At 40.7% G+C, this 84,166-nt stretch carries 73 protein-coding genes, 2 tRNA genes and 3 pseudogenes (1 of these 78 running past the window's edge); 43 read left to right on the top strand and 35 right to left on the bottom strand.

Annotated features, from left to right (window positions below):
- The 4 genes from V7K42_RS20860 to V7K42_RS20875 form a co-directional block, all read left to right on the top strand.
- Positions 1-599, top strand: partial view of an AMIN domain-containing protein gene (locus V7K42_RS20860; RefSeq protein ID WP_334919257.1) — the 3' end only. It extends 1,867 nt beyond the left edge of the window; only the last 599 of its 2,466 coding nucleotides appear in the window; its start codon lies off the left edge, out of view; its stop codon occupies positions 597-599.
- Positions 600-1,346: 747 nt separating this feature from the next.
- Positions 1,347-1,631, top strand: a complete 285-nt coding sequence (locus V7K42_RS20865) for an HU family DNA-binding protein (RefSeq protein ID WP_010998076.1) — start codon at positions 1,347-1,349, stop codon at positions 1,629-1,631.
- A gap of 26 nt (positions 1,632-1,657) precedes the next feature.
- On the top strand, positions 1,658-2,695 hold the full coding sequence (gene cobD / locus V7K42_RS20870) for a threonine-phosphate decarboxylase CobD (protein WP_334919258.1): 1,038 nt from the start codon (positions 1,658-1,660) through the stop codon (positions 2,693-2,695).
- Positions 2,696-2,766: 71 nt separating this feature from the next.
- Positions 2,767-4,221: a dihydrolipoyl dehydrogenase family protein gene (locus V7K42_RS20875; RefSeq protein ID WP_334919259.1), complete on the top strand. Its 1,455-nt coding sequence runs from the start codon at positions 2,767-2,769 to the stop codon at positions 4,219-4,221.
- A 15-nt stretch (positions 4,222-4,236) separates the two neighbouring features.
- Here V7K42_RS20875 and V7K42_RS20880 read toward each other — a convergent pair whose 3' ends face one another.
- Both V7K42_RS20880 and V7K42_RS20885 read right to left on the bottom strand, forming a co-directional pair.
- The gene (locus tag V7K42_RS20880; RefSeq protein ID WP_334919260.1) at positions 4,237-4,947 is read right to left on the bottom strand and encodes a diacylglycerol/polyprenol kinase family protein; all 711 of its coding nucleotides are present in this window, start codon (positions 4,945-4,947) and stop codon (positions 4,237-4,239) included.
- A 36-nt stretch (positions 4,948-4,983) separates the two neighbouring features.
- A complete protein-coding gene (locus tag V7K42_RS20885) occupies positions 4,984-6,759 on the bottom strand; it encodes a DUF3685 domain-containing protein (protein ID WP_334919261.1) in 1,776 nt (591 codons plus the stop codon).
- Between the two features lie 146 nt (positions 6,760-6,905).
- Between V7K42_RS20885 and V7K42_RS20890 the strand changes: the two genes are divergently transcribed.
- Entirely contained in the window at positions 6,906-9,902 is a 2,997-nt protein-coding gene (locus V7K42_RS20890) for a pentapeptide repeat-containing protein (protein WP_334919262.1), read from the top strand.
- Positions 9,903-9,955: 53 nt separating this feature from the next.
- Here V7K42_RS20890 and V7K42_RS20895 read toward each other — a convergent pair whose 3' ends face one another.
- Positions 9,956-10,402 (bottom strand): Fur family transcriptional regulator, encoded by a 447-nt coding sequence (locus V7K42_RS20895; RefSeq protein ID WP_334919263.1) that lies wholly within the window; start codon positions 10,400-10,402, stop codon positions 9,956-9,958.
- A 634-nt stretch (positions 10,403-11,036) separates the two neighbouring features.
- Between V7K42_RS20895 and V7K42_RS20900 the strand changes: the two genes are divergently transcribed.
- On the top strand, positions 11,037-11,522 hold the full coding sequence (locus tag V7K42_RS20900) for a CRR6 family NdhI maturation factor (RefSeq protein ID WP_094329402.1): 486 nt from the start codon (positions 11,037-11,039) through the stop codon (positions 11,520-11,522).
- A gap of 90 nt (positions 11,523-11,612) precedes the next feature.
- Here V7K42_RS20900 and V7K42_RS20905 read toward each other — a convergent pair whose 3' ends face one another.
- Complete coding sequence (locus tag V7K42_RS20905; protein ID WP_094343682.1) at positions 11,613-12,209, bottom strand: glyoxalase-like domain protein; 597 nt, start codon at positions 12,207-12,209, stop codon at positions 11,613-11,615.
- A gap of 197 nt (positions 12,210-12,406) precedes the next feature.
- On the opposite strand from V7K42_RS20905, the gene V7K42_RS20910 reads away from it, so the two are divergent.
- Both V7K42_RS20910 and V7K42_RS20915 read left to right on the top strand, forming a co-directional pair.
- The gene (locus V7K42_RS20910) at positions 12,407-13,036 is read left to right on the top strand and encodes a sigma-70 family RNA polymerase sigma factor (RefSeq protein WP_334919264.1); all 630 of its coding nucleotides are present in this window, start codon (positions 12,407-12,409) and stop codon (positions 13,034-13,036) included.
- A gap of 98 nt (positions 13,037-13,134) precedes the next feature.
- Positions 13,135-14,208, top strand: a complete 1,074-nt coding sequence (locus tag V7K42_RS20915) for a tetratricopeptide repeat protein (protein WP_334919265.1) — start codon at positions 13,135-13,137, stop codon at positions 14,206-14,208.
- A 40-nt stretch (positions 14,209-14,248) separates the two neighbouring features.
- Here V7K42_RS20915 and V7K42_RS20920 read toward each other — a convergent pair whose 3' ends face one another.
- Positions 14,249-15,049, bottom strand: coding sequence for a hypothetical protein (locus tag V7K42_RS20920; protein ID WP_334919266.1), 801 nt, complete (start codon positions 15,047-15,049; stop codon positions 14,249-14,251).
- A 321-nt stretch (positions 15,050-15,370) separates the two neighbouring features.
- On the bottom strand, positions 15,371-16,846 hold the full coding sequence (locus V7K42_RS20925) for a sensor histidine kinase (RefSeq protein ID WP_334919267.1): 1,476 nt from the start codon (positions 16,844-16,846) through the stop codon (positions 15,371-15,373).
- A 555-nt stretch (positions 16,847-17,401) separates the two neighbouring features.
- On the opposite strand from V7K42_RS20925, the gene V7K42_RS20930 reads away from it, so the two are divergent.
- Positions 17,402-20,794 carry a hypothetical protein gene (locus V7K42_RS20930; protein WP_334919268.1) on the top strand — a complete coding sequence of 1,131 codons (3,393 nt, stop codon included), beginning with the start codon at positions 17,402-17,404 and terminating at the stop codon, positions 20,792-20,794.
- Positions 20,795-20,863: 69 nt separating this feature from the next.
- Here the strand turns inward: V7K42_RS20930 and V7K42_RS20935 are convergent, their stop codons facing one another.
- Positions 20,864-21,295 carry a hypothetical protein gene (locus V7K42_RS20935; protein ID WP_334919269.1) on the bottom strand — a complete coding sequence of 144 codons (432 nt, stop codon included), beginning with the start codon at positions 21,293-21,295 and terminating at the stop codon, positions 20,864-20,866.
- A 555-nt stretch (positions 21,296-21,850) separates the two neighbouring features.
- On the bottom strand, positions 21,851-22,258 hold the full coding sequence (locus V7K42_RS20940; RefSeq protein ID WP_334919270.1) for a hypothetical protein: 408 nt from the start codon (positions 22,256-22,258) through the stop codon (positions 21,851-21,853).
- A gap of 1,194 nt (positions 22,259-23,452) precedes the next feature.
- Here V7K42_RS20940 and ppk1 point away from each other — a divergent pair.
- The gene (gene ppk1 / locus V7K42_RS20945) at positions 23,453-25,633 is read left to right on the top strand and encodes a polyphosphate kinase 1 (RefSeq protein WP_334919271.1); all 2,181 of its coding nucleotides are present in this window, start codon (positions 23,453-23,455) and stop codon (positions 25,631-25,633) included.
- A gap of 191 nt (positions 25,634-25,824) precedes the next feature.
- A complete protein-coding gene (locus tag V7K42_RS20950) occupies positions 25,825-26,241 on the top strand; it encodes a response regulator (protein ID WP_334919272.1) in 417 nt (138 codons plus the stop codon).
- A 129-nt stretch (positions 26,242-26,370) separates the two neighbouring features.
- Here V7K42_RS20950 and V7K42_RS20955 read toward each other — a convergent pair whose 3' ends face one another.
- Positions 26,371-26,544, bottom strand: coding sequence for a hypothetical protein (locus V7K42_RS20955; protein ID WP_334919273.1), 174 nt, complete (start codon positions 26,542-26,544; stop codon positions 26,371-26,373).
- Between the two features lie 493 nt (positions 26,545-27,037).
- Here V7K42_RS20955 and V7K42_RS20960 point away from each other — a divergent pair, with 493 nt between their 5' ends.
- Positions 27,038-27,607, top strand: a complete 570-nt coding sequence (locus V7K42_RS20960; RefSeq protein WP_334919274.1) for a DUF2854 domain-containing protein — start codon at positions 27,038-27,040, stop codon at positions 27,605-27,607.
- 135 nt (positions 27,608-27,742) lie between these two features.
- Here V7K42_RS20960 and V7K42_RS20965 read toward each other — a convergent pair.
- Positions 27,743-27,815 (bottom strand) — tRNA-Arg (locus V7K42_RS20965).
- A gap of 357 nt (positions 27,816-28,172) precedes the next feature.
- Here V7K42_RS20965 and V7K42_RS20970 point away from each other — a divergent pair.
- The 3 genes from V7K42_RS20970 (at position 28,173) to V7K42_RS20980 (ending at position 30,845) form a co-directional block, all read left to right on the top strand.
- Positions 28,173-28,832: an Npun_F0813 family protein gene (locus V7K42_RS20970; protein WP_334919275.1), complete on the top strand. Its 660-nt coding sequence runs from the start codon at positions 28,173-28,175 to the stop codon at positions 28,830-28,832.
- 141 nt (positions 28,833-28,973) lie between these two features.
- A complete protein-coding gene (locus tag V7K42_RS20975; RefSeq protein WP_094343692.1) occupies positions 28,974-29,825 on the top strand; it encodes a hypothetical protein in 852 nt (283 codons plus the stop codon).
- A 21-nt stretch (positions 29,826-29,846) separates the two neighbouring features.
- Positions 29,847-30,845, top strand: coding sequence for a transposase (locus V7K42_RS20980; RefSeq protein WP_334919276.1), 999 nt, complete (start codon positions 29,847-29,849; stop codon positions 30,843-30,845).
- Positions 30,846-30,912: 67 nt separating this feature from the next.
- On the opposite strand, the gene V7K42_RS20985 is transcribed toward V7K42_RS20980, so the two are convergent.
- The gene (locus V7K42_RS20985; protein ID WP_334919277.1) at positions 30,913-31,854 is read right to left on the bottom strand and encodes an ADP-ribosylglycohydrolase family protein; all 942 of its coding nucleotides are present in this window, start codon (positions 31,852-31,854) and stop codon (positions 30,913-30,915) included.
- Between the two features lie 394 nt (positions 31,855-32,248).
- On the opposite strand from V7K42_RS20985, the gene V7K42_RS20990 reads away from it, so the two are divergent.
- The 6 genes from V7K42_RS20990 (at position 32,249) to V7K42_RS21015 (ending at position 37,708) form a co-directional block, all read left to right on the top strand.
- Positions 32,249-32,788: an outer membrane beta-barrel protein gene (locus V7K42_RS20990; RefSeq protein WP_094340078.1), complete on the top strand. Its 540-nt coding sequence runs from the start codon at positions 32,249-32,251 to the stop codon at positions 32,786-32,788.
- Positions 32,789-33,028: 240 nt separating this feature from the next.
- The gene (sir, locus tag V7K42_RS20995; RefSeq protein ID WP_334919278.1) at positions 33,029-34,945 is read left to right on the top strand and encodes a sulfite reductase, ferredoxin dependent; all 1,917 of its coding nucleotides are present in this window, start codon (positions 33,029-33,031) and stop codon (positions 34,943-34,945) included.
- Positions 34,946-35,033: 88 nt separating this feature from the next.
- Complete coding sequence (locus tag V7K42_RS21000) at positions 35,034-35,783, top strand: 16S rRNA (uracil(1498)-N(3))-methyltransferase (RefSeq protein ID WP_334919279.1); 750 nt, start codon at positions 35,034-35,036, stop codon at positions 35,781-35,783.
- Positions 35,784-35,848: 65 nt separating this feature from the next.
- Positions 35,849-36,913, top strand: coding sequence for a tetratricopeptide repeat protein (locus V7K42_RS21005; RefSeq protein ID WP_334919280.1), 1,065 nt, complete (start codon positions 35,849-35,851; stop codon positions 36,911-36,913).
- A gap of 362 nt (positions 36,914-37,275) precedes the next feature.
- The gene (locus tag V7K42_RS21010) at positions 37,276-37,497 is read left to right on the top strand and encodes a hypothetical protein (protein WP_334919281.1); all 222 of its coding nucleotides are present in this window, start codon (positions 37,276-37,278) and stop codon (positions 37,495-37,497) included.
- A gap of 10 nt (positions 37,498-37,507) precedes the next feature.
- Entirely contained in the window at positions 37,508-37,708 is a 201-nt protein-coding gene (locus V7K42_RS21015; protein ID WP_334919282.1) for an after-VIT domain-containing protein, read from the top strand.
- A gap of 34 nt (positions 37,709-37,742) precedes the next feature.
- Here V7K42_RS21015 and V7K42_RS21020 read toward each other — a convergent pair whose 3' ends face one another.
- Positions 37,743-38,267 (bottom strand): hypothetical protein, encoded by a 525-nt coding sequence (locus tag V7K42_RS21020; RefSeq protein ID WP_334919283.1) that lies wholly within the window; start codon positions 38,265-38,267, stop codon positions 37,743-37,745.
- 400 nt (positions 38,268-38,667) lie between these two features.
- On the opposite strand from V7K42_RS21020, the gene V7K42_RS21025 reads away from it, so the two are divergent.
- A complete protein-coding gene (locus V7K42_RS21025; protein ID WP_334919284.1) occupies positions 38,668-39,300 on the top strand; it encodes an esterase/lipase family protein in 633 nt (210 codons plus the stop codon).
- A 135-nt stretch (positions 39,301-39,435) separates the two neighbouring features.
- Here the strand turns inward: V7K42_RS21025 and V7K42_RS21030 are convergent, their stop codons facing one another.
- The gene (locus tag V7K42_RS21030; RefSeq protein ID WP_334919285.1) at positions 39,436-39,867 is read right to left on the bottom strand and encodes a VOC family protein; all 432 of its coding nucleotides are present in this window, start codon (positions 39,865-39,867) and stop codon (positions 39,436-39,438) included.
- Between the two features lie 585 nt (positions 39,868-40,452).
- On the opposite strand from V7K42_RS21030, the gene V7K42_RS21035 reads away from it, so the two are divergent.
- The 5 genes and pseudogenes from V7K42_RS21035 (at position 40,453) to V7K42_RS21055 (ending at position 47,445) form a co-directional block, all read left to right on the top strand.
- Positions 40,453-41,250: a TIGR00297 family protein gene (locus V7K42_RS21035; RefSeq protein ID WP_334919286.1), complete on the top strand. Its 798-nt coding sequence runs from the start codon at positions 40,453-40,455 to the stop codon at positions 41,248-41,250.
- Positions 41,251-41,558: 308 nt separating this feature from the next.
- Positions 41,559-42,341 (top strand): peptidylprolyl isomerase, encoded by a 783-nt coding sequence (locus tag V7K42_RS21040; protein WP_334919287.1) that lies wholly within the window; start codon positions 41,559-41,561, stop codon positions 42,339-42,341.
- The gene (locus V7K42_RS21045; protein ID WP_334919288.1) at positions 42,290-44,992 is read left to right on the top strand and encodes a type I secretion system permease/ATPase; all 2,703 of its coding nucleotides are present in this window, start codon (positions 42,290-42,292) and stop codon (positions 44,990-44,992) included. The genes V7K42_RS21040 and V7K42_RS21045 overlap by 52 nt, the downstream gene beginning before the upstream one ends.
- Positions 44,993-45,310: 318 nt before the next feature.
- Positions 45,311-45,487: pseudogene (locus V7K42_RS21050) on the top strand (S8 family serine peptidase); the annotation flags it as partial.
- A gap of 308 nt (positions 45,488-45,795) precedes the next feature.
- Complete coding sequence (locus V7K42_RS21055) at positions 45,796-47,445, top strand: S8 family peptidase (RefSeq protein WP_334919289.1); 1,650 nt, start codon at positions 45,796-45,798, stop codon at positions 47,443-47,445.
- Positions 47,446-47,842: 397 nt separating this feature from the next.
- On the opposite strand, the gene V7K42_RS21060 is transcribed toward V7K42_RS21055, so the two are convergent.
- Complete coding sequence (locus V7K42_RS21060; protein WP_334919290.1) at positions 47,843-48,334, bottom strand: Dps family protein; 492 nt, start codon at positions 48,332-48,334, stop codon at positions 47,843-47,845.
- A 125-nt stretch (positions 48,335-48,459) separates the two neighbouring features.
- Positions 48,460-48,723: a ParB N-terminal domain-containing protein gene (locus V7K42_RS21065; protein WP_012410090.1), complete on the bottom strand. Its 264-nt coding sequence runs from the start codon at positions 48,721-48,723 to the stop codon at positions 48,460-48,462.
- A 115-nt stretch (positions 48,724-48,838) separates the two neighbouring features.
- Between V7K42_RS21065 and V7K42_RS21070 the strand changes: the two genes are divergently transcribed.
- Positions 48,839-50,587, top strand: a complete 1,749-nt coding sequence (locus V7K42_RS21070; protein WP_442938609.1) for a SpoIID/LytB domain-containing protein — start codon at positions 48,839-48,841, stop codon at positions 50,585-50,587.
- Between the two features lie 264 nt (positions 50,588-50,851).
- Here V7K42_RS21070 and V7K42_RS21075 read toward each other — a convergent pair whose 3' ends face one another.
- Positions 50,852-51,151, bottom strand: a complete 300-nt coding sequence (locus tag V7K42_RS21075) for a ferredoxin (protein ID WP_094340098.1) — start codon at positions 51,149-51,151, stop codon at positions 50,852-50,854.
- Positions 51,152-51,626: 475 nt separating this feature from the next.
- Between V7K42_RS21075 and V7K42_RS21080 the strand changes: the two genes are divergently transcribed.
- From V7K42_RS21080 to V7K42_RS21090, 3 genes are read left to right on the top strand one after another with little or no spacing between them, the layout of a single operon-like run.
- Complete coding sequence (locus tag V7K42_RS21080; RefSeq protein WP_334919292.1) at positions 51,627-52,610, top strand: Gfo/Idh/MocA family protein; 984 nt, start codon at positions 51,627-51,629, stop codon at positions 52,608-52,610.
- 10 nt (positions 52,611-52,620) lie between these two features.
- Positions 52,621-53,397 carry a type I methionyl aminopeptidase gene (map, locus tag V7K42_RS21085; protein ID WP_334919293.1) on the top strand — a complete coding sequence of 259 codons (777 nt, stop codon included), beginning with the start codon at positions 52,621-52,623 and terminating at the stop codon, positions 53,395-53,397.
- 36 nt (positions 53,398-53,433) lie between these two features.
- A complete protein-coding gene (locus V7K42_RS21090; RefSeq protein WP_442938610.1) occupies positions 53,434-53,901 on the top strand; it encodes a Uma2 family endonuclease in 468 nt (155 codons plus the stop codon).
- A gap of 10 nt (positions 53,902-53,911) precedes the next feature.
- On the opposite strand, the gene V7K42_RS21095 is transcribed toward V7K42_RS21090, so the two are convergent.
- Positions 53,912-55,246 carry a pentapeptide repeat-containing protein gene (locus V7K42_RS21095; RefSeq protein WP_334919294.1) on the bottom strand — a complete coding sequence of 445 codons (1,335 nt, stop codon included), beginning with the start codon at positions 55,244-55,246 and terminating at the stop codon, positions 53,912-53,914.
- Between the two features lie 275 nt (positions 55,247-55,521).
- On the opposite strand from V7K42_RS21095, the gene rsmA reads away from it, so the two are divergent.
- From rsmA to V7K42_RS21120, 5 genes are all read left to right on the top strand, one after another.
- Positions 55,522-56,364 (top strand): 16S rRNA (adenine(1518)-N(6)/adenine(1519)-N(6))-dimethyltransferase RsmA, encoded by an 843-nt coding sequence (rsmA, locus tag V7K42_RS21100; RefSeq protein ID WP_334892817.1) that lies wholly within the window; start codon positions 55,522-55,524, stop codon positions 56,362-56,364.
- 52 nt (positions 56,365-56,416) lie between these two features.
- Positions 56,417-57,391: a 4-(cytidine 5'-diphospho)-2-C-methyl-D-erythritol kinase gene (ispE, locus tag V7K42_RS21105; RefSeq protein WP_334919295.1), complete on the top strand. Its 975-nt coding sequence runs from the start codon at positions 56,417-56,419 to the stop codon at positions 57,389-57,391.
- A 70-nt stretch (positions 57,392-57,461) separates the two neighbouring features.
- Positions 57,462-57,791 (top strand): DUF3082 domain-containing protein, encoded by a 330-nt coding sequence (locus tag V7K42_RS21110; RefSeq protein ID WP_334919296.1) that lies wholly within the window; start codon positions 57,462-57,464, stop codon positions 57,789-57,791.
- Positions 57,792-58,081: 290 nt separating this feature from the next.
- Positions 58,082-58,684 carry a sporulation/spore germination protein gene (locus V7K42_RS21115; RefSeq protein WP_334919297.1) on the top strand — a complete coding sequence of 201 codons (603 nt, stop codon included), beginning with the start codon at positions 58,082-58,084 and terminating at the stop codon, positions 58,682-58,684.
- A gap of 176 nt (positions 58,685-58,860) precedes the next feature.
- Positions 58,861-58,932, top strand: a tRNA-Gly gene (locus V7K42_RS21120).
- Between the two features lie 37 nt (positions 58,933-58,969).
- On the opposite strand, the gene V7K42_RS21125 is transcribed toward V7K42_RS21120, so the two are convergent.
- Complete coding sequence (locus V7K42_RS21125) at positions 58,970-59,323, bottom strand: hypothetical protein (protein ID WP_334919298.1); 354 nt, start codon at positions 59,321-59,323, stop codon at positions 58,970-58,972.
- Between the two features lie 466 nt (positions 59,324-59,789).
- Positions 59,790-59,939, bottom strand: a complete 150-nt coding sequence (locus tag V7K42_RS21130; RefSeq protein ID WP_334919299.1) for a hypothetical protein — start codon at positions 59,937-59,939, stop codon at positions 59,790-59,792.
- Here V7K42_RS21130 and V7K42_RS21135 point away from each other — a divergent pair.
- Positions 59,938-60,129 (top strand): annotated as a pseudogene (locus V7K42_RS21135) (DUF2811 domain-containing protein); the annotation flags it as partial. The gene V7K42_RS21130 and the pseudogene V7K42_RS21135 sit on opposite strands and share 2 nt — an antisense overlap.
- A gap of 757 nt (positions 60,130-60,886) precedes the next feature.
- Here V7K42_RS21135 and V7K42_RS21140 read toward each other — a convergent pair.
- Positions 60,887-61,606 (bottom strand): response regulator transcription factor, encoded by a 720-nt coding sequence (locus tag V7K42_RS21140; protein ID WP_094329363.1) that lies wholly within the window; start codon positions 61,604-61,606, stop codon positions 60,887-60,889.
- 646 nt (positions 61,607-62,252) lie between these two features.
- On the opposite strand from V7K42_RS21140, the gene V7K42_RS21145 reads away from it, so the two are divergent.
- Positions 62,253-62,879, top strand: a complete 627-nt coding sequence (locus tag V7K42_RS21145; protein ID WP_334919300.1) for a CPP1-like family protein — start codon at positions 62,253-62,255, stop codon at positions 62,877-62,879.
- A 160-nt stretch (positions 62,880-63,039) separates the two neighbouring features.
- Here V7K42_RS21145 and V7K42_RS21150 read toward each other — a convergent pair whose 3' ends face one another.
- The 12 genes and pseudogenes from V7K42_RS21150 to V7K42_RS21205 form a co-directional block, all read right to left on the bottom strand.
- On the bottom strand, positions 63,040-63,732 hold the full coding sequence (locus tag V7K42_RS21150) for an HAD family hydrolase (protein ID WP_334919301.1): 693 nt from the start codon (positions 63,730-63,732) through the stop codon (positions 63,040-63,042).
- A 119-nt stretch (positions 63,733-63,851) separates the two neighbouring features.
- Entirely contained in the window at positions 63,852-64,928 is a 1,077-nt protein-coding gene (gene hppD, locus V7K42_RS21155) for a 4-hydroxyphenylpyruvate dioxygenase (RefSeq protein WP_334919302.1), read from the bottom strand.
- Positions 64,929-65,034: 106 nt separating this feature from the next.
- Positions 65,035-65,739, bottom strand: a complete 705-nt coding sequence (locus V7K42_RS21160) for an SDR family oxidoreductase (RefSeq protein ID WP_334919303.1) — start codon at positions 65,737-65,739, stop codon at positions 65,035-65,037.
- 82 nt (positions 65,740-65,821) lie between these two features.
- Positions 65,822-67,114, bottom strand: a complete 1,293-nt coding sequence (locus V7K42_RS21165) for an IS1/IS1595 family N-terminal zinc-binding domain-containing protein (RefSeq protein WP_442938611.1) — start codon at positions 67,112-67,114, stop codon at positions 65,822-65,824.
- A gap of 117 nt (positions 67,115-67,231) precedes the next feature.
- Positions 67,232-68,011 carry a phosphate ABC transporter ATP-binding protein gene (locus V7K42_RS21170; protein WP_334919305.1) on the bottom strand — a complete coding sequence of 260 codons (780 nt, stop codon included), beginning with the start codon at positions 68,009-68,011 and terminating at the stop codon, positions 67,232-67,234.
- A 434-nt stretch (positions 68,012-68,445) separates the two neighbouring features.
- Complete coding sequence (gene pstB, locus V7K42_RS21175) at positions 68,446-69,225, bottom strand: phosphate ABC transporter ATP-binding protein PstB (protein WP_334919306.1); 780 nt, start codon at positions 69,223-69,225, stop codon at positions 68,446-68,448.
- 192 nt (positions 69,226-69,417) lie between these two features.
- Positions 69,418-70,299, bottom strand: coding sequence for a phosphate ABC transporter permease PstA (gene pstA / locus V7K42_RS21180; protein WP_334919307.1), 882 nt, complete (start codon positions 70,297-70,299; stop codon positions 69,418-69,420).
- Between the two features lie 72 nt (positions 70,300-70,371).
- The gene (gene pstC, locus V7K42_RS21185; protein WP_334919308.1) at positions 70,372-71,349 is read right to left on the bottom strand and encodes a phosphate ABC transporter permease subunit PstC; all 978 of its coding nucleotides are present in this window, start codon (positions 71,347-71,349) and stop codon (positions 70,372-70,374) included.
- 176 nt (positions 71,350-71,525) lie between these two features.
- Positions 71,526-72,569 carry a phosphate ABC transporter substrate-binding protein PstS gene (gene pstS, locus V7K42_RS21190; RefSeq protein WP_334919309.1) on the bottom strand — a complete coding sequence of 348 codons (1,044 nt, stop codon included), beginning with the start codon at positions 72,567-72,569 and terminating at the stop codon, positions 71,526-71,528.
- A gap of 202 nt (positions 72,570-72,771) precedes the next feature.
- A pseudogene (locus tag V7K42_RS21195) lies at positions 72,772-72,993 on the bottom strand (ISKra4 family transposase); the annotation flags it as partial.
- The gene (locus tag V7K42_RS21200; protein WP_334919310.1) at positions 72,992-73,294 is read right to left on the bottom strand and encodes a hypothetical protein; all 303 of its coding nucleotides are present in this window, start codon (positions 73,292-73,294) and stop codon (positions 72,992-72,994) included. The pseudogene V7K42_RS21195 and the gene V7K42_RS21200, both read right to left, overlap by 2 nt.
- Before the next feature lie 129 nt (positions 73,295-73,423).
- The gene (locus tag V7K42_RS21205) at positions 73,424-73,642 is read right to left on the bottom strand and encodes a hypothetical protein (RefSeq protein ID WP_334919311.1); all 219 of its coding nucleotides are present in this window, start codon (positions 73,640-73,642) and stop codon (positions 73,424-73,426) included.
- Between the two features lie 152 nt (positions 73,643-73,794).
- Between V7K42_RS21205 and V7K42_RS21210 the strand changes: the two genes are divergently transcribed.
- Positions 73,795-74,289 (top strand): helix-turn-helix domain-containing protein, encoded by a 495-nt coding sequence (locus V7K42_RS21210; protein ID WP_334919312.1) that lies wholly within the window; start codon positions 73,795-73,797, stop codon positions 74,287-74,289.
- A gap of 2 nt (positions 74,290-74,291) precedes the next feature.
- Entirely contained in the window at positions 74,292-74,840 is a 549-nt protein-coding gene (locus V7K42_RS21215) for an IS630 family transposase (RefSeq protein WP_442938612.1), read from the top strand.
- A gap of 341 nt (positions 74,841-75,181) precedes the next feature.
- Here the strand turns inward: V7K42_RS21215 and V7K42_RS21220 are convergent, their stop codons facing one another.
- Positions 75,182-75,970: a DUF1868 domain-containing protein gene (locus tag V7K42_RS21220; protein WP_334919314.1), complete on the bottom strand. Its 789-nt coding sequence runs from the start codon at positions 75,968-75,970 to the stop codon at positions 75,182-75,184.
- Between the two features lie 420 nt (positions 75,971-76,390).
- Between V7K42_RS21220 and holA the strand changes: the two genes are divergently transcribed.
- Positions 76,391-77,380, top strand: coding sequence for a DNA polymerase III subunit delta (holA, locus tag V7K42_RS21225; protein ID WP_334919315.1), 990 nt, complete (start codon positions 76,391-76,393; stop codon positions 77,378-77,380).
- 109 nt (positions 77,381-77,489) lie between these two features.
- Positions 77,490-77,972, top strand: a complete 483-nt coding sequence (locus V7K42_RS21230) for a DUF4168 domain-containing protein (RefSeq protein WP_334919316.1) — start codon at positions 77,490-77,492, stop codon at positions 77,970-77,972.
- A gap of 195 nt (positions 77,973-78,167) precedes the next feature.
- Here V7K42_RS21230 and V7K42_RS21235 read toward each other — a convergent pair whose 3' ends face one another.
- Both V7K42_RS21235 and V7K42_RS21240 read right to left on the bottom strand, forming a co-directional pair.
- On the bottom strand, positions 78,168-78,800 hold the full coding sequence (locus tag V7K42_RS21235; RefSeq protein ID WP_334919317.1) for a helix-turn-helix transcriptional regulator: 633 nt from the start codon (positions 78,798-78,800) through the stop codon (positions 78,168-78,170).
- A gap of 537 nt (positions 78,801-79,337) precedes the next feature.
- Positions 79,338-83,702 (bottom strand): PAS domain S-box protein, encoded by a 4,365-nt coding sequence (locus V7K42_RS21240; protein ID WP_334919318.1) that lies wholly within the window; start codon positions 83,700-83,702, stop codon positions 79,338-79,340.
- 178 nt (positions 83,703-83,880) lie between these two features.
- Between V7K42_RS21240 and V7K42_RS21245 the strand changes: the two genes are divergently transcribed.
- Positions 83,881-84,039, top strand: coding sequence for a hypothetical protein (locus V7K42_RS21245; protein ID WP_334919319.1), 159 nt, complete (start codon positions 83,881-83,883; stop codon positions 84,037-84,039).
- The last annotated feature ends 127 nt before the right edge of the window (positions 84,040-84,166 follow it).

The raw sequence follows: 84,166 nt of genomic DNA on the forward strand, positions 1-84,166 counted from the left end.
TGACAAATGGCAATGCCAAAATTTTGACTGACCCAACCTTGATTGTACAAGAAGGTCAGCAGGCTCTTGTAAATCTGACTCAGGAAGTAGTGGGAAACATAACGCTCCAAACAACAGATACTTCTGGTGGTTCTAGGACAGAAAGAACAATTGAGAAACAAAAAGTTGGTTTAACATTAAATGTGAAAATTGACCGGATTGACGATAATGGTTTCGTTTCTCTATCGGTTGCTCCTACTGTCAGCGCTCCTACAGCCTCACAAGATACAGGAAATGGACAAATTATCTTAGTGTCTGAACGTTCCCTGACTTCTGGCTTAATTCGCTTACGAGATGGTCAGACGCTCATTCTCTCAGGGATTATCCAAGACCAAGATAGGACAAGTATCTCCAAGATTCCTATTTTGGGCGATCTTCCACTGATTGGTGCGCTGTTTAGAAAGACAAATAGATCCAATCAGCGCAATGAGGTGGTTGTATTGCTCACGCCTCAAATTATGGATGATTCTGAAAACTCCTCCTACGGCTACAACTACAATCCCAGCCCAGAAGTGCGCCAAATTCTTGAGCGGCGGGGGTTGAAGGTTCCTGGTAGATAAGATAAAGATGATGAGCAGGTGAGTCACCTTTGGCTCAAATTCTTACACCTCTTCCTGCTTTGAACTAAAGTTTAAGTATGTCCCTCTCCAAGTCGGAGAGGGATAATTTTGCGTAGTAAAACCTCTTAGAGTACTTTTAATTGGGCTAATTAGACAGACATTATATTAAGGCGTTGAATTCAGATTAAACAGAAGAAACAATAATTTTAAATTCCTTAGGTAACTTGTGGCAACGTCACAAATCGTAATCTCAGACAAATTCTTACGCCTACATTTTTGGATGCTTTAGAATCCCTGCGATTGGGTAAAGCGATTGTAGAAATTAGCCCAAATATTTATTACCTTGCCTCAGACACGTCTGATATGGCTAATCTAGTATTCATAATTATATATATCTCTCTTGCCTCTACCTTCTCCCCTGTTATCCTCGCAATGCCTCCGGTGGGCTGCCCCTACGTAGTTTTTAATAGGTATTTTTTCCTACCCTAGAGGTGGTTTTTAGTGAAACAACTACCCTAAAATGACAAAAAATCCTGAAATCTATATAAATTAATGGTTTCATCTATCCACATCAGGCTACAACACCTTAGAATGATTCATTGAAAAGTCGAGCCGATGGGATGTACAGCCGTTTTGAGTAAAAATACTCCCAAAGGATGATTTTTTATTCCCGCGAACCAAGATTTCAGTACAGATGTACCAGGTTACATCTGTACTGAATCTCAAGTAAACCTTCAGGAGTTTGATATGAACAAAGGTGAATTAGTTGATGCCGTAGCTGAAAAAGCTAGTGTTACCAAAAAACAAGCGGATGCAGTCTTAACTGCCGCTTTGGAAACGATTATTGAAGCGGTTTCCTCTGGTGATAAGGTAACGTTGGTAGGATTTGGCTCATTTGAATCACGGGAACGTAAAGCCCGTGAAGGCCGCAACCCGAAAACAAATGAAAAGATGGAAATTCCTGCGACGAGGGTTCCTGCCTTCTCGGCAGGAAAACTGTTTAGAGAAAAGGTAGCACCCCCAAAAGCATAGGTTCTGTCTTCGGGAACCCTTTTTTAATGCGGCAACCTGCACACGGGGGAAATTTAGCCTGGGCAGCAGCACTGGCTGGCTGTCCCCCTGATGCTATTCTGGATTTTTCTGCTAGCATCAGCCCGTTGGGGCCTCCAAACAGCGCGATCGCTGCTATAGTGTCCCAACTTGGTAATCTTAAGCACTATCCAGATCCAAACTATAGTGAACTGAGACTAGCTCTCAGTCACTTCCATCAACTACCTACTGAGTGGATTCTGCCGGGTAACGGCTCCGCAGAATTACTTACTTTAGTTGGTAGAGAATTAGCTCAATTAGCCGCGACAATTTTAATCACTCCAGCCTTTGGCGACTATTACCGAACCTTGGCAGCGTATAACGCTAAAGTACTGGAGTGTCCTTTGTCATTGGTGATTAGTGATTGGTCATCGACAAAGGACAAAGGGTTATTGTTGAATAATCCGCACAACCCAACGGGAAAGATATTTTCACGGGACTCTATTTTGCCCTACCTGGAGCAATTTGCTTTAGTTGTGGTGGATGAAGCATTTATGGATTTTGTACCGCCTAATCAGGAACAAAGCCTGATTCCAGTGGTGCAGGAATATACAAATTTAGTAATATTGCGATCGCTAACCAAATTTTACAGTCTCCCAGGACTGCGATTAGGATATGCGATCGCACACCCCGACTGCCTAGCTAAATGGCAGCTATGGCGTGACCCCTGGCCCGTCAACACCCTAGCGGCGGCGGCGGCAATTGCGGCACTCCAAGATACGGAGTTTCAGCAGCAAACCTGGGCGTGGCTACCACCTGCACGAAACCAACTCTTTCAAGGTTTGGCTGAAATACCAGGATTTCAACCCCAGGTAAGTGCTGCTAACTTTTTACTGGTTGAGTCTCAACAGTCTACTTCGCATTTACAGCAACAATTACTCAAGCATCACCAGATTTTAATCCGTGATTGCCTTAGCTTTAAAGAACTAGGCGATCGTTTTTTCCGGGTTGCTGTACGTGAAGAGTCCGATAACCAACGCTTACTAACAGCGCTGAGTGGGGAATAAGGAGTGAGGAGTAGGGGAGATGAGGTAACTTTCATTCTCCATTCTCCGCCATGACAAATGACAATTGAGAAATGACAATTGACTATGATGTTGTAATTATTGGTGGCAGTCTTGCTGGATACTACGCTGCCCTTGCTGCCACCCAACTACGTGCTACAGTTGCCTTGGTGGAGCCTAAAGTAGACTACGGGTTTACTCATCACCATGCTCTTACCGAAATCGGGAAACTGGCACAGAAGTTGAATGATGCCGCTAGTTTTGGTATTCATGCCACACATACTGATATTTCAGAAGAATGCCACATATTTATGGCATGGCAAGAAGCGATGCTATATGCTCAATGCGTCACCTCAAATCTCAAAGAACAGCATTCTCCCGCCATATTAGCCGCGCAGGGAGTTGATATTATTGTTGGTAGCGGTCAATTTCAATCTTCACCCCAACTTGCTTTTACCGTTAATAATCGCCAACTACGCGCCCGTACTTATTTGCTAGCTAGTGGTTCGCGTCCAGAAATTCCAGAGATTGAAGGATTGCAAACTACTGGCTATCTAACCCTTTCTAATATTTGGCAATCCCTAAAGGAAGCGACACTACCCAAAAATTGGGTCATTATCGGCGGGATTTCCCAAAGCATTGAAATCGCTCAAACTTTAGCGCGATTTGGTTGTTGTGTGACACTGGTGGTCAAGTATCCATATCTTCTACCCAATATCGACCCTGAAATAGCCATATTGCTTCAGGCGCAGTTGGAAGTCGAAGGTGTGCGCGTCCTCACCGATAAAACAGTGACTCAGGTGAAGCTGATTGAGAATAAAAAATGGATTCAAGCAGGAGACAAAGCCATTGAAACTGATGAAATTTTAGTGGCGACTGGACAACAGCCGAATATTGAATCCCTAAATTTGGCAACAGTAGGCGTGAAATGGCATCGGCGGAGTTTAGTAGTGAATGATAAACTACAAACTACTAACGACCGCATTTACGCCTGTGGTGATGTAATTGGTGGTTACGACTGTGCCAATATCGCTAATTATGAAGCAAAAATTGCCCTGAACAATGCACTCTTTTTCCCCAGGTTACGAGTAAATTATGGCTCCATTCCTTGGGCAGTGTTTTCTGTGCCGATGGTGGCGCAAGTGGGTTTGACAGAGGCACAAGCAAAACGCCTATTTAGTCGAGATGAAGTTTTAGTTTTACGTCAATATTTTAAAACAGTGGCAGCAGCCCAACTTCAGGACGAAACCACTGGTATATGTAAATTAATTGTGCTACGTAACGGTGAAATTTTGGGAGCTTCGATATTGAACGCAGAAGCTGGAGAATTGATTAATTTGATTGCCTTAGCAATGTCCCAAAAAATTAAAGTCAAAGATTTGGCAAATCTATCTCCTGTCTATCCCAGTTTTTCAGAAATTCTGGAACAAGCTGCAAGAGAGTGGAGTAAGCAAAAGTTAAATGGCAATATTGCATTGCAAGAATTTTTAGAAGGCTTCTTCCATTTCCGCCGCAATTGGAATTTGTGAGGGGAGAGTTAAGAGTTAAAATCCTTGCATGACAATCCAAACTACACCCGCAGCGACTAGAGGCACGCTGAGGTTATCTGTGCCGTGGGGTGAGACTGCCTCTGCTAGAGTGGCGAAAGTCGCAGTAATTACCGTAGTTAACAAAACCCATCCCAAACTAAAAGTTTTTGCTAAGGGACTCAACGACGAACCAGGTAGTAGCAACAGCACTAAGAAAATCGTCACTGAACTTGCTACAAACATTGCTACCGAACCTTCCCAGGAACGCACAGAATTTCCCACTTGGTATTTATGCTGTCCGAACCGTCTACCGATTAATGCTGCCAATGCATCACCCCAGGTCATTGCCATTATCCCAGCTACAGCGATTGGGGCACTATCTAATGGCCCGTCTGGTCGCCATAGTAGCCCGAAAAGTAGTGTCACTGAGATAGCAAAATAAACTGTACCGGGTGAGCTTTCCTCAGTATCCATTGCGCCGATAATTCGGTAGCGGTAGAACAGGTAGTTAAGTCCGATAAAGGTCGCAAAGGGTATAATTCCGATTTCCCAGTGGTGAAACAGCAGCAGGACACCGAAAACCCACATCCCTGCACCAATATGAATCGCCTTACGGGTCAAATCCGGCTTTACGTCAAACAGCCTACGCAGTCCCTCACCAATCACAAGCAGACTAGTTGCGTAAATATAAGAAATTGCTAGCCCGATAAAATCATTGTTTGTCATTGGTTAATTATCAATAGTAGTTATTCCCTTGCTTATTCACTTAGTGCGATCGCTATTTCGTCTTAGGTTCTTTTCTAGTAACGAAACGCTACCAATACCTTGAAGGATACCACGACCGATTAAACCTAAACCACGACCGATTATTTGGGTGAGGATAAAGACTATACCGCTACCTAAAAAAGATAATAGTGATTTTAAGCGTGGTGCGATCGCATCACTAAATTCTAGAAGCAATGTCACTACCAAAGGAATATTAGAAAGTTTTCCTAATTCCTGATTTCGAGGAGCATAAACTGAAGTACTGGCAATGCCACGAGGCGCAATGACAAATAGTTCATAGCGACTTTCAAAAACTGCTTTTGGTTCGTTTATATAATTGCTCAATCGATATTTCCATGATAAATTGTTTCGGAACCGTTCAATTTCTCTTGTAGAAATTAATTGCTGACTATAAAAATTTTGTTTAATCTCTTCTACATCTGCTAAATAATTTAGTAGTGGTTGAACTACTCCATTAGCTACCTGAATTAATAAGTTTTCTAAAATCATTAATGTTTGGGATTTTGCTTCAGCACTCACTACTGGATAGAAGGTATTATCAATGTTTAATTCCGTTTGAAATAGTAGATAAGAATATAACTCGCAAAATAGCGGAATTTTATTAAGAATATCTCTTTGCACAATTTCTGCATTTTGGAGTAATAAATTAACAATTTCTATATTGTTATTTCCTAATTTTATCCGAGAAAACTTCCCAAAAAAATCTGTAATCGCGGCTTGCCATAAATTACCTATTAAGGTGCTTTTTACCTCATTTAATTGATTTAACTGGATTTGAGATGCACGCAATTCATCCAACTGCTCAGTCAATTTTTGCAGAATAAGATAAAGCAATTCTCGTTTTTTATCTTCACGGAAGATGTCAATTTCTAAAGGGACATCTGTGACATTTCTTAAAGAAAATTGAAGTTTAGTAACACAAGATGTAAACAAGGCAGATTGTAGTGTTCCTGGACTAAGTAAAGGTGAAACAGTTTGCCTTTGCTCAATGGCACTACTCAATAAAGGTGTGAGTGGCGGCTCATCAGCAACCGCAATATGTTTCTCTTGCCTTTCTTGGGATGAAACTAACAACCGATTTAACAACCAACGAGCCGCTAGGAGTTCTCGCCTCCGTCCAGCTAGAATTGCTCTATCTAGTACTGGTAATCCAGGAACTTGTAATTGTGCCGTGACTGCGGCTAGAGTAGCCTCAATGTAAGTAATTCCTGACAAACGTAAATTATTTCGCAGTCTAGAAAAAGGTAGTAGTGGGTAGGGAGAGACGCGATTAATCGCGTCTGTACTAGGGAGTGAGGAGTTAGGAGTTACGTTCGCTTCTGTGTCCCGAAACCAATAGTCACCACCATCTGCAACTTCTTGCATAGCGGCTACTAACTCAGGAAGTGGTGTACCTTTGGCGCAGTAGCCATTTACACCAATAGATTTGGCAGCTAATAGCAGTCCTTGTTCTTGTACAGAACTTAGGAGCAAAATTGGCAGGTTGGGATATAAGGCTTTGAGTTGCCGACAGAATTGTAAACCTAGCTGCTGGCTGGTGGTGGAGCGACCATTACCGAATTCTAAAACCAGCAAATTTACTTGTTTAGGGTCTTCTTGGGCAATTTCTGCTAAAATCTGCAAGGCAGTGGTGTCAGTTTCTACTACTCCTGTTACTTCCAGGTTAGGAATTGCTTCCAGAGCTACCCGTAATCCCAGACGAAAAATCGGGTCTTGGTCGAATAACAATAATTTTAAATGGCGATCGCTCATATTCCATCAATTACACAAGCACTGTTTTTTACTAATCAGAAAACAGCTTTGATACAAACAAAACTTTGTCTCCCTCATTGTTACCTGTTTTCGCAAACTGATAAATCGATCATAATTGCCATAAACAGCCGTCACTGTGTAATTAAATGAACTTGAGTATTCGGCACTGGTTGGCAGAACGCTATATCGCAATCAATCAAATTAGAGGGATTTCAGTAGGACAATTGGCAGGTATTGCCTATCGAATTGTTCAGGATATGGAAGTCAAAAGCCTCATGCCTTTTGATATCTGTACCTTGGTAGAAGTTTTAGAACTGCCTTTAGGGATTGTTTGGGAAGAAATCAGTGTCATTTCCCAGTTGACAGAAAACCTGTTGCGTAGTCTCAGCCAAAAGAAACCGTTAAAACGTAACGAAGGTACATGGCTAGCGTTTCAAATTGCCTATCTCCAAGCTTTGCAAACAATTCTAAAGCAGGAAGTAAGCCTGCAAAGACCGTGGCTAGATCGGTCAAGTATACCAATCCAAGCCCAAATACTTAAAGAGGATGCGGGTAAACTCACCCTCCAAGATTCGCAACTGCAAGGATTACTGAAAACTCTCACGCCAGGTAAATTAACTGACACTCAAGCGGAACAAGCACTGTCTCTGGTTGCAGATTCTTTACTAGTACAACAAATAAATCATGCTGTCATCGCTTGGTTCGTTGCCAATGGTGCAGAGGAATATGAAGCTAAACTCTTAACACAGCGTTTGGTCAACTCACTTCCTGGTGACATCCTGGTAGTCGTTACCGAAAATGCTGCCCCTTTAGCCCAACTGCAAAAGTTTTTCCGTTTGGGGATTTCATTATCTCCCAGTTCCATCGCTCCAGAAGTTGGTTCTACAGTCGGTGAGAAAATTGATTTGCATCGAGAACATTACCGTGCAAGTTTGATTAAAAACCTCAGTATGCCGTTGCTCATAGAATCCTTTTCTCTTAAGGATATATATGTGCCACAAAAAGGCTTACCAATAGAGGAAAGTATTTCTGAGCAGGAAAAAAAACCTGTTAAGCCGGTTGATTTAAAGACATGGGCAAAGCAACAGCTAGCTGATTTAGAAACGATCGCTATGATTGAGTCGGAACCTGGTTATGGAAAAACCAGTTTTTGCCAACTCTGGGCAGCACAGATAGCAAATGAATTATACCCTATTTGGATGCCTATAGTAATTAGGTTAAGGGATGTAACTTATGGCAAAACTTTCATCGAAACCCTCAATTCTGCTTTTGATGTTAATCTTTTAACTTGGTTAGAGCAACAAAATCCCCCTTGTCTGTTGCTGCTAGATGGTTTGGATGAATTGCCCCCTTCTGCTCATGGTATAAGAGCAAAAGCAATTTTTCTTCAGCAATTACTGAACTTTAAATCTCAGCATAGACACAAAATTGTGTTAACGAGTCGGTCAACAACATTACAGGAAATCGCCCCAGAGATACCTCTACCATTGAAGCGAATTATCATTCAACCGTTGGATGTAGACGAATTCAAACAATGGTTTCAGCAGTGGGCAAAAGTACAATCGTTGGCGATCGCTCAAAATTTCTTTACATTCTTAAAACAGTCAGGCTTATTTGCCAGCCAATCAAGGTTTACAGAATTATCTCCCCTTGTCCGTCAACCTCTGATGCTGCATTTATTGGGCATTTTGCACCGAGATGGACTGCTAGATGATGAAGTGTTGCAATTAGCTGCTAATACCCCAAAGTCTTCTCTGTTGGAAATTTACCATCGCCTGAGTCGATGGTTATTGGGCTATCCCCTAATTGGTGAGAGCAAGACGATGCTGCTGCGCTCAGGATCGGCTCATATCCACCGAACTCCAGAAGCGATCGCTAATTTACTCGCTAATCGTCATCCCCAAGATTTACTTGAGCAAATGCAAGCGATCGCTTTGAAAATTCTCCACTCTCAACGCCATCAAATTAATTTGGCTGGTGAATTTAATCCTCTACCAGGGTTTTATTTTAAGATTCAGAATTTAGAAAGCTCAGATAAAAGCGCACAAAAAACCAATTTAATTGAGTTTTCGCATATTAAGCTGGGAGAATTTCTTTGTGCTAAGGCTGTGAGTGCTGAGTTGAAATTATTGACTCAGTGCCAAAATAAAGCTTATGGCTCGCTCACTTTTGTACTGGATTCTCCCAGTAGCGTTGCCCAGCATATTTACAACTTACTAGGTTATGGCATCCTTAGCCAGGAAATTGAAGAACTGGCGATCGCAATTTTGCGTCGGGAGCAAAAGCACAAGTTTTCTTTTGAAGTTTTGTTCCAACGGCTTTTGTCTTTCTGGCGTGCTTACTGTCAAGGCTGTTGGTTGGATGAAGGGATAGTTCACAAAGCTTTGACTCATTTCCACGCACTGCAAAACCCGCTAAATATTGAGCAGGTGAATGCTGCGGTAGGATTAAATGTGTTTTTATTGCTTTGTGCTTGCTATCGAGAAACAAAAATCCCTTTTTGTCCTTGTGGAAATCCACTCGATTTAACAGAATTCAATCCAGAGGCTTTGAGTCTGCTAATTGCGAGGACAACCGTTTTGCACAAAAGTGCCTTTGCAACTCGAATCAAGTCTCTAGCTGGACTCAATTTATCGGGAGCCTCTTTGTCGCAAGTGATGTTAACTGGGGTAAATCTTGAGCAGACAAACTTATCCAATGCGGAGTTAATTGGGACAAATCTAGCTGGAGCCAATTTGCAACAAGCTAACCTTACAGGCGCAAACCTCCACCAAGCTAACCTTACAGGCGCAAATCTCCAACAAACAAACCTGATGGGGACAAATCTTAATTTAGCGAATCTCACTAACGCCTGTTTATTTGATGCCATCCTTACTGAGGCTGACAAAAAATTAGCTGCTGATAATGGTGCTTTGTTCTCCAAAGAGTCGTTTCAAAGACTGAAAGATTTGCGTTCGCACCAACCCTTCTTAAACACCGTCAAAATTACACCAAACATAGATAAGAATTGGCCCAAACTCCCTGCGATCGGAGTAATCGAAAGCTCCGAAGGGACAATTTTACCAGTAGGTTTATATGATGAAGATGTCGAAGATGAAACAGTTTTTGGCAATGACTCCATTGATGATAGTAGTACATATTAGTAATTAGGCATTGCTTATTTACCCCTGCTCCCCCAGTTACCAGTCCCTATTCCCTAGCCTTCTTGCGGGTTACGGTAGCCAAAAAAGTTAATACTGTATTCAGTAATCCGCACTCCTGTTTCTTCTTCAATTTTGCGGAGCAAATCTTCTGGAAGTTCCACATGAACATCAAGAATTTGATTTGTATCCACACAGTTTATATGACTGTGAGAGTCACTGATATTGCCGTACAAACGTCCATCACAGCGTTCAATACATTCAATAATGCTTTGACTGGATAATGCTTCTAGATTTTGATAAACAGAGGTATGGCCGATCTCTTTACCTTCTTGGTTCAAGCGATCGTAAATCTCTCTAGCAGAAAGATGTTCATTTGCTTGCCAAAGTAATTCCAGAATAAAGCGACGCTGACGACTGACGCGCATACCCAGGATTTGACACCTATCTAGCGCATCTTCTAGAGAACGAATTGGTTTTGTAGAAATTGTTTGTTTTTGCATATTACAGCTTGTTAACTGTTAAGGGAATTTTCCCATTTCAATTTTTATTGTTTATTTAATATATGCAATAATATTGCACACCATTGTTCTGCCTGTACTTCTGTTTTGGCTTGTGATGCTGGGGAAGTAACAGGTGGCGATAAATAATGCTCTATTTTTTGCTTGTTGATGGCTACTTTGTCAGACCTTAATCTAAAACAAACTCATTACAACTTTAACTTAAAATTGCTGTAAATGTCCACCTTGGGGCAGGTATTGACTTTCCCAGGTCGGCTAATGCTAATGGTATACTATGTAAATTGTGTAGTAATTGCTTAGTTAAATGTGAGTATTTATCGCAATTACGAAAGTAACATTTAACTGAATTAAAAATTTGATGTCCGTGAGTGGCGTAGGCGTAGCCCGCCGCAGGCATCGCTAGCTATATACATATTTATGATAACCAGCAAAAACTAAGTAAAAGTATCAAATAAATTTGGGAAGGTCAGATTTGTTTCAAAAGCTTGGATAGGTTGACCAAATTATCAGCAAAAAAGTATTGGTAAATACCAATTAATTTCTCAAGGTCAATGTAGCGTCAATCCCTGAAAGCTGCTACTGTAGATTCTCGATCCTACAGTTGAGTAAAAAGAAAGTGGCTGCTGAGTCAAAGACAATTGCGATCGCACTCAATAATGACTTCATTAACAATCTCGATCTATCGCCTGCCTCACCGGTGATTGAACAATGGCTGCAAGATGGGGTTGCATCCCACGAACAACAGCTACGCTTTGACATCAATTACGATCTCGAACCTGGCGATCCACGGGAACTCTCAGAAATTCCAGAGGTGCGGCTGTGGTTTGTGCGCCTAGATGCCAAATACCCCTGGTTAGCATTTTTACTAGATTGGAAAGCTGGAGAATTTGCTCGTTATGCCGCCATGCTAGTACCACATCAGTTCAGTTCTCAAGATGGCATCCAGTACAATCCTGAAGCCTTAGAAATATTTTTGATGCACAAAATCTTTATTTTAGGTGATTGGCTCAAACAGCAAGATATCCCCAGCCTCTCCAGGCTGAAGTCCATGGCCCAAATGCTGGGTTATGAATTAGATGATGCTTTTTTTGAGATATTTTAACACTAGCTACTTAAAAAAATATTGTGTGGCGCGATGCCTACGATGGCAAGTTACGCACCACACAATATAAAATCATCTAAAATTTAATGACTAATTCGCTACCTCAGCTACCTCAATCACTCGCCCTTCATAGTCTTTGACCAAAAAGTTTAGGGGCTTTTGGTTACGAATCTTGAATTTCAAACCGCGCGTTTCGACTCGCATTAAAATCATTTCCAGACAGTCGTGGTCAAAACAAACGTGGCGTTGTTGATTCTTGCTACCTAAACTCGCGCCAGTAATAACGTGTAACTGGGTGTTTTTCTTCAATTGATACCACAACCCTTCAGTGGCATTACTCATCATTTTGCTTGACAAACTTGGCCCAGTAGACATGTATAGCGGATCGATCCCAGTTGCGCCTATAGTTTGTTCGTAGTTGTAGTAATAGTGCAAAGGCACCTCAGCTGCTGGCAAATCTAGCAGCCCTTCATACAACTGTCGGGCAATCTCCAAATCTGACACCATTACAGTGTGTACTTTTGGGGCACTGGTGAGGAACATCCACATTGCACCAGCGTAAGCTGCTAGCAGCATTACCATAATGCCTTGGGTAGAAAACAGGCTATCTAAGGGCAGGGAAGGGAGAAAGGAACCAAAGGTAAGGGGACTGAGCAGGAACGACATCACACTAACTGCTATAACCATGAACAAATAAGGATTCTATAGGGGAATCGATTTTATTATTGTGGATTAAGACTAAAATTAAGTCCTTGTTTCTAGTTTATCAATAACTCAAGTAGTCTGAGTCTGGGCTACAAACTGGGCAACACCAAGATATTATGCGATTAACTACGGGAGTGCAATTCCCATAACTATTTTAACAACTATCAACTCAAAGAATTGTGCAAATTCCTCATTTTCCTGAAGCTAATCATCCTCTGGTAAAGTCGCTATTTCATCACACTGACCATGAATTACTGACTCTGTTTCAGCGCCATCCAGATGCTGGCAAGTATTTTACGGTGATTTTTTGCCGCTATAGCCCCATAGTGTATACCTTAATTCGGCATTCGGCGCGATCGCCTGTGCAGGCAGATTATCTGTTTGCTCTCACCTGGCGGCATATCTATTACGAACTCGGTGGACTAAATTTAACCACCCCTGAATCAGGAGAGCCAGCTTTAACCATGCAAAATTGGTTAATTAATATGACAGCTTTCTGTATTAACGAGATTAAGCTACCACCCACAGAAGCAATTCATTATTCTCTACAAGCGACTTCGCCGCCGTTATGGTGCTATGTACAACAAGCATTAGACCAACTACCAGGTGTTTTACGATTAATCGTGTTAATGGCTCAAACTTTCCATTGGAGTGAAACGAGAATCGCTGCCTATCTGCAAGCCGAAGGAGAAGCGATCGCTCCCAACGAAGTAGCCAATTCTCTCCAGGAAGGCTATCGTATGCTAGAGGACAAATTACCCACAGATATCCGCGCCATATACTTTGGGGAAGATTTTACTCAATTATAACTTAAGTGTAAATGCGTATATTCTTTGTCTTCAATTTAAAAACTTAAAACTTCTTCTTAGACATTCTACTTAAACCCGCAACTTTAAGGGTAATTTTTATGAAACAACGGCTTGCATTTCCCAGGCAATTAGTTTGCGTAGGTGTGATTTCTCGTCCCCAGGTACTTTTATACAGCTTTTTACTGTTTGCTTTTTTGCTGAGTCCCATAGCTGCGGGTGCGGCTGATATTACACAACAGCTCCACCGTCCTTTAAATAGTTCCGTTGGGCGACAATCCAGAGATGAAGCAGACAGCTTACTGAATATCGGCAAACAACAATATGCTTCAGGGTATGCCGATAAAACAATTACGTCTTGCTTGCAAGCACTAGAACTATATCACTCAATTGGCGACCTGAAAGCACAAGGTTTGACTTACAATTTGCTTGCCAAGGCTTATATTCAGCTTGGTAGTTTAAAAGAGGCAGAAGATGCTTTACGACGAGGATTAGCGATCGCTCGTGATACTAAAGACTTCCAAGCTCAGATTTTTGTGCTAAATAATATCGGCACATTTCTGCTGCAACAAGGAGAATTTGCTGCTGCTGGAAAAATAGTCGAAGATGCACTCGCAATTGCTCATGGTGTCAAAAACATTGAAGGCGAAGGACTATCTCTGAGTAATTTGGGTTTGGTAACTGCCAGGTTGGGAGATTATAACAAGGCGATTAAATTGTATGAAAATGCTTTACTTTTCCGCCGTCAAACTGGCGATGCCATCGGTGAAGCAAATACCCTGAATAATTTAGGTGATGCTTACCTAGCATCTGGAAATTATCAGGATACCATTGCTACCTATGGCGAAGCAATGCAAACAGCGAAAACTAACCGCGATCGCACTAATGAATTACGAGCAATTGACGGTTTAGTTAAAGCTCACACTGCTGTCGGACGCTACGAAAGAGCCTTTGATTTACTAGAGCAACGTTTAGCACTCGCTAAAGAATTGCAAAGTTTGCGAGAAGAATTAAAATCTTTTGAGTCTTACGCTCAGTTATACAAGCAACAAGGTAATTACTTAACTGCCTGCAATTTTTACGAAAGGGCGATTATACTGGCGCGGACATTAGAAGACAGCAAACAAGAAGTGCAATTGCAGGATCAGTTAACTCAAATGCTTCAACGAAAGTAGGGGAAATTCATAAATTTATCCTACTTTCGTACTAATTTGATTAATTCAAGAACACTGAACCGTTCCGTTCAATTCTCATAGCACCTCTACCCTGAGCGGCATTTGTGGCTTCGTTAAATCTAACTTCCAAACTTCCTGGCTCTGAAGAAGCTTGTGGAGTCACTAGCAATTGTCCGCGATCTTCTCGCTCAAATGTCACCGTTACTGGTGCTTTTAGACCTTGCAATATTACATTTGACTTACCTTGTAGCGATCGTGGTGCTGTATCGCCAATCACTTGGAAAGTTACATTAGCCGCAGTGTCATTTACCAACCTGATATTAACCATACCATTAGTCAGTGCGATCGTTGCTCTGGGGGTTTGTCGTGGTTGTAGTTGGTCACTGGAAACTGCTCTTGGTGAGGGCTGTTGAGTTCGATCGCCAGGAACTGGGCGTGGTGGCATAGCATTTGATCCTGGTCGTTCGGGAGACATTTGCCCTTCAACTCCAGGAACTGGGCGTGGTGGCATAGCACTTGACCCTGGTCGTTCGGGAGACATTTGCCCTTCAACTCTAGGAACTGGGCGTGGTGGCATAGCACTTGACCCTGGTCGTTCGGGAGACATTTGCCCTTCAACTCCAGGAACTGGGCGTGGTGGCATAGCACTTGACCCTGGTGGTACGGGAGCCTGGGAGCGGTTATAGGGTGGTTCGCTAAAGATACTAGGACTAGGATTAAGGTTTGGGGTAGATTGTTGTGCTAAGGCGTGAGGAATTGCTGGCAGACTAATCAGTAATCCCCCACAAATAGCGCCAAGTAGCTCAACAGACTTACGAAACTTTTGAGACTCAATATTCATTCTTGACTCCTGAAAAAATATCCAACTAATAATCTTCTTTTAAAAACTTAAAACAGCAGATTTAATTAGATTTAATCTGTCACTGTACATCCAAGATAATATCAATAGCGGGCATTTCTCATATCTAACTAGAGACTAGATAATATTCTCAAATTAGACATAACTATCTCATCCACAAGGCTGAGAAAGCTAAATTATTAGCGATCGATCGTAAAAACAAGTAAAAATTCTAACGAGTTGTTGAATTTAAAATAATTCAGAAAGGATAAAATTTATTTGCTTTTTTACATATATCACCAGAAACAAAAACTTATTGCCAAATTAAGACTCAAGAGTTATTGGTAAAGTGACAGTAAACGTGGTGCCAATGCCTTGGGTACTTTCAACTTGAATATGACCCTGATGATGTTCGACAATAGCTTGAGCGATCGCTAATCCTAATCCTGAACTGGTAGCATTAGTTGTAGCTGTATTCCCAGTTGTATGAGTCCGTGCCGGATCTACCCGATAAAAGCGGTCAAACAAGCGTGGTAGGGCTTCTGTGGGGATTCCAACTCCGCTATCACTGACTTTAACTTGCAACTGGGCACTGCCATAACGCAGTCCAGAAACGCGATTTATTCCTTCTATCCGCACCAATTCCACTTTGACCCATCCACCGACTGGAGTGTAATATAAGGCATTAGCGATTAAATTTGTGAACAGCCGCACCAGTTGATCCCAATTGCCCACAAGGGTAAACCAATTTTCCAGTAATTTAGGGCTAGTTTCGGAAGCAGGAGGATCGATTAAGTCTAGAGAAAGAGTGATTTCTTTTTCGGGGACTAACAATTGTTGTTCTTCAACTACCTCCATCAGCAAAGCATCCAGAGGACAGGGTGAAAAGATATCTTTGCTAATCCCACTATCCTGTCGTGCTAAGAATAGTAAGTCATTGACTAACTTACCCAAACGCTGCGTTAACCGTTCCACCACCTTTAATTGTTGCCGATACTGCATAGAAGTAGTCGCTTCTACCTCTGCTAAATCCAAGTCAGCAAGGGCGACTTGCACATTTGTTTGAATCAAAGTAATGGGACTTCTAAGTTCGTGAGAAGCATCAGCAGTGAATTGTTTGAGACGTTGATAAGATTCACCTACCGGTTCCATTGCTTTACCCGAAAGAAACCAGCCACTTGCACCTACGGAAACCACCATTAACCCAATACCTAGCGCCAAATCAAAAATTAACTCACGACTGGGTTTAGTGACTTCAAACCAGGGATGACTAACACGCAGATATCCTACTACCTGCCGCCCCACTTCTACGCGTTGGGTGATTTGTCGTAATAAGAGTGGTGAATTTTGAGTCAGGAGAGAAGAATGAGGAGTTAGAAATTTGGAATTTTCACTCTCTTCCTTAACTACGCGCACAGTTTCACCAGTGCGGTTGGCACGAATAGGAATATTTAGCGGTTCGGATAGTGTTGACCACAGTAATTCACCAGACGGACTAAACCATTCTAGGTCGATGTGGTCATCTTCTACGGTATCAACATTTTCACGAAAACTGGCTTCTAAATTAATGCGAAATTTATCTACATCAGCATTAATTGGCTCAAATATGAGTGTAGATGCACAACGACTTGTTGTGAGACAACGCTCCACTATTTCTACTACATGGTTGAGGGTATCATCAATTCGCTCAATTAATGTACTGCGGACATATAAATAAACACCACTAGCAAATATTAATAGTAATACCGCAGTGACAGCAGTGTACCAAATTGCAAGACGGCGGCGAGTAGCCTGAAACATATTTTTTCACCCGCTTTTTTGATTGAATATCTTTACATTACGTGTTTATACGGCTAAAAAGCAGCTCACTTTTTTAGCTCTCGTGGTTTTGCTGAGGTTTAATTTTTGCTCAAGAATTACACTCTTGTTGCAGTAAATCTGCTTAATCCTATTTAATTCTTTACAATCCAGATAAAAATCGATTTTCTTTGGCTATCTATATCGCAATTCCTTTAAGTTAAGCTCGAAATCTTTTATAGAGAGGTTGCAATACAAAGTCTATACATACTTACAATCAATACCAAAAATACTTATTTCAAGCTTATCTGCTTATATGGTTTTAACGAAAATAATTTTTTATTTTGTCTAAAGGAAGCAATAAAAAATCATTTTTTAAAGAAACTAATGAATAGTTTTTGAGCCTTAACAGTTTCTTTTTGCAGTGAAAATAGTAGTTGGCGATCGCTATTTTGAATTGATTATGCTTTTTATTCTTGAATCCACTCTACCAAACAGTATATTTCTATTGTGGAAATCTGTAAAATCTCGAATCATCAAATTGTCAGAACCTCACTAATGAGATTCAAGAAAAACTTACAATTAATTGTAACGTGCTTTTTATCTTCAACAATTCTTTTCAAAGTTATCCTAGTTCAATTTTCTGCGATCGCCTTAGAATTTAACGATCGTAACAATATAGCTTTGAATGCAGAAAATAAGATTACTAGTGATAACAGGTTATTAAAATCGGACAACCTAGATGCTTCAAAAAATAAAATAATATTAATACAAAATTTAAAGAAGGCGAACTCTAGCTTACATAAAAATAAACAACTCTCCAAATTAGTTCCTATTGACTTACTCGCGGAAAAGGATGCAAGTCTTAGCGATCGGAGTTTGCTAAATTCAGATAAAGTAGATAATCCTGAAAGCAAAGCCCTCTTAAAAGAAACTTTAAAAGATACTAACTCTGACTTACAGAAAACTAAACGGTTATCAGAATTTACTAGAGCTGATGTTATTCCAATTGAGGTAATCGCGGCAAATAATGCAAATCTTAGCGATCGGAGTTTGCTAAATTCAGATAAAGTAGATAGTCCTGAAAGCAAAGCCCTATTAAAAGAAACTTTAAAAGATGCTAACTCTAACTTACAGAAAACTAAACGGTTATCCGAATTTACTAAAGCTAATTTTATCCCAATTGAGGTAATCGCGGCAAATAATACAAATCTTAGCGATCGGAGTTTGCTAAATTCAGATACAGGAGATAATCTTCAAAGCAAAGCCCTCTTAAAAGAAACTTTAAAAGATGCTAACTCTGACTTGCACAAAACCAAACAGTTATCCGAATTCACTATAGCTGATGTTATCCCAATTGAAGAGTATAAAGTAGAACCTCCCAAGCCACCTGATGAAGGTGAAGAACAGACTAAGCCTCATACAACTAAACCGAATGTACCACCACAACAAATACTAATAGAAAAGCTACGGCGTTCAAAAAAGCAACAACAAGCACAACAACAAAAAATAATTATTGATGCTCTGACATTTAGTGCCAATAAGTATCCTTGGATTGTTAATCCTACAGATAATCTTACTTTTTCCACAGAATTATTTAAGCCAAATGAGAATGAAAGTTATATAGATACGGATATAAGTTTAAAATTTTCTGGAGACAATCAGATTATTAATAAGTTTACTTATGCTAAATTTCCCAAAGCTGACCAGTTTTACTGGGTTCTTGATAACAATAGAATAGTAGTTGAAACTAAAGGCTCCCAAATTGGCATTCTGTCTCAGGGAAGAGAAACTAATACTTATATTACCCAAAATGTTACCTCACAACAGGCATTTTGGGGATTACAAACTCTATTCGCTATACCTACAGATTTTCAGAATTTATTTGGAACCGTTGATGATCAGAATTTTTCTATAACCTCAATAGCCGGACAATTGGTCAATCCTGAAGGGGTACCTGCCGGTAGAGTTACTATTAATAGTGGAATTAACGAAAACAATCCTAATGTCACAGTTCTAAGAAATCCTATTCTAGCTATTGGTAGTGGCTCTACTTTGAGTGTTGATGGTGGACAAGCTTTATTTCAAGCTTTAGATGCAATCAATGCTCCCAAAATTTTGCAAGGCTTTCCAACGACGAACATACAGCCTTTATTAGATGGTGGAAATGTCAAACTCAGGATAGGCGAAATTATTCCTAATAGTGCCTTAGAAGCTACTGGTATCTCCTGGGGAAATATATTGACGGGAGAAGGTTTTGGTTTTACTGCTCCTGTTTCTTCTTTACCAGGTATTAAGGTTGCTCAACTTGGCAAATTTGATAACTTTGACTTGTTAAATGTAGCAGTCAATCCTTTTCTCTCTCAATCTGAGAAAGATTTTCATTATCTTAACTCTTTACAGTGGGTATCTTTAGGGAGAAGACAACCTGTATTTGAGACACTATCCCAAACTCAAGAAAGTTCAGATTGGCATAGATTGTATGTGAGTCGTCCTCATAATCGCAGCTTAATTCAATACGATCCAGTTGCCATTAAAGCTACTTATTCTAATATTTTTTCTGCCCCAGGGTTATCTCTGACAGCTAAATTCAGCGATACTAGCCTTGATGCTATTCAATCAGTAAATTCTACATTAGGTTTACTATTAGGTGAAGTTTTTGAAGCTATTAAAATTGATAATATTCAACAAGGTTTACACGAAGCTAGAGAAAAGTTAAAAAATGGTGAAGATTTTACTTCTTTAAATACAACTGCTACATCTGAACAAAGAAGACAAATCAATAATAGGTTGAATCGCACTTTATCTTATGCCAATGCATCGAGTGGACTAGAGCAGGTATCTGGAACTTACACATTTCCTAGTCAAGTAACTCCTAAGAACTCTAGTATCTTGCAAATAAGAACGGGAAACCACAAACGAGCAGTTCAGTTTCTTGAAAGAGATATTTCTATTTTAAATGAAGGTAATACATTCTTTTCCGATCTCAAGCTCTCTAATGAAAAATTTGGACCTTTGACTTACATTGGTATTCCGATTCCTTTAAATGATACTTCCATTGATCCTGTTAACGAATCTTCTGCTGCCGAAGTAATTTTGACAAACGCTCAAGGACAACAATTTGTAGAAAAATTTAATTCAGCAGATTCGACCATAGTACCGATACAGGTGCGAGCAGCCGATTTAGCATTTGATTATATGGAACTCACTAGAGTTGACAAAATAGGTGTTAGTTTTAATAACTTTAACGGTTATCTATCTTTGCCAACAGTTGAATTATTAGCAGCCGGTTCTTCTGGAAATTTTAACTATAGTGCCAATGCCGGAACATGGTTTAATATAGATGCTAACTCAGCACCAGGCGTTTCTAATAATAATTTAGGCATAGAAGAACCAACTTTAGGTTTTTACACTAATATACTTCTTAATTATATTAAAACTGATGTGCGGTTAAATTCGGCCAAAAAACCTGTCGCTATTAATACGCATGTACCATACTTGAGAGTTGATTGGAATAGTGCCTCTAATAGAAATAATCCTTTTTCCACTTATTTAAGTTATTTATATCAGCATCAAGAAAGAAATTTTGGTTTTTCTTTAGCTCCTGGTATAGCTTTTATTGAGAATAATAGCAATGGTGATTTTTTAGGTCTTTTTAATGGAGAATTTAGTACTAGTCATGGTTTGAACCTGAAGGCAAATTTAGAAATGGGTAAAGAGTATTTCTTTCAATTTCAGGGCTTACACCGAGTCAGCAAAAATATTTCTGCTGGTATTTATTTGAAAAATTATAGTATTAATAATCGCGGTTTGAGTAGCCGAGTTTCTGGCTTCAACTATGGAGTTATTCTGAGGCATAGTTTCCCAGATAATGGTGTGTTTATAGAAACACAAATTGGTACAGGTGAGAATGGATTTGACATAGAGCTTCAAGGTGGTTATCGATTTTGATATCATAGTAAAATATAGCCAACTTTTTTATAAGTCGGGGAGCTAAGGTTTTTAATTTGTCAATTCTGTTTAATCTAAACCACCTAAGCCATTATTACCAGTACCCGCTCGGATTATAGTTGTTAAATCTTCAACAGAAGTAGTATTTTTTAATAAATTCGCTGTTGTATTAATAAATGAACTTGGGTTAGAAAGTGTAGTAGTTTGAACTAATCCTGGAGTTATAGTCAGACTAGTTATGGTTTCGTTATTTCCACCTGCAATACCTCCATAGGTGGGAGAAATTGTTAAACCTCCGTTCAAGTAAGAGCCAGAAGGTAAAGTTACCTCGCCACTGACACTGAGAAAACTACCAGAAGGTCTAATAAGAGTAACAGCACCACGAGCAGTAGCTTGTTGTGCATTTGCTGGTGTACTTAAAAAGTTTCCTACATTTATTAAACCTAATAGGCAGATACTTCCCTGAAAAATTATAGATAATTTTTTCGATAAACTATTCATATTTTATAAACTCCTCATGTTCTTCGCTTTAGGGACTTCCAGATTTTGCTTGAAAATGCAAAATTAACCTCGACTTGCAAAAGTAGAGGCGGAATCTCTCTTTATCTTTTTTTATTACTCTCGTCAGATAAAAATATAGAATCCCTGATATGAGCGTTTTGTTAACGATGAACATTTTGAGGGTTGGTATTGTTACGTAAGCGCTCCATTCATTATTTTCTATGAGTTTCAGGGTTTATATTGATATCACTAAAGCTATGTAAAGGATTTATGAGGAGTCGCATGATAATTCTAGAACTTACGCAAAGCACAAAGGAAAAATGTAATCTTGATATCGGAGTTTGTAACAGAAGGTAGGAGGAACTATGTGTCTCTACGAAAGACCCCTACAACAAGATTCCCGACTTTTTTAAGAAGTCGGGAATCTGAGCCACAAAATAAATATAGGGAACAGATATAGCATTGCTATTTCTCCTCCCTACCATTTCTTAATTTATTCAACTGTTCTGTGAGTTGTTAAAAATTTTGTAAGTACTTACGATGCAAAAATTAAATCTACTCTAGACCGCCACCAGCACCAGCTGCTCTGACAAGGGCTGCTAAGTCTTCAACAGTTGTAAAAGTACCAGCAGCAATCTGTGCTGCAATAGCTGCTGAAATTGTGGTGGGAGGTGTGGTTGAAGATGTTCCAGGTGTTGGGGTTAATGTGAGGCCTGTGACAGTTTCTTGGTTTGTACCTTCACCAGCACCACCAACAACGACAACATCTAGTGCGGTAAAGTCTGTACCCGGAGCTGCAACCAACTCACCACTGACGCTGATAGAGGAACCTGATGGTCTAACTATTGTAACCGCACCCCGAGCAGAAGCTTGATCTGCACTTGCTGGTGCAGCCAGGATGTTACCAACGCCAACTAAACCTAATAAGCAGATGCCGCCTTTAACGATCGCAGAAATTTTCATAATTAACAAACTCTCGTGTTGTCTATCTTTGCGTTTTCAATATAACCATTACTTACTAGAAATATCTCAGCAACAATACTGAAATTTTTATAAATTTCATAGTCCCAAATAAAAAAACTAATACATTGATATCTTAGCCTTTATTTGAGTAATAGCAAGGAAAATCTCATAAATATAGAGTTTAAAAAAGCTTATATATACTTAATATCTGTATACAAATTGTTCTAATAGTTACTAAAATCTGAGATATTTAAATTACAATTCATAAAGCACTATAGGTAAGACTTTAGACTGCTCATAACACCATAATCCTATGTAAACACCACTTGAGAATTCGTCAGCAATTGTCATAAACGCCTATGTCATATCTTTGCTAAATCTTAGAGGTTGAATGAACAAGTGTTTTGCTGTGATTTTAGGCACTTTTAGATCCCCCCTAATCCACGCCAGTCGCTCCACTTGGGGAGACCTCTTGGCGTTAGCCTCTTTCTTTGGGAGAAGACCGCGCTGGCTCTCCTTAAAAAGGCTACCGTGTATACACAAGTCTGAAAATAGCTGAAGAACACAGGTTTATACCACCCTAACCCTCCTCTTATAAAGGCTACGGTGTACACACAAGTCTTTGAGAGTGGCATTATAAGCTTTTGATCCCCCCAACCCCCCTTAAAAAGGGGGGCAAAAATTTCTTAAAGTCCCCCAATTTATCGGGGAGCCACTGCGGTCTTGGGGTCTCCCCAAGTGGAGCATGTGGCGTGGATTTAGGGGGATCTCCAACAATTTTGAGTTTGTACAGAGATGTGCTTACACCGTAGCCAGAATATCGCCTTAGCTCAAGCGTATTGAGTTATGGATTGGGCAGAGTGAATTCTCTGGAAAATACGCTAGGTGATAGTGCAAAACACTCACTCGCTAGAGGCGATGTCTACAACAGGCTGTTGGGTTCGCAAAACCCCCACAAATTTATTAGTAATGTTGGCTTTCGTGCCTACATCAGTTTATTTTTGAGTCTTTGACTGAAGTTATTTAAATACAAATAGATTTTTGATTAAGTATAATATTCGTTCCTTACCAGTAGAGAGGTGAAGAATCAATATATCCAAAAATTGCTTCAGCGTTCTGCTCAAGCACCCTTTAACTTAATATGTTTATTGTCCCCCAATTCAGTGGGCTACATCTCCCTGCCCTTAGGTCATTATGGCAAAATCTAAGAAAAGCGCTACCCCCATCAATCTCAGCGATCCACAATATTATCTTAACCGAGAGTTAAGCTGGTTAGAATTTAATGGCAGGGTGTTACATGAAGCCTGTGACGATCGCACGCCGCTTCTCGAACGCCTCAAGTTTTTAGCAATCTTCAACTCTAATTTAGATGAATTTTTCATGGTGCGGGTTGCTGGTTTAAAACAACAAGTAGAGGCGAAAGTCAGCCTGTTAACTCCCGATGGTCGGACACCACAACAACAGCTAGACGATATTAGGTCTACCCTGATTCCTCATGTAAAGAAAGAGCATCAACATTTTGAGGAAATACTTCGTCCATTATTAGCAAATCATGGCATCCATATTCTGGATTACATAGATTTGAATCAAAAACAGCGCACTCATCTAAATAGCTATTTTGAGGAACATATATTTCCAGTTTTGACTCCTTTGGCTGTTGACCCTAGTCATCCGTTTCCTTTTATTTCTAATCTCAGTCTGAATCTTGCTGTTGTAGTTAAAAACCCAGACACGGAAGAAGAATTCTTTGCCAGAGTTAAAGTCCCTAGCGTATTACCACGATTTTTACCGATTCCGCCTGAATTGGGAGATCAAAATAATGACAAACCTACCCACTGGACTGGAGTACCTTTAGAACAAGCGATCGCTCATAACTTGGAATCTCTATTTCCAGGGATGAACATTCAAGAATATCATCCGTTTCGCATTACCCGTGATAACGATTTGGTATTAGAAGAAGATGAAGCAGATGATTTGCTATTAGCGATTGAACAGGAATTGCGAAAACGGCGATTGGGTGGAAGTCCAGTCAGGCTGGAAATTCAATCCCAGACTCCTGAAATAGTGCGATCGCGATTATTGCACGATTTGGAATTAATAGAAAGCGATCTCTACGAAGTAGACGGTCTTTTGGGATTGCGAGATTTGATGTCTTTTATGGCCTTGCCATTGTCGGAACTCAAAGATCCACCACGCCAATCTGTTGTACCATTACGCCTGCAAAGGCTGAGGGAACCAAGTTTAGATCCAGATGCACTGGAGACAGACGAAGGAAAAGACTTTTTTGCTGTGATTCGAGAAAAGGATTTACTAGTACACCATCCCTATCAATCTTTTTCGGCGACAGTGGTCCGCTTTATTACCCATGCGGCCTACGACTCGGATGTGTTAGCTATCAAGATGACACTTTATCGGACTTCTGGCGACTCACCCATAGTCAACGCCTTAATTGCTGCCGCCGAAAATGGTAAGCAAGTATCCGTGTTGGTGGAATTAAAGGCGCGATTTGATGAAGAAAATAATATTTACTGGGCAAAACGACTAGAAAGAGTTGGAGTTCATGTAGTCTATGGTTTAGTGGGACTGAAAACCCACAGTAAAACCGTCATGGTAGTACGGCGCGAAAAAGACCGGATACGTCGCTATGTGCATATTGGCACTGGTAACTATAACCCCAAAACAGCACGACTGTATACAGATTTGGGATTATTTAGTTGCCGTGAAGAATTAGGTGCTGACATCACGGATCTATTTAATTTCTTGACAGGATACTCACGACAAAAGTCTTATCGAGAGTTGCTGGTTGCACCGGTGAACATGCGCGATCGCTTTTTAGCACTAATTCATCGAGAAATTGAAAACGTTCAAAATGGATTTTCTGGACGCATTGTTGCCAAAATGAATTCCCTAGTCGATCCAGAAATTATCGCCACTTTATATGAAGCTTCCCGCGCCGGAGTGCAAATCGACTTAATTATTAGGGGCGTTTGTTGTTTGCGTCCAGGACTCAAAGATATTAGTGAAAATATTCGCATCATTAGCATCGTCGGTCGCTTTTTGGAACACTCTCGGATTTATTATTTTCATAACAATACACAGGAGGAAATCTTTATCGGTAGTGCCGACTGGATGCGCCGCAACCTAGATCGCCGAGTAGAAGTAATCGCCCCAGTGAAAGACCCTGACATTGCGAAGGATTTACAAGAGATTATGGGAATTATGCTTGCAGATAATCGCCAAGCTTGGGAATTACAAGCCGATGGTAGCTACATTCAACGCCGTCCCTATGATGATTCTCCAGAAGCTAATTCACAAAAAATTCTCATGAATATGGTATTACGGTCAACTGGCCTAGCCTCAAACCTGATTGATTAAAGAACTAGTACGTTCTACCGTGACAACTAGCTCAACTTAGTTGCTTTTAGAAAACTTTAATTTTTTAAAAAGTTATCTAAGTTGTTTGTCATAGGTTTACGCAAGTTATTCAACCATTCGATAGATTCAGTGCTGGCACTTGTTCGGATAAAGTAGGGAGGTTATTCTGAATAAATTTGTCTTTCCCCTCGATGTTAATGTTATCCTGTGAGCTTCATACCTTGCGTGTTCTAGTAGTTGATGACCACGAGCTGACTCGTTTAACCTTACAATTAGTTTTTTCTTGCCAGGAAAATATTCAAGTAGTAGGTTTAGCCAGTAATGGTGAAGAAGCTATAGAAATGGTTAAACGCTGCCATCCTGACGTGATTGTTCTAGATTTACAGATGCCGATCATGGATGGCTGGAGTGCGTCTAGTCACATTAAAGCTATATCTCCGAACACCCAGATCCTTGCTTATTCCTCAGTGGAAGACGTAAATTTTCAGGGGCAAAAGACAATGTCTAGCTTTGATAATGTTTGCAAGAAAGATGTACCCACAAGCGAACTCATTGCCTTAGTTAGGCAGTTAGGTCAGCGTGCAGCAGATGGTTCGGTTGCAGGATAAATGATACAGCTATATTGCTTCGCCAACTCAGGCTTAGTTCAATTCTGGGGATTTAAGGACACAATAGTACTGAAGAGCGTCGCTATAACCTGAAGTTTAGGGTTAAATCGACGCTCTTTTTGATAATTTCTACTCTACCGAAATGGTGCGTCTAAATTCATCAATTAATTCATCCAGTTCTTCTAAAGCCTGATTTACGTCAACCCTCAAAGTTCCCAGATTTGGTTGCTCCAGTAGGCCTAACAGGTAATCGCGTTTACTTTGAACTGCGACAATCCGTTCTTTTATAGTCTGTAAATCCATTATTTTTTCCCGATCTTTAAACTACCTTTAAGTTTTAAGTTAACTTAAAACCAAGCATTCTGGGATGTTTAAGTAGGTCAACCTCATAAAGCATTAAACGCTCAAGAGATAGATCCGAGGATATGGCTTTTTATTTATACCACCCACTTGGTGGCTTAAGCTAATAATTTTCCCTAATTTGTTACTCATAGCCGATGATAATAAAACTGATACCTTTTCACAAAATTACTGCTATAGGTACGTTGGTGTTAGCGTACTGCTGTCTATTTGTCAACTTAAACTAGAACTTCTCTAAAACCTTGTTTCAGGTAGAGGCTAGGCATTCCCTAGTCAGAGACTCTTGGGGAGACAATCTTTAAAAGCTTCTTAGAGACTGGCTTTTACCTTGAGTTGACAATAATGACAGATATACGCCCCTACAGCCGATTTATTTGTTACCAAGATTTTTGGAAATTGTATTGAGGGTATTCAGAATTTATTTTAATTTAAGCTCATGCTACGCAAAATCTCTTTGGGAACACTCGGTTTAACTATCGGCGGTATATTAACCATCATTGGCTTTGTCGCCTATGCTGGTAATAATGCCACGCTCAATCTTGTCGGATTTTTTTACGGGATTCCTCTATTGTTGGGAGGGCTGGCACTGAAAGCTAATGAACTCAAGCCAGTTCCCTTTACCCAAACTACATCACCGTCAGCATTAATGTTGCGCGAACAGCAAGCAACTGATACTCAAAATAAAATTCGCAAAGATATCACCCGATATTGTTACGGTCAAGATGCTCATTTAGATACAACACTTTCTTTTCTAGGTTTGAGTCCCACAGACCAGGAACGACCAACAGTCATAGGGTTACAAGAAAAAGAAATCAATGGTAACTATGCCCTAATTTTAGAATTTGATTCACCACTAATACCAATTGATGAGTGGCAAAAAAAGCAGGAAAAAATGACCAAATATTTTGGCCCTGGATTGGAAATTCAAATAACGCAGCCATCAGAAAATACTATTGAGCTAGCGCTGATTAATACTCCAAAAGAGTCGCTAGTAAGTAGTCAATAGTCAAAGACAAACCGCGATCGCTTTGGTAGCAGCAATACCGCCTTTGTTCTTGGTATGATGCAGCAATAACAAACCCTCAAACGTGGAAATTATCATATCACTTCACGGTGCTTGAGGGTTCATATTGAGTTAAAACGAGCGCGGCAGGGTTCGAACCTGCGACCAACGGATTAGAAATCCGTGGCTCTATCCACTGAGCTACGCGCCCAACATAAAATGATGGCTCCCAAAAGAGTCATCCAAAATATTATATCCTCTTCACCTACCAAGAAGCAATCGAAAATTGCAGATTTCCTGCTAGCAAGGCTAAGATGCTAGTCGCTAGCTAGCTAATTTACACTAAAAACGAAACAGATGGAGTATTGGTTTAGATATATTGAGTTGTCAAGGGGTTATTTGCCTGTTAACGCTAACCTCCTCTGGGCGACTACCTTCGGGAAGGATCTAGCGATCGCTAGGTCCATTCCTTCAGTATGCTAGGTAATTTCAGCCTTGGCGATACTGCCAAATGCCATTATATATTCCATATTAAGAGTGCCCCTGTGAGGAGTTATTTGCTAGTGCCATGTTTATTCTCAAACGGCAGGATGTTGAAATATCAAGCATTCAGCACCCAAAAAAGGATCAGCAGGTGCCGATCCTTAATTATCAAGGGCAAACTTTTCGCTTGATTAGTGTTTTCAAAGCTAGTCAAGAAGAAGAAGCTAGAGCCTTATGGAGAGAATTAACGGATAACCGGGGTAAAGCCTGTGTTTTGCTGGAGGAACCGGAACGTTTTAGCGTCTGGGGTAAAATCCGTTTAGAGCAGCTGGATGGTGATACAGGTGGTCATGGCAAAACGGTGATTTTAATCCAAGCCAGTATTTTGCTGTTACAGGGTGTTTCTATCGACATTGAAGAGTTTTTAGGTGCTAGGCAAGCTGCATTATTTGAAAAAGATATTGCGGAGGTCTTAAAGCAGAAGCAATTTCCTCAAGTATCTTCTCTAGAAGCAGTTAAATATTTGGTATCTACTAATCCTTTGCCGACAGCCAAAATACCTGATTGGCAAGAAAATCATGTAGTTATCTTGTTACAAGAACTGCATCGATTAGGAAAGGCGTATTTTGGCAATGCTAATTTTACCAAACAAGTGATTTATAAGCTAGAAGATATGTCAGAAGCCGAGCGATCGCTGTTTATCACTTGGCTAAATCAATCGCCACTGGGTAAACTGTGGCAGTAGTATGGAAATTTTTTAACAAAATTCCGGCTACTAGCACTTGCTTTTGGTGTCCGATTGTGTGTTACCTGGCAGATACACTGCTAGATATACAGTCCTTTAAATCAAAATACTGCTAGAGTGCATCTACACAAGTCTTGTCCTATGAATAACTCTTACGAGAATTCTTCCCTTTCTAAATCAATTTTCAATACTCAGAACATTGTTTTAGCTAATATTGGCTGGGCCGTACTGGCACTGCTATACTTTTTGTTGTTTAGTGCCAAAGTTCCTGGAGCTGATGGCATAGAAACCCGGGCCGAATGGTATGTGATTGGCACAAATATTTTTGAAGCTTTAGCTTATTTGGGTGCCAGTATCTTATGCTTGAGGAACTGGCTGAGTCCACAAATCGTCAGTGGGCGAAATGTTTGGCTCTTGATTGGCTTAGGTATGCTTTCCTATTTCGTTGGGGGGATAATTTTCGGATATACCGAAATAATTTTAAAAGATGAACCGGACGTGTCTGTAGGCGATATATTTTTTGTACTGAATTATCTATTTCTTGGCGCAGGCATGATTTTAGCTGTGGCTTCCAGGCGAATCAATCTGGAAAAATGGCAGTGGCTAATTGTGTTAGCAATTGCAGTATTCGGTAGTTTGTTGGCATGGTGGATTTCTATGCAGCAAGAAAGACCCTCAGAACTGCTAGTCGCTATTTTGAATTGGTTTTACATAGTTAGCGATGTCTTTCTGTTAATTATTGCTACCACTCTGCTGTTAGCCTTTTGGGGGGGAAGAGTTTCCCAGTCTTGGCGAATGATTGCAGCCGCGGCCTTTTCGCTTTACATTGCAGATATGTGGTTTAAATACGCCCAAGGCCCCAACTATCAAAGTGGGGAAATATTAGAAGTGTTTTGGGTATTTAGTGGAGTGTTATTTGGTATGGGCGCTGTCTTAGAATATGACGCATCACTAAGACGAACGCGCCGTACCAGTGGACGTAAACGAGCTTAGTAAAGATTTTTGGTATCTACCGTGAGAAAACTAACAGACTCTGACAAGCAAGAAATTCTTAAGTTATATCGAGAGACTGCCGAAACAACCTCAACTTTGGCAGAACGTTATGGTGTGAGTAATTCGACAATTAGTCGCCTGCTCAAAAGCACTTTGCCAGAAGATGAGTATGAATACTTAGTCTCCTTAAAGCGGGCTGCGAGAACTCCTGAAGGCAGGGCGCAGGTAAGCTACGAGCAGTTACCTCTACTGACTCAACCGGAACCGGAGATAGAAGTTCCACCCATCGAAAGCCCACCCTTGGAAGTGCCAAAAGTTGAGCCATTACCACGTCGCATAATTCATGTAGAGCAAGAACTTTTCTCAGAGGAAACGGCAGAGTCTCTCGCTGCGAGTCGCCGGGTGCGCCGTCGCCCCTCGGCGGCGGAAAAACCGAAGCTCAGAGTCACAGAGAAATTAGAAACTCCAGAGCAAAAGCCGCCAGAAATAGTCAGCATCTCTATCGCACCGCTAAAGAATGAACATCCAGCAGCGGCCATCATCGCGCACATGCTGGGCGATGATTTGCTAGACGAATCAGAAGATTTGGACGATTTAGAAGATGATGATTTAGAAGATGACGACTTTGAGGAAGAAGACTTCGATGATGATGACCTGGATGATGAAAGACCGTTAGTCACAAAAAGAAGACCAGGTGAAGCATCGGTTCAAGTTTTACCTCTGTCGATAGCCAATTTGCCGAAAACGTGCTATTTGGTAATTGACCGTTCTTCGGAATTAATTACCCGACCCCTCAAGGACTTTGGTGATTTAGGGCAAATTCCCAGTCTGGAAACCCAGCAGAGAACTCTGCCGGTGTTTGATAATCATCGCGTTGCAAAGCGCTTTTCTACCAAGCGCGATCGCGTGATAAAAGTTCCTGATAGTAAAATGCTTCATAAGGCTCGGACTCATCTCCAAGCTAAGGGCATTACGCGACTGTTAATTGATGGTCAGGTCTATTCCTTGTCTACGGTTTAAGATTGGGTATGGGGCATTGGGCATTGGTTATTCCCCTTGTGTTCCCAGTCCCCAGTCTCTAGTCCCTTCAACTATAGACAGCCCTTGAAAAACGCTCTGCCAAGTAGATAATGTCTTGTCTACGAGCAATTTGGTTCATCCATTTTTGAGGAATATTTTCCACCCCATAATAAATTCCTGCTAACCCACCGGTGACGGCGGCGGTTGTATCGGCATCTCCACCTAAGTTGACAGCTTTCAGCACTGCTTCCGAATAAGACGAGCTATTTAATAAACACCACAGGGACGATTCCAAGGTGTCAATCACATAGCCACCAGAATTAATCTCTTCAACTGGTAACTTGGCAATTTCACCACTAAAAATTCTGCCAAAATGCGGCTTCTCTAACAAAAATTCCCGCACAGAATATATTGTTTGGATATCTTGCAATGCTTGTAAATAAGCTGTTTGCGGGTCTGCCCCTTCTAAGAGCGCCACTGCAATACTAATATAAATGCCACAGGCCATTTGCGATCGCGCATGAGCATGGGTAATCGCTGAAACATCATGCACCCGCGCCAGCAATTCTCCTAAAGTTAAGTTTCTATGACAATAAGCCATTGGCAAGATTCTCATCAGCGAACCATTGCCATTACTATTTTCAACCTTACCTCCCGCCTGATGGGGAACAACTCCCTGTTTCAGGCGCATAATTGCTGTGTGGGTAGTTTGACCAATATCAAAGACATCGCCGCGAGGAGTCCAGTAAGCCTCCTTGTACCAGCGCCAGAAGGAATTGGCTATGGCATCCAACGAATACCCCCGACAAAGGCATTCTGCCAAGCAAAAGCTTAACGAACTATCATCTGACCAAGTTCCTGGTGGTTGATTCCATGTGCCATAACCCTGCATCGTTGTCACTGGAGATTTTACTCGTTCAGCACGGCTAGTAAACTCCACTGGCACACCCAACGCATCACCGACACATAAACCCATCAAACCAGACAACGTTTTTGCACCGGTTAGCATTATTCAATCTCCACAATAACTGCTCAAAATTAACTTTATAGATTCCCTCTATGGCTTGTTGCAACAGATGCTACAGCCGAGTTTTTCACAGAGGATGAAAAACTCGGCAACAAATTGTTAGCTGGGTATTTTATTTCCACTATTCTGATATAGTTTTAGTTCCAAATATTGTGCCAGTTTTCAAAGCGTCTATTTTTGGAACAAAGAATTCAGATAAAAAGACATTGAGTGTAATTATAACAGCTTATTTATTATTCTCAGAGATAGTTAAGATGTAAGTTTTATACATCAATAGCAATATTCATTTAATAAAATATGGGAAACATTTGGAACATTCTCACCCGATTATCGACTGGGAATATACAAGTAAAAAATACGAATTTTGGTAAAAACTATGAAACGCTTACTCAAGTCTTTCATCACAATTTCTGCATTGTCTTCCTTAATAGTTGCTCCTTTTGTTCTATCAGCTGGTCAAGCTTCTGCTGAAACCAAAAAGGGTACTGACGCTAGTTATATTGGTGCCGGTGTTGCAGCTGGGGTTACGAGCGGCGGGCAAGGTATCAACAATGCTGCTACATTTGGTGGCAATGTCACAGGCCGCGCAAAATTAGGAAATACGCCATTTTCTGCACGCGGGAATGTTCTTTGGAGTGATAAGACAAGTGCTATCATCCCAGAACTTTCTGTGGATGTACCTATTGCTAATAGAACTAATGCCTATTTAACTGGTGGTTATTCTTTTGTAGAAAAAGATGGCTCACCAACCCCTATAGGTAACAGAGATTCAGTAGTAGTAGGTGCTGGTGTTGAATCAGAAGTTGCTAACAATTTCCTCGTCTACACTAACGCTAAAGTCGGACTTGGTGCTTACCAAAATAGCGATGCTTCTGCTGTCACCATAAATGGTGGTCTTGGCTATCGCTTTAAATAAAAGATTATTGAGTCCTCAGTTACTCTATACTTTACTTAAGTACGCAGGACTTAGCACTAAAAACTCACTACTCCCAAAAGCTGGTTTTGTTAAGTGTTACATCACTCACAAAGCCAGCTTTTGCCGTGGTAAAATTAAATTATTCCTCATTATTCCGGCCGGATTACCGGGGATCAAGTAGCCGAAAGGTGCTGATTCGGTGTCTACGTAATGCTTTATTGAGAATACTATACAAGTCTAATGGTTAAATCTGCTCCTTCCCCAATCGCTAGCCGTAAGCCTTCCAAAGTAGAAGGAATCAAGGAAAATAGTAATTTTTTGCGTGAACCTGTAGCAACTGAAATTCTTCAAGACACTAGCCATTTTACCGAAAATGCGGTGCAGCTTTTGAAGTATCACGGTTCTTACCAGCAGGATAACCGCGACAACCGCACCAAGGGACAGGAAAAAGATTACCAGTTTATGCTGCGGACAAAAAATCCAGGTGGTTTAGTACCGCCGCAGCTATATCTGGCTTTAGATAAAATCGCTGATGAGTATGGCAACCACACGTTACGCGCAACTACCCGTCAAGGTTTCCAACTGCACGGTATTTTAAAGAAGAATCTGAAGGCATCAATCGCCACAATTGTCAAGAATCTGGGTTCGACTTTGGGGGCTTGCGGCGACATCAACCGCAACGTGATGGCTCCACCAGTCCCCTTTAAAAATCGCCCAGAGTATCAGTATGCTTGGGAATATGCTCAGAATATTGCTGATTTGCTGTCAGCGCAGACAGGCGCTTATTACGAAATTTGGCTAGATGGGGAAAAGGCAATTAGTGCTGAAGAAGACCCAGAGGTTAAGGCAGCCCGACAACGTAATGGGAATGGCACAATTATTCATGACAACGAAGAACCAATTTATGGCACGTATTATATGCCTCGCAAGTTCAAAATTTGCGTGACTGTGCCAGGGGATAATTCGGTGGATTTGTATTCTCAAGACCTGACTTTGGTCGTAATGACCAATAAAAAGAAACAATTAGAAGGATTTAATATTTTTGCTGGTGGTGGCTTAGGGCGGACACACGGTAAAGAAGAAACTTTTGCTAGGTTAGCAGACCCCATCGGTTATGTTACGAAAGATGACGTTTACGACATTGTGAAAGCGATTGTTGCTACCCAGAGAGATTATGGCGATCGCACCGATCGTCGTCACGCCAGATTAAAATATCTAATCAACGATTGGGGTGTAGATAAATTCCGTACCCAAGTTGAAGAATATTTCGGTAAACCAGTCGAAGCCTTCAAACCACTGCCAGAGTTTAAATATTACGACTTCCTCGGCTGGAATGAACAAGGTGATGGCAAGCTATTTTTAGGAATTTCCATTGAAAATGGTCGAGTCAAAGATGAAGGTTCGTTTCAACTGAAAACCGCTTTGCGGGAAATTGTCGAGCAGTTCAACTTACACATCCGTCTGAGTGCCAACCACAACCTGATTTTTTACGATATTGAACCAGGTAGCAAGGAAGCTATTCAAGACATTCTTAGCCGTTACGGTGTCGGGGACGACCCCAGCAAAATAGAACCTTTAGTGCGGTATGCAATGGCTTGTCCGGCTTTGCCTACGTGTGGGTTGGCGATTACAGAATCAGAACGGGCAATACCGGGGATTTTGGAACGGGTTCGCGCTCTTTTAGATAAAGTTGGTTTACAAAATGAACATTTTGTGGTAAGGATGACCGGATGCCCTAACGGTTGCGCTCGTCCCTACTTAGCAGAATTGGGCTTTGTGGGTAGCGCTCCAGAATCTTACCAATTATGGTTAGGGGGTTCGCCAAATCAGACTCGACTGGCGCAACCTTACACAGAAAAGCTGCACCATAATGATTTAGACACCTTCCTAGAGCCGATTTTTGTTTACTTTAAGAAATCTCGGAAATCTAAGGAAAGCTTTGGTGATTTTTGCGATCGCGTTGGTTTTGATGCCATCCGTGAATTTAGCGCCACCTACGAACCCCAAGCAACCAATGGTGCAAACAAATCGCGCCATCGGGTAAACTTGAAAGAAGAGGTTTATAGCAAGTTGAAGGAAGTCGCCCTAAGCGAAGGTAAGCCGATGACTCAGTTGGTGACTGAAGCGTTAGAAACTTACTTCCAGAATCTTTCGTAAGGTGAATAAATAACCAAACCATAAATGGACACAGATGGATTTATTTGTGTCCATCTTTGATTTGATATTCTTGAAATTCCCAAATTCCATGTCTCAACTGCAAAGAATTGCGATCGCACCCTCCCAATTTCAACAAGGGCAAATTTTGCTCACCAAAGAACAGCAACATTACTTGGGGCGGGTGTTGCGCTTGCATGAAGGCGATCGCTTTATTGCAATGGATGGTAAAGGAAAATGGTGGTTAGCGCAGCTAGCAGGGGAACAAGCAGAGGTTTTAGAATCGCTTTTGGTGGAAACTGAATTATCTGTATCAATTACGTTGATGGTGGCGTTACCTAAAGGTAATGGATTTGATGAAGTTGTGCGGTGTTGTACAGAGTTGGGAGTAACTTGTATTGCACCAGTATTGAGCGATCGCACCTTACTTCATCCTAGTCCTCAAAAGCTCGAACGTTGGCGGCGCATCGCTGCGGAAGCCGCCGAACAATCAGAACGCTCTTTTGTACCAACAATTTTAGAGCCTGTTGCTTTTAATACGGGTCTGTCATTAGTCATTGGTCATCTGTCATTTGCAAACAGCCAGCAATATATCTGTGAAGCGCGTGGTGAGTTTCCCCATTTAAAAGATTGCTTACAGCCCGAAGGACAAATGACAAATGACAAAGGACAAATGACAATTATCATTGCTACCGGGCCAGAAGGGGGATGGACAACACAAGAAATTGAGAATGCGAAGTCAGCTGGATTTCAACCTGTTTCCCTTGGTCGCCGCATCCTAAGAGCAGTTACAGCCCCAGTAGTAGCATTATCGTTGATTACCGCAAGTTGTGAAGTATAAATGATTTATAGCTCACGCAAAAAATATTTTGCATGAGACATCACTCTAGCGCGTATTTATAAGTGATGATTGAGCAAGTTGCGATCGCCTTTGACCATAAAGATTATCAAACAGCTGCTAAATTACTCAAACAGCTGCTAAAAGAATCACCAGACAATCCTTGGGTGCGATTTTATCTTGGGCGGTTGCATGAAGTATCCAAAAAGTACCCGGATGCGGAAAAAGTTTACCGACAACTGCTGCGAGATACGACAAATATCAAAATAATAGACCTAGCACGTCAAGGCTTGCAACGACTACAAGAAATTGAGCTTGAAGAAAAACAAAGAGCCATTTCTCAGGCAAAATCTGAACCTAATAACACCGAACTTGGCGTATTAGTTTTAGAACCACTCAGTAACGAACTAAAAACAGAAGCATCTCGAAAATTCGCCCAGATTATGCAGCTAGACCCTTACACTGCAAGGCTATTACTGCCAAGTCGTGGCTGGAGGTTGTACCGCACTGGACAAGTGGGAGAACTAAAATTTTATGGCAAACAATTACAGCAGGCTGGCATTCCTTGCTTTTGGTCAACAATAGCTCAAATTCAGCAAATCCAAGTTTATCAAGTTAAGCATTTTCAAGAATCTACTCCACAAGCTACTGTTGTTTGCCGTAATGACACAAATCAACTCGGTTCTCTCACCTTTGACTGGTCAGAAGTCACAGCAAAAGTAGTGGGATTATTACCCATTTTTGAACAAGTTGTAGATATTGATTCCCGCCGGAAATTAGAATGGAAAACTCAAACACAAGACTATGCTCAGTTTTGCGATTTACATATACCAGGTAGGCGTTGTATTCTTCGATTTGATGATAATGGCTATGAATTCCAGCAAGGTTTAGAAACTATTCCCCAAGCTAACCAAAATACAATCAGAATTAATTGGAATAATTTATCAAGTTGGATTGAACAGCAAATACCTCAAGTTAAAACTTGGTCAGATTTCACGTCATTTGCAGATACAACATTAGATCAAACAGAAATGCTGAGTAATATCAAGTCTCATGTTCATTTATTTCGCAGGGAACAGAGTAATTGGGACTCAGCTTTTCATTTATATAGTGGGCTGGTGTTTGTTAAATAATTGGGAATTGGGAATTGGGAATTGGAAATTGGGAATTATGTTACCTATTACCTACCTTCAGAAGTAAGCTCAATAAATCAAATAAGAGTGCATCAAATCTATGAATATAGTAAGTGATAAAAATCAGCAAGTAGGGGGTTTATATGTTGAATCCCCTGAAGGAGAACAGCTAGTTTTTCCGCTCAAGCATGTATTTGGCAGTCCTCCGCCTGATGGTTCTCAATTACTAAGCTGTCGCGTCTACAAGTTGCCTCATAATCTTTTAGGTAAAACCTGTAAACCCTCTCCTCTGCCCCTCTGCTCCTCTGCTCCCCTGCTGTCTCAATGTGCAAATTAAAAACCACAACAGCTTATCACTCTCAATGCCATCAGCGCCAGCCTCAGCAGAAGCTCCAGATTTTCTGCGAAAAAGGCGATCGCCACCATCTCTAGTAGCAAAAGAAGTAGAACTCTCTTTGAGCTTTGATTCCGAGGAAATGGAACAAGATGAAATATCAGACGCAGCCATCAACCATCAGTTAGAGGTTATCAGCGTCACAGGCTTGGATCATATAGGAACTGCTAACCTAACCCAACATCTGTAACAACTAAAACTTGCCTTCCGGCTTCAATGGTGAAATCGTCTTTGAATTCACCGTCAGCAAAGGTCGGGTAGGACAAGTACTTTTGGATGAAAAAGCCTCAACCGTAAAAGATGCAGTTGTAGTGGAGAAAATTAAGCGATCGCTCCTACTTTGGAGAGTTCCTTCATCTACAACAGGCAAAGTTATCTTAACCTTGCACGTTCAATTTTAATCTATAGAGACCGTAAATCTACGGCCTCTATGAATTATTTAGACGGTTTAATCTGACGTGCCATGTCTAAGTAAGCACTCATATTTGCCCCTGGACGGCGACGACCATTAGAGCTAGTAACCGAAGGAGCAAGATATTTTGGCGCAAAGGTAGTTTCTTTTGGCTCCTCTTTCAGGACTTTGGCTGCTGCGGCTTTTGCATTTTTGCCGGGTTCAACTTTAAGACCCTCAGCAGTTTGAACTAGCGTAACATCAGCTGGTTTGGCATTTTTAGCTGATTTTGCTTTACCCTTCTGTGCGGCGGTTTTTGTTCCGTTCAACGAATCTGGCTTGGATTGAGTTGGTGCTTCTGATGTAATTGCTGCCGTTACTTTCTTCGCATTCGATGTAACTGTCTCTGCTACTTTCTTCGCGTTCGATGCTACTTCTTTAGCAGCATCTTTGGCAGCATCTTTAGCTTCATCCAATTCTAAGAAGTAGCCGTTGCTTTTCTTCTTTCCTGGTAACAGCCCAGTTATGAAACCGAGAATACCTGAAATTAACTTTTTGATAAAATCCATTACAATTACTCCTGCCTGTTATATTTTGGAACTCGACCGTAATTGTTAAAAATTACGAAAAAATGTAACATTTTCTGCTTTGCGTCACCTCATTCTGGTGACAACCCTTATAGGTTTATGCTTAATCAACATTGTAGTAAAACTATAGAGCAAATGTTGTTTATGCAAGCACTTGCGACCTATATACACGGAGAACTAATTATTAAATTTTACTGTAACTAAGAGCAAGATTCTGAAAGCAAGCTTTATAAAAATTAACACTCCTTCATTTGAAAATTATTGATTGGAGAAAAGTAAGCAGTTCACTTTTAACCAGTGGGAGGAGTGTCATAGACTGTTGGCACAGAGCAACGTTACTCAGTTACATTTTTTACAAACTTAATTCAGCCAGATTTTAGAGATGAATACTGAAAATCAGCAGCGCAATCCCGTGTTATTAGTACACGGCATTGATGATACGGGGGCAGTTTTCCATAAAATGGCGGGTTACTTAGGATTACAGGGTTGGTCTGTATATTCCCTGGATCTGGTTCCTAATAATGGTGATGTGGGTCTGGATAAGTTGGCAAAGCAGGTAGCCGATTATGTTACAGCCACCTTTGCACCAGAACAAAGCTTAGATTTAGTAGGCTTCAGTATGGGAGGAATTGTCAGCCGTTATTATATCCAGCGACTGGGAGGAATTAACCGCGTCCAGAGCTTTATCACCATCTCTTCACCCCATCATGGAACTGTGGTTGCTTATGGTTCTCAGCGTCCTGGTTGTGTACAAATGCGCCCCGACAGCATTTTTCTCAAGGATTTAAATTCTGATGCTGTAATCTTGGAGCAACTAGATTTTACATCTATCTGGACACCTTATGATTTGATGATTGTGCCAGCCAATAGTTCACAAATGCCCGTAGGAAGCGAAGTAATAGTACCCGTTATCCTACACCCTTGGATGCTAACGGACTCCAGGAGTTTAACAGCAGTAAAAGCAGCTTTAACAAACATTATTAAGCTACCCTTCCTTAAAAAAGCATCAAGTTAGTTGCTAAGATGCTTGCCACGCTGAATCTACTCATCTTTAAATTACGAATTACGTAAAGCCTGCGCTATAGCTTTATCTACGAGAAGGTGTTCGAGAACGCTTAGAGCGTAGCGGGGGTAGCCTATTACGAATTACTTAAATCCTATCCCCAATTTGCGTATGTTCGTAACTTCCAAAAATCGCTTCTGGATGACGATAATACTTGAACTCCATAAGGTTATAAAAGGGATCTTCTAAAAAGAAAGTGCGATGCTCAAGAGGAGAACCGACAAAGCGATTTTTGGTTTCTTCATGAAAAAGTAGCTGTTGTTGTTGTGCCCTTTCTAGTAAGTCTTGCCAGTCACGTTCTTGGGTAAAAATTAGCCCAAAGTGTCTGGGATAGATACTCTTTTGCGCTATCAAGGGTTCTTTTGTGACGTGAGCCACTAGTTGATGACCATAGAGATTGAGAATTAGGGCATGATGGTTTTCACGACCAGGAATGCAGCCCAAGCCATCCACGTAATATGCTTTTGTTTGGGAAATATCAGTCACAGGGAAAGCAAGATGGAATAAAGTTTGGCTCATAGATTGTGGGAAAAATATTCAGTAGTTGATACTATCTACAATTGATTCTGTTAAATTTTGATTGTGGTCAAGTTGAACACAGTTTTAATTGACAATAACTTATATTCTTTATCTTTATAACTAAACAAGGAACTGGGTACAACTTCAGTCACTGCACCTTGTGGCTAAGGACTTCGCCTTACATTTACATAATTTATACCTAATTATTTTGGGGTGACTCCTTTCTCTTGTGTAGGTATACTAATTTATGTTTGCATAGGCACACACTCAGGAACGTAGATTTAATAGTTTACAACTTTATTATGGATGGTGTGTTGGTAACTTAACGCACCATCCATAATAAAGTGCTTTGGCTCTGTTACTAGAAGAGTCCACCCAACTAAACAAAAGTTTTGCATTTTGTTTAATCCTCGTTCTTTAGTCAATGTTTGTAATTTTACACTCAGCTTTCAAGATGATGCTCATACAATTTAGTTAGTAATACAAACATATTACTTTAGCTGAAGAGATTTCAGAAATTAAGCACTAAGCATGACAAATTCGTTATTCTGTTGATGTTCAGACAAAATTACTCATGATTTGCTGATGTCATCCTTAATTGATTCTGTTAATCCCTGGTTAGTGGCAGTAGTATTAAACACAACTCTATTGGGTTTAGCTTGGATTGCTCCGAAAAAGCTGCTTACCCCTGCTGGATCGTTTCATGCCTGGTTTCTGGCCATCTTAATTTGGGTAACTCTAGGCTGGCAAGGATATACAGTAGTAATGTTCTATTTTCTGGTTGGTTCTGGCGTTACTCGCATTGGAATGGCACAGAAAGAGGCTGAAGGAATTGCCGAAAAGCGTTCTGGGGCAAGGGGGCCAGAGAATGTCTGGGGTTCTGCTTTGATTGGGGCGCTGTGTGCTTTGGGAGTAGGGATAATAAATTCGGGATTTCTTGTACCTAGTTCCCAATCCCTAGTCCCTAATCCCCAGTCCCTATTATTGCTAGGCTATGTAGCGAGTTTCAGTACCAAATTGGCTGATACTACTGCAAGTGAAGTTGGGAAAGCGTATGGTAAAAGCACCTATTTGATTACCACACTCAAACCAGTGCCTCGCGGTACAGAAGGAGCGGTAAGCTTAGAGGGGACTTTAGCTGGGATTGTGGCTTCTGTTGCGATCGCATTTGTTGGTTGGGGAGTTGGTTTAATCGATCTATTAGGTGTCGCTTGGTGTGTACTGGCAGCATTTATTGCCACCAACTTAGAAAGTGTGATTGGAGCAACACTGCAATCTAAATATACTTGGCTAACCAATGAAGTAGTAAATATTTTTAATACATTAATCGGTGCGATCGCGGCTGTGCTAGTTGCCTGGACATGGGTAAATATCATTAACTAGATCGGTGATGCTGAAGAATAACTCAGAAGTCGGAATGCTACGCCGCAGGTTTTACCCTGCGCTATCCTGACTCCTGAATTTCCTCTACTGCACTACCTCTAATATTTTCAATCCTGTTTTGTCCCCGCTAGACTGTAAACATAATCATGGGAAATTATTGTATTTTCTAACTATATAATTTTTTGACCATTTTCATACAATTAGTTTATGGAATCTTTATCATATTTATTCATCAACAACCAGATGATTTTTATATGATTTAATTTAAAAGTCCTATAAGTGTTTAAGCATTTTCACATAATTAATTCATGGAATCTTTATCGTTTTTGACAATTAATGACAAAATAATTTCTATTGAGGAAGCTGTAAAGTACCTCCAAGCCTCGGGAAAATTGGGGCAGTTCATTGGGGATATTCTCCGTCAGTACGTAATTGAGGAAGAAATCCGAACACGAAACGATATAGAGATTGGCACCGCAATAACTGAACAGGCAATTATTGATTTTAGACTGAAAAATCAACTCACTGATCCCCAAAATTTTCAAGAATGGTTAAAGACTAATAACACAGATTACGCTACCTTTCACACATCGGTTACTTTTGGTTACAAGTTAGAGAAGCTGAAAGCTGTAGTGACGGAGACAAAACTCCAAGAATATTTTATTGAGCGTAAAATTTTTTTGGATCGGGTGGTACTTTCCCGGATTGTTGTTAATAATCGAGAATTGGCAGACGAACTCCACACCCAAATTGAAGAAGGAGGTAGTTTTGAGCAACTAGCTAAAGAGTATTCACTTTCAGATGACCGAATAGTAAACGGCATGATGGGAATCGTCAGCCGAGGAAGTATGCCGGATATATTACGGTCAGCTATTGACGTGGCCAGTCCTGGACAATTGGTAGGACCTATAGAAATCGTTGGCAAAGACTCTCCTCAAGGAGAAGGACCTTATGGTTTGTTTCGAGTAGAACAATTTCTGCCAGCATCTTTAGAAGATACTCAATTAAATCTTGCATTACAAAATGAGTTATTTGAAAAATGGCTAGCAGAGAAAATTCAAAAACTGACAGTCAAGTTACAAGTGAGTTAAATATTCTGGATAATGAATCTTTACGATTAAAAGTGCTAGCTTCTTTGCCTTGGAGTCAGCCACCACTATGCTGGCTAACTCCCGAACAAAAATCTCAATTGGAAAATGAGTGCCAAACTCGTCAATATCGTTTGGGAGAAAAAATTTGGTCAAATGATGTTAGGCGTTACCAATTCTTAATTGTGGCTGGAAAAGTTCGCTTACGCGAAGAGGGCATTGGTAAACCAATAGCCGCCCTAGATGTGGGGGATTGGTTTGGTGATTTACAAAAGCTGTCTGCGGATTTTAAAGCTGTAGCTGCTAGCAAAGAAGTAATAGTAGTATGTTGGGATTCAGCCCTGTGGACAGAATTTTCTAACCCACAAATTCAAGAATTTTGGCAAGTGTTACCAGTGAATATGGAGGGAGAAAGAGATACATTTTCCTTCTCTTCCACTCCTTCACTAGCGCCAGCCTCTGAGGGGACTTCCAGCCCTCACAGCCTCCAACCTCAAAGAGGACTCCCAGCCGCCAATTTAATCGTCTCAAATTATCCGTTTGTTGCCAGTTGGAATACAGCTGCTGCCTGTTTAACAATGGTGGCACAACAGTTAGAAAATTCTGTGCAACTGGAATGGGTGCAGCGTCAACTCAGAGGACAACGCCCAAAACAGGTTGTGGAAGCAGGAGAAAAGCTAGGGTTATCGTTGCGGCGGTTACAAGTGAGTTGGGGTGAGCTGCGACAGCTATCATTTCCAGCTTTACTGTTGTGGAATTCTGACTCTCCCCAGAGTCCATCTTGGGTGGTAGCTTATGGAGTTAAAGGCGATCGCTTAATTATTGCTAACCCTCTAAATCCCGATCGCATTTGTGAAAGCTTACCGCAGTCGATAGTTGAGGCATCGTGGGATGGGCGATTGTGGCAAGTAGAACTCATATCCCAGCAAGAAAAGTTTAACCTTAGTTGGTTCACTCCAGCAGTTTGGAAATATAAGGGATTGCTAACAGAAGTGTTGTTAGCATCTTTTACCTTGCAGCTTTTGGGGTTAACAACACCGCTAATTACCCAAGTCGTCATTGATAAAGTAATGGTGCAGGGGAGTTTGCCGACTCTTGATGTTATGGCGATCGCACTTCTTTGCGTAGCCATCTTTGAGTCTGTACTTGGAATCTTGCGCCTATTCATCTTTACCCATACAGCCCGTCGTCTAGATTTAAGTTTATCAGCACAGCTATTTCGCCATCTGATGCGGCTGCCTTTGGCTTATTTTGAGTCGAGGCGCGTTGGAGACACAGTAGCACGAGTCCAGGAACTCGAACAAATTCGTCAGTTTCTCACAGGTACAGCATTAACTGTGATTCTAGATAGCATCTTTGCTGTGGTCTATCTAGCATTGATGTTTTACTATAATATCCCGCTTACCTTTGTGGCTTTAGCAGTACTGCCACTGTTTGCGACTTTGACCATAGTTGCAACACCAATTCTGCGTAACTGGCTGAACGAAACCTTTAACCGGAGTGCTGATAGTCAATCGTTTCTAGTAGAGACAATCACCGGGATTCATTCAGTTAAAGCCCATGCAGCAGAACCAGTCGCCCGCGATCGCTGGGAAGGCTTATTTGCTCGCTTCATTCGCACAGGTTTTAAAGCCTCTACTACCTCCAATATCAGCAGCAATATCGGTGACTTTCTCACCAATTTTTCCACCATGCTGATTCTCTGGTTTGGAGCTAAATTAGTCATCGAACAAAAGCTGACAATTGGACAACTAGTTGCTTTTCAAATGCTATCTGGCAGAGTAACAGGCCCGCTTTTGCGCTTAGTACAGTTATGGCAAACCCTCCAACAAGTGCTACTTTCTGTAGATCGCATTGGTGATATTCTCAACGTCTCCCCAGAAGCTGAACTAGGAACCGGTCTAGTTTTACCACCCTTGAAAGGACAAGTCACTTTCGAGCAAGTATTTTTCCGCTACCGGCCGAACTTTGAAGCAATTCTGCGGGGAATCTCTTTCAATGCCGAACCAGGGCAATTTGTTGGCATTGTCGGACGTAGCGGTTCTGGGAAAAGTACCCTGTCTAAACTCTTGCAACGCCTCTATCAAATTGAATCAGGACGCATCTTGATTGATGGTTTTGATATTAAAAGTGCCGATTTAGCCTCATTGCGGCAACAAGTTAGTGTCGTTCTCCAAGAAGACTTTTTATTCAACGGTTCCATTTTGGAAAATATCACTCTCGGTACTCCCGATATTACCGCAGAGCAAGTGGTAGAGGCGGCAAGACTAGCAGTAGCACACGACTTTATCAGTCAATTACCTTATGGTTACGAAACCAATGTGGGTGAACGCGGTACAGCTTTATCTGGCGGACAAAGACAACGTATTGCCCTCGCAAGGTTATTTCTTTCCCAAGCGCCGATTTTAGTTTTGGATGAAGCTACCAGCGCTTTGGATAGTGAAACTGAACAACAAGTACTACAAAACTTGCAAAAAGTTTCCACTAACCGTACTGTGTTCTTGATTGCTCACCGCTTTGCTCCCCTCAAACGCGCCGATTTGATTTTGGTATTAGAGCAAGGCGTAATTGCTGAACGTGGTACTCACTCAGAGTTGTTGCAGCAAAAGGGTTTGTATTGGTCACTATATCAACGGCAGCAAGCAAATATCTAGTAGCTTTAACAAGCTAACTTGTGCTTACTTTATACCCCGAAAATCAGCTTAAAGATAGTCTTTGGCGAAGGGAGCAATGCTCTAACAGTGAGATGGGTAAGCAGGGGAGGCAGGGGAAGAGAAAGAAATAAGTGTAGAAGCAGTCTGTTTCGGTAGTAAAAAATACTAAAAATGCCTCTTTACTCCCCCTGCTTCCCCTGCTCCCCCTGCGTCCCCTGCCTATTTCACGAGGATCTCACTTTTTCGCGTTGCTCCCTTGGCGAATGGAGTTCTGCTCTATTCGCCTTTTGAATTTCTTAAGTATGCAGAAAACTGTTAGGAATCGGTATCTATTCGACACTTCCGGGTAATAAATATGGTTTTGAAGACGGAACATCTATGGCGGCTCCTCACATCGCTGGGGTAATAGCTTTGATGCTCAGTGCTAATAAAGGTCTAACTAATGCCCAAGTGCGTCAGATTGTCACAACGACAGCAGCAAATAGCTTGGTATAGAATAATGCCTTAAGTGTGGTTGAGCAAAAGTAAAATAAAATTATTATAAGCGGCAGAATGAGCAGCAAACGCCACTCATTCTGCCGCTTATTTCATAATTAAGCATATTTTAAATATGTGAAAATCAGTGTAGCTCTTCAGAAAAAGCACGATTCTCATAATAGTTTTTGGTAATAAAATTAGCATTTTATTATTAGATTTCATAGTAATTATTAACAAGACGGCTAATTTACACATTGGAATTTTTGGTTTGCAAAAATTTTAATGTTTTAGCTATAAAAAAACATTGCTGATTTTGAGAAAAAATTATGCTCAATAATAAGACGAATAACAATTTTTTTTCTACTAATAAAAGCTTAAATTTTACTTCAACCTCTTCATTAGATACATTTAATACTAAGGATGACTCTAGCCTAAACTTAAGCGGACGTAGTAGCTACAACTCAAGCGATTCTGATGTGCAGTTGCAAAATAATAGTGACTCTACTACTAATGCTTTTAGCACAGAAAGTTATAACTCCACCAACGGCTATGGCTTAATTAATGCAGCAGCAGCAGTGGCTAAAGCTGCTGGTCAGAATACCTTTGCTGATGTTCCCGATCTTGGTGGCAATAATTGGGGAGCAGATCTCATTAAAGCACCGGAAGTTTGGGCACACGGATATACAGGTAAGGGAGTCGTTGTTGCTGTTTTAGATACTGGGGTTGACTATAACCACGAGGATTTAAAAAATAATATCTGGACGAATACCAAGGAAATTCCAGGTAACGGTATAGATGATGATGGTAATGGCTATGTTGATGATGTTTCTGGCTGGAACTTTGCTGATAAAAATAACAACACCCTAGATAAAAACGGTCATGGCACTCATGTTTCCGGTACGATCGCAGGAGAAAATAATAGCTACGGTGTCACTGGTATTGCTTATGATGCCAAGATCATGCCCGTCAAAGTGTTGAATGACTCTGGCTCTGGTTCCTATAGTTCCATATCTAAAGGTATTCACTACGCTGTGGATAATGGAGCGAATGTGATTAACCTCAGTTTAGGAGGCCCATCTTCCAACAGTACTCTGGAGTCAGCCATTAACTATGCCAGCAGCAAAGGAGTGATTGTTGTCATGGCAGCAGGTAATGATGGTGACTCATCACCAGGTTATCCTGCCCGGTATGCATCCAAGTCGGGAATTGCGGTTGGAGCAGTAGATAGCAATAACAATTTGGCCGACTTCTCTAACCGTTCTGGAACGAATCAAATCACTTACGTCACAGCCCCAGGAGTTAAGATCTATTCATCGGTTCCAAATAATCAATATGCCACTTATAGCGGTACTTCTATGGCGACTCCCCACGTTGCTGGTGTAGTTGCTCTGATGCTTAGTGCTAACCACAACTTGACTGATGCTCAAGTACGTCAGATTATCGCAGAAACCGCAGAAAATAGTACAAAAACTACAAACTCTAGTTTAAATCTTTCTAATGCCAGTTCTCTAGTGAATCAAGCGATTGCAAATACCGCAGGAAATAGTACACAAATTACAAACCCTAGTTTAAATCTTTCTAATGTCAGTTCTATAGCAAGGCAGGTGATTTCTGACAACAACCTGTTACGCATCTATGGACAAACGGCTAATAATCTCACGTTACAGAGAATTTCTAGTTTTAATAACTATGATGTTAGTTCTCTAGTGAGTCAGGCGATGTCTAACGACAAGGTGCTAGGCATCCACGCAGAAACAGTAAAATATCTGACATCAGAAACTATCGCTAGTTCTAGTAATTCTGATTTCAATTCTCCAACAGATCGGACAAATACAGAAACAGCAAAATATCTTATACCCGCCGAAGGTAATAACGGATTAGCCATTGATGAGAGCGATGTCTTCTCTGCGAGACGCTACGCGAACGACGGGCTACGCCTACGCTTTTCCTCTTCAAGCGGAAGAAAGTTTAGCTGAATGCTAGGGCCGGATTTCTCACCACATCTCGATTAAGCCTGGGTTTGAGCAGAGGAGCAGGGGAGCAGGGGAGCAGGGGAGCAGAGGAGCAGGGGAGCAGAGGAGAGTTCAAATACCAAGTTCTTTCCCCTCTGCCCCTCTGCCCCTCTGCCCCTCTGCCCCTCTGCCCCTCTGCCCCTCTGCCCCTCTGCCCCTCTGCCCCTCTGCCCATCCTTCCCCTCAAGCTTGTGAGAAATGCGGGTAGGGCGTGTTGTCAATTGTGGTTATCGGCATGGCAACTCTTAGAGAGGCTGCGCCAAACCTTAGAGCTAGTCTAGCGTACCCCTGCTCTTAAGCAAGCTACGCGCAGCGTCTCGTAGAGAGCGTCATTTTGAATTCCGCCTTGCGGTACTAGTCCCTATTCTTCCAGTAAGCTTCTCAACATCCAAGCTGTCTTTTCGTGTACTTGCATCCGTTGAGTTAATAAATCGGCAGTAGGTTCGTCGTTAACTTCCTCTGTGACGGGGAAAATAGACCGTGCAGTTCTGACTACGGCTTCTTGTCCTTCCACTAATAAGCGGATCATGTCCACTGCTTTAGGAACTCCGAGTGTTTCTGGAATCGAACTCAGTTTGGCATATTCGCTGTAGGTTCCTGGTGCGGAATAGCCAAGCGCTCTAATTCTCTCAGCTATTAAATCAACTGCTAAGGCTAATTCTGTATACTGGGTTTCAAACATCAAATGTAAGGTTTGGAACATCGGCCCCGTTACATTCCAATGGAAATTATGAGTTTTCAGATACAGTGTATAAGTGTCAGCCAACAGACGAGATAAACCCTCGGCAATTTTAGCCCTACTAACCTCGTCAATGCCGATATTTACATTTTTGACTGTTACTTTCGATGACATAATTTTCTCCTAATTAGGTTATATGTAATTGGGGATTGGAAATTCGGCATTGGGAATTGGGCTATTGGCAAGAAAATTAAGTCCCCATTCCCCATTCCCCATGCCCCATACCCCATGCCTATTATCTATGCCAAGTGCATCTTTAAAACGCTACGGGGTGCTTTACGGACTCTGGCTAAAACGGTTTCTTTGCCTAAACGCTGGCAAGCTTCATACCGATGGCAACCAGAAAAGCCATAATATTGTCCATCTACTTCTAGGACATCAATAGGTTCTTGCTGCCCAATCTCCGCAATCGATTCCATTAAGGCTTGTACTTTATTTGGATCGTTTGCACGGGGCAATGGTCGTTTTATCTGATTTAATGGAATTTCTTGGACTCTAACCATAAGGAGTTTATCCAACTAGTTCTGTTTTGTACCTTTAAATAAATCATAGTCGTTATGACTTCGTTTTGCAATGTATATTTGGGGCAAAACTGGTAATGGTATCATTGGAGCACTCATGCGACAAAAAGACCGCGCTGCAAAGCAATTGGAAAATCAGCTCCAACGCCGCATTAAGGGGCAAAAGAGGCTCTCTACGAGAAGAGGCTCCGCCAACGCGAAGGATTACTTACTACCGCTTCTCTACGAGACGCTGTGCGAATGTTATCAAATAGGCATGAAATTTTCGTTTTGGCGTTTTTCCCACACTGTGCTGACAATATTTTGTCTATTGGGGCTGACTGCTGCATCAGGGCCTGAGAGCAATATCCAGGATATGGAATTGAAAATTGGGATTGTGCAGCGATTTGGCTCACAACCCACAGTCAAACTGCAACTGGAACCCACAAAAGGCGATCGCTTAAAGCTAAAATTTCAAGCGGGCAACAAGCAGCAAACCCTGGTAACAAAGAACCCCGTAAAGCTGGAAACAGTCATGCAAGCTTTACCCCAGCCAGATGTTGAAGAAATGGTAGTTTTAGGCACATATCGCACTTTTGAAACGGCAGAAGATAGTGCTAACAAATGGCGTTCTCAGGGAATAGAAGTGGAAATAGCCCAGCCAGAACGCTGGCAGGTTTGGGCTAAACGAGATGTTTATAGCACTCCTTTACTGCGCCGCTTGCTTTTGCAGAATATCCAAGCTTCTACTCAAGAAAAAGTATATCTTGATACTAAAGTCTTAAAACAAGTGCCGCAAGTTAGTTGGGTGGTAGATGGTAAACGCTATAGCCCAAATGATTTGGAAATCAGCACTGATAAAAACTTGATTCGGGTGAATAAAAGCGAAAAACCAGAAAATGCTCGTCTTTATGCTGGGCAATTGAATTTACAGCCAAATGCCTATGGCACATACACTCTAGTTAACCAAGTCCCCTTAGAAACTTATTTACGTGGGGTTGTGCCTTACGAAATAGGCACGGATGCACCAACTGCGGCACTGGAAGCCCAAGCAATTCTCGCCCGGACTTATGCTTTAAGAAATTTACGCAGGTTTGCCGCAGATAACTACCAGTTGTGTGCCGATACTCACTGCCAAGTTTATTATGGGCTAAATGGAGCGGCTGCTAAAACAGATCGAGCGATCGCTTCCACCAGAGGTAAGGTAGTAACTTATAAAAACGAACTAGTAGATGCCCTGTATTCTTCCACCACGGGTGGCGTTACTGCTTCCTTCAGCGATGTCTGGAATGGCGACGATCGTCCCTATCTGCGCCCTGTACTAGATGCTGCGACTAATTTTTGGGACTTGTCTAAGCAGAGTTTGGCAGATGAAAAAAACTTCCAGAAATTTATTAATATCCAACAAGGATTTAATGAGAGCAAGTGGGATGCGTTTCGTTGGCATAAGGAAACCTCTTTAAAGGATATCATCAAGGACTTGCAGAAATTTTTGCAGGTGAAAAACAGTCCCCATGCCAAATTTAAGACAATTCAGGCTATGGCAGTAGTCAAGCGAAGCAAGAGCGGACGCATCCTTGAACTCGCAGTTAAAACTGATAAAAGTACCTTTATTCTCCACAAAGACGAAGTTCGCAGTGCCTTTGCTGCCCCTACAAGTACGCTTTTTTACCTAGAACCTCTGAATAAGGGCAAAGCTGAACTGTGGGGATACGCTTTTATTGGTGGTGGATTAGGACATGGAGTTGGCTTAAGTCAAACTGGCGCTCAAAATCTAGCAAAATTAGGTTGGTCAAGTCCAAAAATTCTTCAATTCTACTATCCTGGTACTGAGATTCGAGTTCTGAATAAAGAGATTAAATTTTAAGCTAATCGCCATTTAAGTTGCATCTATCTTTAGGTAGGAATCAGGAATTAATAAAAGGCAAACAAAAAATTAAGCAGCAACACAGTAAATTTGGTGTTCCTGCTTAATAGTAAATTCCAGGCTTTTTGTCAAAGTGGCTTTAAGAAGCACACACAACTTGGTGTTTAGTCTTCTAAGATTGAGACTTTCGGCGATCGCTCAGTTAAGAAGTTGAGCAACTATAATCACCAATTGAAATAGGTTTTTGGCTATTTAGTTTTGCTCTTAATAGAGTTCTTCTTCTTTGTGAGTTTCGATTGTCAGATTAGAAGTTGGGTAAGCAACACAGGTCAGTACATATCCAGCTTCGATTTGATCGTCATCTAAGAATGATTGATCGCCTTGATCGACGGTACCTGATACGAGTTTACCTGCACAGGTCGAGCAAGCACCAGCGCGGCAAGAGTAGGGCAGGTCAATACCAGCTTCTTCAGCAGCGTCTAGAATATAGGTATCGTCCTCAACGTCAAGGGTTGTGTTCAGCCCTTCAGCCTCATTGATTAGTGTAACTTTATAAGTTGGCATTGAGTAATCCTCTCTTTTGTGAACGGCAGTATAAGTTATCTTAAGGCAAAGGTCGCGGCTGTTCTTTGGAATTAGCCGCTAGTTTATATTTGCTTCAATTCTGATACTACGAGAAAAATTAAACGATGTAACTGGAAATTGAACCCGATTAGTAATGAAATTTAGTTGCTTAATCCCAATAAGTTTTATTTATGTATTTACTGTCATAGTCGGGCTGTGATAATAAAAAACTATCTTTTAGCGAAGTAACTATGATTAAATTTGATGTTATCTAAATTTGCCAAAAGACTTTTCATCCATAAGACAAGATTTTTGTCAAGAGAATCAAAAAACCTGAAAAAGTTTGAAATTAAAAAATTTCCTCCAAAAACTCCGAGAATTTAAAGACGAAAAAAAACCTATTTGTAAGCACGTAAGATAATGAGTCTGTGCCAAATTTTTATATATCAGGATCGTGTATAATTCAGGAGCAGCTTTGGAAAAACCAAGAGTGCGTGTAGGTTTGGTAGGTACCGGGTATGCGGCAAAGTTCCGGGCTGAGGCATTGCTCCATGATGAGCGATCGCAGTTAATTGCAGTTGTTGGTCATACCGCAGAAAAAACAGAAGCCTTTGTCAAAGAGTACCAAATTGAAGCGTTGAGTTCTTGGCAAGAGCTAGTAGGGCGTGAAGATGTAGACCTAGTGGTAATTTGTACTGTGAATCGAGATCACGGTGCGATTGCTCATGCAGCACTTACCAACGGCAAACACGTAATTATAGAATATCCCCTTTCGTTAGATGTAGTGGAAGCAGAGGAACTGATTGCCTTAGCCAAAACCCAACAAAAACTCCTGCACGTAGAACATTTAGAACTTTTGGGTGGCTTGCATCAAGCCTTAAAGCAAAACTTAGCCAAAATTGGTGAAGTGTTTTATGTTCGCTACAGCACCATCAATCCCCAAAATCCTGCACCTCGCAAATGGACTTATAACCACGAGTTATTCGGCTTTCCCTTAATTGGAGCGCTGTCTCGCCTACATCGCCTCACAGATTTATTTGGTAAAGTATTTACTGTTAACTGTCATCAGCGATATTGGGAAATAGAACCGGAATATTACCAAACCTGTTTTTGCACTAGTCAACTCTGCTTTAACAGTGGACTTTTAGCCCAAGTAGTTTATGGCAAAGGTCAAAGGATTTGGCAATCAGAACGCAAGTTTGAAGTTCATGGGGAAAAGGGTGGTTTAATTTTTGATGGCGACACAGGAATTTTCATCCAGCCAGGAGAAACAACAGCTATAGAGGTTGGCCCTCGCCGGGGTTTGTTTACCAAAGACACAAAGATGGTGTTAGACCATCTTTTTGATGGCACTCCTTTGTATGTTACCCCAGAGGAAAGTTTGTATACTTTAAAGGTTGCTGATGCTGCTCAAAGAGCCGCACAGACAGGGTTAACTATGTTTATGAAAGATATCTAGATAAAAGTTAATGAAAACCGAACTAATTGTTATTTTATCCCAACGAGAAATAGAGAAAATGCGTCAAGCTGGGCGTTTAGCAGCCAAACTTCTCCAGCATCTCGAACCGTTTGTGAAGCAAGGGGTTAGCACTCTGGAACTAAATGATGAAGCCGAACGTTGGACGCAAGCGCATGGAGCAAAAAGCGCACCCCTTGGCTATAAGGGTTATCCCAAATCGATTTGCACCAGTGTAAATGAGGTAATTTGTCATGGCATTCCCAATGCCAAGCAGATTCTCAAAGAAGGTGACATTATTAATATTGATGTAACGCCCATTGTTGAGGGTTATCACGGCGATACATCCAAGACATTTTTTGTTGGTACACCTTCTCCAAAAACGAGAAAGCTGGTAGAGGTGACAGAGGAGTGTTTGCGCCTGGGGATTGCTGAAGTTAAACCTGGGGGACGCATTGGCGATATTGGTGCAGCTATTCAAGAGTATGCTGAAGGGCAAGGCTTTTCTGTAGTGCGAGATTTTGTTGGACACGGCATCAGTAACATTTTTCACACTGCACCGGATGTTCCTCATTATGGTACTCGCGGTAAAGGCAAGCGCCTCAGACCGGGGATGGTTTTTACTATTGAGCCAATGATCAATGAAGGTACTTACGAAGTCGAAGTTCTCAGCGATAAGTGGACTGCGGTAACGCGCGATCGCAAGCTTTCTGCTCAATGCGAGCATACCTTAGCTGTAACTGAAGATGGCGTTGAAATTCTGACTCTACCTGAAGGTGACAATTACTAGACTACTGGTAGGTTTTTCTACTACTTGATTAACATCATGACTCAAAGTCTTGTTGCGGAAAACGTTACACTAGAGCAACTAATATTGCTCTATGGATTATTGATCCAAACTCCTTCTGCCGAATCCGCTTATTCGCCTGATGTGTTGCTGCTAAATCTTGATAATCTCGACAAGGAACCGTTTTTTCAAAAACAGTCAACAGTAAGCCAAGCAGCATCGGTTCCAATAGTTATTGAGGTTGTTTCAAGCAACTGGCGAGATGATTACTACAATAAACTTAGAGATTATGAAAAAATGGGAATTCCCGAATATTGGATTGCTGATTATGCTGCATTGGGTGCAAGAAAGTTCATCGGCAATCCCAAACAACCTACTATCTTTGTATGCGAATTAGTTGATGGTGAATATCCAATGACACTATTTCAAGGTAACACCGCGATTTCATCACCTACCTTTCCTCAATTAAATTTAACTGCACAGCAGATTTTTAATGCGGCTAACTAATTTTTTATAACTATCTTCCTAACCTATTTGGAATACCTTCACAACCACCAGGGATAGTAGCTCTCGTTTTTTCGCCACCCCAACTGCAACAGTAGCAACGCGCAGACTCAGACATCCGTTGCACATTGCTGAAATCGGCATTTTCCACCACAGCGCCAGTTTGTTCGCCGATTTCATAATCTGGTGGTTCAGTCCGACTGCGGGGCGATGCTTTATCTACTACACCGTAGAATAGGCGAATGCCGTTGATGTCAGCACCACTGAGATTAGCACTATATAAAATTGTGCGGGAGAGGTTGGCTTTTACTAAATCACAAGCGTTCAAGTTAGCACGGACAAGATTAGCTTCGCTGAGGTCAGTCCAACGTAAATCAGTACCTGAAAGGTCTGCTGCGGCTAACATTACGCCTAAATCGATGACACGCAAACCTTCCAGGCGGTCTTCTGCATATCCGCCAGTCCCATCAAGAATGGCTCGACCTAATAGCCGATCGCGTTTTAAGGGTGATAGCAACTTGGAACGTGAGAGAAAGCGGAGAATTTTCGCTTTACCACTACCATCGACACTACTTAAAATTGCCGCAGTGCGTCCTTCAGCGATCGCTCTTTCTTGAGGCCAATCTTCTAATAATCCTTCTTCATCTAATACTAAGTCTGAAATGCCTTGGAAATAGGAATCAATTGTCTGTTGTTGGGTGATAATATTTTGCTGAATCGTCAGCATATTTTGCTGAATTGTCAAGTCTTTAGAAATTACATATTGTCGCCAAGCTACGTAAACGGCAATGATCGCGATGAGAATTTGTCCCAAAGCGCCAAACCATTCTGCTAGGCTACCAGCAATATCCCAGTTAATTTTGCGTCCTAAAACAAGTAAGCGATCGCCTACACCTGTGAACCGAATCAAGCCAACGATCGCGACTATTAGTCCCAAAAAGGCTACAAACAGGGTGCGTTCTTCGGGTGAAAACCACTCGTTTAAAACTTCTTTGAACCAAGGCAATAATATCGCTAAAGATAACAATAAAGCTATCAGCGTTCCAATAATGCCGACGATCCAGTTATTGAAGATAATTCCAATGAAGGTGATGGCGATCGCTATTAAAGTAATTAGCAATGCCCTCGGTTTAACTGTGAATTGCTTGGTAATGGGTTGCTTGAACTCGGAATGGGCTTGTTGTATAGCAATTGTATGTTGCGGAGATTGTAAAGATCCAATCACCGCTAGTACTTCTGAGGTTAAGTTTTTCTCAGTTGAACTACCGTCAAAGTCATCCGGTTGCAAGTCGTTTTCAGGAACTGGTTCTGGGGTTGGTAGATTAGGAGAATCGGATTCAATTGTCATGTTTTCTATTTTGCTCCCTCAATCCAAATTATGCAGCGTTCCTACCGCAGAAAATTCACGAACTACTTTAGATTTCGCTTCGCTAAATTCAAAGTTTCTGAAATTTCATCTGTTGAACTTGCTAAAGCCTCCACAATATTGTCCTTTTAGCGATTTTTCAACATTCCCGACCCGTTCAAAATCCGTTACAGTGAGTCTAGCGCTGTAGACGGATTTCACAATTTATAATAAGTTTTTGAGAAAAAGCGAAAAACTAGACTAGGCAATAAATACAGATGATCCGACCGCGTAAGGTCTTTGCTCAACATTGGCTCAAAAGTGAAAAGGCACTCGACGCAATTATTCGAGCAGCAGAGTGTACAGAAAGCGATGGCTCCGCGAAGGGCGAACGCGTCCTGGAAATTGGCCCCGGAACCGGCATTCTAACTCGTCGTTTATTGCCCTTAGTCCAATCTCTGATTGCAGTTGAAATAGACCGCGACTTATGCCACCTGTTGTCAAAACAACTGGGTAAGACTGAAAATTTCTTATTGCTGCAAGGCGATTTTCTCACCCTGGATTTACCATCTTATTTGGTAGCCTTTCCCAATTTCCAAAAGCCAAATAAAGTAGTAGCCAATATTCCCTACAACATTACAGGGCCAATCATTGAAAAACTACTGGGTACGATCGCCAACCCCAACCCCGAACCATTTGACTCAATAGTGTTGTTGGTACAAAAAGAAGTCGCAGAAAGATTGTATGCTAAACCAGGGTCAAAAACCTTTGGGGCGTTGAGCGTGCGGGTACAGTATTTGGCCGAGTGTGAGTTAATTTGCACCGTTCCAGCCGCCGCATTCCATCCACCGCCAAAAGTTGATTCAGCAGTAGTGCGATTGCGCCCCCGAAAAATAGAAATACCAGCACTTAATCCCCGACAGTTAGAGACTTTCTTAAAATTAGGGTTTGGTGCCAAGCGCAAAATGTTACGAAATAATTTGCAATCTGTTATAGAACGCGATCGCTTGAGCCACTTACTGGAACAATTAAAAATAAATCCCCAAGCCAGAGCCGAAGATATCAGCGTTCAGCAATGGGTAATTCTAGCAAATGAACTAGGAGTGGGCAGTAGAGAATAGGGGACATTCCCAATTCCCAATTCCCCATTCCCCCATTCCCCATTCTTATAAAATGCGTTCCTACAGTCTAATTGCCCCTGCTAAAATCAACTTGTATTTGGAAATCATTGGCGATGCCGACGGCGGGCTAAGCCAACGCCCCGATGGCTATCACGAGTTAGCCATGATACTTCAAAGTATTGGACTTGCAGACCAAATTGATGTGCGTTCTATCACCACTGACAGCATTCGCGTTCACTGCAACCACCCACAAGTACCGACAGATAAAAGTAATCTGGCATACCGGGCAGCAGAATTAATGGTGAAGCAATTTCCCGAAGCCTTTGCTAAATATGGGGGTGTGGAGATTACCATCAATAAGCAGATTCCTGTAGCGGCTGGGTTGGCTGGGGGTTCGACCAATGCAGCAGCTGTGCTGGTAGGGATAGATTTACTATGGAAGTTGGGATTAACTCAGTCAGAATTAGAGGAGTTGGGAGGCACACTTGGTTCAGATGTCCCCTTTTGTGTAGCGGGTGGAACTGCGATCGCAACAGGTAGGGGTGAACAACTTTCTCCCCTGCCGAGTTTGGATACTATATATGTAGTATTGGGGAAATACCGCAGTCTGGAAGTTTCCACACCTTGGGCATACAAAACCTATCGGCAGCAATTTGGTCATTCTTATATTAGAGATAGTGATAACTTGGCAGCGCGTGCTAACGCAGTTCATTCAGGAGCAATAGTTAAAGCTATTCTGGACAAAGATCCGAGAGAAATTGCCCAAAAATTGCACAATGATTTAGAGCGCGTGGTATTACCAGCCTATCCCCAAGTCTTGCAGTTACGAGAAGTGTTTGCAAATCAAGAAGGCGTTTTAGGAACAATGATGTCTGGTTCTGGGCCAACAGTATTTGCTCTGTTTGAGTCTCAACAGCAAGCAGAACTAGTTTTGCGGCAAGTAAGGGAAGCAATTCTTGATGAAGATTTGGAATTGTTTGTAACTCGGACAATCGCACATGGTATTAAAGTGTCATTGTCTATTTAAATAATTATTTTTCGCTAATGAAGCGAAGGTAATAGACAAAAATATTTCAAATCGCCCAATCTAAAATAGTATGAGTGACCAAAATTTAACACCACAGACAGAAACTAAAACACAGGCAACAGCGAGTCCCTTACGCTGTTTTACTGGAGCAGTAATTTCTGGAGGAATGGGATATGCAATGTATTCGCTGATGATTGCGATCGCTACAAATTTTGCTACTAAACCTGTTCATTCAATTAATCCATTAGTAATTAAGATTTCTTCTGCTGTTCGGACTTTGGTTGTTGGTGTAGTTGCTTTAGGAAGTGGGATATTTGGTATAGTAGCAATTGGTTTGTTGGCTTTGGGAGTGCAATTATTAGTCCAGGAGTTGACCAAACAAAAAAGTAGTGAAAATTAGCAATTAGGGTTAATAGAAATTAACAACTAAAGTCTAGAATATTTTAACGTCAATATTTCCTTTGCTGCACTTGTCATTCTTATAGTCAAGCTTTTTAAAAGTGGTTTGTTGTCAGATATCGCTCTTTGAAAAGGAGATTTTTTAATTTGGGTCCATAGTGTAATCTTTGACTTTAACAGATTTCGGGTTGACACTTTATAGACTGGCCGAAGGTTCACAATTTTATACGGAATTCATCCCAACGACACTGAAGTTGATAGCAACAACATCATTTATGTATGAGCAAAATTATGAACACACCTAAAAAATATTTTTTACCTCTTATTTTTGCGACAATCTTTGTCAGCCTCAGCAGTTGTAGTTCTGACCCCACGGCTCGTAATATTGAAAGCGGAACGCCATCCCCTACGACAACACCAACGAATAGCGTCTCTTCTCAAACTCCCAGCCAGATTCCTAGCGTAGCTCAGTTGAGAGAAAAATCTCCTAATCCAGAATCTCCCAAACAAGAGACACCTTCCTCATCAACTAAAGCTGTTACTGGCAAAACTACTAGTGTCACACTATATACAAGTGATGCCCAGTGCCAAGAACTAATTCCCGAAAAGGTTTCCATACCAGCCGAAGAACCTGTGAAAAATGCAGTAAGTAAAATTTTAGAGAAACGGGATACAAGCGATTTTAGCTTGTCTGGATATCGTGTCAACATCAAAAATGGCATTGCTACAGTTGATTTGCGAATATCTCCTGAGTCGAAACGGCAACTAGCTTCTCTTTCTAGTTGTGAACAGTTTGCTCTGTTTGGCAGTCTCCGCAAAACCCTAACTAGTAATGCTCAATGGAATATAAAAGAGGTTCGCTTCACCGAGGCAGGTAAGGACATTGTTCTTTAGTTAAATATGATAGTAAGTGCTGTCATTAGGTAGCTAAAAAGATTTTTCAATCTGAACAGCTATCAGATAAAGATATCCATCAGCAGTTATCAAAAGAGTGTATATTCTAGCCAATTGAAAACAGCTGTAAATAGTGGTATGATTACTTTTATATTTAAGTAATCTGGCAGCAATTCGCGGGTGTAATTCAGTGGTAGAATGTCATCTTCCCATGTTGATCGTCGTGGGTTCGAGTCCCATCACCCGCTTTAAAACTTAGGTACATTAACTAATTATTTGTCAGTTTTAACAAATTAAAGACAGAAACAGCATTCCAAAACCAATCAAACCCATCCCAAAATTTATCTGACTTGCGTTCGAGTTGCAATGACCACCACCAAGCTTCTTTGGGAGGGTTAAAGCTAGTTTGCCAGTCAGCAGTTTTGCAGATGATGGCGATCGCTCTTTTGCATTGTAGTTAGCATTGCTTGTCGTAGCCCTTGCCCTTTGTTGGGATGACGTTCTTGCATATTTCGGTAGAATTCCATTATTAATTCTCTGCTCATAAAGAAACAAAAATACTAGGAATACCAGCCGTCCTAAACGCACGGGATAACCCGATGATTCCTTCACCCGTGATTTATCCTCTAGGTTTATCACACTAAATCAGCTGACAAAAAAGATGGGGGCATAAAACGGGGTAAAGCCGATACCACACAAAAATCCCGACTTGGGGATGTATCAAAGACAGCTACGATGATAGCCGAGATTAAGAAGATAATTTCATAAGTTTAAATGTCATGGTTTCATGACATTTTTGTGATTCTTATCATTGGCTGCTATTTTTCTCACTCATTCCACAGACTTTCCACAGGGATTTTAGCAGTTTTCCACAGGCTGACAACGAACTAATGGGCTTCTTACCCTCTGGCTAGGGATTGTTAATTAACAGTGGCAAGGAACTTCAATGACTGAGTTTTTATAAATAAAAGTAACGAAAAATAGACTCAAGTGCTGATTATTTCGTTCGGATTTATTTTTTATACAATGGTTTTTAACATTTCGCAGCATTGACAAACCCACCCCCTCTTGGCGCACAATGATTCGGCTTGCTCTTGTAGTTCGTTCAACCGTTGGCATCAAATGTGTAAAATATATTACCTAAGATGTAAGCGCAGATTGTCGAACTGACAAAAGAGTGGTGAGGAAGCTTGATTGCCACTTCACCGCAAGCAACTTGTCCCTCTTGATTATCCTCATAGGAGGAAAATCTCATGAAATCAACGGTTAGCATCTTTACAGAAATTCCCGAAACACTCCACGAATCCTTAAAAAACTACTTAGAAACCCATCCTGATTGGGACGAGAACAGGGTATTGACGGCGGCACTATCATTGTTTTTACTCCAAAATGGAGATAGCGATCGCCGTGCTGCCCGAGTCTATCTGGAAACTTTGTTCCACCACTCCTCAGTAGAAACGCCTGTCATCGATTCACCCGTAACAGCTAATCTATTAGACACCCCGTAGGTACGGGCGTTATTTTGGCTCATACCCGAATGTGGGCACGGTTTCCCGTGCCCCATCAATGGGATTTGACCCAATAGCGATTAAGCATATCCGCGCAATATTACAACAAAAAAGATCGGTAGATTCCGATATTAAAAAGGTTCCAATAGTTTCTCGTGTTGCTAAAGCTAATTGGTAATAGTGCAAGATTTAAAATTGCTGACTGTTAAAACTTGTTACATAGCGCTTTTGTTTTGGATATGAACATGTTTCTAGAGGTGCATAGCTATCATTGGTGTCAATTTAGAGCCAAGATGAAAATCATTCGTGGGTATACAAACAAAGCCCAGGTCGCTGTGCTGAGAGAAAACAAGGGGATTAAGCTCCTTATTTTGAAACCTGCAAATGAAGGTTTTGTCTCCTTTTGATGCGGTTTCTAACCACCGATTTTAGGTTAAATTGACAAGCTATGCGCCTTTACAAACTCCATCCTAAGCATCGTGATATCTGCCAAAACGGTCAGAGCAAAAGAAATATTTTCCAGTGGACTCTCTTCCTTGTCCACTATTTTAAACAGATAAACAAATATCTCAAATAACAGCCTGGTCTGTATTTGAGCAATATCTACCTATGTTCGATTGTCTAAATTTGTCTTTTACGAAATCATTACCCCAAGAGTCAACAGTCAAGAGTTAAAAAACTCTAGACTATAAACTCAGGACTTGGCTTCCAACTGTTGGGGGTGAGCAGGAGATTCAAACTTATACCCTACGCCACGTACAGTTTGAATTAATGCTGGCTGACTAGCATCAATTTCAATCTTCTTGCGAATTTGACCAATATGTACATCTACAACCCGTTGGTCGCCGACATATTCATAGTCCCATACCTCTTGGATTAGTTCTGCACGCCGCCAAACTCGACCTGGATGACTTGCTAAAAAATGCAACAAGTCAAATTCCAGAGCAGTTAAAGGTACTGCTTGGTTATTAAGTGCTACCTCCCGTCGCACCGGATCGATCATCAGTTTTTCAAATACCAAGCGTTTCTGCTCGGCAGTAGTTATCACTCTCTGACGTCTCAAAATAGCTCCGACTCTGACTTCTAGCTCTCCTAGTCCAAAAGGCTTGGTGAGATAGTCGTCAGCACCTTTGGCAAAGCCACGTATTTTGTCAGCTTCGTCAGCACGGCTAGTCAACATCAGAACAAAAACACCATTACGACTTTGCATCTCTTGGCAGAGGTTAAACCCTGTTACATCTGGTAAATTCACATCTAGAATCACCAAATCAGGGTTAAACTGCTCAAATAGATTTAAGGCTGTCTTTCCATCTTCGGCAGCCTCCACCTGATAGTTCTGCTTAATCAAAAAGCGTTGGATTAAATTCCGAACCGCAGGGTCGTCGTCAACTACAAGAATCTTGGCAGGAGCCATGACCATTATTTTGCACAAAAATTCGTAAGATTAACAAGAGGAGTTGCGTAAAAACGCAGTTGCCACTTTGGGACTAACTAAGAATCTACATGGCTACAGTATGAGAATCCCGATCGTTTAAAAATAAATACTGCGATCGAGATTGTAGGTGATGAGAACGTGAAACTTATGTTAGCCACAGTATATAAGCCCTCTGACTTTAGCCGCAATAGTTCTTGACACCAAAGCACCTTCTTGATCCCAGTTAGGTGGCAACTTAAAACGTTTCAATTTTAAATCGATATGCGGATATATACCACAAGCGATTATTCAGTATAATTAAAAAAACTCTACTAAGGCACTGTAAGTTGCCAAATTTGAAACAGTAAAGTAGATTTCTTCATAAAAACTATGCATTTTAGGTACTCTCCGTTCAAATTCTAGATTAGAGCCAGAATTAGACAACGACATGAGGGTATACACGGAGTTATAGCGATATGTTAAAGTGACTATAGTTGAAATTACAAAGTAAATCAAACTAACACGTGCTACTATCCTGGTAGGGCACAAAGTAGGTTGGGACTTTAGTTTCGACCAAAAAAACCTAAAGCTGTTTTTTTATTCGACAAAAGACTGCCGCTGACTGAGGCTGAAGTAACAAACTCCCATGAGCGATCAAAATCCCTACGAAAAACTTGGGGTATCAGAAGAGGCTAGCTTCGATGAAATTCAAGATGCTCGTAATCGCCTATTCGAGCAATATGGTGGCGATGCCAAGCATTTAGAAGTAATTGAAGCGGCTTACGATGCGATTTTAATGGATCGCTTACGGATGCGCCAGGAAGGTAAAATTAAAGTCCCTGAACGTATCCGGTTTCCAGAGTTGCGAGTGCAATCACCTCCTACAGAGAGTCCAACTCCTCGTGAGCAGTCACCTGCATGGCTGCAACGGATACTAGATCAGCCAACACCTGCGGATATACTTTTACCAGGAGCTTGGTTTCTTGGTTTGAGTTCTCTCAGTGTGTTTTACCCAGAGGGAGGCGAGCAGGTTTTGCAATTAGCATTGGTGGTTGGGGTAGGCACCAGTATTTACTTTCTCAATCGCAAGGAAGGCAAATTTGGCCGAGCAGTCTTGTTCACCCTGATTGGTTTAATCATAGGCTTAATCGCTGGGGGACTAGTTGCAAGCTGGCTCTTACCACAAATATCATTCATCACTCTAGGAACGAATCAGTTTTCTACTGTAGTGACGTTTATATTGTTGTGGTTGGTTAGTAGCTTTCTACGGTAAACCGCCAACTGTAAGCAAGTTTCTATAAAGAATACATGGCTTGTGTGTGTTCTTCTCAAATAAGAGTTTCAGGAGTCAGAATACCCATTCTGACTCCTACTTTAATTTGCAAGCTGAATACTGGTTAATTCAATCTGTCTATTGCAGCTACAAAGCCTTTTTAGACAAGGCGTTTAGGTTTTAAGACTAAATCTACAGCAGTGCTGAAATCCTTAACGATTAAGTCAGGGTGGTAGAGTTCCAATTGGGTGCGATCGCGGATACCACATTCTACAGCCATTACTTTAACATCATAATTTTTCGCTGCGGTGATATCGGCTTCGGTATCTCCCACCATCCAAGTATCAGTAGCTGGGGGTAGTTCTTGTAATGCCCTAGCCATTAACAAAGGCTTATCTTCAATATCACGAGTTTTAACGTAGTCATTACTCAGGCAATAACAACGATTTTCTGGGAAAAATCTCCCTAAATCGTGTTTTTTAAAAGCATAATCTAGTTCTCGAACTCGGCGCATGGTCATAACTGCTAAATCAATTCCAGCTTGTTGAATTTTTAACAGTGCATCCACAGCACCAGGCGCGAGAGTGTCGTAGTTGAAATAAGCTTCTGTATGCACAGTTTGCCGCCGCAACTGGGCGAATTCTTGGGCTTGGGTTTCATCTAACCCTGAATTTAAGGCGATTTGTTTTTCGGGGACGCGCGATCGCTTTAACTGCCAAAATTCCGCTTTTGGAAGTTCTTGCACTACTTGGTTTGGGCGACGAGTTTTCTCTAAGCAGAATTGATAAACACGGTAATACCGTTCGGAAACATCAATAATTGGGCCGTCGAAGTCAGTAATCAGTCTTAGCATCGGCGGAAAATGTTAATTTTTATTAAAATTATCTCAGATATATGGCTATTTTTCGAGGTCTATAAAGTCAACTTTTTTGGAGTCTGACTGACTTTCAATTGATATTTTGTAATCAGGCATCATTGCAAAGTACCGCGTTTGATTTGTTCGCTTTCAATAGCTTCAAATAAGGCGCGAAAGTTACCTTCGCCAAAACCTTTAGCTTGGGAACGACGCTCAATAAATTCAAAGAAAAATGTCGGCTGTTCAAATATTGGCTGGGTAAAAATCTGTAATAATAATGGTGCAGTATTTCCTCCCTCTAAAGAAGTATATTCTTGCCAGTCTACGAGAATTTCTTGTTGAGCGATCGCCTCAATTTCTAAAAGTGATAAAGGCAATCCTGGACGCTGTTTGAGTTGAGTGTAATAGGTTTGAGGAACAGATAATAAAGATAAACCACTGGCACGAAATTTAGCGATCGCACTCACAAGATTAGTTGTCCGTAAGGCAATATGTTGAATTCCTGGACCGCGATTGACATCTAAAAATTCCTGAATTTGAGAATTTTTGGAAGCTGGTTCATTAATTGGCAATTGGACGCTGCCGTTATGTGAAACCATCACCTGACTGTGTAAAGCAGAACGATTGGTTTTGATTTTAAATGCTTGCTGGGGTTGAAAATCTAAAATATTTTCGTACCAAGCGACAGCACGATCCAATTCCCCAACTGCCACGTTTAGTACTATGTGATCTATGGCAGTAATAGTGTTGTCATTTGTCATTTGTCCTTTGTCAAAAACCAATGACGGATGATTACCTGCAAATGAACTTTCTATCAACGTATGAGTCAATCCACCCCAAGCGGCAATTTTGCCATATCTGATGAACGCCGTACCTACCTGGCGTTCCTGAATGGGTTGGAGGATTGTCGCACCGTGTTTTTGAGCAAGTGCGATCGCAGTTTCCACATCTTCCACAGCAAAAGCGACATCTGCCACACCAGGGGGATAGTTACGCAAAAACTCCGCTACTGGACTTGTAGGCAACAGTGGTGAAGATAGAAAAAAGCAGACAGTACCACTTTTTACCACTTCTGTACAAGTGTGAAACGAACTGCTGCGATCGGCTACTGATTGAAAACCAAGATGGTGTACAAACCAATCCCGCCACATTTTGGCATCTTCTACATAGAAATGAACGCGATCAATTTTCATAGATATTGAAAATCCAGCATAACAGTTTATATATCTGTAAATTTTGCCTTTTTTGCTAGATTTTCACGTCCTTCCTAAGCAAGAACTATGTAGACGCACTCCCCCTTTAAAAGAACAAATGACTATCAGGTTGAATGTTAATTTCCATTGGCACAGCTTGCGGTTCGGCAGAAAGGGCAAAGAAAATCGCATTGGCAGCAGTTTCAGGACTGAGCATTTTTTTTCGGTCTACTTTTAGGCTGACATTATCCCAGAAAGGAGAATCTACCCCACCAAAGTAGAATAGCGTGAACTTGATACCAAAACGCTTGAGTTCTTCTGCCATGCACTTGCTAAAACCGACAACACCAAACTTAGAAGCAGAATAAGCTGCTGCCATCCCCATCGAATGCTTGCCCAGAACTCCTACCACATTACAGATGTGACCAGACTTGCGCTTTTGCATCTCTTCAGCAGCCGCCTGGGTGGTATAAAAACTGCCTTTTAAATTGACATCTAGCATCTTATCTAAATCAGCAGGTTCAAGACTGTTATAAGGCTTCAGTATACCGACACCGGCTGCATTCACCAAAATATCGATTTGACCAAATGTTGCCATGGTTTTTTCTATCAAAATATCTACTTGTTGAGGGTCAGTAATATCGGTGGGAACGGTTAAAACTTCTCCTGGTAAATCAGTAGCCAGTGTTGTTAAACGAGTTGCATCTCTTGCAGCCAATACCAACCGGACTCCGGTAGGCGCAAGTTTATATGTTAAAGCTGAACCAATACCACCAGTAGCACCGACAATAACGACAACTTTATCCTGCATTGCAATATTTATATTTCTTCACATCTTTGTTACATAATACTGAATTACAGGCTCAAGTTGTACGTAAACATCCAAAAAGCATCTACTCGCGCAATAGTGCTGTTACCTCGTATTCCTTGCCACTCGCTTTTAATGTAAACGTGGGAGACGATTTTAGATATTTAAGAAAACTATAACCTAAGTTTAATTCTTGAATAATTGAATTGGCTGATTCTCCGGTGATTTTCCGTATCTCTGTACCTAATTGGGACACAGATAATTTAGTTTTAGGAGACTTGGCTTGTAGGTCTTGAATAATTTTTAATAGTAAGTTATCTAACGTTTTTCCATTAGAAACTTGTGTAAAAGTTTCCTTTTTTACTTCTTGACTAGATTCTATAAAAGAGTTATCTAAGACAGTGATAAATTTCTCTTCTTCTAGTTGATTGGAATTATCTTGAATACTAATATTGCATTTTTCTTGAAATGAAGTTGCAACATCCACCAAACTGTCTAATTTAGCATTGATTGATTCCTGTTCATTTTTTATTAAATATTGAATTTTCTCAGCCATTTTTACTTTTTCAAAGGATGGAACTTCTGTTGTCATTGCTAAGGAATAATCAGTTAGTTTACCAGTATTTCGATTTTCTATATGCAAATTTTGCCCTTGTCTACGTACCCAATAGACAATCAATCCCTGGTTTTGGAGTTCGTTACAGAGGTGAATTAAAATTCCATCGCTAGAACAGACTAATATTTCTTTAACTGTTGGATAACAGCGTAAGACACTAGCACCGAATGCAATCATTTTTGCATCAGCACTATTTTTACCTTCAGGCACATGGACAAGTTGATAGCCACGGCTATATAGTTCAATATCTTGCTTGCCAATACTGGGATTTTTCCAGTTAGCAAATGCAATTTTAACTTGAAGAGGAAATTCACAAATCCTGGCTAAAAATAATTCTGAATTAATATCTAATTTTAAGTTTTCTGCATCCAAAAGTAGAAGAGAGATTCCTGTTTCTAACTTATGTCTAATTTCATTTTCTTGCTGAATCTTTAAGAGCAATTGGCTGAACACAGCAGATTCTAAGGAATCAGGCGATAATATAGTTTGCAGCAGTTCTTCAGCTAATATAAAATTAAAAGAGCTGAGACCTTTCTCTGTGACTTTTTCTTCTGGCAAGTTTTTTCCTAAAGAAAGTTCTGCCGCATCACTCATAGATACTTTAGTATATTCATTGCTGTTAGCAAGCAAGTCTATTTCCAAGGAACAAGGTAACGCAGACTCAAGGAATTGTTTGCCACAATTTTTGCATAGGTAATTCTGTTGGTCATTGCTACGACCATTTCTATAATATGAAGTAGATTCACACAGAGGACATTTCATCTTATGATTCAGGAGGTCTAGGCAGATCCTTATCCTTAAGTATATCGTATAAAAAGAGACTGTCAATCTCAGTCCGCATCGCCTTAACATCTGAATAGTTAGATTTTAAGAAAAGCTTCAACTGACGCGGGCAAAAACATAGTCGCGAGTGCGAGAATCCACGGGGTTAGTAAATATCTTATTTGTAGTACCAAATTCAACCATTTGAGTAATCCGATTTTCATTACTGCAAAAGAAAGCCGTAAAATCAGATAAGCGAGTAACTTGCTGCATATTGTGAGTAACAATCACAATTGTTAACTCAGAGCGCAAATTATGAATCAAATGTTCAATTTTCATGCTACCAGCAGGATCGAGACCTGAACAAGGTTCATCCATCAACAGAACGTTCGGTTTAACTGCTAAAGCACGAGCAATACATAATCTTTGTTGTTGACCACCAGAAAGTTCTAAAGCAGACTTGTGCAGCTTATTTTTAACTTCATCCCAAAGTTCGGCAGCTTTGATGGCAGATTCAACAATTCCATCTAATTCTACTTTCGGATGCCATCCAACTAACTTCACCCCATAAGCAACATTATCATAAACGCTCATAGGAAAAAGATTTGGCTTGGGAAAAACCATACTAATTTGGCGACGTAAACGATTGATGTTCACACGACGCTCATAAATGCTCTGTCCAAAAAATTCTACTCTTCCTTCAACTTTCACCTCTCCTTCTAATTCACTCATCCGATTTAACGATTTAATAAAAGTAGACTTGCCACAACCACTAGAACCAATAATTGCCGTGATCTGGTTTTGATAAATATCCATTGACACGCTTTCAACTATCTTTTGAGTGTCGTAAGAGAAGCTGAAGTTTTTGACTCTGATGGCTGGAATTAGTTTACTCATATTCCCAAAACGTGTGAAACAAAACTCGATCCGGTAAAACAGTACAATTTAGCAATGCTGTTTCACTATGTTACTCCCAAAGGGAGATATTCATGGAAATTACGTAGCTATATAGTAGTTGTACAGCAGATAAACTGTTAGTAGATATTCATATCAAAGGTTGTGTTCCAAAATATATCTTTTATGTGCTTTTTATACCTATCTTTCGCACCTTGACATACATACCATCCTTTTTTCTTAAAAATGATTTGGGCTAGTTCGATTTAAAATAATTATGTAAAAGTCAAAATATCAAAATTATATACCCTTCATGGATAGTGAGGAGTTAGTTTTTTTATAAAGATAAATCACTAGCTTTTTTAAACTACACTTTATGAGTATCCTTTAGCACCAAAGAGTTAGACAAAAATCAATCAGTCATCTTAGAATGTACCTTAACCAAAACGCCCTGAAATGTAGTCTTGGGTTCGAGGGTCTAATGGGTTGTTAAAGATTTGCTCTGTAGCGCCAAATTCAACCATTTGACCAATCCGACTTTCATCGGTGCTAAAGAAAGCCGTAAAATCAGAAACACGAGCGGCTTGCTGCATATTGTGAGTAACGATCGCGATCGTCAACTCAGACTGTAAACTGTGGAGTAGTTCCTCAACTTTCATGGTGGCGATGGGGTCAAGAGCAGAGCAAGGCTCATCCATCAGGAGAACCTTCGGCTTGACTGCTAAAGCACGGGCAATACATAATCTTTGTTGCTGACCACCAGAAAGCCCTAAAGCTGATTTATCGAGCTTATCTTTCACTTCATCCCAAAGAGCAGCACTGTGAAGTGCAGATTCAACAATTTCATCTAATTCAAATTTGGAATATCTACCTACGATTCTCATTCCGTAGGCAACGTTCTCGTAAATGCTTATTGGGAAAGGATTCGGTTTTTGAAACACCATACCAATTTGGCGGCGTAATCGATTGATGTTGACACGAGGAGCATAAATATTTTGACCAAAAAATTCTACATCTCCTTCAACTTTCACGGGACCTTCTAATTCGCTAATGCGATTAAGAATTTTGATGAAGGTAGATTTGCCACAACCACTAGGGCCAATAATTGCGGTTACTTGATTCTGATAAATATCTATTGACACCTTTTCAATTGCTTTGGTTGTACCATAGTAAAAGCTGATATTTTTAACTTTAATAGCTGGAATTAGATTACTCATATTTGCTCAATGTACAAAAGGAAAATTTATCAAAATAGAATTTAGTAGTCAGGACCCAGAATGAATATTATATAATTTAAGACTAAATATCATATTTGATATTTTAACAAACATGATACTTAGTAGTTTCAAATTAGGAGATAATTAAAAACAAACATTAATTAATTTTGACTTATGAAGTTTGTATTGTTCTCATTTTATTCTTCTGTGCCTAATAACTAAGCGAGAAATAATACTGACACATAAAATTAAGCCGATTAGAACTATAGAAGTAGTCCACACCAATTGACTTTTTTGTGGGTCGGGGTCGTTGTAGAGGTTAAAAATCAATACTGGTAAAGAAGCTGTTGGACTTAATAATCCTTCTGACCAATCTAGACTAAATAAAGCAGTAAAAATTAAGGGTGCTGTTTCACCAGCAGCACGAGCTACAGCTAATAAAATTCCTGTAGTAATTCCGGGAATTGCAGTAGTTAAAACAATGCGAAAAGTAGTTTGGAAGCGAGTTCCGCCTAAAGCAGCAGAGGCAAGGCGTTGAGATGTGGGAATCAGTTTTAAGGATTCTTCTGTTGTTAGTATAATTACAGGTAGCATAATTACGGCTAAAGCAAAACCACCTGCGATCGCACTAAATCCTTTAGTAAGCAAAACTATTACACCATAAGCGAATACGCCTACAACAATGGAAGGCACACCTGTAAGGATGCTGGCAATAAAACGAACAATACTAGTGATTGAGTTGGTTTGACCAAATTCCGCCAAGAAAATTCCTGTCATTATCCCTGTAGGAATGCTAAAAATAGTACCAATTATCACCATGATTATGGTTCCCAGAATGGCATTACCAAAGCCGTTGTCAATCACTGCTTTGATAAATATATCTGATTTGAGTCCAGATATTCCCCGAACGAAAATTTCCCACAAAATTGATAATAAAGGAATGAGTGCTAGACCTGTAAAACCAAAAGCGAGCGCATTCATCGCATAAGTAAACATTACTCGTTCTGTTGGCAGAGGACTGCATAATTCTCTCGCCAGAGATTCATCAGTTTCTGACTGGATATAACCACTCATATTTTTACAAATTTTGATTGATAAATATCTTGTATGCTGAGGTATTTGTAATAATTTAAAAGTGAGATGAGATTATCTATTTTTCCTACCAACCCACTTCACCAAGAGTACAGCTCCAATATTTACAGCTAGAGTCAACCCAAATAAAATCAATGCCAAATAGCTTAAAGCACCGATATGCAATCCCGATTCAGCTTCAGCAAATTCATTAGCTAATACAGAGGGAATTGTATAAGCTGGATCGAGTAAAGAAGCACTAATTTGAGCAGAGTTACCAATCACCATAGTGACCGCCATTGTTTCACCCAAAGCGCGTCCTAAAGCAAGCATGGCTGCACTCACTATTCCAGAAAACCCAGATGGTAGTAGGACTCGAAAAATTGTTTCCCAACGAGTACCACCCAAAGCCATAGATGCACTACGTAATTCTTTAGGAATAGCCATTAAGACATCACGACTAATTGCTGCCATTGTGGGCAAAATCATGATGGCGAGAATAACTCCAGCAGTCAACATATTAGTCCCAGAAGGATCTTCTGTATTAAATAGTGGTATCCATTTGAAATTGTTGGCTAGCCACTTTTGTAAAGGTTCTAGAACTGGAATAAAGACAAAAATTGCCCATAAACCAATAATTACACTAGGAATTGCTGCAATTAATTCAACAACAAATGCTAGGATGGTTCGCAGTGATGTAGGTAAGAAATTTTCACTAGTGACTAAGGCTACTGCCATTCCTACTGGAACAGCAAATAAAATAGCGATCGCACTACTTACCAAAGTTCCATAAATATAAGATAATGCTCCAAAAATCTGATTACCTGTATCCCAATTTTGACCCCACAAAAACCCCACACCAAACTGCTTGATGGCTGGTAGAGCTTCGTGTAAAATTACCCAACTCATCAAAAATAAAACTGCAACAGTAATAACCGCAAAAAAGTATACTAGCCGTGTAAAACCTTGGTCAAACCAGAAATTCGTGCCACTTATTTCAGTTAGATTGAAACTTTCATTATCTAGATTTGAATCATCTGATAAATTTGCCATTATAAACCAAAAAAATAAATTTTTTCTGACTACTAGAGCAAGTTATTAACTCACTCTAGTAGGAAAGAAAATTAGTAAGATTATCACTCTACTTCCTTTCTTAAGAGAAAATCTTAAAAGCCACTTTTTTAAGGGCGGTGGGGAATCTCTTCTACGTAAGTCTTAAAAATGATAAATTAAGGTTTGACAGAGCTGTTCACTGTTTGAAGCACCCGATTTGTCACATCAGATGGAATTTTGGTGTAGTTGAGGTCATCGTTATATTGTTGACCCTCTTTCAATACCCAATTAATCCATTTCTTAATTGCATCAGCTTTAGCAGCATTAGCATACTGTTTGTAAACCATTATCCAAGTAAGGCCGACAATGGGATAACCTTGTCCAGGATCTCCTACAAAAACGCGGTAGTTATCTGGAAAAGTGACAGTTGACAAAGCTGCATTTGCAGATTCTAAAGAAGGAGCAACAAATTCTCCTCTCTTATTTTGTACCAATGCTGATTTGAGATTATTTTTGACCGCGTAGGCATATTCAACATAACCAATAGAACCAGGAGTACGAGCTACTATAGCAGCTACGCCTGGATTCCCTTTGCCTTTGAGGACATTTGGCAAATTCCATTTTGGAGCGGTGTTAGCTCCAACTCTACCTTTAAAATAACCGCTAATAGCACTCAAGTGATTAGTGAAAATGAAAGTTGTACCGCTACCATCAGCGCGAACAGCAAATTTAATTGTTTGATTTGGGAGATTAGCACCTGGATTATCAGCTTTAATTTTCGCATCATTCCATTTAGTGATTTGACCTGAATAAATTGCTGGTAGTGTAGCGCGGGACAATTTCAGATCGTTAACGCCCGGAAGATTGTAAACAACAGAAACAGCACCGCCTGCTGTGGGTACTAAGATTGCACCATTCTTGACTTTAGCGATTTCATCATCTTTCATTGCAGCATCACTACCACCAAAGTCAACGGTTCCAGCGATAACTTGACGAATACCGCCGCCACTACCAATTGCTTGATAGTTAATTTTCAAGTCTGGATATTTCTTCTTAACTTCACGAGCATACCGTTCGTAAAGCGGAGCCGGAAAAGTTGCTCCTGCACCATTGAGAGTTTCAGCTTGTGAGATCGCACCAAAACATGGACTAAGTGCAACAGAAGTTGTCACCAATGAAGTAGCAACGACACGATTCAAGATGGTGGTCGAAAAAATCATATTACCTCTGATTAAAGGAATCTCTTGCTGCTGTAATTACAGCCTTAATCAAGTTACATTTTTTATGGTTAAACTTTATTTAACAATTGAGAAAATAATAATTAAGATGCGCTTAAATCTTGATTTTAAATATTTTTGGCTTATTGATATTTGATTGACGAGATTAGTTTCATAAGGGAGCATCCACTTTTGGCAGAAATACTCAAATAGCTAATAAACCATTGAGATAAGCACAACGAACCGAGAAGATGTGATTGACACTTTCAACATTCCACTGTGCACCAGAAATTTTAATCCTGGCACCAATTTGTTTAATAGCAGATTCAACTGCTCCAGAACCAATAGAACACAGTTGTTCAGCTTGGTAATAGCTGTAGTTGACAATACGAGAGTCATATTTGAGGAGATAAGCGATGAAGTTCTTACACATAATCAACATCCCCAGCCGCAATGGCACCTGCTAACACTACAGCATTGGAGTCAACACTTTTAATTTTGCTATAGGATGCTTTGACTAAGTTCGTATATTGCCATGCACCCTGAAGATTGATAAACTCCAATTGTGAGTCGTTGACTGCCAGGGGGCGAGAGCCAAGTGGTTTCCAATTTTTTTTAAGATTTGGCTCGTTCCATATTTCCCAAGCGTAAACTCGACCACGATAACGCTGCACAAGTTTAGCGATCGCGTTCGTATAGTCAGTGTATTTGGTCGGTGAGTATAACAAGTAATCAGTGTAATTTGGATCGGTGCATCATTCTTTATTGAGTGCAGATGAAGCCCAACAAGGTGTCTGTCCCAATTCAATAATCAGCTTTACTCCTGCTTTTTCGGCAGCAGACACTTCTGCGTCTAGTTAATCCCAAAACCATTGTGGAGTTACTCCTTGTTGCCCTTCCATTAAATGCCAAGTTACAGGCAAACGAACAACCTTTGCTCCTATTTGCTGCACCAAACTAACTCGCTCTGGTAAATTACGTGCTGCCTGCTTGGCAATATTAAACTCATTCACTCCATATAGTTTGCTACTACTTTGTTGAGCATCAGTAGGTTTAAATAATGGGATCTGCGACACAAAAAATATAAGCTGTACAACAATAACTAGGATGAAAGTCGATATGAATTTTCGCATGAGAATTTCTAATCATCCCATTGGGAGCTTAACTGATACCATTTCTGTATGAAGATGCGCTAAATTATCAAAAAGGCGCATTTGGTACAAGTGTGATGGGGCTGAGATTGCAAATTGAGATTAAAGAGAGCCAAGAAGAATTGGAAAAAGCTGTTAAATATGCTACACAGGCAAGCAGCAAAGAAAGATTACAAATGCTCTACTGGCTAAAAACTGGTCAAGTCACAAGCAGGCGATCGCTTGCAGAACGTTTAGGACGTAATCAAGGCACAATCACTCGTTGGTTGAAAAAATATAAAGACAGGGGATACAAAGGCTTATTAGAGGTGAAACACGCACCAGGTAAAGAACCGATGGTCAGTGGAGAAAACTTAGAACGTTTAAAACAAAGATTGTCTCAACCACAAGGATTTCACAGCTATAGTCAGATTCAACAATGGTTAATCACTGAATTAGGACTCAATATTGCTTATAAAACGGTATACCAGCTAGTTCGCTACCAAATTGGTGCCAAGCTAAAAGTTCCGCGCCCTTTAAGTCGCAAGCAACATCCACAGAGCCAGCCCCACTTTAAAAAAAACTCCCTCTAGCGCTGAAATTTTTACAATATGAATTTGGAGAAGGTAAGCGGCTCAGATATATGTGTCAAGACGAAACTCGCCTGGGATTAAAGACGATTGCAGGGCGTTTAATTACTGCTCCAGGCATAAAACCTGTGGGTTCAAGCCAATGGCAACGGGATAATTTTTACTTGTATGGTGTTGTAGAACCTTTAAGTGGGTATAGTTTTTTCTACGAATTTTCCCACCTTGATGGTGATTGTTTTCAAAAATTTTTAGAGTTGCTGTCTGCGGATCTAGGTGAGGACGTTGCAGTTATTCAGTTTGACCAAGGTTCGTTCCACACTACTAAAACCCTTGATTGTCCAGAAAATATTATCCCCATTTTTCAACCACCACACTCTCCAGAACTCAATCCAATTGAAAGGTTTTGGGAGTTCCTCAAAAGCAAACTTCAATGGGAAAATTGCAAAACGCAAACCCCAACTACGTCAAAAGTTAGCTTCTGTTCTAGAAACAATTACATCAGAACAGATTGCTTGCCTTACTTATTACGACTTTATTCTCGAAGCTTTATTTAGCGCAGCTTCATAAAGAATTGGTATGAGTACTATAATTTTAATGCTGAGGATGTCAAAACTGTACTACGTAACCCGCAATGACCAATTGCTTTGAGTAAATAATTGATGATAGCATAGATGCTAATTATTTCATTTATCATATTCCCCTCCGTTTTTTACACCTGGAGGGGATTTTATTACATCAAGCGATCGCCTCAATCAATAACTAGCAACTTGGGTTAATAGCTTAGTCATTTAGTTTTAAATTATATATTTAATAAGCTAAGTAGTAGCTTAAATAATAATTAGTAGTCAGTTTTCAGAGGTTGGAAACTACTGACTACTAACTACTAACTAATGACTTAAAAATCTAAAATCGGCCAGTCTGGTTCACGATAATAGTGTGTCATGTTGTCAAATTTTCGCAATTCGACACGACCGATCGAGAATTCTGGTAAATTAAACAGCCATTGTTCGTTCAATTGAGAAAGCTTTGTGCTGAAACTTGTACGGTCTAAGTCAGATGAAACCTCCCCGAAATAGGCTAATGTAATATGGGCTGTGAAATGATAATGCTGCTCAATACCCAAAGCAATTAACTTGGGATTTTGATAAATTGTTCGGCGAAATTTAATAATTTCCTCATAGCAGCGTTCATCTTGGGGTACTAAACAAACGGCTATAGCTCTTGGCATCAGTATCAGCCCCAACATTTGCCATTTAATCGGATAACTCCTATTTGTCATCAATTGTTGATATTGCTGAAATATTTCAGCTAAACGAGAGTGTAATTCCTCGTCAAATTTGGGATTTTTTTCGTATGCGTCAAGGTAAGCACTGTCCCAAATTAAATCCGCTAAAGTCAGATGAAAGCTAGCAGGAGGTAGAGGTACAATCAAATCACGGTTTACAGGCAACTGTAAAAGTTCCTGTTGGTAAGTCTGTAATTTGGCATAGAAAGCAGAGTTGTCTGATTCTTCTCCTGCTGGCGGGGTAATTAGCGTATAGCCAGGAAAGGACGCTGCTTGTCTCAAGCCAGAATGTTGCTGAAATTTAGAAGATTCCTGAATATGCTGGGCTTGGGATCTGTAGGCTTCTGGCAGCGTCAGTCGTGCTAACCGATTTAAGTAAGTTTGATAGTTGTCGTCCAATCTTTATAGCCTCACGCTCTCACTTGATAGATTTTAGGGAAAATTACCCCGATTAACAGAATGATTTCAAAAGTATTTAGTTTTTGGCCCTAGCTGTCTAATCAGTATATTTAAGCTTATCAATTAACGATTTTGCTAGGATTCAAGCTTTCAAATCTATCCTTATATACCGATAAGACAGTCAGGGGTTTTTGAGTGTGATGATTGAAGGATAAGGGAGTTAGGAGTTAAAAATTATAAGAATTCTTTCCCAATGCCCAATTGAGGTTTATCTATAGCAATCCGATTTAATTTCTGAATCACTCGTAGAGGTAAGGGGCTGGGGATTGGGGACTGGGGATTGGGGACTGGGGACTGGGGACTGGGAAGAAGGAATAAAGGTGTACTGAGTTTTGTTCAAAAATCAAATATGAGTCCTATATGCCAATTTATGTTTACTGGGGTGAGGATGATTTTGCTATAGAAAAGGCGATCGCCCTTTTGCGCGATCGCATCCTCGATCCCGATTGGATAAGTTTTAATTACACTGCATTCACCCCAGATCAAGCTGATGCTGCTATCCAGGGGTTAAATCAGGTGATGACACCCACTTTTGGCGGTGGTGGGCGCTTGGTATGGCTGATAAATACTACTCTGTGTCAGCACTGTCCAGAGAACGTCTTAGCGGAACTGGTGCGATCGCTACCTGTAATTCCCGAAAACTCATTTTTATTACTTACCAGCCGAAACAAGCCAGATGAACGCCTCAAATCCACGAAATTGTTAAAGCAATTTGCTACTGAATTCCGAGAATTTCCCCTCATTCCCCCTTGGAAAACAGAATTACTAGTGCAATCTGTGAATCAAGCAGCCCAGACTATGGGCGTGAAATTAACTGCCAATACTGCCCAGTTGTTGGCGGAATCCGTTGGAAATGATACACGATTACTCTACAATGAAATAGATAAATTGCGGTTATATGCCCAAGGTAGCAACAAGCCTTTAGACGTAGATACTGTTACAAAGTTAGTAAGAAATACTACTCAAAATAGCTTACAATTAGCAGCAGCAATCAGAACGGGAGATACAGCGAAAGCTTTGACAACCTTAGCAGATTTGATCGATGCTTCTGAGCCAGGATTACGGATAGTTGCCACACTGATTGGACAATTTCGCACCTGGCTATGGGTCAAGATTATGATAGAAAGTGGTGAGCGCAATCAACAAGCGATCGCTATTGCTGCTGATATCAGTAATCCCAAACGGATATACTTCCTCCAGCAAGAAATAAAACTGCTTTCTGTGCAACAGCTAATCTCTTGTTTACCTCTACTATTGGAGTTAGAAGTCAGCCTTAAGCAAGGAGCATCAGAAATGTCAACATTTCAGACTAAAGTCATCGAACTTTGTCAAGTCTGTCGAGGAAGTTGACAATCAAATATAAAAACTTGATGTATTGAGCAGTTGCTGGAACTTCCAACTCCGAAAATAATTCAAAGTCCTTATAATATCCCTGATGTAGTTTTGTGTCACATACTATATGAAGAAAATTTCTGATTTATTTTCCCAATCTAGCCGAAAGCGAATCCTTTGCCAATCATTTTTTTTCGGCGCGATCGCTACTGCAAGTGTGATTTCTAACGCTTTTTCATTGAATTCAAAAGTTTATAGTCAAACTCCACCACCAATAGCTAACAATACTCAAATCAACAGCTACGCTCAGGCCGTGCTAGCAATGGAACCAGCCCGTCAAAATGCCTTTGAAGAAATTAAAAAACTTATTGGCAATGGAGAAATTCCCAAAATTGTTTGTAACGATTCTAACAGCATAAATGGTCTTCCTAGAAAAGCTCAAGATATCGCAGTAAATTACTGTAATCGTTCTCAAAAAATTGTTCAAGATAATGGTTTGAGCATCGATCAGTTCAACAAAATTACTATAGAGTTACAAAATAACGATATCTTAAAACAGCAGGTTTATAACACCTTATTACGGCTACAAAAAAGTCCTGATTCTCCTTAGTTAAAGCTCGTATATGAATTTGAGAGGATTACGTTTAAAATAACTACCCCCGCATGAAAGCGAGGGCGAGTAAGGTTTTCCGTAATTCGTTATTTGTAATTCCGATTGCGTAAACGTTTTAGACATTTCATAAGGGTGGCTTATTTAAGCCGAACTGTACTAGTATTGCTTATCTACAAAAAACTGCAAGAATGTTTACAAATTAATTTTTATCGCGATCCGATCGTTCAATATATCAGATAGATTTGATTGTCGCTTGGTATGAATATTTTTCATGTGCTTCTTCACAGTGTTTATGGTGATGTAAAGCTTTATAGCAATTTCTTTGTAGCTATAGTTGCTTCGATAGAGAAACCAAATTTCAGCTTCTCGCGGCGTAAGGTCAAATTTTTTTACTTCAGTGAGGGCTACATTTTTCACTGACTCACATTGGTTTTCTATAGTCACTAATAAACAAGGCATTTCAAACCCGTCTAAATCTAGTAGTCTCACCCTAATCCGAAAAACATTTGACTTATCAAGGACAATTTCATCCGACAGAATCAAAAGTTTATCGGAAAATAAATACTGACTACTGAGTAACAATTCACAAGTACTCCAGATAGCTGAAGGCACAAAACTCTGGTTTAAATTGCCTTGATTAAATTGAGAACAAAGGCGATTAGCAGATGCATTCGTATGAACTATTTCACCAGTTTGGCTTAATATTAATATCCCGTCTTCTAAGCCTTCAATTACTTCTTGTAAAAAATTAACTCGCTTCGAGTTATGTAAGTCAATACTATCTGGCTGTTGCAGTTCTGCTACTGTTTTTGTTTTGGCGCTCATAGGAAGTATTTTAATGTATAAAATCATGCTAACTACAATTAGTAGATGTATGCTTTTCTACATAAATTTATTGAAATACTCAATCCATAATTCCATAATTTATGTAGCCTATTTGAATGAACTCAGGTTACATAATTTAAATACAACTCTTAAATTACCTATTTCGGAAGAGGCAAAATTTTTTATCTCTATGTAAATTAATTGTCTTAACTCAAGCTTATTGTTTTTGAGGGTAGCTACTGCGTTGCCTATTGAAGCAATTTTTACCTTAAGCAGCAAGAAAGTTCACAGTGTACCTCGCACCAATACAAAATAACGATCACTACCGAAATAAAAATATACTTTATACGTAGATATTTACCAACTACATTAAATTGCAAAAAAACTGCTTTTTGGTAATTGAGAAAACTTTGAATTTGATATAAATTTTGATATTGCGAAAAAGGATATTGCCCAATTCTTATCATGAACCAGTGCTGAGTGGTGGGAGTTGGGAGTTAGCAAGAATTCTTCCCAATCCCCAATCCCCCATTTTCTCTAAGTCCGCCCAACAAGGCTGGCAACCACTGTAGCCAACTCAGCTGCTTCAATAGGTTTGGGTAAATGTAGCTGATAACCTTCTTGTATAGCTCGCATCCGATCCTCTGTCCTAGCATAAGCTGTCAACGCGGCGGCGGGAATATTTCCCCCTAGTTCTGGTGGTTGCGATCGCAGTTTGCGGATTAAAGAATAACCATCCTCATCAGGTATACTGATGTCGCTGACTAAAACATCTGGTTTCCACTGTGCAATTACTTGTAATGCTTCTTGAACTGATGCTACTGCTTTAACTTCGGCTTGGCACTGTTCGAGGACTATGGTGATAAATTCACGGCTATCAATTTGGTCATCTACAACCACTACTCGCACGCCAAGAAGGGAGACAAAGAAAAGGGGGGAGGGATACACACGTACAGGAGGAAAAGGGGAAAGAGAGGTACTTTTTAGAAGTGGTAGTTTGACTGTAAACGTCGCTCCTTGCTCTTTACCCGGACTATTTACGTAGACAGTACCGCCGTGTAATTCTACTAAATGATGCACGATCGCTAATCCTAGTCCTAATCCACCATAGGTTCTAGTGCTAGAACTATCAGCTTGACGAAAACGAAAGACGTAAGGAATAAAATTAGGACTGATACCAATGCCTGTGTCAATCACCTGAATTTGGGCATATTTATCTGTTATCTGTTGTTTTTCTTCGCCATTTACCACAGACAAGTGCACCTCTACCCGTCCACCAGTTGGTGTAAATTTAATGGCATTGGATAGTAAATTCCAGATAATTTGCTGCAAACGCTCGAAATCACCAGAAACTAAGAATTGGGAATTTTCGCCAAGTTTGCTGTCCTCTGAATCTTGATTGCTTTGGAATTGTGCTTCAGGAAATTTTAGATTTTCCTGATTGATTCCTAATCTCCAATCTGAATTTGGTGTTTCTTTTGAGGAAATAACGGAAAATCTTAAATCGATTTCCTTAGATTGGGCGGCTAGACTAACAGTCTCTAAGCTCGACTCAATCATCGGAAGCAAATTACAAGTACCGACATTGAGGCGTAACTTGCCTCTAATCATCCGCGATATATCCAGCAGGTCTTCAATTAGCTGGCTTTGCGCCTTAGCATTGCGCTCAATTGTCTCCGTAGCTCTAGCCATTTGGCTTTCACTAAGCTTGGTTCGTTGCAGAAGTTGCGCCCAGCCCAGAATTGCATTGAGGGGCGATCGCAATTCGTGAGACAATATCCCTAGAAACTCATCCTTCATCCGGTTAGCCTCTTGCAATTGCTCAGTTTGTTTTTGCAAAGAAGCAATTAAACTAGCCCGTTCCATTGCGATCGCTATTTGGTCGCATACTGCTTGCATCATCCCCTTTTGATTTTCGGTGAAGCTTAACCGAGTCCGGCTACCCAAAGAAAGAGTACCCAACAACCTTCCTTGGGCAATCAAGGGATAACTAGAATAAGCAGTAATGCCTAAAGAACGAATCAATTCTGTTTTTGGGTCAGTTGATTGCTGTACATTCTCTAGAGCTATTGCACAACGCTCCTGGGCTACAGTACCATAAACCTCTTCACCAAACGCCAACGACTCTATTTCCTCTATCACTTCTGGGGAAATGCCACTGTAAGACTCTAGCCGCAATCCCTGGGAATTATCCTCAACCAAATAGTTAAAGTAAACATCTAAACCAATTTGGTTTTTTAGTTTTCGATAGACGCTATCGATTAGTACTACTGGTTCCTGACTTGAGAGTAAATCGCTAGCTGTATCGAATAGTAGCTTTAGCCTTTTGTAACCTAACGAGAGTGCTTTTTCTGCCTCTTTGAGGTTGCTAATCTCTTGAAATACCAAAATACAAGTTGCCGGATGACCGTGCATTGCTGGCAAGGTATCAGCAAATATCAGTAAAGAGCGCACACCTGCGGGAGTATGCCAGTCTACCTCCAACCCATTGAGACGTTCGCCCAGGGCAACCCGTACTCCTGGCATTTGTTCATTGGGAATGCGATCGCCTGCCGCATCTGTATAGTGGTAAACTGTGTGATAATCTTTTGCTGCTACACCTTTAGGAAATTCGCCCCCAGCTAATTCATTAGCAGAGCGATTGGCAAAAGTTACCCGCGCCGTTCCTGGTTCAATAAACAGCAAGGGTCTTGGCATTAGATTTAGCACATCCTCCAGCCATTTTTGCTGATTTATAAGTACTTCTTCTGCTTGTTTGCGCTCCGTAATATCTAAAAATGCACCAACGCTTCCTCTAGTTTTACCCTCTTCGTCAAATAGGGGTGCAACGGATTCCAGCAGGTTGACAACTCTTCCATTTTCATGGACTATATCAAGTTCGCAACCTAGAACTTCGATACCATGAGCAGCAGAGTATTGCATTGGGAGTTCTTCTGTTGAAAGTTCCCTTCCCTCTTTGTAGACTTTAAAGCATGTGGATTTTTGGTTGCTAAGAGCGCTGAGGGAGGCATTAGTATCTGACGATATCCCCAACTGCTTGGCAAAAGCAGGGTTCACCTTGATATTTTGGCATTGTGGATCTTCAGCAATGCCAATTCCAATGGGAATTACCTCCAACAAAGTTTGTAACTCAGTAATGCGGCGCTGTAGATCCTTATTTAGTTGTAAGATTTTTTCCTTGGCCTGCTTTTGCTCGCTGATATTGCGAGTCACAGTTGCTAAGGCAATTGGCTGACCTGTGTTGTTATCTGTAACAGTGAAGATATTGTAATCAACTGGTATTGGTTGACCTGTTTGGAGGTGTCGGAAACAGAATTCTCCCTGCCAGCGTCCTTGTAATAGCACATTTGGCAGTATGTATTCTTGAAAATAGGTTTTGTCTTTGGGCATGAAGTAATCTAATACTACTTTTTGCCTTACTTCGTCAATGCTAGCAAGCCCTACCAGCTTTTGACCTGCATCATTTATATAGAGTAATTGACCCTCAAGGGTAGCGATACCGATAAAGTCAGAACTATTTTCTACCAGCGATACTAATTTTTGTTGCTCTGCTTCTGCTTGCTTGCGTTCCCTTAAATCGAGGATAAACGCTACTGACTCTTCCCGGTTTTCTCCAAGCAGCACATAACCAACTAAAACTGGGATACGGCTACCATCCTTGCGAATATATTCTTTCTCGTAGGGTGTACAAGTAGCGTTAGTATTTCCTTGTGCTTCAGCGACACCTTGCAGATCCAAGTATAGATACTCTGGTGGTGTGATATTGCTCCAACTTAATCTACCCCCTGACAAATCCTCCTGCGTGTAACCAATCATCCTCAAGAATTCGTCGTTTGCCTGCTGGATACCGCCATACACATCGCCAAACAGAATACCAATGACGTTAGAATCTACAAAACTCGCCAGTTTATCCTGGTAGATTCTCAGTGCTTCCTGAGCAAGATCGCGTTGATGGCTGAGGCGTTCAATAACTGCCGCACTTTGCCAAATCAAAATAGTAAAAATTACAATCAGGACGATTGCAAACACCGATACTGCAAAAGCTGGATCGTATTGTCCTGCGCGTTGACCTTCAACAATTACCCACCCCAATATAAAAGGTACTGCGATCGCGGCAATTAATAAACGACGTGCAAGTAAACCACCATAAGTATCACTTGTAACTATCCTCATTAACCCCTGTTCTGACCGTGCCCATAGAATGCCCATACTTAGTAAGCTGAACAACACCGCCGTATGTAAAGCCATTGATGTTGTATAAGGGGCAAGTCCGTAGAGAACTTTCACTTTGTAGGCATAGCCCATGAGCGCCTGAAAGGAAATCAAAGTAGCGATCAGAGCGATAATCTGAGCATACCAATAACTACGGTGGTTTTTTGGATTAATCAGAATCTGTAGGGCGACACTAACCAGCATAAAGTTGACTGCTATGTTCACCCCCATTCGCCCCAGATGTGATGTCGCTATTGTAGTTGGCGAATCACTAAATACCAGTTCTTCAATGCCGAAATTCCAGCCAAATAAATATTGACAGAGTGTGAGTGTCGCAATTGTGGTAGTCGCTATTGCACAGAAATTAGAAATTAGCAGAGTAGGAAAGAGGAATATTTGGGGGTAATTTTGAACTGTTCTGTTCCCCTTTCTTGTTGCTTCCTGCTCCCTACCTCCTGTTTTTGAACATAGCCATAGTGATATACCACACAGCACAAAACATAGCGCTGTGTTGACTTTCATTGTGGCAGGACTCCCAGGAAAGCCGCGCTTAAGAACTTCAATGCCAAGACACCAGCCAACTAGTACCAAGCTGCCAACAAAAACAGCGATCGCACTTGCGACTTTTGCCACAAGTAAATTTGCAGGGATTTTTATATCTTGCAGCCGCAAGCGGTTAACGTTTAACATTTAGTGTTTTCTAACCGCATCTATCTAGCGTGGTAAACTTCCGTATTTCTTACGGTTTAATCATTTAGACCCTTTGTATTTTAGGCTACCCCTTGACTTCCTTTTCATCTATCCAGATGCATATTTTTTCTTGCATAATTTAGAGTAAGAAATAATCAGGGCTGAAAAAACCACCTTTATGAGTACTTCAAAATTGCAGAGGATATCGGCTCGCTCGACCCAGCGATCGCTCCATTACAAACATCCAGTGCGATTCTTTCTGCTGGTATATGAGCAAAAATGTGAATTTAAACTTGATAAGCTTGCCCAAGAATGGCGTGGTAGAAATTTTTTATAAATTTTAGAGTTACCTGGATTTATGATCACAAATATATCTAGTTTAAAACTGTTTTCTTGCTATAAATATTTGACTAATTTACCCACGATTAAATATATTTTATATATAAGATTATGCATATTCTCTT

This window comes from Nostoc sp. (genome assembly GCF_036917455.1).
GTDB lineage: Bacteria > Cyanobacteriota > Cyanobacteriia > Cyanobacteriales > Nostocaceae > Nostoc.

Coding starts and splice junctions, on each gene's coding strand:
- V7K42_RS20985 (WP_334919277.1), bottom strand. CDS start 31,854: ATGCTAACCGGTGCAAAAACGTTGTCTGGTTTGATGGGTTTATGTGTC.
- V7K42_RS20890 (WP_334919262.1), top strand. CDS start 6,906: ATGAACTTGAGTATTCGGCACTGGTTGGCAGAACGCTATATCGCAATC.
- V7K42_RS21245 (WP_334919319.1), top strand. CDS start 83,881: ATGAGTACTTCAAAATTGCAGAGGATATCGGCTCGCTCGACCCAGCGA.
- V7K42_RS21060 (WP_334919290.1), bottom strand. CDS start 48,334: ATGTCATCGAAAGTAACAGTCAAAAATGTAAATATCGGCATTGACGAG.
- V7K42_RS21000 (WP_334919279.1), top strand. CDS start 35,034: ATGTCTCAACTGCAAAGAATTGCGATCGCACCCTCCCAATTTCAACAA.
- ppk1 (WP_334919271.1), top strand. CDS start 23,453: ATGGCAAAATCTAAGAAAAGCGCTACCCCCATCAATCTCAGCGATCCA.
- V7K42_RS21025 (WP_334919284.1), top strand. CDS start 38,668: ATGAATACTGAAAATCAGCAGCGCAATCCCGTGTTATTAGTACACGGC.
- V7K42_RS21150 (WP_334919301.1), bottom strand. CDS start 63,732: ATGCTAAGACTGATTACTGACTTCGACGGCCCAATTATTGATGTTTCC.
- V7K42_RS20905 (WP_094343682.1), bottom strand. CDS start 12,209: ATGGTTATAGCAGTTAGTGTGATGTCGTTCCTGCTCAGTCCCCTTACC.
- V7K42_RS20930 (WP_334919268.1), top strand. CDS start 17,402: ATGAGATTCAAGAAAAACTTACAATTAATTGTAACGTGCTTTTTATCT.
- V7K42_RS21140 (WP_094329363.1), bottom strand. CDS start 61,606: ATGGCTCCTGCCAAGATTCTTGTAGTTGACGACGACCCTGCGGTTCGG.
- V7K42_RS21040 (WP_334919287.1), top strand. CDS start 41,559: ATGGAATCTTTATCGTTTTTGACAATTAATGACAAAATAATTTCTATT.
- V7K42_RS21005 (WP_334919280.1), top strand. CDS start 35,849: ATGATTGAGCAAGTTGCGATCGCCTTTGACCATAAAGATTATCAAACA.
- V7K42_RS20990 (WP_094340078.1), top strand. CDS start 32,249: ATGAAACGCTTACTCAAGTCTTTCATCACAATTTCTGCATTGTCTTCC.
- V7K42_RS20920 (WP_334919266.1), bottom strand. CDS start 15,049: ATGAATATTGAGTCTCAAAAGTTTCGTAAGTCTGTTGAGCTACTTGGC.
- pstA (WP_334919307.1), bottom strand. CDS start 70,299: ATGAGTGGTTATATCCAGTCAGAAACTGATGAATCTCTGGCGAGAGAA.
- V7K42_RS21010 (WP_334919281.1), top strand. CDS start 37,276: ATGCCATCAGCGCCAGCCTCAGCAGAAGCTCCAGATTTTCTGCGAAAA.
- V7K42_RS21170 (WP_334919305.1), bottom strand. CDS start 68,011: ATGAGTAAACTAATTCCAGCCATCAGAGTCAAAAACTTCAGCTTCTCT.
- V7K42_RS20925 (WP_334919267.1), bottom strand. CDS start 16,846: ATGTTTCAGGCTACTCGCCGCCGTCTTGCAATTTGGTACACTGCTGTC.
- V7K42_RS21075 (WP_094340098.1), bottom strand. CDS start 51,151: ATGCCAACTTATAAAGTTACACTAATCAATGAGGCTGAAGGGCTGAAC.
- V7K42_RS21210 (WP_334919312.1), top strand. CDS start 73,795: ATGGGGCTGAGATTGCAAATTGAGATTAAAGAGAGCCAAGAAGAATTG.
- V7K42_RS21070 (WP_442938609.1), top strand. CDS start 48,839: ATGCGACAAAAAGACCGCGCTGCAAAGCAATTGGAAAATCAGCTCCAA.
- rsmA (WP_334892817.1), top strand. CDS start 55,522: ATGATCCGACCGCGTAAGGTCTTTGCTCAACATTGGCTCAAAAGTGAA.
- V7K42_RS21165 (WP_442938611.1), bottom strand. CDS start 67,114: ATGAAATGTCCTCTGTGTGAATCTACTTCATATTATAGAAATGGTCGT.
- V7K42_RS21055 (WP_334919289.1), top strand. CDS start 45,796: ATGCTCAATAATAAGACGAATAACAATTTTTTTTCTACTAATAAAAGC.
- V7K42_RS20955 (WP_334919273.1), bottom strand. CDS start 26,544: ATGGATTTACAGACTATAAAAGAACGGATTGTCGCAGTTCAAAGTAAA.
- V7K42_RS20975 (WP_094343692.1), top strand. CDS start 28,974: ATGAATAACTCTTACGAGAATTCTTCCCTTTCTAAATCAATTTTCAAT.
- pstB (WP_334919306.1), bottom strand. CDS start 69,225: ATGAGTAATCTAATTCCAGCTATTAAAGTTAAAAATATCAGCTTTTAC.
- V7K42_RS20970 (WP_334919275.1), top strand. CDS start 28,173: ATGTTTATTCTCAAACGGCAGGATGTTGAAATATCAAGCATTCAGCAC.
- V7K42_RS21145 (WP_334919300.1), top strand. CDS start 62,253: ATGAGCGATCAAAATCCCTACGAAAAACTTGGGGTATCAGAAGAGGCT.
- V7K42_RS21110 (WP_334919296.1), top strand. CDS start 57,462: ATGAGTGACCAAAATTTAACACCACAGACAGAAACTAAAACACAGGCA.
- V7K42_RS20935 (WP_334919269.1), bottom strand. CDS start 21,295: ATGAATAGTTTATCGAAAAAATTATCTATAATTTTTCAGGGAAGTATC.
- V7K42_RS21020 (WP_334919283.1), bottom strand. CDS start 38,267: ATGGATTTTATCAAAAAGTTAATTTCAGGTATTCTCGGTTTCATAACT.
- hppD (WP_334919302.1), bottom strand. CDS start 64,928: ATGAAAATTGATCGCGTTCATTTCTATGTAGAAGATGCCAAAATGTGG.
- V7K42_RS21090 (WP_442938610.1), top strand. CDS start 53,434: ATGACTCAAAGTCTTGTTGCGGAAAACGTTACACTAGAGCAACTAATA.
- holA (WP_334919315.1), top strand. CDS start 76,391: ATGCCAATTTATGTTTACTGGGGTGAGGATGATTTTGCTATAGAAAAG.
- V7K42_RS21240 (WP_334919318.1), bottom strand. CDS start 83,702: ATGTTAAACGTTAACCGCTTGCGGCTGCAAGATATAAAAATCCCTGCA.
- V7K42_RS20960 (WP_334919274.1), top strand. CDS start 27,038: ATGCTACGCAAAATCTCTTTGGGAACACTCGGTTTAACTATCGGCGGT.
- V7K42_RS20895 (WP_334919263.1), bottom strand. CDS start 10,402: ATGCAAAAACAAACAATTTCTACAAAACCAATTCGTTCTCTAGAAGAT.
- V7K42_RS21065 (WP_012410090.1), bottom strand. CDS start 48,723: ATGGTTAGAGTCCAAGAAATTCCATTAAATCAGATAAAACGACCATTG.
- V7K42_RS20950 (WP_334919272.1), top strand. CDS start 25,825: ATGTTAATGTTATCCTGTGAGCTTCATACCTTGCGTGTTCTAGTAGTT.
- V7K42_RS20865 (WP_010998076.1), top strand. CDS start 1,347: ATGAACAAAGGTGAATTAGTTGATGCCGTAGCTGAAAAAGCTAGTGTT.
- cobD (WP_334919258.1), top strand. CDS start 1,658: ATGCGGCAACCTGCACACGGGGGAAATTTAGCCTGGGCAGCAGCACTG.
- V7K42_RS20915 (WP_334919265.1), top strand. CDS start 13,135: ATGAAACAACGGCTTGCATTTCCCAGGCAATTAGTTTGCGTAGGTGTG.
- V7K42_RS20875 (WP_334919259.1), top strand. CDS start 2,767: ATGACAATTGACTATGATGTTGTAATTATTGGTGGCAGTCTTGCTGGA.
- V7K42_RS21230 (WP_334919316.1), top strand. CDS start 77,490: ATGAAGAAAATTTCTGATTTATTTTCCCAATCTAGCCGAAAGCGAATC.
- V7K42_RS21160 (WP_334919303.1), bottom strand. CDS start 65,739: ATGCAGGATAAAGTTGTCGTTATTGTCGGTGCTACTGGTGGTATTGGT.
- V7K42_RS21035 (WP_334919286.1), top strand. CDS start 40,453: ATGTCATCCTTAATTGATTCTGTTAATCCCTGGTTAGTGGCAGTAGTA.
- V7K42_RS21045 (WP_334919288.1), top strand. CDS start 42,290: ATGGCTAGCAGAGAAAATTCAAAAACTGACAGTCAAGTTACAAGTGAG.
- ispE (WP_334919295.1), top strand. CDS start 56,417: ATGCGTTCCTACAGTCTAATTGCCCCTGCTAAAATCAACTTGTATTTG.
- pstS (WP_334919309.1), bottom strand. CDS start 72,569: ATGATTTTTTCGACCACCATCTTGAATCGTGTCGTTGCTACTTCATTG.
- map (WP_334919293.1), top strand. CDS start 52,621: ATGAAAACCGAACTAATTGTTATTTTATCCCAACGAGAAATAGAGAAA.
- V7K42_RS21095 (WP_334919294.1), bottom strand. CDS start 55,246: ATGACAATTGAATCCGATTCTCCTAATCTACCAACCCCAGAACCAGTT.
- V7K42_RS20940 (WP_334919270.1), bottom strand. CDS start 22,258: ATGAAAATTTCTGCGATCGTTAAAGGCGGCATCTGCTTATTAGGTTTA.
- V7K42_RS21130 (WP_334919299.1), bottom strand. CDS start 59,939: ATGAGATTTTCCTCCTATGAGGATAATCAAGAGGGACAAGTTGCTTGC.
- V7K42_RS21115 (WP_334919297.1), top strand. CDS start 58,082: ATGAACACACCTAAAAAATATTTTTTACCTCTTATTTTTGCGACAATC.
- sir (WP_334919278.1), top strand. CDS start 33,029: ATGGTTAAATCTGCTCCTTCCCCAATCGCTAGCCGTAAGCCTTCCAAA.
- V7K42_RS21235 (WP_334919317.1), bottom strand. CDS start 78,800: ATGAGCGCCAAAACAAAAACAGTAGCAGAACTGCAACAGCCAGATAGT.
- V7K42_RS21030 (WP_334919285.1), bottom strand. CDS start 39,867: ATGAGCCAAACTTTATTCCATCTTGCTTTCCCTGTGACTGATATTTCC.
- V7K42_RS20880 (WP_334919260.1), bottom strand. CDS start 4,947: ATGACAAACAATGATTTTATCGGGCTAGCAATTTCTTATATTTACGCA.
- pstC (WP_334919308.1), bottom strand. CDS start 71,349: ATGGCAAATTTATCAGATGATTCAAATCTAGATAATGAAAGTTTCAAT.
- V7K42_RS20885 (WP_334919261.1), bottom strand. CDS start 6,759: ATGAGCGATCGCCATTTAAAATTATTGTTATTCGACCAAGACCCGATT.